Annotated in this window: 107 protein-coding genes and 2 tRNA genes (2 of these 109 cut by a window edge); 48 read left to right on the top strand and 61 right to left on the bottom strand. The window is 36.3% G+C overall.

Going from position 1 to position 115,343, the window contains the following annotated elements:
• Positions 1-31 carry the 5' end (the start) of a (4Fe-4S)-binding protein gene (locus MR062_RS01860; RefSeq protein WP_242202354.1) on the bottom strand. The gene continues 389 nt to the left of window position 1, outside the view, so only the first 31 of its 420 coding nucleotides appear in the window; its start codon is at positions 29-31; the stop codon falls past the left edge of the window.
• 211 nt (positions 32-242) lie between these two features.
• Here MR062_RS01860 and kynU point away from each other — a divergent pair, with 211 nt between their 5' ends.
• The 8 genes from kynU (at position 243) to MR062_RS01820 (ending at position 8,366) form a co-directional block, all read left to right on the top strand.
• Positions 243-1,559 carry a kynureninase gene (kynU, locus tag MR062_RS01855; protein WP_242202353.1) on the top strand — a complete coding sequence of 439 codons (1,317 nt, stop codon included), beginning with the start codon at positions 243-245 and terminating at the stop codon, positions 1,557-1,559.
• 79 nt (positions 1,560-1,638) lie between these two features.
• On the top strand, positions 1,639-3,021 hold the full coding sequence (locus MR062_RS01850; protein ID WP_242202526.1) for an FAD-dependent oxidoreductase: 1,383 nt from the start codon (positions 1,639-1,641) through the stop codon (positions 3,019-3,021).
• Positions 3,022-3,091: 70 nt separating this feature from the next.
• Complete coding sequence (locus tag MR062_RS01845; protein ID WP_242202352.1) at positions 3,092-3,532, top strand: RidA family protein; 441 nt, start codon at positions 3,092-3,094, stop codon at positions 3,530-3,532.
• A gap of 15 nt (positions 3,533-3,547) precedes the next feature.
• The gene (locus MR062_RS01840; protein ID WP_242202351.1) at positions 3,548-4,987 is read left to right on the top strand and encodes an aldehyde dehydrogenase; all 1,440 of its coding nucleotides are present in this window, start codon (positions 3,548-3,550) and stop codon (positions 4,985-4,987) included.
• A gap of 130 nt (positions 4,988-5,117) precedes the next feature.
• A complete protein-coding gene (locus MR062_RS01835) occupies positions 5,118-5,900 on the top strand; it encodes an SDR family oxidoreductase (protein WP_242202350.1) in 783 nt (260 codons plus the stop codon).
• Positions 5,901-5,983: 83 nt separating this feature from the next.
• On the top strand, positions 5,984-6,613 hold the full coding sequence (locus tag MR062_RS01830) for a cation transporter (RefSeq protein ID WP_242202349.1): 630 nt from the start codon (positions 5,984-5,986) through the stop codon (positions 6,611-6,613).
• A gap of 26 nt (positions 6,614-6,639) precedes the next feature.
• A complete protein-coding gene (locus MR062_RS01825; protein WP_242202348.1) occupies positions 6,640-7,173 on the top strand; it encodes a 3-hydroxyanthranilate 3,4-dioxygenase in 534 nt (177 codons plus the stop codon).
• A 104-nt stretch (positions 7,174-7,277) separates the two neighbouring features.
• Complete coding sequence (locus MR062_RS01820; RefSeq protein WP_242202346.1) at positions 7,278-8,366, top strand: amidohydrolase family protein; 1,089 nt, start codon at positions 7,278-7,280, stop codon at positions 8,364-8,366.
• Between the two features lie 110 nt (positions 8,367-8,476).
• Here MR062_RS01820 and MR062_RS01815 read toward each other — a convergent pair whose 3' ends face one another.
• Together MR062_RS01815 and MR062_RS01810 are read right to left on the bottom strand one after the other, a co-directional pair.
• Positions 8,477-8,908 carry a hypothetical protein gene (locus tag MR062_RS01815; RefSeq protein ID WP_242202345.1) on the bottom strand — a complete coding sequence of 144 codons (432 nt, stop codon included), beginning with the start codon at positions 8,906-8,908 and terminating at the stop codon, positions 8,477-8,479.
• Positions 8,909-8,964: 56 nt separating this feature from the next.
• Positions 8,965-11,805 carry a redoxin family protein gene (locus MR062_RS01810; RefSeq protein ID WP_242202344.1) on the bottom strand — a complete coding sequence of 947 codons (2,841 nt, stop codon included), beginning with the start codon at positions 11,803-11,805 and terminating at the stop codon, positions 8,965-8,967.
• 365 nt (positions 11,806-12,170) lie between these two features.
• Between MR062_RS01810 and MR062_RS01805 the strand changes: the two genes are divergently transcribed.
• Positions 12,171-12,815 carry an O-methyltransferase gene (locus MR062_RS01805; RefSeq protein WP_242202342.1) on the top strand — a complete coding sequence of 215 codons (645 nt, stop codon included), beginning with the start codon at positions 12,171-12,173 and terminating at the stop codon, positions 12,813-12,815.
• Between the two features lie 11 nt (positions 12,816-12,826).
• Here the strand turns inward: MR062_RS01805 and MR062_RS01800 are convergent, their stop codons facing one another.
• The 6 genes from MR062_RS01800 to MR062_RS01775 all read right to left on the bottom strand — a co-directional run bounded on the left by MR062_RS01800 (position 12,827) and on the right by MR062_RS01775 (position 18,727).
• Positions 12,827-13,114: a Sec-independent protein translocase subunit TatA/TatB gene (locus MR062_RS01800; protein ID WP_242202341.1), complete on the bottom strand. Its 288-nt coding sequence runs from the start codon at positions 13,112-13,114 to the stop codon at positions 12,827-12,829.
• 76 nt (positions 13,115-13,190) lie between these two features.
• Positions 13,191-15,452: a M1 family metallopeptidase gene (locus tag MR062_RS01795; protein ID WP_242202340.1), complete on the bottom strand. Its 2,262-nt coding sequence runs from the start codon at positions 15,450-15,452 to the stop codon at positions 13,191-13,193.
• A 110-nt stretch (positions 15,453-15,562) separates the two neighbouring features.
• Positions 15,563-16,060: a DUF6702 family protein gene (locus MR062_RS01790; protein ID WP_242202339.1), complete on the bottom strand. Its 498-nt coding sequence runs from the start codon at positions 16,058-16,060 to the stop codon at positions 15,563-15,565.
• A gap of 180 nt (positions 16,061-16,240) precedes the next feature.
• Complete coding sequence (locus MR062_RS01785) at positions 16,241-17,041, bottom strand: carboxypeptidase-like regulatory domain-containing protein (RefSeq protein WP_242202337.1); 801 nt, start codon at positions 17,039-17,041, stop codon at positions 16,241-16,243.
• The gene (locus MR062_RS01780) at positions 17,028-17,825 is read right to left on the bottom strand and encodes a carboxypeptidase-like regulatory domain-containing protein (protein ID WP_242202336.1); all 798 of its coding nucleotides are present in this window, start codon (positions 17,823-17,825) and stop codon (positions 17,028-17,030) included. The genes MR062_RS01785 and MR062_RS01780 overlap by 14 nt, the downstream gene beginning before the upstream one ends.
• Before the next feature lie 107 nt (positions 17,826-17,932).
• A complete protein-coding gene (locus MR062_RS01775; protein ID WP_242202335.1) occupies positions 17,933-18,727 on the bottom strand; it encodes a carboxypeptidase-like regulatory domain-containing protein in 795 nt (264 codons plus the stop codon).
• Between the two features lie 108 nt (positions 18,728-18,835).
• On the opposite strand from MR062_RS01775, the gene pepE reads away from it, so the two are divergent.
• Positions 18,836-19,543: a dipeptidase PepE gene (gene pepE, locus MR062_RS01770; RefSeq protein ID WP_242202334.1), complete on the top strand. Its 708-nt coding sequence runs from the start codon at positions 18,836-18,838 to the stop codon at positions 19,541-19,543.
• 678 nt (positions 19,544-20,221) lie between these two features.
• Here the strand turns inward: pepE and MR062_RS01765 are convergent.
• The 3 genes from MR062_RS01765 to MR062_RS01755 form a co-directional block, all read right to left on the bottom strand.
• Positions 20,222-20,297 (bottom strand) — tRNA-Gly (locus MR062_RS01765).
• 47 nt (positions 20,298-20,344) lie between these two features.
• Positions 20,345-20,767: a GNAT family N-acetyltransferase gene (locus tag MR062_RS01760; RefSeq protein ID WP_262916797.1), complete on the bottom strand. Its 423-nt coding sequence runs from the start codon at positions 20,765-20,767 to the stop codon at positions 20,345-20,347.
• Positions 20,768-21,099: 332 nt separating this feature from the next.
• Positions 21,100-21,495 carry an ankyrin repeat domain-containing protein gene (locus tag MR062_RS01755; protein ID WP_242202333.1) on the bottom strand — a complete coding sequence of 132 codons (396 nt, stop codon included), beginning with the start codon at positions 21,493-21,495 and terminating at the stop codon, positions 21,100-21,102.
• Positions 21,496-21,734: 239 nt separating this feature from the next.
• Between MR062_RS01755 and gpmI the strand changes: the two genes are divergently transcribed.
• From gpmI to MR062_RS01730, 5 genes are all read left to right on the top strand, one after another.
• Positions 21,735-23,252, top strand: coding sequence for a 2,3-bisphosphoglycerate-independent phosphoglycerate mutase (gpmI, locus tag MR062_RS01750; protein ID WP_242202332.1), 1,518 nt, complete (start codon positions 21,735-21,737; stop codon positions 23,250-23,252).
• A gap of 41 nt (positions 23,253-23,293) precedes the next feature.
• Entirely contained in the window at positions 23,294-23,704 is a 411-nt protein-coding gene (locus MR062_RS01745) for a BT0820 family HAD-type phosphatase (RefSeq protein WP_242202331.1), read from the top strand.
• Between the two features lie 72 nt (positions 23,705-23,776).
• A complete protein-coding gene (gene map, locus MR062_RS01740; RefSeq protein WP_242202330.1) occupies positions 23,777-24,595 on the top strand; it encodes a type I methionyl aminopeptidase in 819 nt (272 codons plus the stop codon).
• Between the two features lies 1 nt (position 24,596).
• Positions 24,597-25,379 carry a DUF3050 domain-containing protein gene (locus MR062_RS01735; protein ID WP_242202329.1) on the top strand — a complete coding sequence of 261 codons (783 nt, stop codon included), beginning with the start codon at positions 24,597-24,599 and terminating at the stop codon, positions 25,377-25,379.
• A 5-nt stretch (positions 25,380-25,384) separates the two neighbouring features.
• Positions 25,385-26,149, top strand: coding sequence for a class I SAM-dependent methyltransferase (locus MR062_RS01730; RefSeq protein ID WP_242202328.1), 765 nt, complete (start codon positions 25,385-25,387; stop codon positions 26,147-26,149).
• Between the two features lie 237 nt (positions 26,150-26,386).
• On the opposite strand, the gene MR062_RS01725 is transcribed toward MR062_RS01730, so the two are convergent.
• The 5 genes from MR062_RS01725 to MR062_RS01705 form a co-directional block, all read right to left on the bottom strand.
• Positions 26,387-27,289, bottom strand: a complete 903-nt coding sequence (locus tag MR062_RS01725; protein ID WP_242202327.1) for an FAD:protein FMN transferase — start codon at positions 27,287-27,289, stop codon at positions 26,387-26,389.
• Between the two features lie 76 nt (positions 27,290-27,365).
• Positions 27,366-27,743, bottom strand: coding sequence for a Na(+)-translocating NADH-quinone reductase subunit F (locus MR062_RS01720; RefSeq protein WP_242202326.1), 378 nt, complete (start codon positions 27,741-27,743; stop codon positions 27,366-27,368).
• Between the two features lie 237 nt (positions 27,744-27,980).
• Positions 27,981-29,315, bottom strand: coding sequence for an L-fucose:H+ symporter permease (gene fucP / locus MR062_RS01715; protein ID WP_242202325.1), 1,335 nt, complete (start codon positions 29,313-29,315; stop codon positions 27,981-27,983).
• A 29-nt stretch (positions 29,316-29,344) separates the two neighbouring features.
• Positions 29,345-30,688, bottom strand: coding sequence for a DUF1552 domain-containing protein (locus MR062_RS01710; RefSeq protein WP_242202324.1), 1,344 nt, complete (start codon positions 30,686-30,688; stop codon positions 29,345-29,347).
• On the bottom strand, positions 30,685-34,323 hold the full coding sequence (locus MR062_RS01705) for a DUF1592 domain-containing protein (RefSeq protein ID WP_242202323.1): 3,639 nt from the start codon (positions 34,321-34,323) through the stop codon (positions 30,685-30,687). Before MR062_RS01705 ends, MR062_RS01710 begins: the two co-directional genes overlap by 4 nt.
• Before the next feature lie 315 nt (positions 34,324-34,638).
• On the opposite strand from MR062_RS01705, the gene MR062_RS01700 reads away from it, so the two are divergent.
• Entirely contained in the window at positions 34,639-35,085 is a 447-nt protein-coding gene (locus MR062_RS01700) for a Na(+)-translocating NADH-quinone reductase subunit F (protein ID WP_242202322.1), read from the top strand.
• 46 nt (positions 35,086-35,131) lie between these two features.
• A complete protein-coding gene (locus MR062_RS01695) occupies positions 35,132-35,713 on the top strand; it encodes a diheme cytochrome c-553 (protein ID WP_242202321.1) in 582 nt (193 codons plus the stop codon).
• Positions 35,714-35,856: 143 nt separating this feature from the next.
• Here MR062_RS01695 and nqrF read toward each other — a convergent pair whose 3' ends face one another.
• The 6 genes from nqrF to MR062_RS01665 form a co-directional block, all read right to left on the bottom strand.
• Positions 35,857-37,164, bottom strand: coding sequence for an NADH:ubiquinone reductase (Na(+)-transporting) subunit F (gene nqrF, locus MR062_RS01690; RefSeq protein ID WP_242202524.1), 1,308 nt, complete (start codon positions 37,162-37,164; stop codon positions 35,857-35,859).
• 1 nt (position 37,165) lies between these two features.
• A complete protein-coding gene (gene nqrE, locus MR062_RS01685; RefSeq protein WP_242202320.1) occupies positions 37,166-37,918 on the bottom strand; it encodes an NADH:ubiquinone reductase (Na(+)-transporting) subunit E in 753 nt (250 codons plus the stop codon).
• A 72-nt stretch (positions 37,919-37,990) separates the two neighbouring features.
• Positions 37,991-38,638: an NADH:ubiquinone reductase (Na(+)-transporting) subunit D gene (locus tag MR062_RS01680; protein ID WP_242202319.1), complete on the bottom strand. Its 648-nt coding sequence runs from the start codon at positions 38,636-38,638 to the stop codon at positions 37,991-37,993.
• Between the two features lie 3 nt (positions 38,639-38,641).
• A complete protein-coding gene (locus MR062_RS01675) occupies positions 38,642-39,388 on the bottom strand; it encodes a Na(+)-translocating NADH-quinone reductase subunit C (RefSeq protein ID WP_242202318.1) in 747 nt (248 codons plus the stop codon).
• Positions 39,389-39,391: 3 nt separating this feature from the next.
• Positions 39,392-40,618, bottom strand: coding sequence for an NADH:ubiquinone reductase (Na(+)-transporting) subunit B (locus MR062_RS01670; RefSeq protein WP_242202317.1), 1,227 nt, complete (start codon positions 40,616-40,618; stop codon positions 39,392-39,394).
• Complete coding sequence (locus MR062_RS01665) at positions 40,618-41,973, bottom strand: Na(+)-translocating NADH-quinone reductase subunit A (RefSeq protein WP_242202316.1); 1,356 nt, start codon at positions 41,971-41,973, stop codon at positions 40,618-40,620. Before MR062_RS01665 ends, MR062_RS01670 begins: the two co-directional genes overlap by 1 nt.
• Before the next feature lie 158 nt (positions 41,974-42,131).
• On the opposite strand from MR062_RS01665, the gene MR062_RS01660 reads away from it, so the two are divergent.
• The 4 genes from MR062_RS01660 (at position 42,132) to MR062_RS01645 (ending at position 44,629) form a co-directional block, all read left to right on the top strand.
• The gene (locus tag MR062_RS01660; protein WP_242202315.1) at positions 42,132-43,382 is read left to right on the top strand and encodes a type IX secretion system plug protein; all 1,251 of its coding nucleotides are present in this window, start codon (positions 42,132-42,134) and stop codon (positions 43,380-43,382) included.
• Between the two features lie 85 nt (positions 43,383-43,467).
• Positions 43,468-43,854: a Co2+/Mg2+ efflux protein ApaG gene (gene apaG, locus MR062_RS01655; protein WP_242202314.1), complete on the top strand. Its 387-nt coding sequence runs from the start codon at positions 43,468-43,470 to the stop codon at positions 43,852-43,854.
• 107 nt (positions 43,855-43,961) lie between these two features.
• A complete protein-coding gene (locus tag MR062_RS01650) occupies positions 43,962-44,210 on the top strand; it encodes a DUF6364 family protein (RefSeq protein WP_242202313.1) in 249 nt (82 codons plus the stop codon).
• A complete protein-coding gene (locus tag MR062_RS01645) occupies positions 44,207-44,629 on the top strand; it encodes a type II toxin-antitoxin system VapC family toxin (RefSeq protein WP_242202311.1) in 423 nt (140 codons plus the stop codon). Before MR062_RS01650 ends, MR062_RS01645 begins: the two co-directional genes overlap by 4 nt.
• 51 nt (positions 44,630-44,680) lie before the next feature.
• Here MR062_RS01645 and MR062_RS01640 read toward each other — a convergent pair whose 3' ends face one another.
• Both MR062_RS01640 and MR062_RS01635 read right to left on the bottom strand, forming a co-directional pair.
• The gene (locus MR062_RS01640; protein ID WP_242202310.1) at positions 44,681-45,718 is read right to left on the bottom strand and encodes a DUF6695 family protein; all 1,038 of its coding nucleotides are present in this window, start codon (positions 45,716-45,718) and stop codon (positions 44,681-44,683) included.
• A complete protein-coding gene (locus tag MR062_RS01635) occupies positions 45,711-46,436 on the bottom strand; it encodes an NRDE family protein (RefSeq protein WP_242202309.1) in 726 nt (241 codons plus the stop codon). Before MR062_RS01635 ends, MR062_RS01640 begins: the two co-directional genes overlap by 8 nt.
• 150 nt (positions 46,437-46,586) lie before the next feature.
• Here MR062_RS01635 and pruA point away from each other — a divergent pair, with 150 nt between their 5' ends.
• Both pruA and MR062_RS01625 read left to right on the top strand, forming a co-directional pair.
• Positions 46,587-48,215, top strand: coding sequence for an L-glutamate gamma-semialdehyde dehydrogenase (gene pruA / locus MR062_RS01630; protein ID WP_242202308.1), 1,629 nt, complete (start codon positions 46,587-46,589; stop codon positions 48,213-48,215).
• 410 nt (positions 48,216-48,625) lie between these two features.
• The gene (locus tag MR062_RS01625; protein WP_242202307.1) at positions 48,626-49,582 is read left to right on the top strand and encodes a tetratricopeptide repeat protein; all 957 of its coding nucleotides are present in this window, start codon (positions 48,626-48,628) and stop codon (positions 49,580-49,582) included.
• Here the strand turns inward: MR062_RS01625 and MR062_RS01620 are convergent, their stop codons facing one another.
• Positions 49,583-54,505, bottom strand: coding sequence for a LamG-like jellyroll fold domain-containing protein (locus MR062_RS01620; RefSeq protein ID WP_242202305.1), 4,923 nt, complete (start codon positions 54,503-54,505; stop codon positions 49,583-49,585).
• 260 nt (positions 54,506-54,765) lie between these two features.
• Positions 54,766-55,383, bottom strand: coding sequence for a 16S rRNA (guanine(527)-N(7))-methyltransferase RsmG (gene rsmG / locus MR062_RS01615; RefSeq protein WP_242202304.1), 618 nt, complete (start codon positions 55,381-55,383; stop codon positions 54,766-54,768).
• A gap of 140 nt (positions 55,384-55,523) precedes the next feature.
• On the opposite strand from rsmG, the gene MR062_RS01610 reads away from it, so the two are divergent.
• Complete coding sequence (locus tag MR062_RS01610) at positions 55,524-56,624, top strand: fatty acid desaturase family protein (protein ID WP_242202303.1); 1,101 nt, start codon at positions 55,524-55,526, stop codon at positions 56,622-56,624.
• A gap of 19 nt (positions 56,625-56,643) precedes the next feature.
• Positions 56,644-57,831 carry a pyridoxal phosphate-dependent aminotransferase gene (locus tag MR062_RS01605; RefSeq protein ID WP_242202302.1) on the top strand — a complete coding sequence of 396 codons (1,188 nt, stop codon included), beginning with the start codon at positions 56,644-56,646 and terminating at the stop codon, positions 57,829-57,831.
• Positions 57,832-58,166: 335 nt separating this feature from the next.
• Here MR062_RS01605 and MR062_RS01600 read toward each other — a convergent pair whose 3' ends face one another.
• From MR062_RS01600 to trkA, 3 genes are all read right to left on the bottom strand, one after another.
• Positions 58,167-58,457, bottom strand: coding sequence for a hypothetical protein (locus tag MR062_RS01600; protein WP_242202301.1), 291 nt, complete (start codon positions 58,455-58,457; stop codon positions 58,167-58,169).
• 88 nt (positions 58,458-58,545) lie between these two features.
• A complete protein-coding gene (locus tag MR062_RS01595; RefSeq protein WP_242202300.1) occupies positions 58,546-60,039 on the bottom strand; it encodes a TrkH family potassium uptake protein in 1,494 nt (497 codons plus the stop codon).
• Positions 60,040-61,389 carry a Trk system potassium transporter TrkA gene (gene trkA, locus MR062_RS01590; protein ID WP_242202299.1) on the bottom strand — a complete coding sequence of 450 codons (1,350 nt, stop codon included), beginning with the start codon at positions 61,387-61,389 and terminating at the stop codon, positions 60,040-60,042.
• 114 nt (positions 61,390-61,503) lie between these two features.
• Here trkA and ubiE point away from each other — a divergent pair, with 114 nt between their 5' ends.
• Positions 61,504-62,232, top strand: coding sequence for a bifunctional demethylmenaquinone methyltransferase/2-methoxy-6-polyprenyl-1,4-benzoquinol methylase UbiE (gene ubiE / locus MR062_RS01585; protein ID WP_394800521.1), 729 nt, complete (start codon positions 61,504-61,506; stop codon positions 62,230-62,232).
• 1 nt (position 62,233) lies between these two features.
• Positions 62,234-62,962 carry a type IX secretion/gliding motility protein PorT/SprT gene (gene porT, locus MR062_RS01580; protein ID WP_242202297.1) on the top strand — a complete coding sequence of 243 codons (729 nt, stop codon included), beginning with the start codon at positions 62,234-62,236 and terminating at the stop codon, positions 62,960-62,962.
• A gap of 119 nt (positions 62,963-63,081) precedes the next feature.
• Here the strand turns inward: porT and MR062_RS01575 are convergent, their stop codons facing one another.
• The gene (locus MR062_RS01575; protein WP_242202296.1) at positions 63,082-63,801 is read right to left on the bottom strand and encodes a TrmH family RNA methyltransferase; all 720 of its coding nucleotides are present in this window, start codon (positions 63,799-63,801) and stop codon (positions 63,082-63,084) included.
• A gap of 159 nt (positions 63,802-63,960) precedes the next feature.
• Between MR062_RS01575 and tamL the strand changes: the two genes are divergently transcribed.
• The 5 genes from tamL to MR062_RS01550 all read left to right on the top strand — a co-directional run bounded on the left by tamL (position 63,961) and on the right by MR062_RS01550 (position 71,948).
• Positions 63,961-66,486: a translocation and assembly module lipoprotein TamL gene (gene tamL / locus MR062_RS01570; RefSeq protein ID WP_242202295.1), complete on the top strand. Its 2,526-nt coding sequence runs from the start codon at positions 63,961-63,963 to the stop codon at positions 66,484-66,486.
• 285 nt (positions 66,487-66,771) lie between these two features.
• Positions 66,772-67,839, top strand: coding sequence for a class II fructose-bisphosphate aldolase (fbaA, locus tag MR062_RS01565; protein WP_242202294.1), 1,068 nt, complete (start codon positions 66,772-66,774; stop codon positions 67,837-67,839).
• Between the two features lie 218 nt (positions 67,840-68,057).
• A complete protein-coding gene (gene accD, locus MR062_RS01560) occupies positions 68,058-68,915 on the top strand; it encodes an acetyl-CoA carboxylase, carboxyltransferase subunit beta (protein ID WP_242202293.1) in 858 nt (285 codons plus the stop codon).
• 141 nt (positions 68,916-69,056) lie between these two features.
• Positions 69,057-69,326: a 30S ribosomal protein S15 gene (rpsO, locus tag MR062_RS01555; protein WP_242202292.1), complete on the top strand. Its 270-nt coding sequence runs from the start codon at positions 69,057-69,059 to the stop codon at positions 69,324-69,326.
• Positions 69,327-69,695: 369 nt separating this feature from the next.
• Positions 69,696-71,948, top strand: a complete 2,253-nt coding sequence (locus tag MR062_RS01550; RefSeq protein ID WP_242202291.1) for a polyribonucleotide nucleotidyltransferase — start codon at positions 69,696-69,698, stop codon at positions 71,946-71,948.
• A gap of 98 nt (positions 71,949-72,046) precedes the next feature.
• Here the strand turns inward: MR062_RS01550 and MR062_RS01545 are convergent, their stop codons facing one another.
• The 10 genes from MR062_RS01545 to MR062_RS01500 form a co-directional block, all read right to left on the bottom strand.
• On the bottom strand, positions 72,047-72,448 hold the full coding sequence (locus tag MR062_RS01545) for a hypothetical protein (protein WP_242202290.1): 402 nt from the start codon (positions 72,446-72,448) through the stop codon (positions 72,047-72,049).
• Between the two features lie 11 nt (positions 72,449-72,459).
• The gene (locus tag MR062_RS01540; RefSeq protein ID WP_242202289.1) at positions 72,460-72,969 is read right to left on the bottom strand and encodes a hypothetical protein; all 510 of its coding nucleotides are present in this window, start codon (positions 72,967-72,969) and stop codon (positions 72,460-72,462) included.
• A 24-nt stretch (positions 72,970-72,993) separates the two neighbouring features.
• Entirely contained in the window at positions 72,994-73,776 is a 783-nt protein-coding gene (locus tag MR062_RS01535; RefSeq protein WP_242202288.1) for a hypothetical protein, read from the bottom strand.
• An 11-nt stretch (positions 73,777-73,787) separates the two neighbouring features.
• A complete protein-coding gene (locus tag MR062_RS01530; RefSeq protein WP_242202287.1) occupies positions 73,788-74,222 on the bottom strand; it encodes a hypothetical protein in 435 nt (144 codons plus the stop codon).
• A 137-nt stretch (positions 74,223-74,359) separates the two neighbouring features.
• Positions 74,360-75,169, bottom strand: a complete 810-nt coding sequence (locus tag MR062_RS01525; RefSeq protein ID WP_242202286.1) for an SDR family NAD(P)-dependent oxidoreductase — start codon at positions 75,167-75,169, stop codon at positions 74,360-74,362.
• Positions 75,166-76,152, bottom strand: coding sequence for an NAD-dependent epimerase/dehydratase family protein (locus tag MR062_RS01520; RefSeq protein ID WP_242202285.1), 987 nt, complete (start codon positions 76,150-76,152; stop codon positions 75,166-75,168). The genes MR062_RS01525 and MR062_RS01520 overlap by 4 nt, the downstream gene beginning before the upstream one ends.
• Entirely contained in the window at positions 76,149-76,781 is a 633-nt protein-coding gene (locus MR062_RS01515; protein WP_242202284.1) for a CPBP family intramembrane glutamic endopeptidase, read from the bottom strand. The genes MR062_RS01520 and MR062_RS01515 overlap by 4 nt, the downstream gene beginning before the upstream one ends.
• Positions 76,782-76,822: 41 nt before the next feature.
• Positions 76,823-77,509 carry a DUF6134 family protein gene (locus MR062_RS01510; protein ID WP_242202283.1) on the bottom strand — a complete coding sequence of 229 codons (687 nt, stop codon included), beginning with the start codon at positions 77,507-77,509 and terminating at the stop codon, positions 76,823-76,825.
• Positions 77,510-77,625: 116 nt separating this feature from the next.
• Positions 77,626-78,768 (bottom strand): helix-turn-helix domain-containing protein, encoded by a 1,143-nt coding sequence (locus MR062_RS01505; protein WP_242202282.1) that lies wholly within the window; start codon positions 78,766-78,768, stop codon positions 77,626-77,628.
• Between the two features lie 207 nt (positions 78,769-78,975).
• The gene (locus MR062_RS01500) at positions 78,976-79,140 is read right to left on the bottom strand and encodes a hypothetical protein (RefSeq protein WP_242202281.1); all 165 of its coding nucleotides are present in this window, start codon (positions 79,138-79,140) and stop codon (positions 78,976-78,978) included.
• A gap of 168 nt (positions 79,141-79,308) precedes the next feature.
• Between MR062_RS01500 and MR062_RS01495 the strand changes: the two genes are divergently transcribed.
• The 5 genes from MR062_RS01495 (at position 79,309) to rpe (ending at position 83,107) form a co-directional block, all read left to right on the top strand.
• Positions 79,309-80,307 (top strand): hypothetical protein, encoded by a 999-nt coding sequence (locus tag MR062_RS01495; RefSeq protein ID WP_242202280.1) that lies wholly within the window; start codon positions 79,309-79,311, stop codon positions 80,305-80,307.
• Positions 80,308-80,374: 67 nt separating this feature from the next.
• Complete coding sequence (locus MR062_RS01490; RefSeq protein ID WP_242202279.1) at positions 80,375-80,749, top strand: hypothetical protein; 375 nt, start codon at positions 80,375-80,377, stop codon at positions 80,747-80,749.
• Between the two features lie 95 nt (positions 80,750-80,844).
• Entirely contained in the window at positions 80,845-81,708 is an 864-nt protein-coding gene (locus MR062_RS01485; RefSeq protein WP_027137161.1) for a sigma-70 family RNA polymerase sigma factor, read from the top strand.
• Between the two features lie 275 nt (positions 81,709-81,983).
• Positions 81,984-82,391, top strand: coding sequence for a BLUF domain-containing protein (locus MR062_RS01480; protein ID WP_242202278.1), 408 nt, complete (start codon positions 81,984-81,986; stop codon positions 82,389-82,391).
• 53 nt (positions 82,392-82,444) lie between these two features.
• The gene (gene rpe / locus MR062_RS01475) at positions 82,445-83,107 is read left to right on the top strand and encodes a ribulose-phosphate 3-epimerase (protein WP_242202277.1); all 663 of its coding nucleotides are present in this window, start codon (positions 82,445-82,447) and stop codon (positions 83,105-83,107) included.
• On the opposite strand, the gene MR062_RS01470 is transcribed toward rpe, so the two are convergent.
• Positions 83,104-83,520 (bottom strand): CBS domain-containing protein, encoded by a 417-nt coding sequence (locus tag MR062_RS01470; RefSeq protein ID WP_242202276.1) that lies wholly within the window; start codon positions 83,518-83,520, stop codon positions 83,104-83,106. The two genes, rpe and MR062_RS01470, sit on opposite strands and share 4 nt — an antisense overlap.
• Before the next feature lie 81 nt (positions 83,521-83,601).
• Positions 83,602-84,021, bottom strand: coding sequence for a CBS domain-containing protein (locus MR062_RS01465; RefSeq protein WP_242202275.1), 420 nt, complete (start codon positions 84,019-84,021; stop codon positions 83,602-83,604).
• 237 nt (positions 84,022-84,258) lie between these two features.
• Here MR062_RS01465 and MR062_RS01460 point away from each other — a divergent pair, with 237 nt between their 5' ends.
• Positions 84,259-84,816 carry a CHRD domain-containing protein gene (locus MR062_RS01460; protein ID WP_242202274.1) on the top strand — a complete coding sequence of 186 codons (558 nt, stop codon included), beginning with the start codon at positions 84,259-84,261 and terminating at the stop codon, positions 84,814-84,816.
• A gap of 323 nt (positions 84,817-85,139) precedes the next feature.
• On the opposite strand, the gene MR062_RS01455 is transcribed toward MR062_RS01460, so the two are convergent.
• The 16 genes from MR062_RS01455 to mraZ form a co-directional block, all read right to left on the bottom strand.
• Positions 85,140-85,991 (bottom strand): zinc-dependent peptidase, encoded by an 852-nt coding sequence (locus MR062_RS01455; protein WP_242202273.1) that lies wholly within the window; start codon positions 85,989-85,991, stop codon positions 85,140-85,142.
• Positions 85,992-86,583: 592 nt separating this feature from the next.
• Positions 86,584-86,657: transfer RNA gene (locus tag MR062_RS01450), tRNA-Arg, on the bottom strand.
• A 7-nt stretch (positions 86,658-86,664) separates the two neighbouring features.
• Positions 86,665-87,114, bottom strand: coding sequence for a GatB/YqeY domain-containing protein (locus MR062_RS01445; protein WP_242202272.1), 450 nt, complete (start codon positions 87,112-87,114; stop codon positions 86,665-86,667).
• A 186-nt stretch (positions 87,115-87,300) separates the two neighbouring features.
• Positions 87,301-89,280, bottom strand: coding sequence for a cell division protein FtsZ (ftsZ, locus tag MR062_RS01440; RefSeq protein ID WP_242202271.1), 1,980 nt, complete (start codon positions 89,278-89,280; stop codon positions 87,301-87,303).
• Positions 89,281-89,347: 67 nt separating this feature from the next.
• The gene (gene ftsA, locus MR062_RS01435) at positions 89,348-90,658 is read right to left on the bottom strand and encodes a cell division protein FtsA (protein WP_242202270.1); all 1,311 of its coding nucleotides are present in this window, start codon (positions 90,656-90,658) and stop codon (positions 89,348-89,350) included.
• Positions 90,659-90,661: 3 nt separating this feature from the next.
• Positions 90,662-91,354: a cell division protein FtsQ/DivIB gene (locus MR062_RS01430; protein ID WP_317235749.1), complete on the bottom strand. Its 693-nt coding sequence runs from the start codon at positions 91,352-91,354 to the stop codon at positions 90,662-90,664.
• A gap of 16 nt (positions 91,355-91,370) precedes the next feature.
• Entirely contained in the window at positions 91,371-92,723 is a 1,353-nt protein-coding gene (murC, locus tag MR062_RS01425) for a UDP-N-acetylmuramate--L-alanine ligase (RefSeq protein ID WP_242202268.1), read from the bottom strand.
• Positions 92,723-93,826 (bottom strand): undecaprenyldiphospho-muramoylpentapeptide beta-N-acetylglucosaminyltransferase, encoded by a 1,104-nt coding sequence (gene murG, locus MR062_RS01420; protein ID WP_242202267.1) that lies wholly within the window; start codon positions 93,824-93,826, stop codon positions 92,723-92,725. The genes murC and murG overlap by 1 nt, the downstream gene beginning before the upstream one ends.
• Before the next feature lie 73 nt (positions 93,827-93,899).
• Positions 93,900-95,093 (bottom strand): FtsW/RodA/SpoVE family cell cycle protein, encoded by a 1,194-nt coding sequence (locus MR062_RS01415; protein ID WP_242202266.1) that lies wholly within the window; start codon positions 95,091-95,093, stop codon positions 93,900-93,902.
• A 106-nt stretch (positions 95,094-95,199) separates the two neighbouring features.
• Entirely contained in the window at positions 95,200-96,534 is a 1,335-nt protein-coding gene (gene murD, locus MR062_RS01410) for a UDP-N-acetylmuramoyl-L-alanine--D-glutamate ligase (RefSeq protein WP_394800520.1), read from the bottom strand.
• 8 nt (positions 96,535-96,542) lie between these two features.
• Complete coding sequence (gene mraY, locus MR062_RS01405; protein WP_242202264.1) at positions 96,543-97,784, bottom strand: phospho-N-acetylmuramoyl-pentapeptide-transferase; 1,242 nt, start codon at positions 97,782-97,784, stop codon at positions 96,543-96,545.
• 87 nt (positions 97,785-97,871) lie between these two features.
• Positions 97,872-99,335 (bottom strand): UDP-N-acetylmuramoyl-L-alanyl-D-glutamate--2,6-diaminopimelate ligase, encoded by a 1,464-nt coding sequence (locus tag MR062_RS01400; RefSeq protein ID WP_242202263.1) that lies wholly within the window; start codon positions 99,333-99,335, stop codon positions 97,872-97,874.
• Positions 99,332-101,284, bottom strand: a complete 1,953-nt coding sequence (locus tag MR062_RS01395; protein ID WP_242202523.1) for a penicillin-binding protein — start codon at positions 101,282-101,284, stop codon at positions 99,332-99,334. The genes MR062_RS01400 and MR062_RS01395 overlap by 4 nt, the downstream gene beginning before the upstream one ends.
• A 63-nt stretch (positions 101,285-101,347) precedes the next feature.
• Entirely contained in the window at positions 101,348-101,665 is a 318-nt protein-coding gene (locus tag MR062_RS01390; protein ID WP_242202262.1) for an FtsL-like putative cell division protein, read from the bottom strand.
• A complete protein-coding gene (gene rsmH / locus MR062_RS01385) occupies positions 101,666-102,562 on the bottom strand; it encodes a 16S rRNA (cytosine(1402)-N(4))-methyltransferase RsmH (protein WP_242202261.1) in 897 nt (298 codons plus the stop codon). It abuts the gene before it with no gap.
• Complete coding sequence (gene mraZ, locus MR062_RS01380; protein ID WP_242202260.1) at positions 102,549-103,019, bottom strand: division/cell wall cluster transcriptional repressor MraZ; 471 nt, start codon at positions 103,017-103,019, stop codon at positions 102,549-102,551. Before mraZ ends, rsmH begins: the two co-directional genes overlap by 14 nt.
• A gap of 294 nt (positions 103,020-103,313) precedes the next feature.
• Here mraZ and MR062_RS01375 point away from each other — a divergent pair, with 294 nt between their 5' ends.
• The 5 genes from MR062_RS01375 (at position 103,314) to MR062_RS01355 (ending at position 107,470) form a co-directional block, all read left to right on the top strand.
• Complete coding sequence (locus MR062_RS01375; RefSeq protein WP_242202259.1) at positions 103,314-104,078, top strand: alpha/beta fold hydrolase; 765 nt, start codon at positions 103,314-103,316, stop codon at positions 104,076-104,078.
• 206 nt (positions 104,079-104,284) lie between these two features.
• Positions 104,285-104,896, top strand: a complete 612-nt coding sequence (gene yihA / locus MR062_RS01370; protein WP_242202258.1) for a ribosome biogenesis GTP-binding protein YihA/YsxC — start codon at positions 104,285-104,287, stop codon at positions 104,894-104,896.
• Between the two features lie 79 nt (positions 104,897-104,975).
• Positions 104,976-105,356: a nuclear transport factor 2 family protein gene (locus tag MR062_RS01365; protein ID WP_242202257.1), complete on the top strand. Its 381-nt coding sequence runs from the start codon at positions 104,976-104,978 to the stop codon at positions 105,354-105,356.
• A gap of 399 nt (positions 105,357-105,755) precedes the next feature.
• On the top strand, positions 105,756-106,757 hold the full coding sequence (locus tag MR062_RS01360; RefSeq protein ID WP_242202256.1) for a sensor histidine kinase: 1,002 nt from the start codon (positions 105,756-105,758) through the stop codon (positions 106,755-106,757).
• Positions 106,754-107,470 (top strand): LytR/AlgR family response regulator transcription factor, encoded by a 717-nt coding sequence (locus tag MR062_RS01355; RefSeq protein WP_242202255.1) that lies wholly within the window; start codon positions 106,754-106,756, stop codon positions 107,468-107,470. The genes MR062_RS01360 and MR062_RS01355 overlap by 4 nt, the downstream gene beginning before the upstream one ends.
• 189 nt (positions 107,471-107,659) lie before the next feature.
• Here MR062_RS01355 and MR062_RS01350 read toward each other — a convergent pair whose 3' ends face one another.
• Positions 107,660-108,754 carry an ABC transporter permease gene (locus tag MR062_RS01350; protein ID WP_242202254.1) on the bottom strand — a complete coding sequence of 365 codons (1,095 nt, stop codon included), beginning with the start codon at positions 108,752-108,754 and terminating at the stop codon, positions 107,660-107,662.
• A 7-nt stretch (positions 108,755-108,761) separates the two neighbouring features.
• A complete protein-coding gene (locus MR062_RS01345; protein WP_242202522.1) occupies positions 108,762-110,915 on the bottom strand; it encodes a carboxy terminal-processing peptidase in 2,154 nt (717 codons plus the stop codon).
• A 176-nt stretch (positions 110,916-111,091) separates the two neighbouring features.
• Here MR062_RS01345 and surE point away from each other — a divergent pair, with 176 nt between their 5' ends.
• The 5 genes from surE to MR062_RS01320 form a co-directional block, all read left to right on the top strand.
• Complete coding sequence (surE, locus tag MR062_RS01340; RefSeq protein ID WP_242202253.1) at positions 111,092-111,868, top strand: 5'/3'-nucleotidase SurE; 777 nt, start codon at positions 111,092-111,094, stop codon at positions 111,866-111,868.
• A gap of 16 nt (positions 111,869-111,884) precedes the next feature.
• Positions 111,885-112,166: a hypothetical protein gene (locus MR062_RS01335; RefSeq protein ID WP_242202252.1), complete on the top strand. Its 282-nt coding sequence runs from the start codon at positions 111,885-111,887 to the stop codon at positions 112,164-112,166.
• 72 nt (positions 112,167-112,238) lie between these two features.
• Positions 112,239-113,351 carry a lipid-A-disaccharide synthase gene (gene lpxB, locus MR062_RS01330; RefSeq protein ID WP_242202251.1) on the top strand — a complete coding sequence of 371 codons (1,113 nt, stop codon included), beginning with the start codon at positions 112,239-112,241 and terminating at the stop codon, positions 113,349-113,351.
• An 8-nt stretch (positions 113,352-113,359) separates the two neighbouring features.
• Positions 113,360-113,908: a C40 family peptidase gene (locus MR062_RS01325; RefSeq protein WP_242202250.1), complete on the top strand. Its 549-nt coding sequence runs from the start codon at positions 113,360-113,362 to the stop codon at positions 113,906-113,908.
• Positions 113,909-114,167: 259 nt separating this feature from the next.
• A protein-coding gene (locus tag MR062_RS01320; RefSeq protein ID WP_242202249.1) for a ComEC/Rec2 family competence protein crosses the window boundary here: on the top strand, positions 114,168-115,343 show its 5' portion. 828 nt of this gene lie beyond the right edge of the window; the window shows 1,176 of its 2,004 coding nt (coding positions 1-1,176); it begins with the start codon at positions 114,168-114,170; its stop codon lies beyond the right edge, outside the window.

The following is a 115,343-nucleotide window of genomic DNA, read 5'->3' as shown; positions in this document are numbered from 1 at the left end:
CACCATTGGTATATTCTTTTTTAGTACTCATAACAAAAAACTATTAATAAAAATACCATATATCCCTTTGCTATTTTTATATTATAATAAAACCAACAAAGAAGCTCTAAGACCACAACGTATAATCAATCTTAGCAGTATATAGTAAATATACAAAAATGTCATCTCGAAAATCCCTGTTCATGTTCTTATTTCAAAAATTATAATTCTTATTTTTGTTAGGAACAGAAAAACAATTCATCTTGTCCGAACATAAATTAGGTCTTGATTATGCCATAGAGCAAGATCAAAACGACATATTAAAGTCCTACAGAAACCTATTTCACATCCCCAAGGATGCCCAAGAAAATGAGTTAATTTATATGACAGGCAATTCACTGGGGTTACAACCAAAACAAACCAAGAACTACATAAACCAAGAACTTGAAGACTGGGCCAATTTAGGCGTTGAGGGGCATACCGAAGCCAAAAATCCTTGGCTCCCATACCACGAGTTCTTAACCAAAAACATGGCTGAAATTGTTGGTGCCAAGCCTATTGAAGTAGTTGTAATGAATACACTTACAGCCAATCTGCATTTTATGATGGTATCGTTTTACCAACCCACAAAAACTCGTTATAAAATCCTTATTGAAAGTGATGCATTCCCTTCCGATAAGTATGCCGTAGAGTCGCAATTACGCCATCATGGGTTTGACGACAAAGAAGGCTTAATCCTTTGGAAACCTCGAGAACATGAAGAATTGTTACGCTATGAAGATTTAGAACAAATCCTTAAAACCCAAGGTGATGAAATCGCTCTTATTATGATAGGTGGGGTTAACTATTATACTGGACAATATTTCGATTTAAAGCGCATCACTCAATTAGGACACCAATACGGTTGCAAAGTAGGGTTTGATTGCGCCCATGGCGCAGGCAATGTAAAACTAAATTTGCATGACTCGGGAGCCGATTTTGCTGTTTGGTGTACTTATAAATACTTAAATTCCGGTCCTGGAAGTTTAGCAGGCTGCTTTGTTCACGAACGCCATGCCCACCGTAAAGACCTCAACCGTTTTACAGGCTGGTGGAGCCATAATAAACAAACCCGTTTTAATATGAGGCACGAGTTTGACCAATTGCCCGGAGCCGAAGGCTGGCAACTAAGCAATCCGCCCATTTTATCTATGGCTGCCATAAAAGCCTCGCTAGATATTTTTAATCAAGCCGGTATTGAAAACCTAATTGAAAAATCTAAAAAGCTAACGAGTTACTTCGAATTTTTACTGAAACAATTAGGCGAGGATGTGATTAGAATCATTACGCCCAGTAACCCTCAAGAACGCGGTTGCCAACTATCCATTCAAGTTAAGAATGCCGATAAAAATTTGCATGATAAACTAACTAAAGCAGGTGTTATTAGTGATTGGCGAGAACCCGATGTTATTCGTTGTGCACCCGTACCACTATACAATTCGTTTGAAGATGTCTATCGATTGGTTGAAAAAATACGCCTCTCCCTAGCCCTCTCCAAAGGAGAGGGAACTAACCGAAATGAAAACAAACCTGAACATTAACTATTAAAAGTTGAAAAATAAAAACAATACGAAAAAGCAAGTCTTCCCCTTAGGGGAAGATTTAGATGGGGCCCAAAACATACTCATTATTGGCGCTGGCCTATGTGGCAGCCTTTTAGCTTTACGTTTAGGACAGCGTGGCTACAATGTTACCGTTTATGAAATGCGACCCGACTTGCGGAAAGTAAATATAAGTGCTGGCCGCTCCATCAATCTAGCCTTTTCAGATCGGGGCATTAAAGCCATGAAATTAGTGGGCATAGAAGATAAAGTAAAGTCTCTATGCATCCCCATGTACGGCCGAATGATTCACGACAAGCAGGGCAATACATTCCAATCCAATTATAGCGGTCGTGACCATGAATATATCAATTCCATTTCCCGTGGCGGACTTAATGCCTTACTATTGGATGAAGCCGAAAAGCATGATAATGTTTCCATTTATTTTAATAAAAAATGTAAATCGGTAAACTTCGAAAAAACTACAGCCCTATTTAAAGATTACGATACCAATACCGACTTTGTAGAAGATGCCGATGTTATTATTGCAACAGACGGTGCAGGTTCGGCCATGAGAAAAAGCTATTTTTTAGGTAAAAAGTTCTTGTTTAGCTTCTCTCAAAACTATTTAACACATGGCTATAAAGAGTTAAGCATCCAGCCCGATGCTAACGGCACATACAAAACGTTTAAAAACGCCCTTCATATCTGGCCCAGAGGTGATTTTATGCTCATCGCCTTACCTAACTTGGATGGCAGCTTTACAGTAACCTTGTTTTTAAGTTATAATGAAGGCGAATACAACTTTAACAACTTAACCAACAACACTATTGTTAAGAAGTTCTTTCAAAAAGAATTTCCAGACGCCTTAGCATTAATGCCAAATGTCTTGGACGATTTCTTTAACAACCCAACATCACCATTGGGAACGGTAAAATGCTCACCTTGGCATTACAAAGGCAACACCTTATTGATGGGCGATGCAGCCCACGCCATTGTCCCCTTTTACGGGCAAGGCATGAATGCCTCGTTTGAAGATGTGGTTGTTTTTGACACTATTTTAGATAAACATGAGGGTCATTGGGAAACCGTTTTTGCCGAATATGAAAAAGTCCGAAAAAAAGACACCGATGCCATAGCCGATTTGGCTAACGATAATTTTTATGAAATGCGAGACCATGTAGCCAATCCTATGTTCCAAGAAAAGCGTAAATTAGAGATGGCTTTAGAAAAAGAATTTCCAAACGACTATGCATCAAAATATGCTTTGGTTACATTTAATGAAGATATTGGTTATAGAGAAGCCATGTTGAGGGGGCGCGCACAAGATAAGGCCATTTTAAACTTAATGGCTGATGGTAAATTAAATATAAATGATGATTTAAAATCGATATTACAGCAAATAAAACAAGAAACCGAGGCCATTCTTGAAGATGATAGAATTGCAGGATTAAAGCAATAATTGTTAGCTAGATAGAATACTGAAAGCATCTCAAAAACCATAAATATTAGCTTAACTAAGATATATAAAGATGAGCAATAAAAAAGAGGAGATTCCTGCTTCCGCAGGAATGAACGTAACCCCTAGAGGAGCCTACCCACATACTAAACGTATTGGTGATTTTATATTTGTTTCCGGAACCAGTTCCAGACGAGCAGACAACTCCATTGCTGGTGTGGAAATAATTGATGATATAGGAACAAAACACCTCAACATTGAAGTTCAAACTCGAGAAGTTTTAAAAAATATAGATAAAAATTTAGCTAAAGAAGGGGCTTCGTTAAAAGATGTAGTAGATGTTACAACATTCTTGGTAAACATGAACGATTTTGCGGGCTATAATAAAGCCTACGCCGAATTTTTTGATGTAGAAACAGGCCCCACCAGAACAACGGTTGCAGCGCACCAATTACCTCATCCAGATTTAGTGGTTGAGATAAAAGTAGTTGCTTATACAGGATACAACAGATAATTTGTTTAACAGAACATGAAAATCCAAAACTTCATTAACGGCCAATTTTACGATCCCATTTCCAATGAATGGATAGACAATTATTGTCCTGCCAGTGGTGAAGTATACGGCAAAATTCCAAACGCATCAAAAGCCGATGTAGAAAATGCTTATATCGCCGCACAATCTGCCTTCCCAAGTTGGTCACAAACCACGTTAGAGGAACGCAGTAGAATACTGATTAAGATTTCAGAATTGTTAGAAGCCAACCTTCAACAATTTGCCGAAGCTGAAAGTAAGGATAATGGCAAACCCATAAGCCTTGCTAAAAGCGTTGACATTCCCAGAGCATCCAGTAATTTTAGGTTTTTTGGCAATGCCATTACCCAGTTTGCAAGTGAAAGCCATGACAGCATAGGACAACAAGCTATCAATTATACGCTAAGGCGACCTATAGGTGTCGTTGGATGTATTTCCCCTTGGAACCTCCCACTCTATCTCTTTACCTGGAAGATTGCCCCTGCACTAGCAGCTGGTAATTGTGTGGTGGCAAAACCCAGCGAGGTAACACCAATGACCGCTTGTCTATTGGGCAATATCTGCAATGAAGCTGGATTACCGGCAGGTGTTTTAAATATAGTACATGGCCTAGGTTCCACAACAGGGCAAGCCATTATAGAACATCCAGACATTAAAGCCATTTCATTTACAGGTGGCACTAAAACAGGAGCACATATCGCAAAAATAGCTGCTCCTATGTTTAAAAAGTTATCTTTGGAACTAGGCGGAAAAAACCCTAACCTTATTTTTGCCGATTGTGATTACAAAGATATGCTGAAAACCACCGTAAGATCATCATTTGCCAACCAAGGCCAAATTTGTTTGTGTGGTAGCCGCATTTTTGTAGAGTCTTCAATTTATGATACATTTAAAGCCGATTTTATCGCGCAAGTAAAACAACTAAAAGTAGGACACCCCTCTGAAACGAGTACGGATATTGGTGCTTTAGTTTCAGAACCACATTTAGATAAGGTATTGCAATATATAAACACGGCAAAACAAGAGCACGGTAAAATCCTATGTGGAGGCCATAGAACAATCGTTAAAGGCTATGAAAATGGTTATTACCTTGAGCCAACAGTTATTGAAGTAGACACTAATGATTGTACCATAAACCAAGAAGAAATTTTTGGCCCCGTGGTCTCCATCATGCCATTTAATACTGAAGACGAAGTGCTACAAATGGCAAATATGGTAAAGTATGGGCTTTCTGCCAGTATTTGGACAAACGATTTAAAGCGAACCATAAGACTGAGCAACCAACTCCAAACGGGCATTGTTTGGGTAAACACATGGATGATGCGGGATTTACGCACCCCTTTTGGAGGCATTAAGGCTAGTGGCATAGGGCGTGAAGGCGGGTTTGAAGCCTTGCGTTTTTTTACAGAACCTAAAAATGTATGTATAAAATATTAGCCCTCCCCAACCCTCCCAAAGGGAGGGAGTGCAAAAACAATAAAGTGTAACAAACTCTAAACCCCTAGAAGAGTTCCTCCCGAGCCTGCATTGAGCGCAGTCGAAATGGGGAGGTTAGGAGGGGCATCTTATGAATTTAAACCTTAACAACAAAAACGCCTTGGTTTGTGGAAGCACACAAGGCATAGGAAAAGCAACAGCGATAGCATTAGCACAAGAAGGTGCAAATGTTATACTAGTAGCCAGAAATAGAGAACGATTAAAAGAAGTCTTGGCCGAGTTACCAAAAATTGGCAACCATAGTTATATTGTAGCCGATTTTTCTAACCCAAGGGATGTTCAGGAACAAGTTATCAAATACATTGAAAAACACCATGGGTTTCACATTCTAGTTAATAATACCGGTGGTCCAAGAAGTGGTGATATCTTAAACGCAAGTTTAGAAGAATTTGAAAAAGCCTTCACCCTACATCTTAAATGCAACCATGTACTAGCACAATCTACTATTCCTTTTATGAAAGAGACTGGTTTTGGTAGAATTATTAATATCATTTCCACATCGGTCAAAGAGCCTATTCCCGGGCTTGGAGTAAGCAACACCATTAGGGGAGCCGTGGGCAATTGGAGCAAAACACTGGCCACCGAAGTTGGTGCCTTTGGTATAACCGTTAATAACGTACTACCTGGGTTCACCGAAACGGAACGCCTTACGGAAATTATAAAAATAAAAGCGGCGAACGAAGATAAGAGTGTTGAAGATATGGCCGAAATCATGAAAAACTATACACCGGCAAAACGTTTTGCAAAACCTGAGGAAACAGCCAATGTTATTACCTTTTTAGCTAGTGAAGCCGCAAGCTACGTTAACGGAATTAACATTCCTGTTGATGGCGGACGCACAAAAAGTTTGTAACTTTATAACTGTAACACAAAGGGGCAATAGGTTTTACACTTAAGTTTTATCCCCTTATAACAAATAAAATGGAATCGATTTTAATGACAGATCACAAAAGATGGTTTAAGGTTGCTTTCGGACTTGCTGTATTTACCATAATATACAACATTGCAGAAGGATTAATTTCAACATATCTTGGATTTGAAGATGAAAGTCTGGCTCTTTTTGGTTTTGGGTCCGATAGTTTTATTGAAGTTATCTCCGGATTTGGAATTGCCCATATGGTGCTTAGAATTCAGAATAACCCTAACAGCAAACGCGATAATTTTGAACGAACCGCATTACGAATTACCGGGACCGCCTTTTATATATTGGTTTTTGGGCTTGTAATAACGAGCCTTTATAACATTTATACAGGCCATAAACCATTAACCACTTTTTGGGGCGTTGTAATTTCTATAATTTCAATTCTAATCATGTGGATTTTGGTGGTTTGGAAAAGAAAAGTAGGAACCCAATTAGACTCTGCACCAATTTTAGCCGATGCAAATTGCACTCTGGTTTGTGTATATATGTCCATTATTTTGCTTGTAAGTAGTGGCATTTATGAACTCTTTGGAATTCCATACATAGATAGCATTGGTACGCTTGGACTTTCATACTTTGCTTTTAAAGAAGGAAAGGAATGTTTTGAAAAAGCCAAAAGCGACAAAAATTGCTGTTGCGACTAAAAATTAATAACACAAAAAACAATCATATGGGTAATTTAGTTTCACCATTAAATTTTAAAGCTTGGATTGAAGAAAACAGACACCTTTTAAAACCTCCTGTAGGCAATAAAGTGGTTTGGAAAGATGGCGATTTTATTGTTATGGTGGTTGGTGGGCCCAACAGCAGAAAAGACTACCATTACAATGAAACACCTGAGTTTTTCTATCAAGTTGAAGGCGACATTGTTCTAAAGATTATTGATAAAGGCACACCAAAAGAGGTTCACATTAAAGAAGGGGACATTTACTTATTACCGCCTAAAGTGCCACATTCACCACAACGTGGAGCCCATACGGTTGGATTGGTTATAGAATACAAACGTCCCGAGGGCATGAAGGATGCGCTTTTATGGTTTTGCGAACATTGCACCACTAAATTATACGAGGAAGATTTTACGTTGGAAAACATTGAAACCGATATGCCCAAGATTTTCGATAACTATTACAGCGATGAAGATAAAAGAACTTGTCCCAACTGTGGCGAGGTGATGCAACCGCCCAAAAAGGTTAAAATCGATTAATTTAAAAAAACGTCATATAAACCCGACCATCAATATACGGGGAAGTGACGAAATGACTCATAATAAAAAATATTGCCATGGCTAAAGCCTAGCAACAACAATAGATGAAAAAACGGAAACTTCGTATAAATGGCCATTCCCACCTCTTGCCCTATCCAGAGGAAATCCCAGATTACATGCGTGAAAAAGGGATTTTTTGGGTGGATAAGGATCGGAAATTTATGTTACAAAAAGACTGGAACCGCCCTATAACCGATTCCAGTTTCTTTTTACATGAGAAATTGGAGTGGATGGATCGATTTCATATAGACCATGCCGTTGTTTTAAACTTATCGCAACTTTATGGCAATGGTCTGCGAGTTGAAGAAATGAAAACCGCACTACGGTTTCAAAACGATTTTAACGCCCGCATACAACACGACCACCCTAGCAAATTTACCTGTGGTTTTGTGGTGCATCCCGGGTTTTTAAGAAGTGCCTGTTGGGAAATAGAACGCTGTGTGGAATCTCTAGGTTTGCAGCTTCTTTGTTTACCTACCCATTATATGGACACTATTGGTACCTGGCGTTGCATTTTCGATGAAGAAAACGAGCCCTTATTTGAACTGGCCAACAAATACAATCTAGCCATTGAAATACACCCTTACGATGGCGAGAAATTCATTAAACTGGAAAATACATCCTGGCGTTTTCATCTCATTTGGATGCTTGCCCAATGTGCCGACGCCTATCATTTTTTAACACTTAACGGCTATCAGGAAAAATACCCTAACATGCGTACCTGCTTTGCCCATGGTGGACAGCTGGCACAGATTAATCTGGGGCGCCGTATTCAAGGGTTTGATGGACGCCCCGACCTTTTTGAAGGCAAACACCACCCCAGAAAAGCCGTAGGGCATAAAAACATCTTTTTTGACACCTTGGTACATGATACAGGCTCCTTAGAACTGTTAATAAAAAACCAAGGCTCTAAACAAGTATTAATGGGATTGGACGACCCTTATCCGTTAGGTGAAATGGAAAGCGCCAAACAATCGTCCTATCCAGGAAAAATTTTAGATTTAGCCATAGAAAGAAACATTATCAACGAAGAAGAACGCGATGCCATATGGGAAGACAATGTCATTCAATGGCTTTGTGGCGACGATGAAGGGGCTAAAGAAAAATTATATAATAGAATATTGAGCAGATAATTCAATAAAAAATAAAAGGTTGATGTTATTTGTCAACCTTTTATTTACGAATATCTACCACCCTTTTAACCTATTTTGATATTCATCTTATTTTTTTTGTTATTCTAAATTTAAACCTTTTCAAACCTTAATCCGTTTATTTTCAATGTTATTTGATCATTTTCTTGTTCTATAGTGAAAAGAAATGTTTGGAGATTATCTTCATCCATATTATACGTGACTGCCAACTCTGCTTTAAACGCTACATTTGACCCCATCTTAACATTAGGGTTTATTTCCCAATTGCCCTTAACCGTTTTATATCCTATTGAATCCAGTAATTCAACTTCTGCTTTGAAAGCTTTTTTCAAATTTATTTTTTGAATTGCACTACTCTTGAAATCCATAGTTTCAGTACTTGTATCGTCTTTGACCCAATGTCCAATTAAGTCTTCTGAAGTAAACTGATTAACATTAACCGTCCTTTTGATTTTATATTCAAACCTACAAGCTGTAAGCGTAAGCATGATAAAAGAAGTAATTATTAAGCTTTGTTTATTCATTTGAAATTTACTTATAGTTAATAATGCGCCCATCATTTTTCATTCTGAATGATGTTTTACAAATAGGTTTCAAACAAATGCTTAACACTTTCTGGTGTTCTTAAATCGCCTGTATTATCTTTTACAATATTCCCTTCTTTGTCTACCAATAAATAATGAGGTATTCCAGTTATATTAAATCGAGATGATAAATGGTTCCATTCATCTTTAGATACCCGATAATGTTCTCCTTTAATATCTGGGATCATATTATTATAAGTTTGTTCCGGAGATGAAGGATTGGTTATGTATACAAAAACAATGTCTTTATCTTTTAGTTCTTCTTTTAAAGGTTTCATACGCTTCATTCCAGAACGGCATGGGCCACACCAAGTTGCCCAAAAATCTACAAATACCACTTTGCCTTTGTATTTTGACATGATCGCCTCGAAGACCTTATCGGCTTCTGTTTCAGGTATCGCGTTATTAGCAAAGCCCGTTTTAGATTTATTGGCTTCTATTTTAGCCTTTAACCTGTCGTTTTCTATTTTAAAAGCAGACGCCACAAATGGTGATTCGACCAGGCCTTCAAAGGCTGTAAGTTCTTCATCTTTAAATGGAACAAAATACCGGGATAGGCTACCTAGCACCTCCTGAGCCACTATAATATCTGCACTAAAATTGTCGCCTAAATTTTCATGGATTTTTTCTAGACTTTGTTTTCTTATTTCATTAGTCACATACTTATCCACAAAGGTTTTGTACTTTGTTTTAAAAGCGTTATCCCTTTTATTCAAAGCTTCAGAACGAAAAGACTTTAAACGTTCACGTTCTTCTTCTGACAATAAGTTTTTAGACACTTTATGATACTCCAATTCGTCATTAGTAAAAGCAATATTGATATTTTTAACCTTAGCTATGTTTTCAATTTTTTCCAAATCTATTGATCCGTTATCGAGTATTTGTTTTCTGTCTTCTTCTGTTAGTTTTTGATAAATCGCTCCTACTTTGTTTCCTATCCCCAGTTGAACCTCTCGATACTTATTATTAAAATCGTTTTGTTTTCTTAAAATTGCAGCATTTTCCTTTTTAAAGGTTTTGTGGAGAGCTATTAATTCTTCTTCCTCTGCTGTTACATTTACTTTTTGTTGTTCTAATAGTTCACTTAATTCTAGAACATCTGGGTGCCTAACACTAATCCCTTCTCTTAAAAAGCTTAAGAATCTTAAACGGTTAATAAATGAAGTATAACTACTTGTGAGTATTGCTGTTTTATTATTTAAAACTTCTGGGGTAATAAAATCTATATAGTCTTTATCAACATTAGCCTTTTCTTTATAGGGTGTTCTTTTATACATATCATAGCTTAAGGCATATTCGTAACCCCTGTATTCTAAATTAAGTGCCATTAAACGATAAGCTTCTTCACTTAAATACCTTGTTTTGCTTACACTGTCTAATTGGGCTAATTGTTTTTGCTGTAATTTAAAGCATTCTGCCTTGTAATCTTGGGGTTCCAAAGAGGCAATTCTTTTTGTTAGGTTATAATATTCTCTATCAAACACTAAAAAATCCAAACTAGAACAATCGGTATTTAGTTGGGCAAGGTCACCCGCAAAAAAACCTTCACCTCTTTTATCACTATTTATTAGTTGCCAGGTTTGCTTTCCCGGTTCTACATAAACCGTATTGTAACTTTCAGGTAATTTAACATATACCTGCTGCAAATGATAACAAGGAAAACATACCGTAAAACTACCATCCTCTTTAATCTCAATGAGGTACGAATTTTGCTCACCGGTAAACACATTATTCACATAAGCGGTACCCGTATGGCCTTGTGCTTTATTATAATTTCTAATAATACCCGAATAGGTGGCTATTCCATTTTTTAAGAAGCCTTCAAAAATGTTTGTTTCTGTAGTTATTGTTTTAAAATTAGGATGGTTAGTTTGGTTTAGGCCATAAGCGATCAATTGCTTCTTATTTGCACCAAAGCTTACCGTATTGTCTTTATTTGGCTTAGCGAAAATGGTTTTTTCTTGACCATTATTTTCCAAAGTAATAACCGTCCACTTACCTTTTTGTTTTACCGATGTATAGTTCCAAATGGCTTTATCGACTACAGCGTAATTGTAATAAAAACCAAGCCCCCATAAATTACTACCATCTGTTTTTAGCCAATTACCCCGTAAAGCTTTGGGCATAATAGATGTTATATAAGCTGGAACATCTGCTATTCTATAATCTGGATAGTCCTTATTCGATTTATACAAATCGCCCATTTTACCATTAAAACCAACCTGCAAATAATGTTCGGACCAGTTTTTAAAATAAAACATCCAATATGTTTCATTGCTTTTTACTATAAATCGATATTCATTATTCCCATTGGACTTAAAATTGACAATTTCTTCTATATTATAGTTTTCTCCTCTAAAAACAAACTGCCCATTGGTTACATCAAACTCTAAACTATTGTTACCATCTGTGGTATACCATTTCTTTTTTATAACCTCCAAAACTTCTGTAAATAGAGTACGCTTACTATCCTCTGGGGCTTCTCGAGAAGCATAAATAAGTTTTGGCATATTCCCTCGCTTTAATTGAATGGAATCTTTATTAATAACTTGTAATTCGCCATTAATACTATTCCCAAAAGCATCTTTCGACACAAAGCCGTAAGTCACGTCATCTATTTTCTTTATGTCTTGATACATAAAAGCACGATAACCATATTCTATAAAATCTTGATGTATTAATACGCCATTATATTCTCCTGTTCCAGAATTACTATACCACTCACCTATAGCTTGTTTTGGCAAATGGATGCCCCCCGATTTTAAGGACTGTGAAAAACCGAGAGTAACAAAAAGCATAAAAGCTATAAGTGTAATTCTTTTTTGTAACTGTTTCATTTTTTGATTGTTTTTATTGATGATTTAAAAATTGTATAATGGGTTTAGTGTGTTTCTACATATATAATACAGTTGAAATTGATTGTAGTACTATTCGGATACTATGTTTTTTTATTAAATCTTTTTCAAAATCACACGTTACACTGTTAATCAGCCTATTAACTCATTTCACAATCTAATACTTATCTGTATAAAACATTAAAATATTACTCATTTATACTCTTTTATTTTATACCCGATAAATACAACTTTAATCCCATATCAAACAATCTTTTGCTAACTGTATATATCCCCTGCAAACCAGGCATTAAAACCTATCACATCAATTATTCTCTCTATCTTTGCCCTAATTATATAATATAGTTATGCATTTCATACCAGAAGCTTTAGACAATTATGTAGTTAACCATTCTGAGAACGAACCGGAATTGTTACAACAACTCAATAGAGAAACCTACCAAAAAGTATTGCAACCCCGAATGCTAAGCGGTCATTATCAGGGAAGGGTATTGAGTATGATTTCCAAATTGGTAAATCCGAAAAACATCTTAGAGATTGGCACTTACACAGGCTATTCTGCCCTGTGTTTGGCCGAGGGCATGCAAAATAATGGCGAACTACATACCATAGATATTGATGAGGAACTTTATGATTTCCAACGTAAGTATTTTGATAAGTCTGATTATGGCCACCAAATTTTTCAGCACCTGGGTAATGCCTTGGATATTGTACCTCAACTAAACAAAACCTTCGATTTGGTATTTATTGACGCCGACAAAGAAAACTATACCAATTACTTTAACATTATTATCGACAAACTAAATACGGGTGGTATCATTTTAAGTGATAATGTACTGTGGAGTGGCAAAGTGCTAGAAACAACATTTAAAAAAGACGACACTTCAACCCCTGCACTTATTGAATACAATGCGCTCTTAAAACATGACAAAAGAGTAGAAACCGTTGTTTTACCTATTAGGGATGGCTTAACTATTAGCCGAAAAAAGTAAACTTAAAATTACTACAATTTACGCTTTACAGAACCTGTGAAGTCTTCAAGGTCTTCTTTTACTTGATCCAGTTCTTTTTTGATATCGGAAGTCATACTGGTATCGATACCGTGGTTTTCTGCACTTTTGGTAATCTCGTGCTTTATATCGTTGGTAGCATCTTTTAGTGTTCGCATACCTTTGCCTAAGCCACGAGCTATTTCGGGCAACTTATCGGCACCAAAAACCATAATGGCGATAAATAGTATAAATGCTATTTCGCCACCACTAATAAACAAAAATGTTGCATGTTGTATCACGATACAAATATAATAAGATGTTTGCTTAGAATAAAAAAAAAGCCGATTATAAAAAATCGGCTTTTCTACACAAAAATTATCCCTCTATTTTACTCTTAAACTTATCGAATTGGCTTTCTTTCTCTTGCTTAGGCCATGAATTATTGGAAGTATCTACATCAGCTGTTTCCAAATCCGGATCTACAACTATGCTTGTAATGGCTTTTGTTGTTTTATAAACCTTGGTCACCTCGTGCTCATTATAGCGCCATATTTGGGCTGGATAGGTTATCCTTTCCTTTGTTCCATCTTCATAAGTTAACTCAACAATAATTGGCATAACCAATCCGCCTGGTTTATCAAAAGTAACTTGATAAAAATGCTTTGGCGCTTCTTTTAATTTAGCTTTTTCATCATTGGACAAACTTGCTATATAATTATTTAAAACACTAAAATCTGATGGCGTTTTTGCATCGGCTGGCACCACTCCATTTTCTGCTTCAGCATAATAAATCAGTTTACCTTCATAATCTTTTAGGTTCATATTATAACGCTCGGCCAGTTTTTTGGCTTCTTCAGTTGGCTTATCGGTCAAATAATATTGTTTTACCTCTTTTACTCCTATATCGGTATAGTCTGTTGTGTAGAACCATCCTCTCCAAAACCAGTCTAAATCCATTGCTGAGGCATCTTCCATAGTTCTGAAAAAGTCTGCCGGCGTTGGGTGTTTAAACATCCAACGTTGTGAATAGGTCCTAAAGGCATAATCGAACAATTCTGGCCCCATAATGGTATGTCTTAGCATATACAAACCAGCAGCTGGCTTGGTATAGGCATTAGGACCAAATTGAAACACATAGTCTCCTTGTGACATTATTGGCGATAAATGCGACTGATCTCCGCCCATGTAAGGCACAATGTCCTTTGGTAGGTTCCCAGTAATAAAATTGGGGTCGTAATCCAACTCTGCCAGGGTTTCAACAAAAGAGTTAAGCCCTTCGTCCATCCATGTCCACTGACGTTCATCACTATTCACAATCATGGGGAAAAAGTTATGTCCTACCTCATGGGTAATCACGCCAATCATCCCTCTTTTTGTTCTTTCTGAATAGGTACCATCTGGATTTGGACGACCGTAGTTGAAACAGATCATAGGGTATTCCATGCCTTGTCTTTCGGAATGTACAGAAACGGCTTTACTATAAGGATAATCGAAGGTAAGTTTGGAATATTCTTCTAAAGTATTCGCTACAACGCGAGTGGAATGCTCTTCCCATAACGGATTCCCTTCTTTTGGGTAAAGCGATATGGCCATTACCGAACGTCCATTAATATCAACAGCCATAGCATCCCAAATATATTTCCTTGATGATGCAAAGGCAAAGTCCCTAACTTGGTCTGCTTTAAAATGCCAAGTTTTGGTTTTTGCGCTTCTACCTTTTTCAGCTAGCTCGGCTTCTTCTTGGGTTACAATAAAAACGGGATCCTTAAAGGATTTTTTAGCAGCTTCATAGCGTTTTTGCTGTTCTTTGCTCAATACATCCTTTGGGTTTTGCAAATCTCCTGTAGCTTCTAATACATGATCGGCTGGAACGGTTATTTTTACTTCAAAATCTCCAAACTCTAAAGCAAATTCACTTCGTCCCCAAAACTGCATATTTTGCCATCCTTCAACATTATCGTATACACAAAGTCTTGGGTAAAACTGTGCTATGGTGTAATTGTTGTTCCCATCAGGAAAAGTTTCCAAACCAGAACGCCCGCCATCTACATTAATATCGTTGATATTATACCACCATTTTATTTGAAATTTAAAAACTTCACCTGGAGCTAACGGTTTGGGCAAGTTAATACGCATCATGGTTTGATTGATGATATGCGACAAACTCGAGCCATCTTCATTTTTGACGTATTCTATATTGAACCCTCCATCAAAACGATCTTTTAAATTGGCATTGGTAAATGATTGCGGCCCATAGAAAGGAGACTCAAGATTTTCTGTATTTATATCTGGAGTTTTAGAGTCTTTCGCTCTCATATTTTGGTCCAATTGAACCCACAAATATTCTAAATGATCCTTTGAATTGTTATGGTAAGTTATTTTTTCGTCACCAAAAATTTGATTTTTATTTTCATCCAATCGAATATTCATGACATAGTCTACCTTTTGCTGTGTATAAGCATATCCTGGTGCTCCCGATGCCGTTCTGGTTTCATTTGGCGTTGCCAACAGGTCTTTCATCTGCCTGAACTTATTTTGATCGGTATGCCCTTGAGGCTTAACCTTTTCTTGCTCTTGGGCAAATACACTGGAAGAGATAATAGCAATTGATAAAACGAGGTACTTCAATTTTTGCATTACTGAATATTGATTTTTTTAATGAATTATTATTTTTAAGTCAAAAACATTAAGTTTCCAACAAATAAAAGCGCCCGAAAATAGTGATTTTTAGGTTTTTGATAAGCTTTTTAATTAAACTTTAACATTAGCGAATGGTTTTTCTTGGAAAGGACGGCGCTCTTCTGTTTTGAATAAATATTGGTTTTGATAATATTTTGTTGATCTTCGTAAAAATCTAACAATACCTGGTTACTAACTTCAAAGGCTTTAATACTTTTTACACTTTCAACTTCAAGATAACAGCGCATAATATCTGCGTCGTATTCCTTTCCCAAAAAGTGAGCTTGCACGTTTTCACCATTAATCTTTATTAAAAATTTTTCCTTTAAGTATTTTTCAATAAAATCATCAACTGTTTTTGGTTCATCTTTGCCTGCTAGTGTTAATGATTCATCATAACGATCCCTCAATACATTTTCCATATCATCTATAAAAATTCTTGACGTTATTTGTACTGATTGCTTGTCTTCTATGTAATTAATTTGTGTAACACTTACATAAAATTTATGCACAACTGTGAATGCAAAAAATGGTAACAATACTAAACCTATAATTAACTGCTTCATCTATTTAAAATTTTATCATATAAAATAAATCAAAAAACTTCCACATAAATCAACCACTGCGCTTTTGCTAAAAAAATTAAACTTGTTTACGCTCATTTCTCAATTTATTCTCAATAATGCTGCTAAAGTATATATTTGAATTAGAATATGCAGTAGGTGCTTTCAAAAAGCATTCCAACATTAATCCTCAGATATATTACGATTTGCTTGGTACTGTCTGTATTTCATCCTTAAAAAGGCCAAAACTTTAAAATCGGTTTGATTTTTACATCTTTTAATAAAGTTTTCATCGTCGGCACAGAAATAGAAAAAATCCATTTTCAGATTATCGTCCAACGGATTAGAAGCAAAAAAATCTTTCGCTAAGCGAGACTTGATACTTTGCATCAAATCCTCCCGATGCTCTATATCTACACGCCTTTTCAGCATTTTGGTTCTCCCCGATATCCCATTCAAAATAGGATTGAGCGGCAGCCCTCCTCCTAACAATCCCATAAGCATTTTAGGTTTAAAATCTCCCGCTTCCGCCAACCGACGTTCACTCTGTGTTGCCTGTTTACCTGTATACCCAGGAATACCTACATCGTAAAAGTTAATTGGGGGTTTGCCATCTATATTTTTGATATCGGAGGCCAAATTCCCTGTTAACACCTTGCCTACCAAAACCTCGTCGAGTTCGTTTACCTGCTCTTCCAGTTTCACAATACAGGTTTTTGTTAATATAATGGCATTGGTAATGTTTAAATTATGGACTTTATACTGTACCGACGAAAACACTAAGGTATCGTTTAAACTTGCTGTTATTTTAAACACGCCATCTTTGTTTGTTACAGCAAATAATTGGGCCGTTTTATTGATAACATGTATATTCTCTACATCTTTATCTCCAATAACCTTCCCAAGTATTTCAACCGATTGAGCATAAATCTTAGGCACACCAAACATAACAACGATTAAAAAGAACGCTCTATTTTTTAACATGCAACTCATTTAAAAACAGTTTACTTTGTTCCATTAAATATTCAAGAAGCTGCATTTCTTTTTCTGGTTTTAAAAGTTCTGGTTGCACTCCTTTTTCTTCAACAAACACAATAAAGGCTTCAACTTTATCGACTGACATATTACAAGCTTCACTTAGGTGTTCTTTGGTGAAAACATCTAAAATCGTTTTTGGCTTTTCCTTAACCAACTTGGGCTTTTCTTTCCATTTGAACCACACCCTACTAATCCCTAATAGGGCTGCAAAATTAATACCATTGTTCAACTCGCCCTTACTGGTTATCCCCTTTAATTCTTTCATCACTACAGAATTATCCGAGGCCCTATCGACTTGATACTCGTAAGCAACACTTAGATCGCCCATATCAATGGTTATTGGCTTAACTGTTTTAGCATTGGTAATATCTGTTGCTAAATTTCCTGTTAGCCCTGCAGAAAGCGTAACGGCATCCAATTGATTGACCTGTTCTACCAATTGTATTTTTAATTGCTCAAATTTAATTACTTCCTCACCTATAGTAATGGTCGCTGGTTTAAATTGTAATGCGGAAATTTCTATAATATCATTTAAAGCTACCTCTAGCTCAAACTCACCTTCATTGTTTGTAATGGTTCCTTTATTGGAAGATGTATTGAAAATGGTCACGGCTTCAATATCATTTTCTTCAGAAAACACAAGACCTTTTACTTTGATACGCTTTGTGTTTTGCCCCACAACAGTCGACATACAAAACAAAAACAATAAGGCTGGTAATAGTCTATTCAAGTTGCTTATTTTAAACACTAAAGAACGTGCTTAAAATCTTAAATAAAACACAAGGAGTTGATAATAGTTTGTTAAAAATCAAGAAGAAACAAATAAGAATATGTTGTTTAGTCCCCAAGAAACTCAACACTCTTTTTATGAAGTTGCTCTAAAAATTCCATTTCTTTTCCATAGTTAAGCAAGGAATAATCAAAATCTTCAGTCTGAACGAATTGAATGAATTCTTCAACCCTATGTTCCGGAATACTGAAGTTATGGGTTATAAAGTCGGCTCCAAAATAATGCTTAATGGCTTCAATAGGCACCTCTGGAACACCATGAGCTTTTTTGTTGGTAACTTTAGAACGAAATAGAGGTAATAATAATTGGTCGACCACATTAACAATGTTAAGACCATAAATCATGTTTTGGCGTTCGGGGTTCAATACATTGCCCTTGATTTTAGATTTGTAATCGGGCTCAAACTGATTGTCATCCATCGGCCTAAGACCAAAATACAAAGCATCCTGTTTAGGCATAAATGCATTTGCTCTTTCTATATCTGTATTTAAATTCCCCGAAAACTTGTTGCTGGACACGACCACTTCTTCCAATTTACTAATCTCTTCTATTAAAAAAATCTTCATTGTTCGGGATTCTATAATAGCTTTATTAACTTGAAATGTTATATTTTGAAACTGAAGAGCGCTCACTTCAATAATATCATTTAGTTTTACTTTAATGACAAACACGCCATCATCGTCGGTAACCATTCCTGAATTTGAAGATTTGTTAAAAATGGCTATTCCTGAAACGTCATTGCTCTCAGCAATAATTTCACCCTTGACTTCCGTACGCAGGTAGTTCTGGGAAAATATTGACCAAGAGCTAATGAATAACAAAAATAAGATAAAGGTCCTCATGTTGCTTTTTACTGTAAATTACTATTTTAAAATATTATTTATAACAAAATCATAATATTTTTTTTGAAGCCTTTAATGTTTAGTTACTTTTACGATTAAAAGAGAAGCATGAAAAACATTTTAATAGCAAGCACATCTACACTACATGGAAGTGGCTATTTGGAATACATTTTAGATGACCTAAAAGCTCATTTTGAAAACGCTAAAACCATTTTATTTATACCATATGCCAGACCGGGAGGTATCTCGCATGACGATTATACCGCAAAAGCAAATGAGGCTTTTAAAAAAATAGGCAAGTCTGCCATTGGCCTCCACACCTTTGAAAATTCTGTTAAAGCTATAGAAGAAGCCAAAGCTATTTTTACAGGAGGCGGCAACACTTTTGTTTTATTAACCCAATTATACAAACAGCATTTAATTGAACCGCTAAAAGCTTCAATCAACCAAGGCACGCCTTATCTTGGCACTAGTGCTGGAAGTAATATTTGTGGTTTAAATATAAAAACCACAAACGACATGCCTATTGTGTATCCTCCAAATTTTAGTGCCTTAGGTTTGGTGCCTTTCAATATTAATCCCCATTATCTAGATCCAGACCCAAACAGCAAACATATGGGAGAGACACGAGAAACCAGAATAAACGAATTTCACCATTATAACACCACCCCTGTTGTTGGGTTGCGTGAAGGTAGCTGGTTATTGGTAGAAGGAAACAATATTATTCTAAAAGGACAATTAAATGCTCGGGTTTTTGAACACAACAAGCCCCCTTATGAAGTTGACCCCAATACAGATTTAACGCACTTGAAATAACTATTTAAGATTTTGATGATGGAGACTGGAGACTGGAGGCTAAAAATATATTATTAACCTTTTGGACATAAAAAAGGTCCCATCAATTGACAGAACTCTTTGGAGCGGGAGACCGGGTTCACCTCGACTGCTCGGCACAGGCTTCTCACCCTAGCTCCGCCAATTCCACAAAACTTTCGGGCAAAAAAAAAGCTCCATCTTTAAATGAAGCTTCTGGAGCGGGAGACCGGGTTCACCTCGTCTGAACTCGGCACAGGCTTCTCACCCTAGCTCCGCCAATTCCACAAAACTTTCGGGTAAAAAAAAAGCTCCATCTTTAAATGAAGCTTCTGGAGCGGGAGACCGGGTTCACCTCTTCTGAACTCGGCACAGGCTTCTCACCCTAGCTCCGCCAATTCCACAAAACTTTCGGGTAAAAAAAAAGCTCCATCTTTAAATGAAGCTTCTGGAGCGGGAGACCGGGTTCACCTCGTCTGAACTCGGCACAGGCTTCTCACCCTAGCTCCGCCAATTCCACAAAACTTTCGGGCATAAAAAAAGTTCCATCAATTGACAGAACTCTTTGGAGCGGGAGACCGGGTTCACCTCGACTGCTCGGCACAGGCTTCTCACCCTAGCTCCGCCAATTCCACAAAACTTTCGGGCAAAAAAAAAAGCTCCATCTTTAAATGAAGCTTCTGGAGCGGGAGACCGGGTTCGAACCGGCGACATTCAGCTTGGAAGGCTGACGCTCTACCAACTGAGCTACTCCCGCATTGTGCCTGCAAATATATAATCAATTTTATTTTCCACAAGAAAAAATTAAAGCTTTTTTAAAAAGTGGTATCCTAATATTATAAAACCTTCATTGTAGTAAAATTTATGGGAGTCGTAATTAGACACATAGGTATTCAATTCAACGGCCTCGTACCCTTTATTGGAAACATAATCATATATCCAATTAAAAAACTGCTTCCCTAAACCCTTGCCCCTATATGCTTCTTCAATATACACATGATCGGGTTCCACACTCCTACCCGAGTAATGCCGGGTACAAAACCACAAGCCGCAAACACCTATTAATTTGTCACCATCATATATTACAGCACACTCGTAATTTTGGTCTTTCATTTCTAAAAAGCGCTGTTCTAACAACTCATAAGACACTTTTTCATTGTTTAGCTTATAAACCAAGGGAACAACAAGGCTAATATCTTCTTTTTCTATAATTTTAAATTGAAACATTATTTTTATCTATTTAGCAATGATCTATTAAGATAAACCGTGTTTGTAATACAAGAGGAGCATAAACAAAGTAACATTATTTTTTCATAATTTTAATTACAATCTTAAAAAATCATGAGAAGGCGAAATCTATAGGTTAGTTGATAATTGGGGAACCATGCCTCTATTTTTGTCTTTAAAAAATCTAGTCAACAAAAAACAAATCCCAATGCTGGCAAGTATAAGTCATTACCATAATACTAGACAAGAAATTAAAAAGTCAAAAAAAAAGCCCTAATAAAAGGGCTTTTAAAGAGTGACTAGCTCTAAAATAATTATAACTTAGTTGTTAATTATTTTTCCTTCTTAGACATAGCTTCTTTTAAAATAGCATGAGCTTCTTTAGCTTTATGAATCTCGGCATATTTTATAGCAGTCATACCTTTATCTGATTTCGCTTTTAACTTAGCGCCATTTTCTATTAAAAGTTTTAATATTTCAGTTCTATTGAACTTAGCTGCATACATTACAGGGGTCATTCCATTAGATTTAGCATTGACATCCGCACCTAAATTAATGAGTTTTCTTACGGTTTCAATATCGCCTTTGGCTATTGAAACACAAAAAGGGCTTACTTTAAAAACAGTTGTTTTTGTGTAGTTATCAAAATTAGCGTTAACAGATTTGGCATTTGCAGTGACTACCGCAAAACATAATGCCATAGCGGAAATGATGAATGTTTTTTTCATGATGAAAGAATTTAATTTGATTAATGATTCGTTTTTTGATATACTAAAGAGACGACATGTTTTTTAATTTGTTACACAAAAAAATATTAAATAACATTTTTTTAACGTTTCTTTTAACACGCACCGCCATTTGTTGAAGATTTCTAAAAAAATCCTAAAACCACCTTATTTACAAGGGTTTTCAAAGCATATCTCTGTATACTTTGCTATCTTTGTGAGGTCAAAAAACTACATCTAAAATGAACAAAAAAGTTATCCTTATGATACTTGATGGATGGGGACATTCTCCAGACCCTAAGGTATCTGCAATAGACCATGCCAATACACCTTTTATAGATTCTTTGTACAAAAACTATCCTTCCGCACAGTTAAGGACCGATGGTTTAAACGTAGGACTTCCCGATGGCCAAATGGGCAATAGTGAAGTAGGACATATGAATCTTGGTGCCGGACGTATAGTATATCAAGATTTAGTTAAGGTTAATCTAGCGGTTGAAAACAAAAGCCTGAACAAAGAACAAACTCTGGTTAATGCTTTTAAATATGCTAAGGACAACAATAAAAATGTTCACTTTTTAGGTCTTTTAAGTGATGGTGGTGTACATTCGCACATTAACCATTTATTAGGGCTAATAGATGCTGCTAACAACTATGGTTTAGAAAACACCTTTGTGCACGCCTTTACCGATGGGCGAGATGTTAGCCCAACATCTGGTAGCGGATTTGTGGCCCAATTACAGGACCACATAAAAAACAACAATACTAAACTAGCCAGTATAACTGGGCGCTATTATGCCATGGATAGGGACAAACGCTGGGAGCGTGTAAAGCTAGCCTATGATGCTGTTGTTAATGGTTTAGGCGATAAATCTACTGACGCCATTACTTCTATTGAAGATAGCTATAAAAATGATGTAACCGATGAGTTCATCAAACCTATCATTATGGTTGATGAAAACAACGAACCCATAGCTAAAGTGAAAGATGGTGATGTTATTATATTTTTCAATTTTAGAACAGACAGAGGGCGCGAGCTAACCGAAGCTTTATCACAAAAGGATTTCCACGAATACAATATGCACAAACTCAATTTGCATTATGTAACCTTGACCAATTACGATGACAGTTACGAAAACGTAAATGTTATTTTTAACAAGGATAATTTAACCGAAACTTTGGGAGAAGTTTTAGAGAAGCACGACAAAAAGCAAATCAGGATAGCCGAAACCGAAAAATACCCCCACGTTACCTTTTTCTTTTCTGGTGGAAGGGAAATACCTTTTAATGGCGAAACCCGTATTTTAAGAAATTCGCCTAAAGTAGCAACTTACGATTTACAACCAGAAATGAGTGCTTACGAATTGCGGGATGCCTTAGTACCAGAACTACAAAAAGGAGATGTTGATTTTGTTTGTCTGAATTTCGCTAATGGCGATATGGTTGGACATACCGGAGTTATGGAAGCTGCCATTAAGGCTTGTGAAGCTGTAGACGCCTGTGTGAAAGATGTAGTTACAGCTGCATTGGATAATGGTTACACCACATTATTAATTGCCGATCATGGCAATTGTGAAACTATGGTAAATCCCGATGGTTCACCACATACGGCACATACCACCAATCCCGTTCCGGTTATTTTAATAGATAGCGAGTTAAAATCTATTGAAGACGGCATTTTAGGCGATATGGCTCCAACCATACTTAAACTTATGGGTATAGCACAGCCAGAAGCCATGACCAGACACGCATTAGTTTAAAAAATTGTAGCTTTACATACCCAGTAAAAAGCTTCAGTTTTATGAATTTTAATCAGTCACTGATTATAGCAGTAGATTTTGACGGTACCATAGTAGAAGATGCCTACCCCAAAATAGGCAAGCCCATACTGTTTGCTTTTGAAACTTTAAAAAAACTTCAAGAAAAAGGGCACCGGTTAATACTATGGAGCTACCGTTCTGGAAAACGATTGGACGAAGCAGTGTCGTTTTGTAATAAGCATGGCATTAGTTTTTATGCAGTTAACAAGAGTTTTCCAGAGGAACAGTCTATTGAGGGCCAAAGCAGAAAAATTCATGCCGATATCTTTATAGACGACCGTAATATTGGAGGGTTTATCGGTTGGGGGAAAGTGTACCAATTGCTCATTGATTCTGAAAATCCGCTAACTCACAAACCAAATAAAAAACGCTTTTTAGACTTTTTTAGGTAATCTATATTTACTTCAAAGGTTAAAAATTTAAAAACCTTTATTTTAAGTATCTTTGCCATTATTTTTTAACAGATGATTGTAGTAAAAACAAAGGAAGAAATAGAATTGATGCGCGAAAGTGCATTGATCGTATCAAAAACTTTAGGGGTATTGGCCAAAGCAATACAACCTGGTGTAACCACACTCGAACTTGATAAAATAGCGGAAGAGCATATACGTGACCATGGTGCCGTACCCGGATTTTTGGGACTTTACGATTTCCCAAATACACTTTGCATGAGCCCAAACTCTCAAGTAGTACATGGTATCCCTAACAATGAACCTTTAAAAGAAGGCGACATTATTTCCATAGACTGTGGCGCCTTAAAAAATGGCTTTTATGGTGACCATGCTTATACCTTTGCTGTTGGTGAGATTGACGCTGAGACCGAAAAATTATTACAGGTCACTAAAGAGTCTCTTTATGTAGGCATTAGGGAGTTTAAAAAGAACAATCGTGTTGGCGATGTTGGCTTTGCCATTCAAAAATACTGTGAAGACCATGGCTATGGTGTAGTACGCGAATTGGTAGGCCATGGATTGGGCAAAGAAATGCACGAAGATCCAGAAATGCCCAATTATGGTAAACGCGGTAAGGGCAAAAAGTTTATTGAAGGTATGGTTGTTGCCATCGAGCCCATGATAAATATGGGTACACAACGTATTAAGCAACATAGGGATGGTTGGACCATTACCACATTAGACAATAAGCCAAGTGCTCATTTTGAACACGATGTAGCCTTAGTAGATGGTAAGCCCGAATTACTTTCTACCTTTGCCTATATTTATGAAGCTTTGGGTATTGAAAGCAATGAAGAGGAAGAATTTAGACAAAAAGCATTAGTTCTGTAGAATGAACCATATTCAGCGTATTGAAGAAGCACTGGAGCCTTTAAGGGTTCGGTTAAACCATCATAAATTATACAGCACTCTAGATTCCATAAACGATGTTAAAATCTTTATGGAGCAACACGTCTTTGCGGTTTGGGATTTTATGTCGCTATTAAAATCGCTTCAAAACCAATTAACAACTACAACTCTACCATGGGTACCAGTTGTTAATCCTGCAACTTCAAGGTTTATCAACGAGATTGTGTTAGGCGAAGAAAGCGATGTTAACGAACTTGGTGAGCCTAAAAGCCATTACGAAATGTATTTAGACGCCATGCTTCAGGTAGGTGCCAACACCAAACAAATTAACACTTTTATTAATCACATAAAAGAAGGGCTTTCTATTACCGATGCTGGTTTAAAAGCGGAACTTGAAGCTGAAACATTAAACTTTATTCAGTTTTCTTTTGATGTGATTGCCACAAAGAAACCTCACGTTATTGCATCTGCTTTTACATTTGGTCGTGAAGACGTTATTCCAGATATGTTCTTTCAAATCATTAATCAGTCTAAAACAGAAAGCAATACTTTTAGTAAATTAATATACTATTTAAAGCGACATATTGAATTGGATGGAGACGAGCATGGTCCGTTATCTTTAAAAATGATTGAAGAATTATGTAAAGATGATGTTAACAAATGGGAAGAAGCCCTAACAACAGCAAAACAAGCATTACAACATCGCATTTCCCTTTGGGACAGTATTGCCAGACGCATTCAAAAGAACACCTTGGTTGAAGCATAACGCATTTGAAAACAGTTTTTAAAATAATCCTGAACATTATTCCCCGCCCCCTATTAATTAGGTTAAGCTATATTATTCGTCCAATATTAGCTTTCTTTTTAAAGGGCAAAACCTTTACCGACCCCATCGATGGTAAAAGCTTTAGTACCTTTTTGCCCTATGGTTATGGCACACAGCGTAACAATGTATTATCTCCTTCAACATTGTCTTTAGAGCGCCACAGGCTATTATGGCTGTATTTAAAAAATGAAACCAATTTTTTCACCGAAAACTTAAAGGTTTTGCACTTTGCACCAGAGCAATGCTTTTTAAAACAATTTAAATCCTTAAAAAAATTAAACTATACCACAACCGATTTACTATCCCCCATAGCCGATGTTAAAGCCGACATTTGCAACCTCCCCTTTAAGGACAATAGCTTTGATGTTATTTTGTGTAATCACGTATTAGAACATATCCCAGATGACACTAAAGCCATGGAAGAGTTATACCGTGTTATGAAACCTGGAGGTTGGGGTGTTTTTCAAATTCCACAGGATTTAAACCGAAAAACAACTTTTGAAGACGATACCATCACCGATAAAAAAGAACGGGCCCTCATTTTTGGACAGTATGACCATGTGCGCGTTTATGGTCGTGATTATTTTGATAAACTTCGCTCCATTGGTTTTAAAGTAGATGAAGTAGATTATACTGCAACAATGACGGATGAAACCATTTCAACATTCTGTTTGGCTAAGGGTGAGATAATTCCCGTGGTATTTAAATAACCCTAACAATTTCGAGTGAATTTTACGATTGAAATGAGTAAAAATTGTACTTCGACTCAGCTCAGTAGAACTATCGAGAAAAAGAATTTTAGCCTTTGAAATAGTTCTCGATACGTCCCGCCTTTGGCGGACACTCGAACTGACATCTTTGGAATTAGTTTTACCCAAAATACACAACGGGTTAAATTAACCTTACATTTTATAGCAGACTTCAGAACAAGCCAAGTTTAACAAGCATTAATTATCTGGAAAACCATTCAAGGAAAGCTTTTCCAATGCTTTGTTGTTATTCTGAAAAATTAAAAACACCTGAAGCTCCGGGTGGGATTTTAAAAACGTTGTAACCTTTTCAATCCCCATGGTTTTGAAAGCTGTCGCATAGGCATCGGCAGTCATACAATCATCTGCAATAACCGAAATACTCAACAAACTGGTTTTACTGGGATAACCTGTTTTAGTATCTATAATGTGCGCATAACGGTTTCCATGTTCATCAACTTTAAATTTCCTGTACGTTCCAGAGGTTGCCATAGCCTTATCACTAAGAGCAATCACTTTATTAATAGATTGTGTCCCATCAAAATTTGGATTCTCCACGCCCACTTTCCATGCCTGTCCTTTTTCAATATTGATACCGTTTGCTTTTAGCTCCCCTCCAATATCTACTAAATGATTATCGACGCCTTTACTGCTTAAAAAACCAGAAATAACATCAACAGCATAACCTTTTGCTATGGCATTGAAATCTATAAAAGTCTGTTGGGGTTTTATAATACGATTACCTTCTAATTTTACCCTGTCCAATCCTACCGAAAGCATCAAACTATCAATTTTAAGGCTATCTAAGTTTACTATTTTTCCCTCTGGCCCAAAATCCCAAGCATTGACCACAGCACCAATAGTAGGATCGAAAGCGCCATGGGTTGCCTTATATATTGCTTTTGAAGTATTGAATACATTTACAAAATGCTCATCAACGGTATTCGCTTCATTCCGGTTTAATTTAGTAATATCGGAATTCACTTGATAGGTAGACATCGATTTATTGATAGCGTAGAACAAGCTGTCAAACTGTTTTTGATAATCCTCTTCAGCATTATAAATTACGCGATAATAGGTTCCAAAAACCGACCCCTGCAACAGGGTATTTTTAACAGGTTGATTACACGAAAAACAACATATTACTATGCATAAAGCAATAATAAATCGATACATATTAATTCAAATTAGTCTCTACCACTTGTATACCATTATATTCCAACAGATAATCTTCATTTAAGTATATAGGTAGTTTCTTTCCATTTATATTTCCTAAGCCAACGCCAGCATACAATACTTTGGCATTTTTCTCCCTAGCATGTTTTTTAAAGGTCTCCATCCAAACCAAATCATAATTATTAGGGTCATCAGGTAAAATAACCGCCCTAACTATCACAAAATAATATTGATTGTTCTTATCGATGCAGACAAATTGGGGATGCTTTTTTAGCTGACTGTTCACCGCAATAAATTCAAAACCACGTTCTTCTAAATCTTTTCCCACGTGGTTCATGGCTAAGTTATGCAACTCTTGTTCGGTAAGTGGTTTGCTCATAAAGCAAAATTACCACATAAATTTTTTGAATTAAAATTTAGGCACCATATATTTTAAAATGCTACGAACGGCTATTTATGCTAGTCTTAACTTCTATTATTCCCCAATACAAATAATCTCTTTTAGGGGCTTCACCTTAACAACATTAGTGCCTTCTTATTTTCAAAAAATCAATCCCACACAAAGGAGTAGCAGAAAAGCTAAGCTTTTATATGTTTCAATACTTTAAACAAAACATTATGCTTCTATTTTAATATCGGTTGTCTTTATAGTACTGTAACCATAATACCCTACAAAAGCCAAGCAAAGGGCAGGCAAAATAAAGGAAAAATTAACTTCAGGAATATACCCTAACAAATTTAAATCGGCTAAACCATCACCACCCCAATCCAAAACTGCTGCCTGGACTATTGGCATTAATGCACCTCCAACAATGGCCATAACCAAGCCTGCCGATGCTATTTTAGCTTCTTCACCCATATTTTTTAGAGCGATGCCGTAAATTGTTGGAAACATTATGGACATGAATACTGAAATGGCAACTAAAGAAATTAAGCCCATCATACCTGGTAGTACAATAGCTCCAATGCTTGCAATAGCCCCACCAGAGCCAAAGATCATTAAAATTCTTGAAGGATTTATTCTTTTCATCAAACCAGTACCTATCCAACGTCCGCTTAAGAATAATATCATTGCAGCAATATTATAATTTGTTGCTGTTAAATTCCAACCAGTGCTTTCGTTTAAATTATCGACATAATGAAAAATGTATGTCCAGCACATAATTTGGGACCCTACGCAAGCTGCCTGTGCCAAAATACCTTTTAAATATATTTTGTTAGCGAGTACCTTTTTAAAAGAAAGCGACAGCGACATTTTATCTTCAACGGGTGTTTTTGGTATTTTGGTAAATAAAATGATAGTCATTATTATTAAAACCAATACTCCCAAACTTAAATAAGGCACACTAATAACGCTCAAATCGTTTTCACGAATAGCCGCCAATTCACCAGAAGATAACGCATTGTACGCTGTTGTGGTATAATCGTCTGAACGCAAGGCGGCCAAAACAAACACCTGTGCAATGATCATCCCAGTTAGCGATCCTACCGGATTAAAAGCCTGAGATAAATTTAAACGCTGTGTTGCAGTTCTTTTATCGCCTAGCACAAGAATTAAAGGGTTAGCTGTTGTCTCCAAAAAAGCCAAGCCACATGTAATGACCCATAAAGAAATTAAAAAGTAATTATATTCTTCATATAATGCTGCAGGGTAGAACAAAAAGGCTCCAGTAGCGTAAAGTATCAAACCTAAAAGAATTCCAGATTTATAACTAAACCGCCTTATAAATAAGGCCGCAGGCAAAGCCATAAAAAAATACCCAAAATAAAAAGCAAACTGCACTAAAGATGCCTGGATATTGGATAGTTCTGGCATTACTTTTTTAAATGCCGATACCATTGGATTGGTTAAGTCGTTAGCAATTCCCCATAAAGCAAAAAGGGATGTTATTATTATGAAAGGAAACATTAGTTCCTTACTCACAATAGAAGGCTTAGTTTGGTTACTCATGAAAGTTGGTTATATTAAAACTATGATTATTAAAGAATTGAGGGTAATGGCCCTGTACTGTCTGAAAACTGCTCGGTAGGGACATCTACTTTATTAAGCATGCTCACAAAAAGATTGGACATGGGGGTATGCTTTTCATCAAACTTGGTATAGCTACCATGTTTAACACCCAAATTATTACCTCCGGCCAAAATAAGCGGGCAATTCCTGGCATTATGTGTAGAACTACAGGCGCTTCCATATAGGATGAGTGTATTGTCCAACAGGGAACCGTGTTCATCTGTTGTGCTTTTCATCTTATCTATAAAATAGGCCAGTTGTTTTGTAAGCCATTGATCGTAACGCCCCCATTCTGCCCAGTGACCTCTGGTTTTATCGTGTGAGATTCCGTGATGCCCCTTTAGTCCCAGTGCGATCTTTGGAAAATTATCCCCAAAGCCCATGCCGTCCTCTCTGGCTAACATATAACTAATTACCCTGGTTGCATCTGTTTGGAAACCAAGAACTATTAAATCCATCATGGATCTTATATAGTCTTGCGGTGCAGATACGGGATCAACATCCAAATTGATTAGACTGGCATCAAAGTCTTTCATGGGCACATCCAGCCAGCGTTCATTTCTCTTTAGTTGTTCTTCAACCTGGTTTAACGATGTTAAATATTCGTCGAGCTTTGCTTTGTCGTTAGCCCCCAATCGATGCTGGAGCTTTTTACTGTCTTCTAAAACAAGATCAACAATTTTTTTCCCTTGGTGCAAACTTTTTCGGCGTTCGTTAGTAGAACTTGCTCCATTAGGTGAAAAGTAGCGTTCAAAGATTTCGCGTTGTCTATGCTCTGATGGAATAGGCCTTCCAGAGGAATTAAAAGATAAGGTCGATACTCTCGATTTATAGCCTACACCACCATCTGTTGATAGAGACAAGGATGGGAAACGCGTGTAACGCCCTAACTTTTTAGCGGCCACCTGATCCACCGAAATATTATTTTTGTACTCTCCTCGTAAATCCCCTCCTGTTAACCAGGTATCTCCTGCGATATGCCCCAATAACTGACGGCTATTAGGATGGCTTAAACCTCCCATAATAGATATATCATTCCTGAATGCTGTTAAAGGCGATAGGGTTTTGGTGAATTTGTAATTAGTTCCCTCTCCCTGTGGAAACCAACTCCAATCGTTGTGATAGGCACTTTCAACTGGCGGTAGAGCCACACCATTTGGAAAATATAGAAAACACAAGCGCTTTGGTGGTTGAGGAGTTACAAATTTTGAAAAACTGCTCATTGCCATACCTTCAAAATAGGGAAGCATACAAGCCACCCCTAAGCCTTTTAAAAAGGTTCTTCGATCTAAATGCCAAGGTTTTTTACTCATAATCCAACTATTTTTTGAAACCAATTGGGTTCTGTTTTATAAAATGACGGACTCAAAACAATTTGAGTTATCACACTTTGAAAACGATAATCGTCATCAATGACTTCCTCCACTATATTATCGATTGCTTCTTGATCGGCAAAACTAACATCACGGCCTATGGCATAGGCATAAAGGTGTTCTACCAGAGCTTTGGTAAAATCGTCCTTTTTCAGTTTTAAAATATAGTCCTTTATGCCACGAACACCTTCAACTTCCGTTCCGTCTGGCAACTTGGACTTAGAGTCTATTGGTTTTCCATTAGAAGATTCCAAACGATACCTTCCAACGGCATCATAGTTTTCAAAAACGACACCATAAGGATCTATTTTGCTATGACAATCTAAACAGGATGTTTTATTTCTATGCAAGAACAATTGTTCCTTCAAAGTCAAATCTTCAAAACCTGGTGTTTCGGGATCTAGCTCAGGCACATTTGGTGGTGGCGGTGGTGGTGTGTCTCCCAATATTTTTTCTTTAAGCCATACGGCCCTTTTTATTGGATGTGCCTGTAAGCCATCTGAATGGCCATTTAAAAACGCCCCTTGCGAAAGCAATCCGCCCCTATGCATTTCCTCGGTTAAATGCACTGGACGAAATGCATTTCCTTGCACGCCTTCTATACCATAAAATTCTGCAAGGTTTTGGTTAAGCATGGCAAAATCTGAATCTATAAAATTCAGAATACTCAAATTATTCTTTAATACATGGCTAATAAACTCATAGGTTTCGTTGGCCATATCTTCCTTTACAAACCTAGTGTAATCTACATATTCATTTACATCGGTATCCATACTCTTATGCCTGTCCAGTCGCAACCATTCAGAGGCAAACGAACGTACCATTCTGGATATTTTGGAATCTTGCACCATACGCTCCACCTGTTCAGGTAATTCATCATGCAAATCACCTTCTGAAGCTAAAGCCATTAGAGTCTCATCTGGAGGGGAGTTCCAAAGGAAGTATGACAAACGGGAAGCTAGAATGAACTGATCGTCCGACTTTTCTTTTTCTGTTTTTTCGGGTTCATAGATATAAATAAAGTTAGGAGAGCACAAAACTGCAACAAGCACTTCCTTCACACCGTCTTCATAACGATCAAAATCATGTTCAACACTCCTCCAAAAATCCATATAGCGATCTAACTCACCTGGTTTAAGTTTACGTCTAAAAGCGCGCTCAATAAATCGGGTTAATACGGCTTCGGTATACAACTCTTTATTTTCCTTAAGCGGGGAGTTAAAGAAAATATTTGTATGACTCTCTGGCGGCCAAACAGAATAATAAGGTGCTTCAAATTCGACCGACTTAATTAATAACGGCGGTCCGTTAAAACGACTATCCTTAACCAAATGGTTATTCCAAAGTCCCAAAGTCAAAATATTTGCCAAGTCCCCGCTTACTTGGGAACTTTCTAGAGGAATTGGCAGGTTTTCCAGTCTACCTTTAAACTCAAACATTTGAGATTCTCCAAAAGGGGCCGTTACTTCTTTGCTTTCCCCAAAGATTTTGTAATCCATCCCATCATCTGTTCTGGAACCAGCAAAAACTTGTATGGATGGATTTACAGATTTATACCGTTGCTCATTCTTTTTTGCTTCATCCTCAAAAGCGGCTTCGGCCAACTCCGCTTCAGATAATGGTGTTAGCACAATACGGCTGAATCCAACAAAGAATTTCCCTCCAATATACCCTTTATGGTCTCCTTCGGACAAATAGATTAGTGTAACGGGAGTAACAATTTGACTGGCATCTTTTTGCTCTTGGTTTATATAAAGACGCTTACTAACCATCCCATTTTTTTTACCCCCCAAAAGATTTATATTATAGGAAGGCATAGCATCGTCTGATGCATAAGGATGCACTAAATCTACTTGATACACCCCGCCCTTTGGTACGTTGTATTCAAAATTAGCCTTAGAAATTGCGGCAACATCTTCGGGCATTAATAAACGATTATCTTTTAATATTAAATTTTCGGTAGGTGTTACATCTTTAGCCGTTATAAAAATGGCTTCGGAAGACTGGGATGCGGGCGTATCTTTTCTTAAATCGATTAATCGTTCGTCTTTGGTTAACCATGAGCTATACCCTCTTGAGGCTTCTACCCTAAACACAAAATCTCCAGACCTTGGAAAATCTTCTTTAACCAACATTTTTAAATTTGGTGAAGGCCCTTGCCATGATTTTGGAGCTACTTCTTTTGCTGGTAATGCAGCGCTTAAAATGATACCTTCGTCTACAACCGCATAACGATTACTTGCAGAGCCCCTCATACCAATTCCTATCTTGTTTTTAAGTACGGTAATAGCATCTTCTGGTTTTGTTGTATCGGCTACAAAGGGAATTCCACGATCATTTAATATTTCTATCTGTAAATCTTTCTTTTTAATCGCCGCGGTTTGGTAGCCCCAGAACTCTGTTCCTGTTTTACCATCTCCAACCTCTTTCCCTATGGTTACCTTATACTTTTTGGTTTCTGGTTTATCTCCAAAAACAATGGCTTTATTTAAAGCTTCACGTGCAATTTTTTGGTAATAGTCTATGTGTAATGACGATGTCTGTAAAATGTTTCCGTTATTACTAAATCCCATTTTAGATTTTCCGTCATCGGGCAATACATCTCCAAAATTAACGGACACCCCTAATAACTCATTTAATGTATGCGTGTATTGCTTTTTTGTCAACCTCCGCATTACACCTTTATCTGCCGTTTGTTTAACAATAGCGGCCTGTTTTAAATTATTGGTCATCCATTCCACCAAAGCTCGACGTTCATCATCTTGCAATTGTGGTTCCTCTTCTGGTGGCATCTCTCCAGAATTTATCATATCTAAAGCTGAATGCCATCCCTCGGCATCTGGCCCATTAATCATATCCCAATGTAAAACATCCAAACGGATGCCTCCTTTTTGTTTATCCTCCCCATGACATTCAAAACAGTATTTTTCCATGACAGGCCTAACCTTAGTCTGATAATGCATGGCCTCCACCGAAGTAGAATCTCCCGAACTATTTAATGCCAAATAGGCTCCGTGATCTGAATCTGAAACTCCTAGAGCAGCTTTCATTCCTGAAGGCATGTGCTTGGTTAAATAGTTTGAACCGTGTGTTAATGAACCCCCATAATGACCGGCCATAGACAATAAAACCACATTGATAAACAGGGAAATTTTATATAGCTTGGTTACACTACTCCCTTGAGTAGATGATTTTTTTCGGCGCAAGGCGAGCAACCAAACACACACTAAAGCCGTAAACCAACCCAACCATTGGTGTTTTTGAAGCATGGCATCGTTGTAATTTCCGCTGTAGGCTAACAAAAACCCAATAATAACCGTTGGAACAATACTTAAAACCGTAAACCAAAGCAAAATATCGCAAGCGGCATCTAAATTTAATTTCGGACGCAGCATCCCTATCACCTCCATTAAGAATAACACCATTAAGGCTCCTATAGGTAAATGTAGAATCAATGGATGAAAACGTCCCAGAAAAAGAAAAAAAGTATTTTCAATTTCTCCAAACAATGGAATAAAAAGCAATCCAATGAGTATAAAAGTAAAAATAATTACGACGGTTAATTTGTGCTTCATAAAACGTCTTATTACTATCTAAATTTTTATCAATAATTAATACACAAAAGATTCTTTTAAAGTACTTTACTGAATCTTAATTAAAAGTTTTCAATTTATAACTTAACGCAACTAAAATCCTCTCAAAATCTTACCAAAACCAATACTATTTTTGCTTTCATAGTGTATCACTTAATATTTCAGCTAAATCAATCAAACCTAACCATAAGTTTATTTCGTAAAAAACAGATTCCCACTAGTAGACTAGCTCCCAAAGCAAACTGATTTTTAAATAGATAAATATTTTTAGTATCTTTAGGTAAAGCTTGAGTCCTTATGAACACCTCTATCCGTTTAGAACAAGCCATAAAAAAGCTATATACAGCTTTTCTCAACGACACTTTAAACCCTGAGTGTTGTAAGCAGTGTGCTGTGGGGAATATATTAGATAATATGGATAGTTGGAAACATTTATCTGATGCCCATGGGGCTTTGCAATTAAATTATATAGGCAAGGTAAATGAAGCTTTCGGAAAACGTTTTAATGGTTACCTACCGTCTGAGTTATTACAAATTGAAGTCACTTTTTTAAAAGCTTGTGGTTATCAATTGCCCCTTCACCATAAAAATAAAAGGCCTAAGAACCCTACTGATAAAGACACGCTATTCAGGGGGCTTTCTGCTGTTATTAGCTACTTATGCCATCTAGATAACATAGACAATGCTATGGATTATATAGAACATCTTATCCCCAAAACTACTCCCACTGAATTAACCTTCTAGTTGTAAAAGTGTAATTTATTGTTTAACGTTAATTAACCAACCAACTATGAAAACAAGTGTTTTTGCATTGCTCCTTTGCATGTTATTACTTGGATGTAATTCCAACAAAAAGGAAACCCCAAAAGAAGACGAATACCAACCCGCAAAAGAAGTTACCATTGACCCCATAGAACGCGGGGGATATTTGGTAAATGCCATTGGTTGTCATGATTGCCATTCTCCAAAAATATTTAGCGAAAAAGGTATGGAACTGGATCACAACAGGCTTTTATCTGGACACCCTGCAGATGATGCCTTACCTGATTACGACAAGGAAACAGCCAGTAAATATATACTTTTTTCAATGGGGCTTACTTCTGCTACAGGTCCATGGGGAACATCGTTTGCCGCTAATTTAACACCAGACGAAACAGGTATTGGTACTTGGACAGAAACCCAATTTTTAACAGTCTTTAAAAAAGGACTATATAAAGGCCTTGAAGGAAGCAGACCTATATTACCGCCTATGCCATGGGATCAATATAGAAATTTAAATGACGATGATCTAAAGGCTATTTTCGCTTACTTAAAAAGCATAAAACCAGTTAAAAATTTGGTACCTGCTCCCATACCTCCTCAAATGAATTAATGAACAATGAATAGTTAATAATGAATAATTAATAATTAATCATGAGTTATAGAGAATGAAAAACCCCAATGCTTAGGCATTGGGGTTTAATTTATATAAATTCCTCGACTCTGCTCAGAATACTATTTTATCAAGACAACGGTCTATCCACCAAAGTCGTCAAATCGGATATGCTCATCTGGGATACCAAAATCTTCTCCCATTTTCTGTACAGCCTTGTTCATTAATGGAGGTCCACAGAAATACAATTCGATATCTTCAGGCGCATCGTGTTTACTTAAATAATTGTCGATTACACAATTATGGATGAAGCCCACAAAACCATCTCCTGGCGAATCGATATCTTCTTTTACTTTCCAGTTATCTTCCGGTAAGGGTTCAGATAAGGCCAAGAAGAATCTAAAGTTCGGGAACTCTTTTTCCAATTGATAGAAATGGTCTAAATAGAATAGCTCGCGCTTAGAACGACCTCCATACCAATAGGTCACTTTACGCCCTGTCCTTAAGGTTTTAAACAAATGATATAAGTGCGAACGCATTGGTGCCATACCTGCACCACCACCAACATAAAGCATTTCACTTTCAGACTCGTTGATAAAGAACTCACCGTAAGGTCCAGAAATGGTTACTTTATCTCCTGGCTTTTGCGCAAATATAAACGATGACGCTACTCCCGGATTAACGTCCATCCAACCATTTTTAGCTCGATCCCATGGTGGGGTAGCAATACGCACGTTTAGCATGATCTCACGTCCTTCTGCTGGGAAAGAGGCCATCGAGTAGGCTCTTTCTACAGTCTCATCATTCTTCATTACTAAAGGCCATAGACCAAACTTATCCCATTCAGCTTGAAATTTATCTGGCGTTTCATGCTCTTCTGGATGTGCTGTGATATCTATATCGGAATATTTAATTTCACATGGTGGTATTTCAATTTGGATATACCCCCCTGCCTTATAGTTCATATCCTCGGGGATTTCAACCACAAACTCTTTAATAAATGAGGCTACGTTATAGTTTCTAACAACAGTAGCTTCCCATTTTTTAATACCAAACACTTCTTCTGGAATGGTAATGTCCATATCCTGCTTTACTTTAACCTGACAGGCTAAACGGGCTCCGTGTTGTAATTCTTTACGGGTGAAATGCGGCGTCTCGGTAGGAAGTGCTTCTCCTCCTCCTGCTAAGACATGGCACTCACATTGGATACAAGTACCACCACCTCCACAAGCCGATGGTAAAAATATTTTTTGCCCCCCTAAGGTAGAGAGCAAGCTGTCTCCAGATGCCACCTCAATTTCCTTCTCACCATTTATGGTAATCTTTACTGGGCCAGATGGCGATAACTTTTCTTTTACTACTAGTAATAACGCAACCAATAACAAGGTAATAATTAAAAATGCTACTACCGTTACGGCTATGGTTCCTGCTGTACCTGCGGCTAAAATCATGTTACTCATTTACTTTAATAGTGTTTGATAACTCTTTTTCTTCTTCAGATTTAGTAGTAACCGAAGCTACTTCCACTGACTCTTCTTTTTGTTCTTCAACAACAACTGTTTTGTCTTCTTTCTTTCCTGCATCGTCTCCCCCTGTAAGCATGCCTCCAAAACTCATAAAACCTATAGCCATTAAACCTGTAGTAATGAAAGTAATTCCTAAACCTCTTAAGGCGGGAGGTACATTAGAATATCTTATTTTTTCACGAATGGCAGCAATAGCCAAAATAGCTAAAAACCATCCTATACCAGACCCAATACCATATACTGTAGCTAGACCTAATGTTGGTATTTCACGCGATTGCATGAATAACGATCCCCCAAGAATAGCACAGTTAACCGCAATAAGCGGCAAGAAAATACCAAGAGAATTATATAATGATGGTGAAAATTTTTCAACTACAATCTCTACCAATTGTACCATAGTAGCGATCGTGGCAATAAACATAATGAATGACAAGAAACTTAAATCGTAAGACGCATAGTCTTCACCTAACCAAACCAAAGCTCCTGGTTGCAGTAAATATTGATCTAGTAACCAGTTTAAAGGCACTGTAATAGCCAATACAAATATTACAGCTGCACCAAGACCAACTGCTGTACTTACTTTTTTAGATACAGCTAAGTAAGAGCACATTCCCAAGAACGTGGCAAATACCATGTTATCTATAAATATTGATTTGAAAAATAATTCTATATGTTCCATATTCTTTTAGTTTTCAGTCTCAGTTTTAATATACAGTGATACTGCATACTGCAACTGCAAACTGCTTACTTATTAATGATCTTCAATTAATGCTTTATTTTTAGAACGTTGCACCCAAATAATAATTCCAACTACAATTAGAGCCATTGGAGATAACAACATAAACCCATTGTTTTCATACCCTATGGCATATATTCCAGTTTTTTCAATTGGATCTCCTAACACTTTAAAGCCCAATAAGGTTCCAGAACCTAACAATTCCCTAAAGAAACCAACAATTATAAGTATAACACCATATCCAGCTGCATTACCAACACCATCTAAAAATGAGCGCCAAGGGCCATTACCCAAAGCAAAAGCTTCAAAACGTCCCATAATAATACAGTTGGTAATAATTAAGCCCACAAAAACCGATAAGGTTTTACTTAACTCGTAAGCAAAAGCTTTTAACACTTGGTCTACTATAATTACTAAAGCAGCAACAACAACAAGTTGCACTATAATTCTAATTTTTGAAGGTATAATGTTGCGCATTAATGAAATAACCACATTACCTACTCCCAAAACAAATAATACAGAAATAGCCATTACTATCGAAGCCTTTAGCTCTGCTGTAATTGCTAAAGCTGAACATATCCCCAGTACTTGAATGGTAATTGGGTTATTGTCTGCTAAAGGGTCTAATATTAACTTAGTGTCTTTCTTTGATAAAAGTCCCATAGATTAATTGTTTTTTAAGTTTTCGAAATAAGGTACATAAAGCTTTAAGTCGCTTTTTATCATTGCCGAAACACCATTTCCTGTAATAGTAGCTCCAGCTATAGCATCTACCTCATTATCTGTTTTATCTTCATTTTTAGGATCGGCATTACCTTTAGCCACATCAATACCTTTAAACGCTCCATTGGATTTTAAATGTTCTCCAATAAAATCGTCCATAAAGAATCGCTGTTTAATGTTGGCTCCCAATCCAGGTGTTTCTCCTTTATGGTCAAAATACGCCCCTTGTACTACCATGTTTTCATCCATAGCAACGTAGGCCCATATAGCATCCCAAAGCCCTTTTCCTCTAATGGGAGCGATATAATAGGTTTTACCATCTTTCTCTCCAATAAACAAAGGCAACCTTCTTTCTAACCCCGCTTTAGCATTAGCTTGCTCCTTCTTAACATCTATTAAATAAGCCTGGTCGTCTTCGGTTACTTTATCGCCTTGAATAACCAATTGTTTGGTGATGTATTTTTCAAATAATTGTGGAGCATCTTCTGTAGACACAAAATTGGCACTACTTTCATCATTTTCGTTAACTCCCATAGCATACAAAATATTTTGCTGCTTTTCTAAACGCTTATTTTCATCAATATTGGGCTTTAATGCCGAAGCTGCAAAGGCCAATAGCGATCCAACAACTACTACCATTCCAATAGCGAATAGTATAGTATATCCATTACTTTCTGTTCTATTGCTCATAATTTAAGCCGTTTTAACTTTAAGACGTTTCTTTCTTCTTTTAACATTACCCTGAACCACATAATGATCGATTGTGGGTGCGAAAACGTTCATTAATAATATGGCTAACATTACTCCTTCTGGGTATGCTGGGTTGAATACACGAATGAGAATTGAAATAAATCCTACTAAAAATCCGTAAACCCATTTTCCTTTATTGGTTTGTGCTGCCGTTACAGGGTCTGTAGCCATAAATACGGTACCAAATGCAAAACCACCTATTAATAAATGATGCCACCAAGTGGTACTCATCAAGCCATAAAACTTACTACCTTCTGAAATAATACCAGAATCTACAACGCCGTTGAAGATCAAGCCCATTACTATGGCTCCCAATGCTGAAGATAACATAATTCTCCAGCTTCCTATTTTAGTAAAGATTAAAAATAGGCCTCCTAATAAAATTAACAAGGTGGAGGTTTCTCCAACCGAGCCTGGTATAAACCCTAAAAACATATCTGCTATTTCATAACCAGCTGCTTTACCTTGTGCCAAACTACCTAAAATGGTTTCTCCAGAGATCGCATCTAAATTCTGACCTGAAGCAATCAATTGATCGCGCTCTACAGCACCATGAACCCATACTTTATCTCCAGACATCCAAGTTGGATAAGCAAAAAACAAAAAGGCTCTTATGGTTAAAGCAGGGTTAAGAATGTTCATCCCTGTGCCACCAAAAACCTCTTTCCCTATTACAACTCCAAAAATAACAGCTACTGCTAGCATCCACAATGGTATATCTACTGGTACAATTAATGGTACCAACATACCGGTTACCAAATACCCCTCTTCTACTTCATGACCTTTTATAATGGCAAATATGAATTCTATACCTAGACCAACACCATACGATACAATAACCAATGGCAATATTTTCCAGAAACCAACCATAAAGTTATCCAGTGTCCAAAATTCTGCACTGAAAAAACCTTGTGTTACGGCCTCTATTTCCCCTAAAGCTAAATGATGTTGATACCCGGCATTGAACATACCAAAAATCAAACATGGTATCATAGCCATGATAACGGTATTCATCGTACGTTTTAAATCATCGGCTACTTTAATATGTGTACCGCTGTGAGTAGTCTCATCTGGTAAAAACAAAAACGTATGAATAGCATTGAAAGCAGGTGCCATTTTAGTACCTCTATACCTACGTTTTAAAATATGTAATCTCCTTTTTAAACCCATTATCCTATCTCTTTAAGCATTAAGTCTAAACCTTCTCTTATTATTTTTTGATGTGGTTGTTTGGACACACAAATAAATTCTGTTAATGCAAAATCTTCAGGTGCTACTTCATACATTCCTAAAGCTTCCATTTCATCTAAATCCTTATACATACAGGCTTTTAATACTTGCATTGGGTATATATCTAAAGGAAACACCTCTTCGTAACCACCTGTCACTACAAAAGCGCGGTGTTCACCATTAGTATTAGTATTTAAATCGTATTCCTTTTTTGGATTTAACCACGAAAATGTAAGTGCTCTTGACGTTGATATTTTATTGAAAACTGGCTTGTTCCAACCAAAAAACTCATAATCGTCACCTTCAGGAATCACAGAAATCACATTACTGTAATAATCCAATGCTCCATCTGGCTTTATATGTTTGCCTGATAAAACATTACCAGAAATAATGCGTGCATTAGCATCCTTAGCAATACCTTTATCGTAAACCATAGTAGACACCTCACTACCTATAAGGGTTTTAAAATATCTTGGTTTTTCAATAGAAGACCCAGCCAAGGCTACAACACGTTCTGCATTAAATTTACCTGTTAAAAGCAACTCACCTATAATCACCAAATCTTGCGGATTAACCGTCCAAACGGTTTCTCCTTTATTAATTGGATCAATTTTATTGATTTGCGTACCTACATTACCCGACGGATGTGGGCCAGACACTTTATGCAACATGATACCCGACAAACCTGCCAATGGTGAATTGGATGTTTTTCCAACCGACACATGTACTTTGCCCTCAGTAAGCTTACCTAAAGCAGTTATGGCCTCTTGTAACTCGGTTTCTTTCCCTTGAAGCGTAAAATCTAAATCGGCAGCTAAAGGTGCACTGGCATAACCAGAAATAAAAATCGCTTTTGGTAACTTATTAGGATTGGCTATTACATCGTAAGGACGTTGTTTTACAAAAGGCCAACAGCCTGATGCCAACAAATGTGCCTTTATCGCTTCTGGCGATGCCGTATCTAAATCGAACTTACCATAATCTTGATAGTCCTGTGTTTTATCGGCTTCGATCTTAATTGCATCAATGCGTCTTTTGGGTCCACGGACCACTTCGATCACCTTACCCGAAACTGGAGATACAAACTTAATTGCTTCGTTAGACTTATCATGAAACAAAATTCCCCCAGCTTTTACCTGGGTACCTTCTTTTGCGATAAGTTTAGGAATAGTGCCATGAAAATCTTCTGGTCTAACGGTGCAGTAGTTGCTGATAATTGCCTGTTCTACAGTTTTTTCAGCCTTACCTTTAAGTTTAATATCCAGACCTTTTTTAATTCGAATGTCGTTTGACATATTTACTTTATTGAATATTAGTTGTCTAAAAATCGCTGCAAAAATACAAATTTATAACACAGTTTTTATAAAAAAGACTTATAATTTTATTTCAAAAAACAGCCTTTCTATTTTAGGAATGAATTTTGTTTATATTTACCAAAAATCAACATATAGTAATGCCATTTAACACTTGTATTTTATTTGTATTTATAGGAATTCAAACACTTGTATTTTCCCAAGTTCAAGAAGTTAATCCTCCCGATTATATTAAAACCATAAATTTTAAAGGCAACACCCCAGAAAGCCAATTACCCGTATTACGATTAGGAGAATATCTCATCTTGGAGTTTGATGCCCTTAACGGTAACGAAGACGACTATTACTATAAAATTACTCACCATAATTTTGATTGGACGCCTTCAAATTTGGTGAGGTCAGAATACATGGAGGGTTTCGACAACCAACGCATTAGAAATTACGAGAACTCACTAAACACTTACCAAATATATTCTCATTATAAACTTACCATACCCAACAATCAAACCCGAAAGCTTAAAGTATCGGGCAACTACCTTATAAGTATTTTTGATAGTTATGGCGATTTGGTGTTTTCTAGAAAGTTTATGATTTATGAAGACAAGGCCAATGTGGGCGTCACTTTAAAACGCTCAAGGGATATAGAGTATATTGAAGAAAAGCAACGCGTAGAAATTGTTATTTCCCCAAAAAACCTACTGCTCAATAACCCCAAGCAAACTGTGAAAACCCTTATTGTTCAAAACAACAACCTCAACACGGCCATTAATAATTTGGAGCCTCAATTTACTATAGGCAACCAATTGATTTATAAATATGACATTGAATCCAGCTTTTGGGGTGGCAACGAATACTTATTCTTTGAAAATAAGAATATAAGAGCTGCCAATACAGGAGTGCAAAGTATTGCCTTAGAAGATATTTATCATAATTATTTGTTCACCAATTTTGAAAGAGCCTCAAGACCTTACACCTATAATCCAGATATTAACGGTAATTATTTAATAACGAATATTGACGCCGATAACTCAAACATTGAAGCCGATTATGTTTGGGTTCACTTTTCACTATTACCTAACGAATCCTTTAAAGATAAAAGCATCCACATTTATGGTAATTTCAATAACTATGTGATTGACGAAAGTACCAAACTCTCCTACGACAACCACACCAATCGATACCACGGTGCCCTTTTACTTAAACAAGGATTTTACAATTATAAATATGTAGCGGTTAATGCTAATGGTATTATAGATGAAGGTTTGATAAGTGGCAACTTTTATCAAACAGAGAACAACTACAAAGTTTTAGTATACTATCGCGATTTAGGTACACGTTACGATAAAATTATCGGTTTGGGGGAAGGAAGTTCGGTTAACATCTCCAATTAAATACATTTTAACGGTTTTTATAATTTACGCATCTTAAAATTTCTTATTTTAGCCAACCTAAACATACTGTTTATCAGCAACAAACATGGTTCAACAAGTTACAAAAGGCATAAAAATTTCTGTAGAAACAAACTACGAAGGCTCTTTTTATAAAAACTATAAAATACAATATGCTTTTGGCTACACCATAACCATTGAAAACCAAAGTAAGGATTCGGTACAATTATTAGCGCGCCAATGGCATATCATGGATGCCCTAAATAATGTAGAGATTGTAACCGGTGAAGGCGTTATAGGCAGAAAACCTGTTTTAAAACCAGGCGAATCCCATACTTATACTTCGGGCTGTTTGTTAAGCTCTCCCTTTGGCGCTATGTATGGCCATTACAATATGGTTAACTTTACCACAACCAAAAAATTTAAGGTATCTATTCCAACATTTAAGCTCAGCGTACCTTTTGCTATTAATTAGCTATTGATTAATGGTTAGTTGGGTGCATCAAATCCCTTCTAAAAACTCAGCAACAAATTCAATGTACGGATTATTTCACTATATTTATACGTACAGCACAAAATATCATGGATACTAAGTTAACATTAAAACTCAATCAAGAGATTATTGAGAAAGCTAAAGCGTATGCTTCCAATAAAAAAATGAGTTTATCCCGCATTGTAGAAGCGTATTTAAAATCCCTGACTTCTCAGCAAGACCCTTCTGAATTTGAGATTTCACCTTTTGTAAAAAGCATAGCTACAGGAACTGAAATCCCAACTAATTTAGACTATAAAAAAGAATATTCCGATCATTTAATGGAGAAATATAAATGACCAGGAGAATTTTTATAGACACCAATATAATGTTGGACCTCTTAGGAGAACGGAAACCTTTTTACGATCCAATTGCAAAAATCGCTACTTTAGCCGAAAAAGGGAAGCTAACAATGATTGTTTCCCCAATCTCCTTTGCAACAGTAAACTATTTCCTTGCCAAATTTGAAACTCCAGAAATTGCCAAAGAAAAATTACGCAAGTTCAAGATAATTAGCAAAATATGCCCTTTGGACGAACACACAATTGAAAAAGGCCTTAATTCAGCAATAAATGATTTTGAAGACGCTTTACTATATTTTAGTGCAACGGAATCGGACTGCGAAATTATAATTACAAGAAACGGAAAGGATTTTAAAAAATCTCTGCTCCCAGTAATGACAGCAGATGAATTCCTAAAATCTTTGAACAAAACATAAAACCTCTCAATACTGTAGTAGGCATGCTCCCTTTCTCTTCTACACTTAACATTATTGAATTCCTGTTTTTTCACCCCAACTTCTACTTCCAGCTTCTTCCACCTTCCTCTCAAATCGAAACACCTTTCCATTTTGCCGTACATGAAAAAATTTACAGTTGGAGTAATGTACAAATTCAAACTCTAGATCGTAATTAAACGCAGGGTCGTTAACCACATACCTATCATGAACATCAATATTGCCATGAGGTGAAATCCGTTTAAAATAATATTCTATCTCATGCCCTATATGGTGCAATTCAAACCAAGCCCCTGCAGCAATCCCCGACAGCCATTGTGCTTTGTCGTGTAATGCATCGACAGGCTTAGGTTCTAAAGTGCCCACAAACTGAGGCTCATGACCTTTTAACCTATCTAGGAAACAGCGTAGGTTTTCACTCTTTTGTGAACCTTTGAATTTTGAAATGACACCTGTTTCAGACACTTCATAAACACAATTCTCAGTGTCGGCCAAAACCACATTACCAACGGTACTGGGCGTAAACCATTTGGATTGTTCCAACTTCTTTTTAATACTTAAATCGGTTACAGAAGCAATTAAACTATCGGTTACAAAACGTGCGCAGTTGCATGCCTCTTTTATAAAGGCTGCATACCTAATAAAGTGCTTGCTTTGCATATCGCTAATATGGGTGCGCGCCTTTTTATAATCTACAGCACAACACACCGAAGCTATTAATTTACCTTCACCATGGGTTAACCTGGGGTGGGTTGCCAAAAATTCCAAAATTGCATCCAAGTTTCTAATCACACCATTTTCAATGTCAGCTTTTATAGGGAAATCCAGTTCATTATCGGTATCCTTACCACGTACCCGTCCTGTAGGTTCAGGCGTTATATAGCGCCCAAAATCATGGTATTCCAATTCACCCGTCACCTTATTGATTAACACCAATGCGGCATGCCCAGCTCTCAAGTAATTCTTTTTACCAACACCAAAAAATCGCAAAAACGGCGAAAACCACTCTTTAGACACCATAACAACGGTATCTGGATAAGCCAATGTTAAAATAATGCCTGTATTATTCATTAACTACTGAAGAAAGATTGAAAGTTTCTCTTGAAACCGAATTATTTTGAAGACTTTCATAACGCATATTAACAGCATCATTTTGCTTAACAACCTGGGTAATGCTCGTCGTTTTCACAACCCCCCTATCCATAATAACACCATAGTCCAAATTACCCTTTTCGGTATTTTTATGAAAATCCAGTAAGCTATCGTCGTTTAACGACTTTGTATCCTTAAACGTTTCAAACCAATATCGACGCTCCTCTCTCACCGTTTGATTATACAATGTAGAAGAAGACCAAATTTTAGGTTCTAAGGGCAATTCAGTAAAATGTTTTTCATTACCATCCCAAACCAATTCGCAAAACTTTAAACCAGCATTCCAATCGGCCAATACCATGGTAAAAGGCTCAATATTTTTAAAGTTATAAGCATCAATACCAACGACCAAATTATCAAAAACGAGACACTCTTTAGCAACCTGTCCTCTACTTTTTCTATAGTTTGGTTGTCTTTTATGCCGCTCAAATCCACCGTTCAAAACACAAACTACTCTATGCTTTTCACTTATACCAATCCAAGTGCCCCCAGATAGCTCATCTTTTGGAAACAACATCTTAGTACCATTAACTTCGTGAAAATCTGGAGCCAACGACATCCTGTTAGGTGCTTCATCTCTATTTGATGTTAAAATAAAATCCTGTTCCCCTTTAGGAACTATAGTTACTGTACACATAAAAAATATAGTCTTACCAAAACTAAACAACTTACAAGATTAAGCCAAATATCTCACCCTTATTTGAAAAATCTATTACCCATAATTGATTTTAAAATTCGTAATTTTGCATCCTATTTACTGAAAATTCAATAATAAAACTTACAAATTATGGGAAAAGGTTTCTTTAATGTACCTATAGCGGTTAACGAACCTGTTAAAAGTTATGCTCCGGGCTCACCTGAACGTGATGCCGTACTAAAAGCATACAAAGACATGTTTAACAGCTCAATTGATGTTCCACTATATATAAACGGTAAAGACATTGAAACTGGCAACACCAGAACCATGTCTCCGCCTCATGACCACCAGCATGTTGTAGGCACTTACCACCTCGCTAAAAAAAAACATGTTGAGGAAGCTATTGCTACGGCTTTGGAAGCCAGAAAAACATGGAGCCAAATGCCATGGGAGCAACGTGCAGGCATCTTCTTAAAAGCAGCCGAGCTAATTGCAGGGCCATACCGCGCCAAAATAAATGCGGCTACCATGATAGCCCAATCGAAAACAATTCACCAGGCCGAAATTGATTCTGCTTGCGAATTGATAGACTTCTTACGTTTTAACGTACAGTATATGACCGATATTTATGCGGAACAACCTGAAAGCACCAGTGATTCCTGGAACCGTGTGGAATACAGACCATTAGAAGGATTCACCTATGCGGTTACCCCTTTTAACTTTACGGCTATTGCCGGGAACTTACCTTCGTGCATGGCCTTAATGGGCAATGTAGTGGTTTGGAAACCTAGCGACAGCCAAATCTATTCTGCTAAAGTCATTATGGATGTCTTTAAAGAAGCTGGTGTTCCCGACGGTGTAATTAACGTAGTTTTTGGCGACCCAGTTATGATCACCGAAACCGTTTTAGCAAGTCCAGACTTTTCAGGATTACACTTTACAGGATCAACATTTGTATTTAAGGAACTTTGGAAACAAATAGGCAACAACATCCATAACTACAAAACATACCCAAGAATTGTTGGTGAAACTGGCGGTAAGGATTTTATAGTGGCTCACAAAACGGCTGTACCAAAACAGGTAGCTACAGCTATTGTTCGTGGAGCGTTTGAATTCCAAGGCCAAAAATGTAGCGCGGCGTCTAGAGCCTATGTTCCAAAAAGTTTATGGGGCGATGTAAAAAATTATGTTATAGAAGACGTCAACTCATTTAAAATGGGGTCTCCCGAGGATATGAGTAATTTTATTACTGCAGTAATCCACGAAGGGTCTTTCGATAAGTTAGCGAAATATATAGACCAAGCCAAAGCAGATGCTGATGCCGAAATTATTGCTGGCGGCAACTACGACAAGAGCAAAGGCTATTTTATAGCACCTACGGTAATTGTAACCACCAATCCCAAGTATACCACCATGTGTACCGAGTTGTTTGGACCAGTAATTACCATTTATGTGTATGAAGACAATGCCTATACTGAAACATTAAAGCTAGTTGATGAAACTAGTGAATATGCTTTAACAGGTGCTATTTTAGCGACTGACAGATATGCCGTTACCGAGGCAACTACTGCTTTACAGAACAGTGCCGGTAATTTCTACATTAACGACAAGCCTACGGGAGCTGTAGTTGGACAACAACCGTTTGGTGGTGCAAGAGCATCAGGAACCAACGATAAAGCAGGAAGTGCACAAAACTTATTGCGTTGGGTTTCACCACGATTAATCAAGGAAACTTTTGTAACTCCAACCGATTATCGTTATCCGTTTTTGGGAGAGTAGAATTCCTCTGAAAAAGGAACCTCTTAATCGATAAACCATAAATTTATAAAAGAGACTATCTTAACTTAGGTAGTCTCTTTGTTTTATTAAGTTTTGCAACTTCTGTAAAAGTTAAGTTAAATTTTTCAAACACCTTCGTTTAACGTTAAACATAAGTCATTAAAATGATGACTTATCATATTGTTAAACGAACACCCTCCAAAACCATATTAAATAGATCTTCATTAAATAGATCTTCGCCTTCAAAAAGACTTAAAATCATTTAAATCTTGTCCATTTTTATTTTTAAACGCCTTAAGCCATTAAAACCTAAAACTTTCTATTAATTCATTTTCATTTCCTTTATAACAAAAAATAATCCTAACTTTAGTTCTCAAAAATACGGCATGTTTTTTGTTCAAAAGTTGCTAATGAAAAAATTACTCTTCACATTACTAGCCATAATACCCTTATTGTCTTTTGGGCAAGCCAATAAATTTTACAGACAGGCTTTAAGGGCTACCGATTTAAAAGAAAAAATCCAATTACTGGATCAAGTCATTGCTTTAGAACCCGACAATTTAGACGCCTATTTTTACCGCGGTCTTGCTAAAAACGATTCTGGCGATTATCAAGGGGCCATTGTAGACTACTCGAAAATAATACTTGTTGAACCTGATGCCGACACCTATTTTAACAGGGGCAATTCCAGATTCAACTTAAAAGATTTACAAGGGGCTAAAGCCGATTACGAAAAAGCCATAGCCTTGGATAAAAGTTTTATTGATGCCCGTTACAGTTTGGCATGCACCAAGTACGATTTGGGCGAATATAAAAATGCGATTGCCGATTTTAGTACCCTAATCAAAATTATACCAGACCTTCAAATTGCTTATACACTTAGGGCAGCGGCCTATACAGCATTGGAAGATTATAAAAACGCCATAAAGGACTACTCTACAGCCATATTAATAAATCCCGATTCTGATGCTTTTTTTGATCGTGGCACCTTATTTTTAGATATAAGATATTACCAAAAAGCACGGGCCGATTTAAATACCGCTATCAGATTGAATAAGGACAACCCCTTTCTTTTCTTTTATAGAGGAGCTTCCAATTTATTCCTAGGAAAATACGAAGATGCCATTAAAGATTTTTCAATAGCTTTAAAATTCGATTCCCAAGATTACGATGCTTTATTAGGTCTTTCTATGGCTTACCTTAAAAACAAAGATGCACAACAAGCTAAAATCTATTTCAACAAAGCAAAATCTGCCATTGGATTGGATACCAATAAAGATACTCTTGAGCTATTTTCTAAATCGTACTGGTACACCAAACAATACTACTATTTCAAGAATAGTCTAGAAGAACTTAATACCCTTTAACTACCTTAGTGCTAATTTTCTTCTAATGAAACCTCTATCTGTTTTTATATCAAGAATATAAATCCCTTTTTGAACATGGATAGCATTTTGTTTTAATGGCTTATTTACTTTCAAATAGGCCACCTTACTTCCATTTAAATTATACAGGCTTATCGTTTTAATATTATAATTAGACGATGTTTTAATTATATTCAGTTTAGTGTCATGGGCATTATAGCTCATCGACAAGCCCAAAGTTTTTTGGTTTGCAGCCTTTAAATTCTGAATACTGGGTTGAAAAACCAGTTTAAACCTGTCGTTATAGGTACCAGGGTCTAAATAAACATCCAAAGGTTTATCATTAATTAAAAAGGTTTCGTTAGATTCGTTATCCAATATATAGACATCAAAATCAGCTTCTATGTTCTCTGTATTTGCTAATTTAACCGAAACCTTTCCTGCTTCATCCACTTTAATGCCAATAGGAAATGCTTTAGAAGCTCCAAGACTAGAAACCCCTTGAATAACAAACTCACTATCTCCTAATAGCCAATACATATCATTTTTATTAACATCTATCATTGGCGCATCATACCCAAAATCGAAATCATCGGTTGCATTCCCATCTACACCAATAAGTAATTTTCGAACATAACCAGAAGGCGAGTTAAACTCTAACCTAATTTTAGATCGACTATCCTGACTATTCTGTGCTTGTTCTTTTTTAGTTTTGGTACTTGTCTTAAAGAACAGGGAGCCATCATTAATTCCAGTATAGCCTTCACGTACAAAAACACGTTGGCTATTTTTAAAGGTTATGGTTCCCCCTTCAACCGTGGTTGTTGAACCGCTTACCCCTGACGGCAAAAGTGTACTCACAAAAAAACCTTGACCGGCTGGAATATATTTTTCAGGCACTTTACCGCCCCCTTCACCTAACGACGAATTATCGGCAGTAGAATAAGCTTCTGCCCCCCCCATTAAAGTATAGGTCGCAAAGCCCCCAACATAGTCGGATGATCTATGGGAATTCGCTTGCCCAAATTGATGCCAAAAATACAATACCCCATTTATAACATTATTAGTATTCCTTCCTATCTCACCGTTTATTGTTTCTGTAGATTTGATATTATCCAAGATAAACTCGTTAGCATCAATGGCGCACGGATATGGATTTCCTACCAACCGATCTACATCTCCAGCCGATTTATCCAATGCCAAAGTTATATCGCCGTTATTGGGCAAACCTTTAAAAACGTAGTTCTGACTGGTGCTAACATCAACAGATCCAGAAGTGCCCTTCATCGTAAACCCTTCACCAGGAAGCAATGGAGTATTTTCTGAAATCCTTGCCCATGAACCAGTATCCCTAGCTAACCCATAAAATTTATAAAGCCAACGTGTACTTATGGTTACAGGAGACGATGGCGTGTCTAAATCTGCAGCATCGAATGCACTATTAAACGTTATCGCTTGATATAATGCAGAATCTGTCCCATCGTTTAGAACACCTGATAGTGTATAGTTGGCATTTGTTTTAGCAACTCCGGTTCCTCTTGTACTTATATTTCCTGCAATAGGCCCTACTGGAGAAGACCAATCATTGTAATTAAAACTGTTTGCTGTTCCCTGTTGATCACGCTCAATGTAACCTCCACTATCTGCATCTAAAATGCTTCCCTCGTCTTGAATGAGCTGCGACTCACCCACCAAGTCTATGACACCATCTATTTCTAAATAATGGGTAATACGCAAACCTTGTCCATCGTTTTCCTCAATAGGGGAAGTCACTATTGGATCTGCAATGGTAAGCGTCCCCGAATTTTGCTTTAAACCCAAAACGGTTATATCTTTATCTCCTGAACTTATATCATGATTAAGCTCAACAATATTCCAATCAATATAAGTTGTACCATCCAAACTCAACGCATTGGGCATCATTTGATATGCACCACCGCTCCAAGTACTTGAGCTCCCCCATTCACCATTTGCAACAGATTGATATGGCACGGGGATACTTTGCGTATCGACCATAGCTTTATCTTTGGCTAAATATTTAAGTCTTAAAAAATTTTGGGCATCGCTCAATCCTTCAACAGTAGATCCATAAAATGAATTAAAATCGTAATAAGCCTTTAACTTACTATAAGAAACTGCAGACACCTCATTACTTGATGAAGCCTGTGGCAATGCTTTACCACTAACAAAATCTCCTACACCTTTTTCAACTTCCTGATTTAAAAGATACCTTACCTGATCTTCGTTTAATCCTTGATCCCAAATATATACTTCATCAATATCGCCCAAAAACGGATTTATTATATTGCTCTTATCGATATAAAGTGCCCCAACTGAAAACCAATTATAGTTTAGGGATGGCGCTACAACATTTTGTTCTGACTTATCCAAAACACCATCAACATATAAAAAAATGGTACCGCTATTATAGACAAAGGTTATTTGATGCCATTTATTATCATTTAGTGCCATTGCAGTGGTAAATCTGGGTGTTACATCATCATCCATCATGACTTCTACCTGATGGGAACTATTTAGCCTTAATTGAAATTTATCGCCTTTGGCCATAATGGTTCTCGTACTAGTTTGAGAAGCGTCTGCCTTTACCCAAGCCGAAATGGTAAACTCATTAATATTCAAATTCAAACTATAATCCCCTACTAAATAATCGCCAGAGTCAATATGCACACTATGGTTTTCAGATAATTTCGAAACTTTCGCAAAGGTGAAATACTTAGTGCCATCAAAATCGTACCAAGTTTGAAGATTGGATGCTCCATCAGACTTTAAGGGAACAACATCTATAATATGGCTATTAGCAAAATTGGCATTATCGGCCACTACCAATGCATATGCTTCATCAGCACCTAAAGGAAAACTACTAAATACTGATGATGGAATGGAAACAAATACATTTTCTACGTCTCCTGACGCATCTTCAACCGACTCGACAATCTTCCACTGTCTATCTATCCTAGTTAAACTAGTAGTGATACCGGTTGCCAAGGTTACCGTATTGGCACTAGAACCACTATAGGCATCGTCATTACTCCCCCAAACCAAAAAATCGCCATCTTTTTTAAACTCGTTAACATTGGCACTATTGGTAGAAAATATACCATTTAGGCCAATGGTTACTTCATCTGAAGTATTTAATGTTTTTGATTGTTTTTGGTTTAAATCTGAAATGGAATCCCTGCCAATTCCAGCTACATGATAATTAAATCCTAAGTTAGCAGATGTATCCCAAACGGAAGTCCCAAAGGAGTTAATATAATCTTTTTCTGCTTCGGTAGAGGCTCCTAAGGTAACGCCATACTTTATGGCTAAATAAGACTCTATTTTTTGGCGATCGGCATCTGTAACACGTTCGGCAAACGTAAATATTTCAGCTATGCGACCATTTAAACTTCCTGTTATATCAAGGTTTTTACCAATCCAATATTCTGTCCCAAGAATAATATCGGGTTCGGGATCCGTATCAATCGAACCAACATTCTCAAAAGACACATCATTAACTGTAGACGTGGTTAACAAATTAGAATTATACAAAATATCCTGACCTGTTGGAGATGTCGCATCGTTATTTCTAATATTGATTATTCCTGCATTAGCATAGGAACTGTTTATTTCTGCCACACCATTATAACTACCCCCACCTGGAATGTCTTGATTATACGACAACGTTTCATTAGTAAACTCTGAGGAGTAATCTCCAAAACCAATGCCTGTCATATCACCTGTATTCCCAGAATCAACCCCAGCAAAAATAGCATTTCTGGAAGAGGTACTACTCATGGTTGCATCTGGAACCATAACTACAAAAATGTCTTGACTATAAAAGCCATTGGAATTGTTATACATGTATTGTTCTGTACTGCCTCCATCGTTCTCAAACTTTACAACTGGATTAAAATTGATATTATCGGTAGCAGTATCTAAATAGGTTGGCTCCTTACCCGAAACTGTTGTCGCATCTTTCCCATTGGAACCCAGATCCAACCAATCGGTCACACTGTTCCCAGAGGTTGTAACACCTCGTGTTGACTTTAACCATAACCTAAACTCTGCAGTTACTCCACCAGGACCAGGAATGTTAAAATCGAACATTTCAGCGCTTACATCAAAAGTAAATGTTGTATTATCTGAATTTGAAATGCTAATCGTAGAGGTTAAAGTCCCTGAACCTCCTATAGGGCCAGTAAAATTAATGGTAAAAACAATATACGATCCCGGGTTAATACTCTCTGGCAAAGTAGCTGATGAATCATCAGGCAATAACACACTGGACACCACAGAAAAGTCGCTAAGCGAGCTTGATATTGAAGTAACATCTAAAGCACAGCTCCCAGTACTAGCTACAATAAAGTTTCGTGTTACAGTAGCGCCTTCATCAACAACCCCAAAATAAGTTCCGTTGGTAGCAGTTGTTACTGTAGAACCATGAGCAATATCAGAATAAGGCGAACCTCCCAACACATTTATTTCTGGCGATCCTGATAATGTAAACTCGAAAGTAAAATCACCATTATTACCATTTAAAGCAATGGTTACCAAAGTACTATTATCGCACCCACCACTAATATTGGTTATCGTAAAATCTGTATACTTATCTCCATTTCTACACGCTTCGGGTTTAATGTTTTTTGGAAGGGTTTCATGACTTAACTCAAATCCTGTAGATGGATCTAATGTAATGTCTTCAACTTTTAAGTTTGCACATTTCCCCCCTCCAGTGGCTATATTCCTTATTCTAAAGGACAAGGCATTTCCGGCAGTTATACTAATAATATCATATTCATATACAACCTGACCGCCAACAATTTCAACTTGAATATCACTTTGCGAATAGCCATTTAATGGAAAAAGAAAACAACAAAAAACAATGCCTAACAGGCTGAAATTTGAGAGAGATAGAAATTTCATAAGGTTCGTTTATAACAATTTACGGAGCAAACATAGAACTATTTTAAAAAAAACATCGATAAAAAGTACAAAATATTCGACAAAATACACTTTTTAGACCGTTCATCGATTCGAATAAGAAAACACCTACCTAAAAACTTGTGCTAATAAAAAAAGTAAGAGACTAATTAACAAACAAGTACTACACCGCTCTTAATTATTGTTATATATTGAAAGTAATAAGAATTATTATTTGAAGATTTCAAAAAACGGCATGAGCTTCACAAAGGCAAGTGTACCACTTTCTTGGTTTCAAAGAAATCTTCAGAAAAGTAATCACTTAAATTATATATAGAAGTTGTTTTATAGCCTTTAAGCTCTTCGGTAAGATCACCACCTTTTAAATATAAAATACCATTTTTCAATTCATGGTTTTGATGTTTTGCAATTTTGCCCTCAATCCAATGCACAAAAGTGGGCATGGCTGCAACAGCACGACTTACAATAAAATCGTATTTTCCTGCTATATCCTCAACACGACTGTGCGTTGTTTTAACATTGGTTAGCCCTAGGCCATCAACGACCTCATTAACAACCTTAAGCTTTTTTCCAATACTATCAACCAGATGAAATTCACTTTCTGGAAACATTATAGCTAGTGGAATGCCTGGAAAGCCACCTCCGGTACCTACATCTAAAATACGGCTACCCCTTTTAAATTGGGCGACTTTAGCAATTCCGAGTGAATGTAGCACATGACGTAAATACAGTTCGTCTATATCCTTACGCGATACCACATTAATTTTTAAGTTCCAGTCTTGATATAGCGTTTCAAGTGCTCTAAACTTATCCATTTGCTCATTGGTAAGGTGTGGGAAATATTTTAGAATAAGGTCCATGTCTGTTAAATTTTCAACAAAAATATACTTTTTATGTGCATTTTTTTGCCTAAAAACATTATTAGTTAAGTTCGTTTATACCTATCTTTGCGCAGAGTTTAACATATAACATTTTGTTAAATTCGAAAAAAATTAATAGCATGACTAATAGATCACTTTCATTTTCCAGAAAAGATTCTGCAAAATTTTTTAGAACACTTAACAAACGTGTTAACGATTACTTTAAGGAAAACGATATTAAACGTACAGGAAACTGGAAATTATGGGTTAAAACCATCATTATGTTTTCTTTGTTTTTAACCCCTTATTTTTTAATTCTCACATTAGATATACCAGGCTGGGCACAATTATTATTAACCATTGTTATGGGTATAGGTATGGCTGGTGTTGGCATGAATGTGATGCACGATGGTAACCATGGTTCTTATTCTACTAAAGAATGGGTTAACCGACTCATGGGAAGCAGCATCTATATCTTAGCCGGTAACGTATACAATTGGAAAGTACAACACAATGTTTTACACCACACATATACTAATATACACGGTCATGATGAAGATTTAGACGCGGGTCGTATATTACGTTTCACCGAACATTCTGAATGGAAATGGTACCACAAATTTCAACACTACTATTCGGTGTTACTATATGGCCTCCTTACCATTAATTGGGCTATTACTACCGATTGGCAACAAATGAAACGCTATATGAAGCGCAAGTTGTCTTATGGTAAATTTCCAAACCCAGTGTGGAACTGGAGCAAATTGGTTATTTCAAAACTTATTTATGTTGGCATTTGGATTGTAATACCTATGGTCTTTTTAGATATCGCTTGGTGGAAAATATTACTAGGCTTTTTTATAATGCACTACACGGCAGGTCTAATTTTAAGTGTTGTATTTCAATTGGCCCATGTTATGGAAGATGCAGAAATGCCCCAACCAGAACAAGATGGCACCATGAAAAACACTTGGGCAGTTCACCAACTTAAAACCACAGTTAATTTTAGCACAAAAAATAGAATCGTGAATTGGTTTACGGGCGGCTTAAACCACCAAGTGGAGCATCATATTTTCCCGCATATTAGCCACATTCACTATACTAATATTTCTAAAATAGTTAGAGAAACCGCTAAAGAATTTAACTTACCCTATAACGAATATAAAACCACACGTAAGGCCATAATTGCCCACTTTAAGCATTTAAGGGAAATGGGTATGAAACCTGCCTTACAAGTCTAATTTAACAGTTTAATCATTAATGAAGGATTTACTTTCTAACAGAATCAACAGCATACCTGCTTCTGCAACATTGGCTATGGCCGCAAAAGCTAGGGAATTAAGAGCTGAAGGCAAAGATATAATCGGTTTAAGCTTGGGAGAACCAGATTTTAACACCCCAGACTTTATAAAAGATGCCGCCATAAATGCCATAAACGAAAATTACAATTCTTATACTCCGGTAGATGGCTATGGTGAGCTTAAGGAGGCCATTTGTTTAAAGTTTAAGCGCGACAACAACTTAACGTATGCACCAAACCAAATTGTTGTTTCTACGGGAGCCAAACAATCTATTGCCAATGTAGCGCAAGTACTTTTAAACCCTGGAGATGAAGTACTGTTACCTGCACCGTATTGGGTAAGTTATTCAGCTATTACCATATTATGTGAGGCTTCTTTTAAGGAGATTCCTTCCAATATTGAAAACGATTTCAAGATCACTCCAGAACAATTGGAAGCAGCCATAACCCCAAAAACAAAAATGGTGTTTTTTAACTCACCTAACAATCCGAGTGGCACCATTTACACCGAAGCCGAATACCGTGCTTTAGCTCAAGTATTAGAAAAACACCCAAATATTTATATCCTTTCGGATGAAATATATGAGCATATCAACTACGGAACGCCAAACTTTAGCTTTGCCGCCATACCTAGTATGTACGATCGTACCATTACAGTAAATGGTGTTGCCAAAGCATTTGCTATGACGGGATGGCGTATAGGCTATATAGGAGCTCCTGAATGGATAGCCAAAGCCTGTACTAAAATGCAAGGGCAAATTACATCAGGCACAAACTGTATTGCACAACGTGCTACCATAACAGCACTTAACGAATCACCAGATCGCATTAAATATATGGTAGATGAGTTTAAAGTGCGTCGCGACCTAATCCTGGATTTATTGAACAACATAGATGGTTTTAAAACCAATGTACCAGATGGCGCATTTTATGTTTTCCCAGATGTATCTGCATTCTTTGGAAAAACTCTAGGAGGCAAGGTAATTAATAATGCATCAGACTTTGCTTTATATCTTTTGGAAGCTGCCAACGTAGCCACGGTAACTGGAGAAGCATTTGGTAACCCAGATTGCATTCGTATATCGTATGCCGCTTCGCAAGAACAAATTATTGAAGCCATAAAACGTATTAAAGAGGCCGTTAGCTAATTTAATTGTTTTTAAAACATATTATTTATAGACCTAACAGGTTTTTGGAACCTGTTAGGTCTTTTCATTTAAAAACAAATAAGAAATACAGTGCAACAAGAAGTATTGCAAATACCAACAATCTTCTTTTCCTTATTTGCCTTCGTTGTTTTTTTATTCTTTCTTTAATCAATAGCAGTTCTTTGGGCGTCGCCTTGGGAAAATTGAATTGTTGCTTTTTAGGTTCATTGTTGTATCCTAACGTTTTTCTAAATCTTTTGCTTTTGTCTAGCATTATAGATTTATTGCTTCTTAGGACACTTAACATGGATTCTACAAAAGGCATCTTATGACATTTAAAATAACAATACAACAAAAATGACAAACAGAACGATAACACCAATAAACACATAAGCTTGTCTCATTCTCATTTGCCTTCGTTCTTGTTTTAATTTTTCACGCAGTACTGCTAACTCCTTTTCAGTTGCTTTTGGAAATGTTGCTATTTCAACACCTTCATAACTTCCAGAGAGCGCCTTATTTTCTTTCCTTTTAGCCAAAAGGCTCCTATTCGCTATTAACGAATTATTAGCAGCCATCATAGAACCTTCACCTCCCATAATAATAAATTTAAAATTGAAATACATTTAAAACACCTTCAAGAAAAAGTGCTTTATATATGTGTAATAATTTTTACAGAAATGTTACAGAAGAGAACTAATTCAGAAACGAATATTATCTATTTCTCCAGAAGAAAGGTGTAAACAAAACAAGTACCGTAAATAACTCCAAACGCCCTATAAGCATTAAAAAGCTACACCACCATTTTCCTATGCCTGGTAAGGCCGCATAATTATTTACCGGTCCAAAATCGCCCAGAGCTGGCCCTACATTACCCAAGCTTGAAGCCGATAGCCCTATAGCCGATTGAAAATCGATACCCAGCATAGAAAATACCAAGGCACCAATTATAAAAGAGAGCATATATAAAATAAAGAATGCCTGAATATTAAATACAATATCGCCCGAAATGGATTTGGTATTATATCTAACGGGTAAAATGGCATTAGGATGAAGAGATCGTTTAAACTCTAAAAACCCATTTTTAATAAGTATTAAATGACGAACAACTTTCACCCCTCCAGATGTACTTCCAGCGGACCCGCCCAAAAACATAAGTCCAAAAAAGAAAACCACTAAAAAGGGCGTCCACATGGTATAATCGGCCGAGATAAAACCGGTAGTAGTAATAACCGTTAGCACTTGAAATAAGGCATGCCTGAAAGCGCTCTCGCCTTCACCCCATACCATTGGATGTGCTATAGTTGAAGCCGACACATCAGCCTTAAAATAAACTATAACTGCTGCTATGATGGTAAAAACGGCTATAAATTTAAAGTATAATTTAAACTCTTCGTCCCTAATTACTTTTTGAACCTTTCCTTTAAATGCAAAATAACTCAAAACGAAGTTGGATCCAGCCAAAAACATAAACAGAATAATAATATACTGAATTATAGGCTGTCCATTCCAATGGGCCACACTGGCATTTTTTGTCGAAAACCCTCCTGTAGAGAGCGTTGCCATAGCATGGTTTATGGCATCGAAAAAGGACATTCCTGCAAGTTTAAGTAATAGTGTCTCTGCAGCAGTATAGCTAAAATAAATTAACCACAGCCGCTTTGCTGTATCTGTAATTCTAGGATGCAACTTATCGGCACTAGGGCCAGGTGCTTCGGCAGCAAACATCTGCATTCCCCCAATACCCAAAAGTGGTAGAATGGCAATAGCTAATACTATTATACCCATCCCCCCAATCCAATGGGTTAAACTACGCCAAAACAAAACCCCTTCTGGTATAATTTCAATATCATTTAGTATAGAAGCCCCAGTTGTAGTATAACCGGACATGGTTTCGAAAAACGCATTGGTAAAACTGGGAATGCTTTGAGTAAAAATATAAGGTAAGGTTCCCGATAATGCCATAATAGCCCAACCAAAAGCCACTACAATATAACCTTCCCTCTTATTCATTTCCTTGTTATGCTTTCTTGTAAAAAGCATAGCCACCCCTCCAAACAATAAGGTAACAAGAGCCGCTAAAGATAAAGACAATGTAACACCGTCTTCATAAATAAGGCTTACCAATGCAGACAGCAACATAAAGCCCCCGTTAAACAAAATAAGTAAGCCTAGAAAATGAAAAATTATTTTATAATTCAGTTTCATCTAAAGAAATAACTTTTCAACACCTTTTATAGAACGCAACAAACTACATACTACTACTCTATCTCCTTCTTGAATTTTAAAATCACCCAATGCAGTTAGTCCAACACCATTTCTAATCACCCCTCCAATAATAGCAGACCTAGGGAAGTCTATTTGCTTAATAACCTTATTGCAGATAGCCGAAGTTGCCTTTACCTCAAACTCTAATAATTCGGCATTCATATTACTTAATTTGGTCATGGCGACTACTTCACCTTTTCTTATATACCTAAATATGTTGTTAGCTGCAAGAAGTTTTTTATTAATGAGTGTATCGATACCAATAGAATGGGACAATTCAAAATAATCCATATTCTCTACAAGGGCAATAGATTTACCTACCCCTTTGGATTTTGCGACCAAGCAAGACATGATATTCGTCTCAGAATTATCGCCAACAGCTATAAAGGCATCCATATTGGAAAGGCCTTCTTCATCTAAAATATCAACTTTTCTACCATCACTATTAATAACCAGTACATTTGGCAATTCATCGGCAAGATCGAAAGCACGTTCCTTATTTCGTTCCAACAACTTAACATTAAACCCCTTAGCACTTAAATCCCTAGCCGTTTTAAATCCTATTTGGCTTCCGCCTAGAATCATAACATTCTTAATCTCCTTATTAACCTTACCTGTTAATTTGCATAATTCTTCACCGCCACCTTCCGAAGTAATAAAAACAACATTATCGCCTTTCTTAAATTTCGTATTTCCACGAGGTATTAAAGTATACTGCGTTCCAGCTCGCTGAATGGCAATAGGCACAAAATGGATTTCAGGAAAAATTTGTGCTGCCTCTTTTACCGTTTTACCAACAAACAATGCCTCTTTAGACAAGGTTAATCCAGCCATAGTAAGGGCACCATCTTCAAACTCGTAGTTATCATCAAATGACGATTGCTTTAAAGACAATTCAATTTCTGAAGCAGCAAGAGCTTCTGGTGAAATCAACTCATCAATACCAAATTTGGTAAATCCTAATTCATCTTTATTGGTAATAAACTCGGTATTTGAAATTCTAGCGATAGTCCTTTTGGCCCCTAATTGCTTAGATAGAACACAAACCGTAATATTGGTCGTTTCGGAAGCAGTAACTCCAATAACCAAATCGCTCGATTCCACTCGTGCATCCTTTAATATAGCTATTGAAGTAGCATCACCCTTTATAACTTTAATATCTAAATGGGTATCGGCATGCGCTAGGCTCTCCTTACTGGTATCTATGAGTGTAATTTCTTGTGACTCGTAGGATAGTAGTTTTGCTAAATGGAACCCTACTTCTCCAGCTCCAGCAATAATAATTTTCATCGGTTATCTTGACTAATAGAAAGAGCAAAGATATGCATTTTAACCTAATACAATTATTTGTTTTCAAGTTTCTTAATGCCCTCCAATAGTTTATATTTGTCAAAAACTTTTCTTTTGACAAAAATTAAACCATATAAAGATAGTGTTCTTGGGAAAAAAGAGCAGGTAACCAAAATGTTTGATACCATTTCTGGGGATTATGACGGACTTAACCGTGTTATCTCTTTTGGCATTGATGTAAAATGGCGCAAAAAAGTGGTAAACCTTGTTAAACAAGCCAACCCTAAAACCGTATTGGACATTGCCACTGGCACAGGAGATTTAGCCATTAATTTAGCAAAAACCGGTGCCGAAAAAATTGTAGGCCTCGACATTAGTAGTGGCATGTTAGAGATTGGAAAAGAAAAAGTAAAAGAAAAAGGTTTGGAATCCAAAATAGAAATGATTCTTGGGGACTCTGAAAACATGCCTTTTGAAGACAACACCTTCGACGCCATAACCGTTGCCTTTGGTATAAGGAATTTTGAAACTTTAGAAAAAGGCCTTAGCGAAATATTGCGCGTATTAAAACCTGGTGGGGCTTTTGTGATTTTAGAAACTTCAAAACCTGAAAAAGCACCCTATAAGCAAGGCTATAATTTTTATACAAAAAATATATTACCGCTTATAGGACGTATGTTTTCAAAAGACAAAAGTGCCTATAAATATTTATGCGAATCGGCATCTGTTTTTCCTTACGGAGAAGCTTTAAACAATATTTTACGTAAAATTGGGTTTATTAATGTTACAGATTTACCACAAACCTTAGGTGTGGCGACAATCTATACATCATCTAAACAGTAATATGAAGTATTTTTTTATTTCAATAGCATTCTTTTTTACCATACACCAATCTCAGGCCCAACTATTTACCAAGAAGAAAGTACAGTACGACGCCAATCAAGGGAGGCGTTCTACCGATAACGACTTATTAAGGTGGGGTTATTTTTTAGGCATTAATGTTTACGACTTTAATTTTGACTATAACCAAGATCTCCGTGACATTTATGTAAAAAGAAGCCCTGGGTTTAGTGTAGGACTTATTGGTAATTTGCGCATAAACAACTTTTTAGATTTGCGGTTAGAACCTGGGCTAATCATTACTACTCGTGAACTTCATTACAGTAAAACTTATTTTAGCGGAGTATCGTATAACAACTCCGATTTAATGCGGGAGGTTAAATCGACATACATCCATATACCGTTATTAGTGAAATTTTCAGCCAAACGCATTAACAACTTTAAACCTTTTATTGTTGGAGGCGTTTCTACAGCGTTAAATTTATCAAGTAACCAAGACAACCCTAACGACAATAGTAACGGACAGTTTAGATCCAAAAAGAATACCTTGTTTTACGAAATGGGCTTTGGTATTGATTTTTATTTGTACAATTTTAAATTTACACCCTCCATCCGTGGCGTTTTTGGTATTAATGATGAATTGGTAAGGGACAAAGACCCCAACAGCCCTTGGACGAATAACATTACCAATATGAAAACAAGAGGTGTGTTTCTTAATTTCACTTTTCAATAGCTAGTTCAAGGTTTAAAGCATTTCCTTATGCAAAGAACAGCTATTTCAATGGTTCCTGAATATTGTTTATTGAAAACCTATTACTTACACTATAATAGCTAACTACTACCATCCTCCAATCATCCCCGCTTAAATTCACTCAATAAAATGGCCGTAGCCATAGCTACATTTAAACTCTCAGTTTCTTGCAGTTTTCCAAACCTTGGGATTGCAATTTTTTCGGTTATCAATGCTTCAACATGCTTAGATACCCCATTGGCTTCATTACCCATAACTAAGATTCCAGATTCAGGCAGTTTACTTTTATAGACATTTGCGCCATCCATAAAGGCCCCAAAAACTGGTAAATCACTTGCTTTTAAATAGGCCTCTAAATCCATATAACTAGTGTTAATCCGTGTAATGGAGCCCATTGTTGCCTGTATCACTTTAGGGTTATAACAATCTACCGTCCCTTTGCTACAAACCAAATGGGCTACCCCAAACCAATCACAAAGCCTTATTATGGTTCCCAAATTACCAGGGTCCCTAACATCATCTAAAGCTACTATCAATCCACTTTCTTCTATTGGTTTAGTTTCTGGAATTTTAAAAACAGCCAATGCCGTATTGGGCGTGGTTAAAAAACTAATGCGTTTTAAATCGGTTTGGGAAATTAAAACTTCATGTTTGGCATCAATATTGAAAGGTTCAGTCGTATATAAGGCATAAAGCTCAAAATGTGACCGTAACAATTCTGAAATGGCTTTAACACCTTCAACAACAAAAAGTTCGTGTTGTAATCGGTATTTTTTTTGTTTTAAGCTGTTAATTAATTTTATTTGGTTTTTTGAAAGCATTCGACTCTAATTATAAAGGTATAAAGAAAATGAATTTTAATGGATTTGATAATTGCAAGCATGAGATTATTTAAATATTTTCGATTGAAATAGTGTATTTTTGAATCCATAATAGTTTACAAATAATGTATCCCATAACTTAAATCAATTATTTTTTATTTGAAACCCAAACGCTCAAAAATATTAGCACCTCTAATTATATCTCTACTGCTCACCTCGTGTGATGCCGTAAAAAGGGTCCCTCAAAATGAGCATTTGCTTACTAAAAATAAGGTTATTATAAATGGTAAAAAGGATAATTCGGAAACCATAGACAACTTATTGTACCAAAAGCCCAATAGAACTATTTTAGGATTTCCGCTACGTCTGCACATTTATAATGCAGCACGTCCAAATATAGATTCCATATTACAAGCTAAAATATACGACGATGACGAAAAAATGGCTTGGAAAACAAAAATGCTATCCAGAAAACAATTAGAAAAAGATCTGTCCACAAGAAAAGGGCTTAACTCGTGGTTAAAACGTACAGGAGAAGCTCCCGTTATATTAGATGAAGAAAAAGCCAAAAAATCGGCAAACCGAATAGAAAACTACCATATTAACAATGGTTGGTTTGATGTAAAGGCTACTTACGATATAGCAAAAGCAAACAACAAAAGAGCCAAAGTAAAATACCATGTAGAAACCGGTGCCCCTTTTATTATTGATTCCTTAACCAAAAAAATTGAATCGCCTTTGGTTGAATTGCTTTATGAAGCTACCGAAAAAGATGCTTTAGTTAAAACTGGCGAACAATACGTAACCTCTAATTTTGCCCAAGAACGTGACAGAATTACTAGCGAGTTGCGCAATAAGGGGCTTTATTATTTTGGCCAAGAAAATGTAGCCTTTGAAATAGACACCGTAGGCACCAACAAAAAGGTAAATGTGGGTGTACTCATTAGCAATAGAAAAATCACCACTCCAGACACAACATTTACCAAACCCTTTAAAATTTTTAAAGTTAATACGGTTAATATTTTTACAGACGATACTTTTGCAACAAGGAATTTACCATATAAAGACTCTATAATATATGATAGCTATACCGTTAAAAGCCATGAAAAATTACGCTACCGCCCCAAAGCCATTACCGATGCCGTTTTTGTCACACCAAAAACCATTTTTAGGGACATAGACCGCACACGGTCTTATCGTTACTTAAATGAATTACGGACCTTTAAATACCCAGAAATTAAATATGAACAGGAGACGGATTCTACCCTTACTGCCAATGTATATTTAACGCCTCTTAAAAAATTCCAATTGGGATTTAGCACCGAAGTATCCCAGAGCAACATTCAAAGTGTAGGGTTAGCATTAAATTCCAGTTTACAAATTAGAAATATTTTTAAAGGTGCAGAAACGTTTGAAATTTCTGCCATAACATCTATAGGCGCTTCTAAAGACAAAAATAATTTAGACGATCCTTTTTTTGATATTAACGAATACGGCGTCGATTTAAAACTACGTATACCAAGGTTATTTTCTCCCTTTAACACCGATAGGATAATCCCTAAATACATGTCGCCAAGCACTAGAATTAGCTTGTCTACCACGAGCCAAACCAACATTGGATTGGACAAACAAACCTTTAATGGGAATTTTAGTTACAGTTGGTCTCCTTCAAGTAAAATAACCAATAACCTTGACTTGTTTAATGTACAGTATGTTAGAAACTTAAATGTAGAAAATTATTTTCGTGTTTATGAAAGCTCCTATAATTCACTAAACCAAATTGCTAAAACCGTTAATTATATTCCTACTGAATCCGACTTGACCATTCCGGACAATACCAATGCATTTTTAAATTATGCATTAGCCGATCCAACACCTAATGAAATAGACGATAACCAACTCGCTACCATTAATAGCATTAATGAACGTAAAGACAGATTAACAGAGAACAACCTTATTTTTTCAACCAGTTTTGGTTTAACCAGAGACGTAAGGACCAACTTATTTGATGAAGATTTCTCTATTTTTAGGTTCCGTTTGGAATTTGCAGGAAACATGCTATCCAATATGTCTAAACTTATTGGTTTGAAAAAAGATGAAGACAACAGGTACAAAGTTTTTAATGTTGCATTTTCGCAATATGCAAAAACAGAACTAGACTATATTAAACATTGGGATCTAGGCAAAAAAAACATACTCGCCATGCGAAGTTATTTTGGCATTGCCATTCCTTATGGCAACTCCAATAGTATACCCTTTTCAAAAAGTTTTTTTGCTGGTGGCGCCAACGACAATAGGGCGTGGACCGCCTACAGTTTAGGCCCAGGTAGTTCGCAGACGAATAATGAATTTAACGAGGCCAACCTAAAGCTGGCTTTAGGTATAGAACAACGCTTCAATCTTTTTCAGGATTTAAATGGAGCCATTTTTGTCGATGCGGGTAATATATGGAACGTCCTTGACAACGTAGAAGACGAACGCGCCACATTCACCAGTCTAAACTCCTTAAAAGACATTGCCGTAGGGTCTGGGTTTGGCCTACGCTACGACTTTGGCTTCTTTGTGTTTAGGTTCGATATTGGCTTTAAAACCTACGACCCATCTTATCAAGATGAAAAACGATGGTTTAAAGATTATAATTTTAGCAACGCGGTTTATAATATTGGTATAAACTATCCTTTTTAGCCTAATATTATATTTTTATTGCAATACAAAATTCCTTGTCCTAAAAAGGAAAATAATAGAAGGATTATAAGGCGAATCCCCATACTACACTATAACGTTTTAGTTTAAATTTATGTGTTTCAACACTTAAAACAACAAGCGGTTACACAAAAATTAATTACTTTTGAAGGCTCACAGTGGGCATTTAACATAAAGAGTATTACCTACCAATATAAACAAACAACTATTAATGGTTTGTAATTCTCAAGCATATATAGACTATTATTAATCAAATTAAATTATAAAATGGGACACAATATAAAACCGGGTGTTGCAACAGGAAAAGAAGTGCAGGCAATTTTTGAGCATGCCAAAGCTAACAATTATGCGCTTCCAGCGGTAAATGTTATAGGATCTGACACTATAAACGGTGTTTTAGAAACAGCAAAAGATTTAAATGCCCCTGTAATTATCCAGTTTTCAAATGGTGGTGCACAGTTTAATGCTGGTAAAGGATTGAGTAACGAAGGGCAACAAGCTGCTATTGCAGGAGCTATTGCAGGAGCTAAGCATGTACACACTTTAGCCGAAGCCTATGGTGTTCCCGTAATTTTACATACAGACCACTGTGCTAAAAAATTATTGCCTTGGATAGATGGATTATTGGATGCCAGTGAAAAGCACTTTGCAGAAACCGGTAAATCGCTTTTTAGCTCACATATGATAGACCTTTCGGAAGAGCCTATCGAAGAAAATATAGAAATCTGCAAACAATACCTTGAGCGCATGAGCAAAATGGGTATGACCTTAGAGATTGAATTAGGTATAACAGGTGGTGAAGAAGACGGCGTTGACAACACCGATGTAGACGATTCTAAACTTTATACGCAACCAGAAGAAGTAGCTTATGCCTACGAAGAACTAAGCAAAGTAAGTGACCAATTTACTATTGCTGCCGCTTTTGGTAATGTACATGGGGTTTACAAACCAGGTAACGTAAAATTAACGCCTAAAATCTTAAAGAATTCCCAAGAATATATTTCGGAGAAATATGGAGTTGAACAAAACCATATCGATTTTGTATTTCATGGAGGTTCTGGTTCTACCGTTGAAGAAATTAGAGAAGCTATTGGCTACGGTGTAATTAAAATGAATATTGATACCGATTTACAATATGCTTTTATGAGTGGTATTCGTGATTATATGGCCAACAAAACAGATTTCCTACAATCACAAATTGGAAACCCAGAAGGTGACGACGTTCCTAACAAAAAGTATTACGATCCACGTGTTTGGTTACGCGAAGGTGAAAAAACATTTGTTGAACGTTTAAAGAAAGCTTTCGAAGACTTAAACAATGTTAACACACTATAATATATAGTTAGTTAATTATGAACTACTGTAAAAATCCTGCTTCACGGCAGGATTTTTCATTCACAATAATTGGTAATTAATAATTTTCAATGGGCACTACCCCAATTTAAAATAAAGGTTTAATTTTGTGCTCTAGGTTTAATACGAATTATCGTTATTAAACAATAATACAAAACCATCCTGAGCATTGCAATAAGGATTTAAAAAAGTAAATCAATATGGCTTGGTTTAAAAGAAAACATAAAGGAATACAAACTTCTACAGAAGAAAAGAAAGATACCCCAAAAGGGCTCTGGTATAAATCTCCGACTGGAAAAATAGTTGACACTAAAGAATTAGAACAAAATTTTTATGTAAGCCCAGAAGATGGATACCACGTAAGAATTGGCAGTAAGGAGTATTTTGAAATTCTTTTTGACGACAATACATTTAAAGAACTGGATGTCAATTTAGAATCCAAGGACCCACTTAAATTTGAGGACACAAAAAAATACCCTGAACGTTTAAAAGCAGCACAAGCTAAAACACACCTAAAAGATGCCGTACGCTGTGCCGTTGGGAAATCTAAAGGTAAGGATTTGGTTATCGCCTGTATGGATTTTGCTTTTATAGGCGGTTCTATGGGTAGTGTTGTAGGTGAGAAAATAGCGCGTGCCGCAGACTACTCTCTTGAGCATAACATCCCTTTTATGATCATCTCTAAATCTGGTGGTGCCCGTATGATGGAAGCTGCATTATCCTTAATGCAATTGGCCAAAACCTCTGCCAAACTAGCGCAGTTGGCAGATGCCGGAATTCCATATATATCATTATGTACAGATCCAACAACAGGAGGTACCACAGCTTCATTTGCTATGTTGGGCGACATTAATATTGCAGAACCAGGAGCATTAATAGGTTTTGCTGGCCCTCGCGTTGTAAAGGATACTACAGGAAAAGAATTACCTGAAGGATTCCAAACCTCAGAATTTTTATTAGAGCACGGATTCTTGGACTTTATAACCCATAGAAAAGAACTAAAAAATAAGGTAAACCAATACATCGATTTGATTACCAACCAACCATTGAGAGCATAAAACAAAAAACATTTAAACCTGTTAGGTTTTAGAACTCTAACAGGCTTTTATTTTCTATTTGAAAATCAATAAAAAAGCGTATCTTTGCCGCTCGAAAGAAAGGCTTTCGTATACATAACGATCATTTACAATAATATTAGCATGTATTTAACTAAAGAAGTAAAAGAAGAGATTTTTGCAAAGTACGGTAAGGGTAAAGCCGATACTGGTACTGCAGAAGCTCAAATCGCGTTATTTACGCACAGAATTAATCACCTAACAGAGCACTTAAAAAAGAATCGTAAAGATTTTAATACCGAGCGTTCGTTAGTAAAATTAGTAGGTAAGCGTCGTTCTCTACTAGATTACTTAACTAAGAAAGATATCTTAAGATATCGTGCCATAGTAAAAGAATTAGGATTAAGAAAATAAGAAAAAGAGGCTTTATGGCCTCTTTTTTGTTTTTGCGTTAGGGATTGCAGCGGCATCCTTTTTTGAGGTTACGAAAAAAAGATATAGCGAAAAGCCCGGCCCAATAGGGAAACGCCAACATAATAAAAACGTTACGACGTTATTGCGAGGTAACGACATGGTAATCTTTCCAAAAGGTTAAGATTACTTCATCATGCAAAAAGTATGATTCGCAATGACAAATAATTAAAGAAGCTAGATCCCAAATTAAGTTTGGGACTTAAGGTTTTTCATTGGTCTAAAACACAACAACTACACACAACAACACAACGACCATTGTTTAACATTGTTCTGGTATGCATAAATGAACCAGAATTAGAATTAAAAATTATGATTCCACAAACATTTAAAGAGGTCATAGACCTTGGTGACGGTAGGGAAATTTCTATCGAAACCGGAAAATTAGCAAAACAAGCACATGGTAGTGTTGTCGTGCAATCTGGAAACTGTATGTTATTATGTACGGTTGTTTCCAATTACAAACAAGCAGACGTCGACTTTTTACCGTTAACCGTAGATTACAGAGAAAAGTTTGCTGCTGCGGGACGATATCCAGGAGGGTTCTTTAAAAGAGAAGCAAGACCTAGTGATGGCGAAGTATTAACCATGCGTTTAGTAGACCGTGTGTTACGTCCGTTATTCCCAAAAGACTATCATGCCGAAACCCAAGTGATGATCCAATTAATGTCACACGACGAAAACGTTATGCCAGATGCCATGGCAGGTTTAGCAGCTTCGGCGGCTATTCAGTTAAGTGACATCCCTTTTGAAACACCTATATCTGAAGTTCGCGTTGGACGCATAAACGGGGAATTCATTATTAATCCGTCAATGGCTCAATTAGCAGAATCTGACATCGATATGGTTATTGGTGCAAGTGCAGATTCTGTTATGATGGTTGAAGGCGAAATGGATGAAGTTTCTGAAGAAGAGATGACCGAAGCCATCAAATTCGCGCACGAAGCCATTAAAGTACAATGTGATGCTCAAGTTAAATTGGCAGAAGCTTTTGGCAAAAAGGAAACTCGCGAATACGACTCAGAGCAAGAAGATGAAGCATTGGCTCAGAAAATCCATGATATGGCATACGACAAAGTATATGCTGTAGCCAAAGCAGGATCTTCTAAGCAAGAACGTAGTGCTGCATTTGCAGAAATAAAAGAAGAAATTATTGCTAGCTTCTCTGAAGAAGAGCAAGAGGAATTGGGCGGTTTAATTTCTAAATACTATAGCAAAGCTGAAAAGTCTGCAGTAAGGGATTTAACCTTAAACGAAGGCTTACGTTTAGACGGACGTAAAACTACAGATATTAGACCTATATGGTGTGAAATAGATTATTTACCATCTACTCATGGTTCGGCTATTTTTACACGTGGGGAAACCCAAGCCTTAGCTACCGTTACATTAGGTACGTCTAGAGAGGCCAACATGATTGACATGCCTTCTTTTGAAGGTGAAGAACGCTTCTACTTACACTACAACTTCCCACCGTTTTCAACAGGGGAAGCTAGACCAATTAGAGGGACATCGCGTCGTGAGGTAGGACATGGTAATTTGGCACAACGTGCTTTAAAAGGTATGGTTCCCGAAGATTGCCCATATACGGTTCGTGTTGTTTCCGAAGTATTGGAAAGTAATGGATCGTCTTCAATGGCTACTGTATGTTCTGGCACCATGGCTCTTATGGATGCTGGTGTACAACTAAAAAAACCTGTTTCTGGTATTGCCATGGGATTAATCACCGATACAGAAAGTGGTAAATATGCCGTACTTTCGGATATTTTAGGAGATGAAGACCACCTAGGTGACATGGACTTTAAAGTAACCGGTACTGCCGATGGTATTACCGCTTGCCAAATGGATATTAAAGTAAAAGGGTTGAGCTACGAGATTTTAGTAAAAGCACTAAAACAAGCTCGCGATGGCCGTTTACATATTTTAGAAAAATTAACCGACACTATTGCTGCGCCTAACGCCGACGTTAAGGCACACGCTCCTAAAATGGTTACTAAAGTTATTCCTGGCGAATATATTGGTGCTGTTATTGGTTCTGGTGGTAAGGTGATTCAAGAATTACAAAAAGAGACCAAGACCACTATCGTAATTAATGAAGACCCAGTAACCGAAGAAGGTATTGTTGAAATTTTAGGTACAGACCAAGAAGGAATTGATAAAGTTATTGCAACTATAGACGCCTTAATGTTTAAACCTGAAGTGGGTAGCATTTATGAAGTTAAAGTTATAAAAATGCTTGACTTTGGTGCTGTTGTTGAGTATACCGAGGCTCCTGGAAATGAAGTGTTATTACACGTAAGCGAATTGGCTTGGGAACGCACTGAAAATGTAAGCGACGTTGTTAATCTAGGTGATGTTTTTGATGTGAAATACTTTGGTGTTGATCCAAGAACCCGCAAAGAGAAAGTGTCTCGCAAGGCTATTTTACCAAAACCAGAAGGTTATGTGGAAAGACCACCAAGAGATAATAATCGAGGTGGACGTGACAACAGAGGTAGAGATAACCGTGGACGCGATAACCGTGGACGCGACAACCGCCGTGATGATAGAAAACCAAGAGAAAACTAGAAAGTAGAGGAGTTAAATCCTTTCTATTCTACTGATAAAACTAAAACCTCGCAATTAAAATTGCGAGGTTTTTTTATTGAAATAACATTTATAAAGCATCAAAAATTCCATTCTACTTTGGACGCTCCATGTTTCCATTTAAAGGCATCTTGAAATATTAACCCCACTGCCGCGATTATAGCTACAGGAAGTGCAATTGTTAGAACAGTTGACATTGTTTTATCTTTTTGTTTAACACTCTTAATATAATCTTCAGACAATTTCATTTTTTCCATTTTTCCCTTAACCTTTCTTACGCCATAGTAATTGCCATTTTCAACAACTATATACTTAAATTTAATACTGACTCCATTATGAGTTTCAACTTTAGATTTAATAGCTGTATTGGATACTTGTTCCAATGTAGAGGATTTCGATCTGTAAACTGTACAACTTTGAAAGAGTATCAAAATTGATAATAATATAACGGATAGACAGGTTTGTTGTTTAATTGTTTTCATAATTAAAGTTGTTAAAGTTTCATATCCGATATAAATATTTTCCATTTACCAACATCTCCATTAATGGTATAGATTACTGAATTTTTGGCCACAGTAGAAATGCCCCCTATTGCAGCTCCCCCAGCAGCCCCTAATAGCCCCCCTACCATTGCTCCATCTGTTTTTGTCCAAGGAAAAAATGAATCAGGCCCACTTGAATCTGTAACCGAGGCCCCAATAACTGCACCAGATACCAAACCAATGCCCGCTCCTATTAATACATGGTGTCCTCCTGAACGCTTTGTTTTAATAAACCCAATGTTATTTACCTTGAATTGTTGTGGTTTGTCATTTTTTATGACTTGAATGACACTATCATTAACAAAACCCACATCACCCTTTCCTATCTTTTCCCCTCCTAAATCGTACACTCTTACGAACATACTTTTAGTATTGGCATCGTCTTGAGAGTATATACTTTGGCTCCATAAAACCCCAAAAAATAGCACTAAGACCAACATACATAACCGTATTGTTTTCATAATTAATATATTTAAATTGTACCCTTATAAGTTATAGGTTAAACCTAATTTCGTTGACCGAATATCATTTTGACCTGTTTCATGGATGAAGTGAAGCGTATACTTTTTTAGCCTCAAACCAACTGTAAAGCCATTAAACTCTGTGTCATATCCATATTCATAATCATCATTGTTCATTTTGTTAAATAGTCCTCCAATGTAAAAACCAAGTGAGAGTGCCTCCTCTGTAGAAAATTTAAAAACATATTCAGAATAAAAATTATAGGTAAATATGGATTTTTGGTTTACAATAATTAAATCCTCATCCATCAACTTTGAAAGCGCTTCTAATTTATCTTGGTAAGCTCCAAACTCATTAGTATACAATAATTCTAGACCAATAAATCTATAATCTATTTTAGTTGTGGTTAAGGCATAATTAATACCTGCTTTTAAATTTATGTTGTAAAAATTCAACTTTTCATTTTGATCAACAATATCATTATAACCTTCTTTAAAATGGTAACTTCCAATACCGCCCCCTAATCCATAATAGTAATTATAAGAACGTCCTGTTATATTACGATGTACATTTAATGAGGCTATGGTTTTTGTATCATCAAATGATCCTCCATCCTGCATATGCCGTCCAAAACTAACATCGCCAGACACATATGTCTTAGAAGTTTTCTTATCCACATAGTGTTGCTTTTCGGTGTAGGATTTTAAAGAACCGTAGCTCCCAGATGTATATACCCGATGTGAGCCACAAGACTGTACTATTATTGCAACATAAGCAGTTATAACAATTTTAAATAATGTTCTCATAATTATTTAGTTTAAAAATTATACGTTAAACCTGCTCTCATGTAAGCACCAGGTATTTTATTTGAACTATCATGTTCCAACTTTAATAAACCCACATTATACACCACATGAAACACTAGCCTTTTTATTAGACTATATTGGGTCCCTAGCGTCAAGGCCAAATCAAAATCACTATACTGCTTTCTTAAATTTAAAATACCTTCAACATATTTAAATTGAGCATCGAACAGCCCGCCAAATTGGGGCGCTACCAAAAATCTTAATTGCGAAGTAACATGCGTTTTAAAATTAAGATCAACCATCCTTTGATGCTCTGAAAACATTGATGCATCCAACCTGCTAGTTTGAGCACTTAAAAACCCCACAGATAACATGAACCAAAGCATAGCAAAAATCCATTGCGGGCATCTTTTATTCTTATTTGATATAATCCTTAAAGATTTCATGAGCTTTATTTTTCATTTGTTTACACCTCAAATATCAGCACTAAACCGCACTCCAATATCCAATAATATGGTTGGTGGATGATTTAGGACTAGTTAATTACCTCAGAATAACATTTATGTAATAATTTGCCGTAATACTAGCTTGACAGCTTTTGTAATTTGCCAGCAGGAAATTTGTTGATCTCTTGGCTTGTTAAGCTATCTTTTATAAATCTGGGCAATAACTTATCCAAAACCAATAAGCATTTATTAATAAATCCGGGAACAATCAATTCCCTTCTTTTCATCATGGCATTAATGGCAATTCCAGCAGCGTCTTCTGGATTCAAGACGGACTTACGTGGAATCCAACTTAAAATACGATTTTGATAGCACAGCCTTGTTGTTGTATTTAACCCTCCAGGACAGATAATCGTTATAGCAATATTGTCCTTCTTTAATTCTTTGGCCAAACTTTTTGAAAAGGATGTTAAATAAGCCTTTGTTGCACCATAGACTTGTTTTTTGGGCAATGCAAAAAAACTGGCCATACTGCTTATGTTTAAAATAGCTGCATTATTAGTAGATTTCATATAGGGCAACAACAGCTTAATAAGCATAGTTGGAGCAGTAATATTTACCGCTATTTGCTTTAAAACGAAACGATCGTCCAGAGCATCAAAAAAGCCTCTACTTAATACCCCCGCATTGTTGATTAGATATTGAATTTTAAGATTATTGTTTCGCACATAATCTGCTATGAGGTAATAATTCTCAACAACACTTAGGTCCAATTCAAGATGATGTACATCAACACCCATATGTTGCTTTATGAAATGTGATAATTGTGGCAAACCCGAGTTCGGCAAGGCCAATAACAATAGATTCATTTCCCTATTGGCACATTCTAACGCCAAGGCCTTACCTAAACCTTGACTGGCTCCTGTTATTAAAGCATATGTTTTCATAATGAAGGTTTTAAATGATTGATCGTTTTCCATATACCTAATTCAAAAGGCGTAATCTTATAATCTAATGCCATAACAGCACGTTTTGAAGTAGCCATTCTGTTTTGAAATAAAGCATCTAATACCTTTGGCGTAATTCCAGATTGGAAGCCAAAAATTGAGTTCACAACATTTAGAAAGGATAAGCTACCCCTGATAAATCTATAATTAAGCGTTACAATTTTTATGTGGCTCTTAGCCAACTTCCTAATGGTATGAAAAAGTGTTTTGTAGCTTATATTTTCTCCGCCAATGATAAAATTACCTTCTAATTCTTTTTTTGACATAGCCAAAAGATGAGCATTCACAACATCATCTATAAAGACATAATTAGCAGAAATACTTAATTTTGAAGGCACCAACAACAATTGGTTTTTTACGATTTTTGCAATCAACTTATTAACTCCATTAGAAAATGTTGCCAATCCAGGCCCATAAACCCGAGATAAATTAAGTACAACACAAGACAGTCCCTTTCTAACATATTCTGAAACGATTTCTTGGGACATGCTCTTAGTGAGCTCATAATCGTTGGCATAAGCAACCAATCTGGGCTGGTCTTCTGTTATTGGAATGTCTTTGTATGAAGGCCCAAAAACCGAAAGCGTACTTGTGTAGACGACCCTTTTTATCTTATGTTGTAAAGATGCCTCTAAGACATTTTTAGTGCCTAAAACATTCGTATTATAAAAACCATCTATTCTCTTACTCTTTAAATTTGTATATGCTGCGGTATGAAATACATAACCACAACCTTCCATGGCTTTTAAAACCGAATTTAAATTACGCACATCACCCTTTACCGGGATTATATTTTTGTGATAGGGAATCCTTTTGGAATACAAGTCCCTTACTAATGCCACTACTTGGTAATTGCTTTCGGCAAGTTTTATGGCTAATTGATGCCCCACATACCCTGTGGCTCCTGTTACTAAAACTTTCATGATACAATTTTGTTTTTTAAGGTTAGATGATAGAAAATTGAAATTTCATATACAGCCGATAAGGCTAAATGAATTAAAAAGGCATACCATACACTATTGGTATAATAGGCAAACAGGCATAAAACAATTCCAAATGGTATAGCCCCTAAAATTTCCTTTTTAGAATCGAAGCTGTGAATAACCACATACAACATGGTATTATATACAATGGCTAGTGGTAATGTTGTATATTCTAAAAGTTTAAACAGCAATATGCCCCTAAAGAAAAACTCATACCCCAACAAAAAGAAAAATCTAATTGAAAAATAGAACCATGCATGTGCAAAACTGTAATCTACATTTACGGTCTCCTGCTCCCCACATTGCTTTTTAACACTTAAATACGATATATTAGCAGACAGCAAAATGATAAAAACAAACAATAAGAGCACATGTATTTTGGGAACTTCAATAACGGTTACCAAGTATTGTAATTCTGGGATCATCATGTATGAAAGCACCCCAAATAGAACAATCCCCAATACATGTTTTAGGTTTAAAAGCCTAAGACCATTTGTTGTTAACAAAGCGCTATGCAAATTATAAACACCTAGTTTTTTGTATACCATACTCACAACAAAATAAGTCATGAAACAAACTGCAATTAAAACCCAATTTGTAATTATAGCATTCATGACTCTGCGGGTATTAAGATTACACTAAAAAGCTTACTTACAGCTTCAATTTTAATGCATTTGCCATTTTTATAATGGAACACATTATACTTGTCGTTCGAAATTTCAACTTTATATTTACCCTCCGATAAAGCCTTTACAGGCACCATTTCCTTCTGGTTATCACAAAAAATAGAGGTAACACCTATAGGCTCTTGAAAATAAAGCATCACAAGGTTATGGGTAATTGTTTTATAGTCTAAATATTTGATGTCATTGGAAGATTGAACCTGATATTGGTTGTTATTTAGCACTATATTATGGTTTACTTTAACCTTATTGTTAAGTGTCCTATATACCGAAGAAAAAGTCAATACGCCATTTTTATAAATCGCTTTTTCTTTACCAACGATGTCAAACTTCAATAAAAGTTTCACTTTAATAGTGCTTGAAAGAGTATAAACAATGGAGCTTTCAGAAGTATGTTTATTAATCTTAATAACACCAATAACCTTTTCATTTTTAACAACATTATAGATCTTTGAATTATTAAAATCGATTACAATAAAGGAAGACACTAAAAGAACAACTACCACTAAAACCAATATTTTGATTACTAATGTTTTTAAGGCATTCGTTTTCAAAAATGCAATAGGCCTTCCTTTAAATTTTTTGATGAGAAATAATATTAATGCCGGAATCATGACGAACAGTTTTTGAGTTACTGTTGTAAAATTATAGGCACTAAACCGTACTAATATCCAAGATATTCCAAGAAGTAAAAATTAGGATGTCCAACGATAATCTCGGACGGTATCAATTAAAACTGATCCCTATAACTAGTTGGTGTTTCTGAAGTAAACTTTTTAAATGCAGAATAAAACGTTGATTTAGAATTGAACCCACATTCCAAACCTATAGCCACGATGGTATACTCACTAAACTCATTGTTCGATAAAAACTTTTTAGCTTGAGCTACCCGTAACGAGTTAATATAATCCGAAAAATTATATTCGCTATAGGAGTTTATAAGTTTGGAAAAATAGCTCTTGCTCATACCTAAATCTGAAGCCAGGGATTCCATACTCAATAAAGGATCTAAATACAATTTGTTTTTTATAATGTAATCTTTAATTTTATTAAAATCTTCCTGATGTTTTTGGTTATAAAAATCTTCTTTATGCACAGAAGTTTTAGTATAATCTCTGGGTGATATTTCAACACGATTGGACTTTATGGAGCCTCTTAACGAAATTCGATCACGTACTACATTATACTTATAAAACCCTTGATAACCTAACCAATAAAGAAGTATAGATGAACTAAGATTTAAATATTTATAGGCTCCATCATTATCGGTTAACAATTGAATTGCTACTGCTATAGCCCAAAACCCAATTGTGATTACCCCTAAACGAATAATCCACTTAATCCAATTTAAATCATCATAAGGCAAAATATTATCTAACAAATAATGCCGTCTAAAAATAAGCAAACATGCATTTCCAAAAAAGAATAAGCTATATAAGAGATTAAATGTGTTTTCTATCAGCGTAAAGTTATGGATTATGGTTGTGTCTCTATCTGGAACTTCATAATACACATAAGAAATTAAACATAGCCTGATAACCATCTCTAAAATAAAAAGCACTAATGTAGGCTTAATAAAATTGTTTACTTTGTCTTGAACTCTAACAAAATAGATTGTAAATGCATAAAACATTGGTAGTATAAATAAATACCAGGGTACAAGTAAATTTTTAAGAAGAAACAAATCAGAGGTGTAACCATTATCAATAAGCCATCTTTGTAAATTATTCAAAGTGATGGCTAAAACCGTTAGATTTAGGAATATGATAGTTTTATCTAATTTCTTCTTTACAAACAAGGTTACAAGGTTAAAACCAAAACCTTGAATAACACCAGCAATAAGTAAAAAATTAACAATAGAGACAAAATCCATATCAATAGTTATCTATGTTATGAACGCTATGTTTATAGACATTTAAATTTAATTAAAAATCTACTTCATAAAGCCAAGATAACCAAAATAAGGAAAGAAATTTATTAATAAAGGAAAGTAATGGACAAAAAGCAAAAACTTAAATTACAAATAGTTAAACCAAACAAAAACACTATTTAATCTAAGTCCAAGAGACAACACTTAAGTTCAGGCAGCATTTAAATGATTTTCTTGAGCTAGCTTATAGGCTTCATTCTCACTAAGGCTTTTTTTATAGTTGCTATTAATTACAACACAGTACACATAGTAATCCAATACATTTTTAATCAAACCATTAAGTGAGTTTGGGAAAGAATTGGTCTTGGTTTTCATGATCTTTAAAATTTTAACTGTTGATTAAACCTTGGCTCTTACTAAAAGCAACATTATAAAATTACCCCATAATAATCACAAACCATTTACAGAATTTGCGTAAAAAGTTGGTTTTTTTTCTTAAATTTCACAAAACCATCTACTTTCCTACCTTTAATTTTTGATAAAATGCAAGAACAATTTATTAAATACCTAAAAGAGAAAGCACAGGATAACACTTCTTTTGTTGATGAAATCGCAAGTATATTGGATATTGGTTATGATGCCGCTTACAGACGCATTAACCTAAAAACCAGCTTAACACTTGAAGAAGCCGTAAAATTGGCTAGACATTATAAGGTTTCATTAAATAAACTCTTTGAAATTGGTAGCCAAAATTCTGTTTTAACAGAATTATCACCTAGGCCATCTGATGAAAAAGGTCTGGAATTATGGCTAAAACAATCTTACAACAATGTTGCCGCACTTACCAAAGTAAAAGGTGCCGAGGTAATATGGTCTGGCAAAGATATTTCGCTCTTTAGAACACTTACCGATTCTTTTTTAACCAGGTACAAAATGTATGTTTGGTTAAAGGATTTGAATGTTGAAATGGCCAAAAGTAAAATCACCTTTGACGAATGGATGAAAACCGTACCCCAATCGCTGATAGAAAGCGCAATAAAAGTAGGTGAAATATACAAACATATAAATATTACTGAACTTTGGAATGACAATACCGTAATTGGAACCTTGCAACAAGTGCTTTATTATTATGAAGCAGGGCTGGTCTCGAAAGACATTGCTTTAAGCATTTGTAGTGACATACACGATATTATAGACAACATAGAAAGCGAAACCATACAGCAAAGCATTAACAACAAAGACCACACAACATTCTTTAGGCTTTATAAATGTGAACTACATACTTTAACCAATACTGCCATGTTCGTTACACCGCATTACAAAGTGTTTTTTTCTCCTTTTACAGTTTTGGATTATTTAAAGGTCGAACATAAAGACACTTGCCAAATGATGTATGAGTTTTTACAAAAACAAATGTCCAATTCAAAACTTTTGGCCACCTCAGGAGAACGGGACAGAACCTTATTTTTTAAGACCATCCATCAAAAAATATCTATTATACAAGAGCGCATCAATCTAGACGAAAAAATGGCCTTTCTATAAACATACAACAACTGTTAAACCTTGTTAAAAATTTGATTTTCTGTGATTTTTGTTTATATTATAGGTTATGGTTTATACAGATAAAGAAAAATATTCAGACATTCTAGAGCATTCTATTGCTTATCTAGAGAATTGTGGCTTTGAAAATATTAAAGCAGATATGGAGGGATACGAAACCCCTAAATCCTATTTAAAAAAAGGAAGCAACATAGCCATAACGCCAGACATAGTGGCCACTAAAGAAGGCAGAAAACACTTGTTTGATGTAAGCCTAAAATCGGAAAGGCCTAAGCTTCTTAAATCTAAATGGTTATTTTTAAATACCCTAAGCAATCTAAAATCCTATAGGTTTAAATTAATTACTACCCGTGGGCATTATAAGTTCACTCACGAAATGCTTGATGCAATCAATTTAAATGACAAAAACTTAATTAAGATCTAAAATTATTTTAAACCTTTTGTAACATTTTTAGTCCTTTTAACGTATAACCATAGAATAAGAATTGCAATCCCTCTAAAAAATAACGAAAGTATTACATGAGACAACTTAAAATTACGAAGCAGGTTACCAATAGAGAAACTGCTTCGTTAGACAAGTATCTACAAGAAATTGGCAAAGTAGATTTAATTACTGCTGATGAAGAAGTAGAATTGGCGCAACGCATAAAGGCTGGAGACCAGGTGGCTTTAGAAAAGTTAACTAAGGCTAACCTTCGCTTTGTGGTATCGGTTGCTAAGCAATATCAAAACCAAGGCTTAACCCTCCCCGATTTAATTAATGAAGGTAATTTGGGCCTTATTAAAGCCGCACAACGTTTTGATGAAACCCGTGGGTTTAAATTTATTTCCTACGCCGTTTGGTGGATTCGTCAGTCCATACTTCAAGCTTTAGCAGAACAATCGCGTATTGTTCGTTTACCGCTTAACAAAATTGGTTCTATTAATAAAATCAATAAAACCTTCGCCTTTTTAGAGCAAAGTCATGAGCGCCCACCAAGTGCTGAGGAAATTGCCAAAGAGTTGGACATGACCATTAACGATGTTAAGGAATCCATGAAAAACTCTGGACGCCATGTAAGTATGGATGCCCCTTTAGTTGAGGGAGAAGATTCTAACCTATATGACGTATTAAACAGTGGAGAATCTCCAAACCCAGATAAAGAATTATTACACGAGTCGTTACGTACAGAAATTGAACGTGCATTAGAAACCTTAACACCTCGTGAAGCAGATGTTATTCGTTTATACTTTGGTTTAGGAAACCAACACCCTATGACCTTGGAAGAAATTGGAGAAACATTCGATTTAACTCGCGAACGTGTAAGACAAATTAAGGAAAAAGCTATTCGCCGTCTAAAACACACGTCTCGCAGCAAAATTTTGAAAACTTATTTAGGATAATTATATAATTACGACTAAATTACCGCAACAAACAGTTTCACATAACTGTTCGTTTTTTGATTGATGAAAGAACCCCCGGCTGATTACCGGGGGTTTATTTTTATCATAAAGCATTCTACATACCTCTCCAGTAAAATTAAACGCTAAAGCAACTTTTCGTCTTGCTGATATTTAATGATTTAAAATAAAATTAGTTTATAAGTAAGATTTTTAATATATTTAAAAGAATATATTCCCGCTAAAATCAATTTATGATATACATTCCCACTGCTTAAATGATAAAAACAATCTGTTACATAAGTGATTCCACAAAACCAGAAACTTTAGCTGATCTAGAGGCGCTATACCTACAAGCCAAAGCAAATAACCATAAATATAATATCACAGGCATTCTTATTTATAAAAACCAAAACTTTTTACAGGTGCTTGAGGGGGAAGAAAATGCCGTAAACCAAACCTATATTAGAATTTCTAAAGACATTAGACATAAAAACATCTTTGAAATTATTAATACTAATATTGAAGAGCGCATTTTTCAAGATTATAATTTTGGTTTTACAATTGTGGATAATAAAAAAGGCTTACAAAATCTAAACGATTATTTAGAATGGCTAAAAGAAGCCGAAAACAGATCGGCAAATAAAGTTATTTCAATAGTCGAAAATTTTATTACCAAAAAATAGGCGAGCCGTTAACAAACTATTATTTTTGCCGTAAATAATATTAATATTTCCTAATGAGTTCTAAATTAATAGCACCTTCTATTCTAGCGGCCGATTTTGCTAACCTGCAACGCGATATTGAAATGGTAAACCAAAGTGATGCCGATTGGTTTCATATCGACATTATGGATGGTGTTTTTGTTCCTAATATTTCTTTCGGAATGCCCGTTCTACAGGCTATTGCCAAGCACGCAAAAAAGACTATTGATGTCCATTTAATGATTGTTGACCCAGATCGATACATTAAAACGTTCGCTGACTTAGGCAGCAATGTATTAACCGTTCATTACGAAGCCTGCACGCATTTACATAGAACTTTACAGGCCATAAAAGCTGAAGGCATGCAAGCTGGTGTTGCTCTTAATCCACATACCAACATTAACGTTTTAGAAGACACTATTAACGATATAGACCTCGTTTGCATAATGAGTGTAAACCCAGGTTTTGGTGGCCAAAGTTTTATTGAAAACACATACAATAAGGTCGCTCAACTAAAAGAACTTATCATACGTAAAAACGCCAAAACACGTATTGAAATTGATGGCGGTGTAACCAACAAAAATGCTAAAAAATTGGTCGATATGGGTGCCGATGTTTTAGTTGCTGGCAGTTATGTTTTTAAAAGTACCAATCAGTTAGAAACTATAAGCGATTTAAAGAAAATCGCTAATTCTTAAAATTGTTTTAGCATATATTTAATTAAATCTGTTGTAGTCACCATCCCCACCAAGATAGAATCGTCTACTACTGGTAAAGCGTGAAATTCCTCTTTTGATAAAATTTCGGCCACTTCCTTAATGGTGGTACTGCTGTTTACGGTAACGACATTTTTCGTCATCGCCTGTTCTATTGTAAACATATTATACACAACGGCGCCCACATCCCTATCATCTTCTGTTGCATCGGCGAAACTAATTTTTAGCAAATCGGTAAAACTTAGCATCCCAATAATAGATTCTTCTTGCACAACGGGAATATGCCTAATATGGTGCTTTTTAAACAATGCCTCTGCTCTGGTTAAATCATCCGTTCTATCCAAAGCAATAATGTTCTTCGTCATTATTTCAGAAACTGGGGTCAACGCTCTCATGATCTTCTATTTTAATTTATGTTTAAAATTATAGCTTTAACAAGAAACCAGATATGATAATTGTCAGTATTCAAAACAAACTTAAAACTGACTTAAAAGATATTTAATTACATCTGTAGTGGTAACGATACCCACTAATTTATTATTATCAACCACTGGCAATGCATGAAATTCTTTGGTTGCAAATATTTCGGCTACCTCTTTTATGGAGTTTGAAGAAGACACAGAGACAATATTTTGATGCATAACCTGCTCTATGGTGAAGACATTATAGATATATGTATCGGAATCCATATCTTCATTTTCATCATAATCTGCAAACTTAAGTCGGAGTAAATCCGTTTTGCTTAACATGCCAATAACTACATTATTAACAACCACAGGGATGTGCCTAATATGGTGCTTTTTAAATATTTGTTCAGCCTTTTCTAAGCTATCTTCTTTATGTAACGTAATAACGTGCTCGGTCATTATCGTTGAAACTGGTGCCTTACGTATCATAATCTTAAGTATTGGTTAACTTAACTCTAAAATTATTAAACTAAGCTTTAATATATTATGACATAAATCATAGATTACAACATTAGGTAAATGACGTTAATCGGAATTAAGAGCAACTGAAACCTATTTCTATTGTTTTAACAAAATTATTCGTATATTTAGTCTTAACCTTCTACAAGCCATCCACTTACCTTCTTACGCTTGGTACGAGCTATTTATTAATCTTAAAAAAGTACTATGAAAACACAAATTAAAAATTTGATGTACATCTTTGCATTGGTAGTATTCTGCCTTGCTTTCACTAGATGTACAACCGAACAGGTTAACCTAGAAGGTAACTTACAGGATAATGATTTAATGTCCAAGACCGCTAATTCAAAACAATCTACAAAGGTAAAATTTAACTTTACCACTCACTTATCTGGAGACAATGAAGTACCCGCAGTGGAAACAAATGCTACTGGACAAGCCATAGTAAAAATTAGTCCAGACGAAAGCTGGATTTATTACAAACTTATTGTAGCCAATATTGACAATGTGATGATGTCTCACTTTCATATGAAAGAGGCGGGAGCAAACGGAGGCGTTGTTACTTGGCTTTACAACAACCTAGATGGACAACCATCAGGTCCCTCTAATGGTGTATTGGCAGAAGGGGTGATTATGGCAGAAAATATTGTTGGCGCTTTAGAAGGTGATATGGCAGGACTTATTGACGCCATTAGAAATGGAAATATCTATGTAAATGTGCATACACAACAAGTTCCCTCTGGAGAATTAAGAGGTCAGCTATAAAATCATTTTTAAGAGGTTAAACATATTATAAGTGTCATTCAGAGCGAGCAGAGTGAAGCACCTGCCTCTCGGTAGGCAGGAAGAACCCCTATAAAAGAAGGATAGATAGTTTCTTCTGTCTGTCATTTCCTCCCTCCTTCTGAATGACATTCCTCTTTGTCGCCCCTAACTAGTTTCGGGATTACTGGGTAAGCTTTTAAGTTTTTATAAAGGTTAATCGAGGTTCTAGAAACAACACTTCGACTGCACTTCGAGTACCTCAGCAACCACGCTCAGTGTGACACAGTCCAGAATGACACATACATACTTTTTGACTTCTTTTATTAATACCCGGCGTAGTTAAAATTAAGCATCTGTTTGATTTTGTCGTATACCTGTGGAAATTCACTTTTAAAATCGTGTGGTGTTTCAATAAAGTTTTCTATGGCCACCGCCAAAAACTCAAACTGATTGGTATAAGCGTACTTTCTAAAGTATTTAGAAGACGTGATATGGTTTCTTAATATCTCATTTTTTGAAAGCAATTCTGAAAGCTCTTTAAAGGTATCACTAAAAATCGTAGAACTTATATCACGCTCTTTAATGCTGTTTATATGAATGGCATGAGTGAATTCATGGATACCTAAGTTCAAATTATCATCATCTACATCAAACCCCTTTAAAAAATCCTCCCAAGACAGTACCAAGGCCTTAAGCTTTGGGTTAAACTCCCCTTTATGATAAGCATTATTGGTTTTTGAATAAAACTTGGTTGGATAAATAACAATTTTAGATATTAATCCTATATAAAAATCCCTAAATCCAAAAGTTAACATAACGGCTGTTGCAGCAATGAGCACCTTCATTTCTTCGGTTATGGCCAAACCTCCCCTACTAATAAAATCTTTATCTACTATGAAGGAGGCTACCCGATGCTCAAAATAACGTTTATTCTTATCTGATAATTTATTATAAAACCTAAACTTTGTCTTTAATACTTGTTTTTGACTGTCATTTAGCTTCTTCTTAAACAAATAAAAATGCACATAGTATGGCCTTCTGTGCTTTAACACATAGCCCATTTCAATCATTTTAATGGCAAAATGAAAGATCATATAGGCCAATATCACAAAGAAAATACCGAGTATAATTTTGCTTCCCAGGCTATATTTTAGTAAAAGTAAAACTAGTAACATTCTATTATTAACGTCTTATTAGTCTCGAAATTACGTTAATCCTTTTTAAAAAAGTAATTTATTAGTTGAAATGCATTTAGGTTTTATCAATAACATAGGTTGAAAATAAAAAATGTAGCTAGGTGAAGTTTTACTTCGAAGAGCGGGAGATTAACACACTACACTCGTTTTTCCTTCAAAGCTCCGCTTTGAAAATTGTTCAAATAAAAAAACGATACATTCTAATTCAAACAAGACTCTTTTTATTCGCTCTTTATGGGATTAACTCGCTTCGCTCATTTTTCCCTCAATGCTCCGCTTTGAAAATTGTTCAAATAAAAAAACGATACATTCTAATTCAAACAAGACTCTTTTTATTCGCTCTTTATGGGATTAACTCGCTACGCTCCTTTTTCCCTCAAAGCTCCGCTTTGAAAATTGTTCAAATAAAAAAACGATACATTCTAATTCAAACAAGTCTCTTTTTATTCGCTCTTTATGGGATTAACTCGCTACGCTCCTTTTTCCCTCAAAGCTCCGCTTTGAAAATAAAAAAACTTTGCTTACAAATTCAAGCAAGCTTGATTTGACACAAAGTTTTTTTATTTATTCGTGACCGCGGAGGGATTCGAACCCCCAACCCTCAGAGCCGAAATCTGATATTCTATCCAGTTGAACTACGCAGCCTTTATTTTTAACCTAATTTTTCTTTTACGATAGTCGATATGGTTTTACCATCTGCTTTACCAGCTAATTCCTTGCTTACTATTCCCATCACCTTACCCATATCCTTCATACCTTCTGCTCCTACACTTTCAATGGTTGCCAGCACCACTTTCTCTATTTCTGCTTCGCTCAATGCTTCGGGTAAAAACTGGGCAATAACTTCGGCCTCTGCCAATTCTGGCGCTGCCAAATCTTCACGTCCTTGCTCTATATATACCACCGCACTATCCTTACGCTGTTTTACTTGCTTTTGAAGTAATTTAAGCTCTTGCTCTTCTGTTAATTCGGCTTTGGCTCCACTTTCGGTTTGTGCCAATAAAATAGCAGACTTAACCGCTCTTAAAGCCGCTAAAGCTGTTTGATCCTTAGATTTCATCGCCTCTTTTAATGCCGTCATTACATCTTGTTGCAAACTCATTGTTATAAGGTTTTTTATCTTTTTTAATTTAAAAACAGGGCATTTATGCTACCGCTATCTTATTGGTATCTCTTTAAGGGGTAGCAAAAATAATGAAATTACTTAATCTTTATCATAAAAAAACCCGAAAAGCTGAGGAAATCTTCTCGGGTTCATAACTAAGTAAGTCTAGTGACTTTTTATGGCTTAATCCACATTATCGTGTAAAAACGAGTTATTACTTCTTAATTGTATATCCTCATTATCGTCCAATCCAATACTGGTTCTGGACATATCGGTCTCTGAAGAATGTTTAACATCACTTAAATCGACCCCTTGTCTTTTGTAAGCTGGCACTTTTTCTATATCGTCTATTTTTGCATTATTAAACTTATAGTTAAAGTCCTTCATTTTGCGCTTACGTTCTTCTGCTCGCTCTTTAAGCATTTGTGATATTGGGGTGTTCATTGGATCAATTTCATCTGACACCACTTCTTCTTCCACAACATCTTCAACAATAACTTTCTTTTCAAAAACAATATCATCATCTACCTCTTCAACAGCTTCTTGTTTCTTTTCCTTCTTAACATTCATAGCAGACTCCAACTCTATATAATCATCCAACGCATAACGCACCTCACCATCTTCATTAGCCTCGGTAACCGTTATTAGTTCGATATAGTCTTTAACTGGAATCTTTTTTACCTTTTCGTCAATAACAGGCTCAAGAGGCTCCTCTTCTTTTTCATTGCTATTTGATGATAATGGCAAATCGAATGTTAAGGTTATTTGTTGATCTTCTTCTACTACATCCTCTTTTTCCTCTGAAACTACGGTTATTGGTTTGATAATAAAATCGTCTTCTTCCTGGACCTTAGCATTGACCTCTTCGTACTCAACATTAATATTCTTAATAAGCTCTGAGGTTGGTATTAGGTTTATATCACCATCGTTTGAAATGGTAACCTTCTTAGGCTGTTGCTTTTCAACTGGCTTTTCTTGAGTTTGCTTAACTTCTGTCTCTTCCTCATCCAACTCTAAGGTATGGCGAACGATAGGTGGCTCTTTCTTTTCTTTCTTCTCCTCCATTTCTATTACCGGCGTAATAATCACAGGCTCACGATCGGCTGCCAACACCTCCTGTTCTTCTTCCAGAGAATGCACTACCTTCTTTGTTTCGGTATTAGAAATTTCATCTTGTTGCTCTACGTTAAACCCTGTAGCTATAATGGTTACTGCAATAGATTCTTCCAACGAGTCGTCTTCTCCAACTCCCATAATGATATTGGCGCCATGACCTGCTTCATCTTGAATATGGTCATTTATTTCACCTATTTCATCAATGGTAATCTCGTGGGATCCTGAAACAATAAGCAGCAATACGTTTTTGGCACCAGTAATTTTATTATCGTTAAGTAATGGCGAATCCAATGCCTTTCTAATAGCATCGTGAGCACGATTTTGTCCCGATGCCATTGCAGACCCCATAATGGCAGTACCACTATTACTTAAAACAGTTTTCGCATCACGTAAATCGATGTTTTGAGTGTAGTGATGTGTAATAACTTCGGCTATTCCCCGAGCAGCTGTAGATAGCACTTCGTCTGCTTTTGAAAAACCTGCTTTAAAACCAAGGTTTCCATATACCTCACGAAGCTTGTTGTTGTTGATCACTATTAACGAATCGACAACATCCCTTAATTTCTCAATACCTTTTTGCGATTGCTCCAAACGCATTTTCCCTTCAAACTGAAAAGGCATCGTTACTATACCAACCGTTAAAATGTCTAAATCCTTAGCCATTTTAGCAATAATAGGTGCAGCACCCGTTCCGGTACCTCCGCCCATTCCTGCGGTAATAAAAACCATTTTGGTATTGGTATCCAACATACGCGAGATTTCCTCAAAGCTTTCTACTGCAGACTGCTCTCCTATTTCTGGATTTGCACCTGCACCCAACCCTTCGGTTAAGTGAACGCCTAATTGGATTTTGTTGGGCACGCCACTGTTTTGAAGTGCCTGTGCATCGGTATTACAGATGTAAAAATCGACACCTTTAATACCTTGTTGGAACATGTGGTTAATGGCATTACTGCCACCACCGCCAACACCAATAACTTTAATGACATTTGACTGGTTTTTTGGCAAATCAAATGCAATGCTTTCGAATTCTTTTTTGCTGCTCATAAATTCTAGTTTACTGGTATTTTTACTTAATATTTTACTTTAATTTTATTCAATGGATTGCTTTATGCTACTCTGCGTTATCTAAAAAATCTTTAACCCGCTCGGTTAATTTATCTAAAAACGAACGTCTCTGTTTAACAGGAGGTTCTTTGTGTTCCGTTTCTTCTGCAATAGCGTTTTCCTCTTCTTCAATTTGCTTGGCTTCTGTCTTTTTTCGCTCCTGGCGCTTTAACCCGTCTAAAACCAATCCTACTGCTGTTGCATACAACGGACTTGTTATATCCTCATCGCTATCGCCGGCAAGGTGTTCGTTTGGGTAGCCTATTCTGGTATCCATACCTGTGATATATTCAACTAACTGTTTTAAATGCTTTAGTTGGCTACCGCCCCCTGTTAAAACAATACCGGCTATTAATTTTTTCTTTTGCTCTTCGTGACCGTAGTTTTTAATTTCAACATATACTTGCTCAACAATCTCTATCACACGGGCATGTATAATTTTTGAGAGGTTCTTTAGTGTAATTTCTTTTGGTTCCCGACCTCTTAGCCCAGGTATCGAAACAATTTCATTGTCTTTGTTTTCTCCCGGCCACGCCGATCCAAACTTTATTTTTAACAATTCAGCTTGCTTTTCTATTATGGAACAGCCCTCCTTAATATCCTCGGTAATCACATTACCTCCAAAAGGGATTACAGCCGTATGCCTAATAATACCATCCCTAAAAATGGCCAAATCGGTAGTTCCACCACCTATATCAATCAATGCCACACCAGCTTCTTTTTCTTCTTGGCTCAATACCGCATTGGCTGAAGCTAACGGCTCTAAGGTGATACCTTCTAAGCTTAATCCAGAACTTTGTACACAACGACCAATATTGCGTATTGAGGATACTTGCCCCACAACCACATGAAAATTAGCTTCCAATCGTCCCCCATACATTCCTATGGGTTCTTTTATTTCGCCTTGGCCATCTACTTTATACTCTTGTGGCAGCACATGAATGATCTCTTCGCCAGGCAACATCACCAATTTATGCACTTGGTTTATGAGCCTATCGATATCATCGTCGTCTATTACATTTTCTGAATTTGGTCTTGTGATATAATCGCTATGTTGTAAACTACGGATATGCTGCCCTGCAATACCAACCGTTACGCCATCAATCTTCATATCTGCCGAAACTTCTGCTTCTTGTACTGCCTGCTGGATAGATTGGATAGTTTGCGTAATATTGTTTACAACACCACGATGAACCCCCAGACTTTTAGATCGTCCAATACCTAAAATTTCTACTTTGCCGTATTCGTTCTTACGACCAATCATGGCCACTATTTTTGTGGTTCCTATGTCTAAACCTACTGCTAAATTATGTTCCATGTTCTAAATTTTGGTACAGACCACTTGATTATCAAATTGTAAATTAACCTTACTATACCTATCAAGTGTCTTTTCTTTTAGGTTCTTTTTATAAAACACTTTTAGGTTATTAATCTTTTTATCCAAAAACTCTGTTGTCCCCAGTTTCACAACAAAATTGCAACGTCTTAACCTTAAAAAAATCTCCCTTTTGTCACTTTGATGAATTTCAATAACATTCTTTTTTAAAAATTCATCTTCCCCAACTTTTTTAGCTACTTGGTATATATTTTTTAGGTTATTTTTTTCAATATTTCCTGTAACCAATGGCACTCTTGCCGAGTAATTACCAGACAAAGGCATAAACGCACCTTGATCATCTACATAATACGATGCATTAGTGCTCACCCGCGCTATTGGTGTTTTCTGCTCTATTTCGGCATTAAGTGTACCGTTTACAGACACATACACTTCTGCCGATTTAATCATGGGGTTAGATTTTAGGGACACTTCTAATTCATTCAAATCTAAAGTTTCTTTAAGCACATTTTTAACACCCTGCTGTTTTTGTATTAACAATTTACTAACAGTTTGGTTGGTGATAAACAGGTTGTTCTCCCCTATAAATTTTATGTTTGGCTGCGAAACTTGCCTAGTTGTATTTCTTACCGAAGCAAATGCAAAAAGAAATACCACTATACTAAATAGCAACACCATTTTTATAAAATTCCAATTAACTCGCAATGCTAAATTCCTTTTTAATTCGTTTTACTTCTTCTCCTATATCTCCTGCACCAAGCGTCAAAACCACTTGAGCATTAGTTTCTCGAATTTTGGAAATCAACTCGTTCTTACCAACCAATTGCTTATCCTTTAATGCTATTTTATCCAGCAACCATGCCGAAGTAATACCTTCTATTGGCAGCTCCCTTGCGGGATAAACATCCAATAGCATCACCGCATCGAATTGCGATAAGCTTTTGGCGAAATCGTCTGCAAAGTCACGTGTTCTACTATATAAATGTGGCTGAAAAATAGCCAACACTTTTTTATCGGGGTACATCTCCTTTACCGCTTGGTAAACGGCATTAATTTCTTCTGGATGATGGGCATAATCATCAACATAAACCAAACGCTCCGTTTTTATATGATAGGTAAAACGACGTTTAACCCCCTTATAAGATGCCAAAGCCTTGGCGAGCTGCTGGTGAGGGCAACCATACTCCACAGCCATCGCCAAGGCTATCAATGCATTCGACAAATTATGTCTACCTGGTAGGTTAAATTTTAAATTTTTCAGAATGGTTTTTGGTGTTAAAACATCAAAAACATAAGTTCCGTTATCTATTTTAATATTTTGAATACTGTAATCAGACGCATCTTCTATACCATAGGTTATCCCCTGTATTGGCAATCCGTTTTTAACAAATAATGTTCCTTTTGGTTTTAAACATTCAGCGAAAGCCCTAAAGGAATCCTTGAGTGATTCGGCTTCACCATAGATATCCAAATGATCGGCATCCATTGAAGTAATGCAAGCCATATTAGGCCTTAAGGTTAAAAACGAACGATCGAACTCATCTGCCTCCACAACAGTAACCTCTGTTCCTTTACTGATAAAATTCGAGTTGTAATTTTCACTTATCCCACCAAGAAAAGCGGTTAACGGTACATTGCATTCATATAACAAATGCCCCAAGATGCTAGTAGTTGTTGTTTTTCCATGAGTACCAGCCACTGCTAAACAAAAGGTGTTTTCGGTGATTAACCCCAAGACCTTCGAGCGCTTATAAACACGATAGCCATTGGCTATGAAATAACTTAACTCGCTATGTGCAGATGGCACAGCCGGTGTATAAACCACCAACGTTTTGTCTTTGTCTAAAAATGAAGTATCGACACTTTCAATAGTATCATCAAAATGGATATCAATACCTAACTCCAATAATCCATTGGTTATGTTAGTTGGTGTTTTATCATACCCAGCAACACGCTTATTATTGGCCATAAAATAGCGCGCCAGGGCACTCATACCAATACCTCCTATACCGATAAAATAAACGTTATGTACTTGGTTTAAATCCATTATACTTTTAACAATTTTTCCACTTCGTCTGCAATTTGCTTGGTAGCATTCACAAGTGCCATCTTCTTAATATTTTGACTTAGTTGTTTTTGCTTTTCGGGCGATGCCAACAACTGACTGAATTTATTCTCAAAATCCACATCCAAATCCTCTTCCTTTATTAGCATGGCTGCATCTTCATTAACAATAGCCATAGCGTTTTTGGTTTGATGGTCTTCAGCCACATTAGGCGATGGAATAAACAAGACCGGTTTTCCAACAATACATAATTCGGATACCGAACTTGCCCCCGCGCGGGATATAATAACATCGGCAGCCGCATAGGCCAAATCCATATCATTCAAAAACTCATGTACCTGCACACCGGTGGTGTTGTTATATATTTTATACTGCTGATAGTACAATTTTCCACATTGCCAAATGATTTGAACATTCTGGGCATCCAAAAAATCGAGTTTCTGCTCTATCAGCACATTAACTCGCCTAGCACCTAAACTACCTCCTAAAACAAGCAAGGTGTTCTTACCATGCTTTAAATTAAAATTGTTTTTAGCCTCTACTGTTTTAGACTCTATATCCAAAAGGCCCTGCCTCACCGGATTACCGGTTTTAATAATTTTATCCTTCGGAAAAAACCGTTCCAAACCATCATAGGCTACACATATTTTCTGAACTTTTTTAGCCAATAGCTTATTGGTAATCCCCGGATAGGAATTCTGCTCCTGAATTAAACTCGGAATCCTTTTAGATGATGCCACATACAACAAAGGACCACTTGCAAAACCACCAGTTCCTATAACAACATCAGGCTTAAACCTGTTTACAATCTGCCTCGATTTCCATAAACTACTTATTAATTTAAATGGAAACATGAGGTTCTTTAAAGTGAGTTTACGCTGAATACCAGATATCCAAAGCCCCTTTATCCCATAACCGGCCTGCGGCACTTTTTCCATCTCCATTCTATCCTTAGCACCTACAAATAAAAATTCCGCATCAGGAAAACGCCGTTTTAATTCATTAGCAATAGCAATGGCAGGATAGATATGTCCTCCTGTACCACCTCCCGAGAGAATAATTTTATATGTTTTTTCCTTTGCCACTAATTCAATTTTTACCTTCCTTAACTTTAAGTACTTATAACTTTAGACACTTATAACTTTAAAAACTATTAACTTATATGGTTTCCGATAAAATTTCCAACGGATTATCCTCACTGCTTTCCTGTTCTATAACATCCTGTCTTTGCGCACTTACACTTAAAATAATACCTATAGCCAAACAAGTCATCCAAATGGAAGTACCACCACTACTAATTAGTGGCAATGTTTGCCCGGTAACAGGAAATAATTCTACGGCTACCGCCATATTTATAAGCGCTTGAAATATGATAGGCAACCCAACCCCCAATACCAAAAGCTTCCCAAAAACGGTATCGCTCTTTTGGGAAACAATTACAATCCTAAACAACAACCAGAGGTATAGGATCATGATAAAAAAGCCACCCAACAAACCATATTCTTCAATAATGATGGCAAAAATAAAATCGGACGACGACTGTGGCAAAAAGTTCTTTTGAATACTCTTACCCGGCCCCACACCCTTTATTCCTCCAGAAGCAATAGCTATTTTTGCTTTTTGTATTTGATAGTCGGCCTCGGTGTCTTCGCCATTGGAATAATTCTTAATTCTATTCTCCCATGTAGACACCTTAACATGCAATGGCCCTGAAGTCAGTTTTGCAAACATGATGAACAACGCCAAAGCAACAACACCTAAACCTAGAATAGTTCCCAGATAACGAATGGGATAACCACCTATGAACACCAAAATAGACACCATTAGAAATATAATGGCCGCCGTTGAAAAGTTAGAAGGCAAAATAAGAGCCAATACCAAAAAAACAGGCATCCAAAGTGGCAAAATCGACTCTTTAAACGTGATGTGCTTGTCCTTGATTTTAGACATATAACGGGCCACATAAACCATTAAAACCACCGATGCCAACGTAGAGGTTTGAAACGACACCCCCACAAATGGTATTTGTATCCATCTACTGGCACTAGCCCCACCAATAGTTGTCCCCTGCACCATAGTAAGTCCCAAAAGCACTAACACGACAGGAATCATGATTAGCGATAACCCCCTAAAATAGCGATAGGGTATTTTATGCACCCCATACATGATAACAAAACCTAAAAACAAGTGCATAAAATGCTTTACAAAAAAGGCGAATGTATTGCCATCTCCCCCTTTATAAGCCAAATTACTTGCAGAACTATAAACAGGCAAAAAGGACACAATAGCCAACAACGCCACAATTGCCCAAATTAACCGATCACCTTTTATATTTTTAAAAAGTTGCTGCACTTAGTTTAATATTAATTTAAAATGTTTTCGATACAATCCCGATAGTTATCGAGATCACCAGAATAAACATTTGGATATTTTTTATACTTAAACTCAACGAATGGTTCTATAAATTCCTAACCGCGTCCTTAAACTGCCTACCCCTGTCTTCGTAATTTTCAAACAGGTCGAAACTAGCACATGCTGGCGACAACAACACATTATCTCCCGCCTCAGCTATTTTATAAGCAATCTTAACCGCTTCGCTCATATATTGTGTTTCCACCATAACATCGACCATACCATTAAAGGCTTCAATAATTTTACTGTTGTCTACACCCAAACAAATAATAGCCTTTACCTTTTCATTTATAAACGAATAAAGCTCTGTATAATTATTGCCTTTATCCTGTCCACCTACAATCCACACCGTTGGCGCATCCATACTTTCTAAAGCATAATATGTTGCATTAACGTTTGTTGCCTTAGAATCGTTTATATATTGCACCTTGTTAATCTTAAGCACATGCTCTAAACGGTGCTCTACCGCTTGAAAGTTTTCCAAACTTTCACGAATGGTCTGCTTTCTAATTTTCAATAAATGAGCAACTGTTGAAGCTGCCATCGCATTTTTCACGTTGTGCTTCCCTTCTAAGGTTAAGTTTGTTGTTGGCATAGTAATTTTATCGTTATCTATTGTTATTATTATGTTGTTATTTTCGTAATACGCACCATTTTCAATAGTCTTCGTTAATGAAAATGGCAATAATGTAGATTGAACTGGATTGTTTTTTAAATGATTGACGATAACATCATCATCGGCGTCGTAAATCAAATAATCATCAGCTGTTTGATTCATGGCAATCCTAAATTTTGAAGCAACATAATTTTCGAACTGATAATCATATCGATCCAAATGATCGGGTGTAATATTGGTGATCACCGCTATTTTTGGTTTAAAATCGGCGATATCATCCAACTGAAAGCTACTAATCTCAAGCACATAATGCCCGTAATCATGTTCCAAAATCTGTTTAGCAAAACTATCCCCAATATTTCCCGCCAAGCCAACACTTAAATCTCGCATTAGCAAATGATGCGTGAGCGTAGCCGTAGTGGTTTTGCCATTACTTCCCGTGATTCCCACAATAGTTGCTTCAGTAAATTTTGAAGCAAACTCTATTTCGGAAATCACGGGAATATTGGCTGCTATTAACCGACTTACTATCGGTACCTTATTGGGAATACCAGGACTTTTCATCACCAAATCGGCATTTAAAATCTTCGCCTCAGAATGTTTTTCGTCCTCCCATTCAATCTCATTATGTATAAGAACTTGTTTATATTCTTCTTTCATTTTACCCCTATCGGAAACAAAAACGTCGTAACCTTTTGCCCTTGCCAAAAGTGCCGTTCCCACACCACTTTCTCCTCCTCCTAATATGACTAAGCGCTTTGTCATCTTCGACATTATCTAATTTTCAATGTCACCAAACTTATTATGGCCAGTAAAATGCCTATAATCCAAAAGCGCGTAACAATCTTACTTTCATGATACCCAGACTTTTGATAATGGTGATGCAATGGCGACATTTTAAAAATGCGCCTGCCTTCCCCATATTTCTTTTTGGTATATTTAAACCAGCCCACCTGCATGATCACCGATAAATTTTCGGCCAAAAAGATGCCACACAATACCGGAATTAGCCATTCCTTACGTACCGCAATAGCTATTACCGCGATGATTCCGCCAATGGTCAAACTTCCCGTATCCCCCATAAACACTTGTGCCGGATAGGTATTATACCACAAGAACCCTATTAAAGCCCCAACAAAAGCGGCGATATAAATGGTTATTTCTTGAACTCCTGGGATGTACATAATGTTGAGATAATCTGAAAAAATGATATTACTCGACACCCATGCAAATATGCCCAGCGTAAGTACTATTATAGCCGAAGTCCCTGCCGCCAGACCGTCTATTCCATCGGTAAGATTAGCTCCATTGGATACTGCTGTTATAATGATAATAGATACCAGTATAAAAATGACCCAAGCGTATTTCTTCAAATCTGGGCTAATCCAAGTGATTAAAGACGCATAATCAAATTCATTGCCTTTCACAAAAGGGATGGTGGTTTTAGTTGACTTAGCTTCGTCTTGAAATAATTTTGAAGGTGAAATGTTTGGGTTCTCCGCTAGTAATTCCTGCAGTTGTTCCTCAGGCAATTTTTCTTTTATGGTAACATCTGAATTAAAAAACAAGGTCAGCCCCACAATCAAACCCAGTCCTACCTGCCCCATCACCTTAAACCTACCCTTAAGCCCTTCTTTATCATTCTTGAACTTCTTTAAATAATCGTCCACAAAACCAATGGTTCCCATCCACAGCGTGGTAACCACCAAAAGAATGATGTATATATTATCAAGTTTTGCCAATAAAAAGACCGGTATAAGTGTCGCCAAAATGATAATAATACCACCCATGGTTGGTGTTCCGGCCTTTTCCTGCTGACCTTCCAAACCTAGATCCCTAATGGTTTCGCCCATTTGCTTTTTCAATAAAAACCTAATAATGCGCTTACCATAAATAGTAGAGATTAACAGTGATAAAATTATGGCAAAAGCTGCCCTGAAGGTTATAAAACCAAAAAGGGAAGCTCCTGGAAACTGGAACTGTTTTTCTAAGTATTCGAATAGATAATATAACATCGACTCTTATTTAAATTTTAAAACCTCTCGGCTACGCTCGAGGTAACATTTTGTTTTTAATATTTTAGAATATTTTCTTCTTAACACCTATTTCTGTAAAAGCTTTAAATATTCTTGCACAATTTTAAAATCATCAAAATCAAAGCGCTCTCCTTTAATCTCCTGATAGGTTTCGTGCCCCTTTCCAGCTATTAAAATGATATCGTTTGCTTTTGCCATTTGACAGGCCGTTTTTATAGCTTGTCGCCTATCGGTTATCGAAACCACTTTCTTAAAATGCTGCGGCTCCACACCTTTTTCTATATCTTCAATGATGGCTTCGGGAATTTCACTTCGGGGATTGTCACTAGTAAAAATTACTTTTGTACTTAGTGCCGAAGCAATATGTCCCATTTTAGGACGTTTGGTTTTATCCCGATCGCCCCCACAGCCCACTACGGTAATCAATTCTTCATTTTTGGTTCTGATGCTATTGATGGTTTCCAACACATTTTTCAAAGCATCTGGAGTATGGGCATAATCGACAATAGCCGTAATGTTTTCATCTGAAATTAAATACTGAAAACGCCCACTAACACTTTCCAACTCACTTATTAAGCGCAGCACCTCCACTTTTTCGAGCCCTAATAATTCTGCTGTAGCATAAATTGCCAATACGTTATAGGCATTAAAACTACCTATAAGTCTAGTCCACAATTCACTATCATTTAGTTTAAGCAACAGCCCCCCAAACTGATTTTCCAATATTTGGGCTTTGTAATCGGCATAACCTTTTAGGGCATAGGTAGATTTTCTCGCTTTGGTATTTTGCAACATGAACAGCCCATTTTTATCATCTACATTTACCAATGCAAAAGCTTGGGATGACAAAGCATCAAAGAATTGTTTTTTTACATCCCTATATTCCGCAAAGGTGTTATGATAATCCAAATGATCATGGCTAAGGTTAGTGAAAATACCCCCTTCAAAACGCAAGCCTTCCGTCCGCTTTTGGTGAATGCCATGTGAGCTTACTTCCATAAAACAGAATTCCACCCCAACATCGTTCATTGCTTTCAAATACTTATTAATGGCAATGGAATCTGGCGTAGTATGCGTGGCTTTATATTCTTTATTATCTACCATAATTTTTACAGTAGACAATAAGCCCACCTTATAGCCCGCCTTTTTAAACAGCTGATATAACAAACTGGCAACGGTAGTCTTTCCATTGGTTCCCGTTACACCTACCAACTTCAGATTCTCTGAAGGCACCCCATAAAAATTGGATGCCATAATCGCCAAGGCTTCATTGGAATTGCCCACCTCTACATAAGTCACCTCTTTTATCAGGTTTTGGGGCAATGCTTCACAAATAATTGCCACAGCGCCTTGCTCTAAGGCCTTATTAATATACTCATGCCCATCGGCAACATGTCCCCGAACCGCAATAAACACATCGCCTTGCTGGATCTTACGGGAATCGAATTCCAGGGCATTAACAACAACACCCGTATCTCCCACCACGGCATTTATGGAAACCCTATACAATATGTCTTTAAGCGCCATCATGAAGCCGTTAATACTATGGTTTGATTATCACTCAACTTATTATGTTCTTTTACCGATTGCTTTTTCACAACACCATTACCCTGCAACTTCACCTTAACTTTAACCTGCATATTCTCTAATAGTGCTAGTGCATCCATTGCTGGTAAACCCACCACATTAGGCATTACGGTTTTATACTTTTTAGCCAACTCGTAATAGTTTTCAAATTCCTTTTCGGCTAATTGGCTTTGCACCTCTAAGGTTTTAACCTCATCGATAATTGGTGTATCTGTAAATATTTTCTGGGCTATTTTTTTAAATACCGGACCAGACACATCCGCTCCGTAAAAACCAACCTTCGTACTAGGCTTATGAATAACCACGATACAGGAATACTTTGGGTTTTCAGCTGGAAAATACCCCACAAAAGACGAGATGTACCTTGGATTTTCTTTCCAATCAGGCATTGCATAATCTACCCTAGCAGTCCCAGTTTTTCCAGCCATGGAAAAATTTTCAGAATACAACCTTCTTCCAGTTCCACGCACCACAACATTTTTCAACATTTCTTGAGCCTTAGAAATAGTCTCCTTAGAACATATTTGCTTATTGATAACCTCTTTTTTAAAAGGCACAATAACCTTATCGAATTCCTTTACCTCTTTTAAAAATTGAGGCTTCACCATTTCGCCATTATTAGCTACAGCGTTATAAAATGTTAAGGTTTGCAATGGAGTCATTTGTAGATTATACCCATAAGCCATTGAAGGTAGTGCATTCCTACTCCAGATTTTATCCCCTGGACTAGGAATGATCGGCTTCCCTTCTCCTAAAATTGGTAAACCCAAAGTATTGTGCAAACCCCATTCTTTCAATCTTTCTATAAATCTCTTTGGACTCTTAGAATAATTATCATCTACAATGGTAGCCAAACCTATATTCGATGACAACTCAAAAGTTCTTGCTACAGATATTTCACCATGCCCCCTAGTATCCGTTATCGCCCTACCATAAAATCTCTTATATCCATTTTTTGTATCCACCATAGTAGATGTATCAATCACTCTATCCTCCAAAGCCACCATTAAAGCCATTAATTTAAACGTAGACCCAGGCTCATGGCTTTCACCAACAGCATAATTCAAACGCTCATAATACGTCCCTTTTGAACTTCTTCCTAAGTTGGAGATTGCTTTAACCTCACCTGTTTTGGTTTCCATAACCACCACACAGCCATGACCAGCTTTATATTTTTCCAACTGCTCCAAAAGGGCGTGATGTGCAATATCTTGTATGTTAACATCAATTGTTGTGTAAACATCATACCCATCTTTAGGTTCAATTTGATTAGCATCGGTTAAAGGTTTCCATTTACCTTTGCCTATTTTTTGTTTTAAGCGTTTGCCATCGGTACCTCTTAAATATTTCACACCAAAAGCACCATCAATTCCGGGGCGTGTTACATTACCATAGTCGTCGATATGCTCATAACCAATAGTTCTGCGGGCAATGCTCCCCATAGGGAACTCCCGCTTGGTATTCTGTTCTACAATCAGCCCACCAGGAATAGCACCTTTATTCAACAATGGAAAATTCCTAAAACGGATATAATCGGAATACCCAATATCTTTAATCAACAACAGATATTGATCTTTATTGGCACGCGCCTTTCTTATTAACTTTTCGTAATAGGCTGAAGATTTTCCGGAATAGCCCGATAGTGAATCACACAATCCTTTTATGTGAGCTTCAAAAAGCTTTGCTGAAGACACTACAGCATCTATTGCAATGTTGTACTTAGGAATGGATGTTGCCAACAAACTCCCATCATCGGCATACACATTCCCACGATTGGCCGGAATGGTTACATTTTTGACAGCTTGTTTTTCTGCCAGATTTTTATATTTATCGCCTTGAAGAAACTGTACACTTGCCAATTTAAACACCACAGCAAGCCCGAAGACGAACATACATCCTGCTACAAAATACAATCGGTTCAATATGTTTTTCTCGTTTACTGCCAATTTAACTAGCTACTTTTGAGATTTAACTTTTATCTTTTGGGGCGGGATCAAGGACGGCGCCAACCCTTTTTCTTTCATTTTTAATGCTACTGCCGATTCCATTTTAAGCTGCATAAGCCTGGAGCGCCCATCCAAAAATTTAGAGCGCAGCTCCTTTACTTCATTATTCAACCTTGCGATTTCATACACTTTTTTATCGGCACTATGCGAGCTCGCAATCATTACTATAGCCAAAACAGAAATGAAAATAATAGACCTCCAATTTTTAAAGGAGTCATCACTCACCAAAAATGTTCCTTTTAATATGCTATAGATCTTTTTCTTCATTTATATCTTTTCAGCGATACGCAACTTGGCACTCCTCGCTCTATTATTTAATGCTATTTCCTCTTTGGTTGGCACAATAAGGCCGTTAACTTTTTTAAGAGGTACTTCAAAATTTCCAAAAACATCACGTTCTGGCTCTCCTTCAAACAAACCATTTCTTATAAAACGCTTTACAAGCCTATCCTCTAAGGAGTGATAAGAGATTAAACTTAAACGCCCTCCCACATTTAACAGTTCTGGAGTTTGCATCAAAAACTCTTTAAGCGCTTCAATTTCCTGGTTCACCTCTATCCTAATAGCCTGATATATTTGCGCCAACACTTTATTTTCATGTCTTGGTGGCAAAAACTTTTTCAACACCTGCTTTAACTGACTGCTCGTCACAATAGGCTCCTGCTCTCTATACGCCACAATCAATCTTGCCATTGCCGGTGCCGCCCGTAATTCGCCATATTGCCAGAACACTTGTTTTAACCGCTCTTCTTCATAGGTATTAACCACATGATAAGCCGAGAGCTCATCTTTCTGGTTCATCCGCATATCCAAGTCGGCCTCAAAACGTGTTGAAAAGCCTCGTTCGGCAACATCAAACTGATGGGATGACACCCCAAAATCGGCCAAAATCCCATCTACTTTTTTAACCCCATGAAACCGCAAAAAGCGTTTTATATATCTAAAATTTTCGCTAATGAACGTAAACCTGGGGTCCTCAATTATATTCTTAAGAGCGTCTTGATCTTGATCGAAAGCAAACAACCTCCCTTTATCACCTAGCCTATTTAATATTTCCTTACTATGACCTCCACCTCCAAAAGTCACATCAACATAAACACCATCTGGTTTTATATTTAATCCATCAACCGTTTCCTGTAACAGTACAGGGTTATGATATTCCATAGTCGTCATCGTCTTGTCCCATTACCTCTTCTGCCAAATCGGCAAAATCTAAAGCCGCATCGCTTATAGCCTGCTCGTATAGGTCTTTATCCCATATCTCCACAATGTTAATAGCCGAAGCCACAACAATATGTTTCGAAATATTTGCAAAAACCGTTAAATCCTTTGGAATCAATAAACGCCCATTAACATCAACCTCAACCATTTTAACACCTGCAGTAAACCGACGAATAAAATCGTTGTTCTTTTTTTTGAAGCGATTAAGCTTATTCACCTTCTGCATAAGGTTTTGCCACTCTTGCATAGGATACAGCTCGAGACACTTTTGAAATACCGAACGTCGCAACACAAAACCCTCCTGCAAGACAGGAGTAAGTTGCTTTTTCAACGCAACAGGCATCATTAATCGTCCTTTCGCATCGACTTTACATTCGTATGTCCCTATTAATGAATCCAATGAGGTTGGCTAATGTTTTGGTGTTTAAGTTTCAAATATATTGAAAATTTTACCACATTTTACCACATTATACCACTTTGTTGATAAATTTTCGCTTAAATGCACATTAAAACTGATTTTCCACAACCTAATAGACCACTCCCACTCATTATCAAAGCATTAAGAATTTCATAGAAAAAACCAAACCGTTGTTAACATCTTGATTGCCTTATTTATTTTTTGATAATAAATTAAAATGATTGAAATATGAATGATTTAACTATATTTGTTTTTAACGTAATGACCAACTGATTAATGACGCACCGTTTAAAAAAGGAAAAAAATTACAGTTATATAGAAGCAGGCGAAGGCACTCCCATTATAGTGCTACATGGGCTTATGGGGGGATTAAGCAATTTTAGTTCTGTCTTAGATTTTTTTAGTACCAAGAACTATAAAGTTATCATTCCCGAGCTCCCCATTTACACCATGTCTTTACTCAAGACCAATGTAAAAAGCTTTGCTAAATACCTACAGGAATTTATTGAGTTTAAAGGTTATAAAGAAGTTATTTTACTGGGTAATTCGCTAGGTGGCCATATTGGGCTTTACCACACCAAGCACTATCCCGAAAAAGTAAAGGCACTTGTGATTACTGGAAGCTCTGGACTATACGAAAGTGCCATGGGCGGTGGTTACACCAAACGCAGTGATTATGAAGTAATTAAAAAGAAAGCCCAGGAGGTGTTTTACGATCCTGAGGTAGCTACAAAAGAAATTGTAGACGAAGTATTCGAAACTGTAAACGACCGAAACAAGCTTATAAAAACCTTGGCCATTGCCAAAAGTGCCATACGCCATAATATGGCTAAAGATTTGCCTAATATGCAAACGCCTACCTGTATTATTTGGGGAAAAAACGATAATGTAACCCCTCCTGAAGTTGCCGAAGAGTTTAATGACTTGTTACCGGACTCTGATTTGTATTGGATAGACAAGTGTGGCCACGCTGCCATGATGGAACATCCAGACGAATTCAACAATATACTAGATGGCTGGTTACAGGAGCGAGGGTTTTAACTTGAAGTTAACCGTCGTGGTATCTAGTCTCAGTATTCAGTCGCAGTGTTTTGTGACCCTTTTTATTAGATTGATTGGAGATTGACTAGGGATTAATTGTAGATTGACCAGATATTTACTAGAAGATTGTTTGAAACAGCTTTACTTTGTAACCTTGAATCCCAAACCTTGAACTTTAAACCAGCAAACCAAGAACTCACAACACCATGCAAATAAAATCTGCCGAATTTGTAATGAGCAATTCCGATGTTGCTAAATGCCCCAAAAGCATGCTCCCCGAATATGCTTTTATTGGCAGAAGCAATGTAGGCAAGTCGTCGCTAATTAATATGCTAACCGGCAGAAAAAGTTTGGCCAAGACTTCGGGAAGACCTGGAAAAACACAGCTTATTAACCATTTTTTAATCAATAAGAATTGGCATTTGGTTGACTTGCCAGGCTATGGTTATGCTCGCGTATCTAAAACAGCAAAAAAGACCTTCCAAAAATTCATTACCCAATATTTTGCCTTGCGTGAACAATTGGTAACCGCTTTTGTATTGGTAGACATACGGCACCAACCACAAACAATAGATTTAGAATTTATGCAATGGCTAGGCGAAAACGGCATTCCCTTCTCCATAATATTTACCAAAGCCGATAAGCTAAAACCCAATGCCAGTATAAGACATGTAGAAGATTATAAAAATGTGCTTTTGGAAACCTGGGAAGCCATGCCCAACTACTTTATTACCTCGTCTTCAAAAGACATTGGAAAAGAAGAAGTCTTAAATTATATTGATGAATTGAACAGGAATATGGATTTAATTTCTAATTAATTTACACAGTAAAATTCCTTAAATTTACGGTAAAGCCTGTTCCCCAAAAGCAGAACAATTTAACGATTCCGTATTTAAAATGAATAGAACAGAAGTCGCCAACAGCTATTTAAAGTACCTTGAAAATGGAAACATCGAACAAATTATTGCGCTGTTTGATGAAGATGGTATTGTTGAGTCACCCCTCTATGGCACAAAAAGTACAAGCGTGTTTTATAATACTTTAAACAACGACACCTCGGCTTCCAAACTTAATCTTAAGGGTATATTTGAACAAATAAACTCCAATACTATAGCGCTTTATTTCACCTACATATGGACTTTAAAAAACAATGAGACCGTTACATTTGATGTTGTTGACATTATTGAGTTCAGCGCAAAAAACAAAATCAAAACCCTAAAGATAATATACGACACGGCCATCACCCGAAAATTAGTAGAACGCTTGAATGAGCAGTAACATGAAGAGTATTCAATACCTCTTTTGCTTATTACATCTTAATTGTAATAAAAAACCTCGCCTCTTTATTGTTATAAGAAATTTTGCTGTATTAGTGAAACTATAGTGGGTGTTTGTGCAAAGTTGCTTTTATATTATAGTTGGCATTAATTTTAATACTAATTATTATGGGGCTATTTTTAATTTTAAAATAATAAAAACTGTTTACAACCCTACTTGCTATTTTACAAGTCCTTTTTTTCAAAAAAAGACATATTTAATACCCTTAAAATAGGCACTAAATACGTTCATCCTTCAAATCGAGCAGTTTGTACCTTCAATAAAGCTGTTCCTACACATACTTTAACAACTAAAATCAAAACAGATATATTTGTGCAGTAATAATACCCCAAGTACTCAATGAAGTTTAATCTTTCCATAAAATTTATAATACATTTTCTTTTTTGGGCGTTCTATATTTTTGTTGTGTTCTATCTAGGCCCAACCCATGGCAAGCATATGGGCTGGCACCATACCATAGATTTCCGCTTATTATCTTTGGTTTTGGGAGTTACCTATTTTAACGATTTATTTTTGCTGCCCAAACTGTTTAACAGCAAAAAGTATTTATACTATGCATTGGCTATAACTGCGTTGCTTTTTATAGCAACTATATTTTATTGTTATAAAATTGTAGAATGTTCTTGTAGCTATACCATCTGTTTATCGGATAACTTTTGGAAAATATTACTGCCAATTGTCTTTTTATCCTTTATATGGGTGTTGTTACGTCTTTTTGATCACCAAAAAGAACTTGAAAAAACAAATAAAGAACGGTTGGAAATGGAACTTAAATACCTTAAATCGCAGATAAACCCACACGTTTTATTCAACAATCTAAACACGATATACGCCGAAGCCCTTAAAAACGAAGATGATGTTGCTGAAATGATTTTAAAGCTTTCCGAAAATTTAAAATATGTTCTATACCAAAGCGATAGTAATTTAGTTGGACTGGAAAAAGAAGTCGATTTTATAGATAATTATTTGGAATTCGAACAACTGCGCACACAAGGAATAAATAGAATTACTTATACAAAAAACATCGATTCCTTCAATTACAACATTGCTCCTCTATTGCTTATTGGTCTCGTTGAAAATGCCTTTAAGCACGGTAAGTTCAAAGAAGATGATTTATGTGATATAACTATAACTTTATCTGTAAAAGACGGACTCCTCCACTTTATTTGCAAGAATGAATGTAATCCATTAAAAAGTAGCATAAAAACCGATAAGAACTCACAAATAGGATTAGTTAATTTAAGAAAACGATTAGACCTGATTTACAAAGACAAGTATGAGTTTACAACATCTCAAGAAGATGATGTCTTTATTGCAAACTTAAAAATAGAATTACTATGAACTGTATTATTATAGAGGATGAAGTTCCTGCACAAGACATCTTAACAAGCTACATTAAAAAAATTGACAGCTTAGAGTTAATAGGTGTATTTAATTCTCCGTTAAAATCCCAAGACATCTTAAGCACAAAAAAAGTAGACCTTATTTTTTTAGATATTAATTTACCCAATATCTCTGGGCTAAGCTTTTTAAAATCACTTTCAAATCCGCCAAGCGTTATAATGACAACAGCGTATTCAAACTATGCAGTAGAAAGTTTTGAACAAGATGCTATTATCGACTATTTAGTGAAACCCATTAGTTTTGAAAGGTTTCTAAAAGCTATTAATAAAGCTGAATCGATTAATAAACCTTTTAACAATATTCAAGTACAACAATCTGAAGTCACACAGGATTCTGAATCAATATTTATAAACGTAGACAAAACATTACATAAAATAAAATTAGAAGATATACGCTATGTACAATCCGATAGAAACTATGTTACCATATCTACAAAACAAATCAATTTTTCATTTATAGATACACTAAAAAAATGGGGAGATATTTTGTGCGATAGCAAATTTATTCAAGTACATAAATCATACATCATAAATATAGAATATATTGAAAAAGTAACAGGAAATATAGCCTATATAGACCGAAAGGAAAAAATCCCAATAGGAAGAACATTTAAAGAACCTTTATTTTCGAAAATAAAGCCAATTAATTAAAACAATAAGGATTGAAATCTTACAGATATATTACCGATGAGTTAAATATAAGTTAGTGAAACCTACTTATTTGTGGACTAACTACCCACAGCGTATTCCCTCATTATTAAATTCTGGATGCCCAAACAGATTAAAATTATCAAAGCATAACATTTAATATTGATCTAATTAAGAGCAGCCGAACAAGATTTACCCTTTCACATCCATGGCATCCCTTAAGGCATTCCCCATAAGCATAAAGGCCATGACCAAACTCATAATACACAAGCCTGGGATGATAGCCAGATAAGGCTTCCCCAAAATAATGTAATTGTAATGGTCTTTAATCATGGCACCCCAACTGGCCATGGGCGGTTGCGCTCCAATACCCAAAAAGCTAAGACCACTTTCTATTAAAATAGCAGCAGCAAAATTTGCTGCCGAAATTACAATAACCGGCGCCATAATGTTAGGTAGAATATGCTTTGTTATAATTCTAAAGTCGTTAAATCCCAAGGCTCTTGCTGCGGTAACATATTGCATCTCCTTAACACTAATAATTTGCCCCCGTACTACCCTAGCAACCTCAACCCACATAGTTAATCCCACAGCGATAAACACTTGCCAAAAGCCTTTCCCTAAAGCCAAGGTTATAGCAATGACCAATAACAACGTAGGAATGGACCATGTCACGTTAATTACCCACATAATAAGTGCATCTACCTTACCGCCAAAATAGCCTGCTACACTGCCCATAAACACGCCTATAACCAAAGAAATGAACACCGCTACAAAACCTATAAAAAATGAGATTCTAGCGCCCACTAGCACCCTGCTCAACAAATCCCTTCCATACTTATCGGTACCAAACAAAAAGGTTCTTTCTTTAATAAATCCATCGACTGATTGATTTGGAAATGCATTTAAATCGATAGCCTTTTCTACCCCTTTTAATCCATCTGAAGCATATTCGGTGTAGGTTAAAACACCTTCCTTAACACTATAATTGGAAATGGGCACTTCGGTATTGACATGCTTTGCACCTAAAAACAGTTTACTTAATATGTTTTGTTCTGCTTTAGACTGGGAAGGTATGCTTAGCATCAACACATTAAACCCTGGCTGTTTGGAATGGATAGATAAATGCATCTGGTTAGCGTGTTGAGAATTATCTGGCGCCAACACATAAGCCAAAATAGAGACAATCCCAACAGCAACAATAAAGTAAAAACTAAAAACGCCCCAAAAGTTTGCTTTAAACTTCTGGAGCGCCAATTGTTTTAATGAGTGCGACTTATGACTCATACATATTTTAATTCTTTATTTTATTATCTGATGCAGCAGATACCACGCGCTTTACACCTAAAGAACGGTTTAAGTCTTCAAGCACGTTTAGTGCTTCTTCAATATATACATCTTGACTTAAGCTTTGGTGCCAACGCTCACGTTTTTCCTTTAAATTAGTTGTATCTGATGCAAACAAAGCCTTTTCGTAAGGCAACGACTCAAAACTTAAGTTGGTCTTATAATCTCCAATAGCATCAAACTTTTTCGCTTCTTGTTCGTTTTGCTCCAACTGCTCTTTGTATGTTTTATAGTTTAAAGAAAAAACCGTTTCATCAATCTTACTTTTTACCCATTTGGCATTTTCTTCAATAAGCCTTAATTGCTCATTATCCTTCATACGCTCATTGCTCTTGCTAATGGCTTCATCGTAATCGAAATAATGGTCCCAAACCTTATAATCGGCCGGATCTATTTCATCATATGGCAATGGGTTGTCTTTATCCTTTTCACCCACTTCTATAAAACTAAAGCGGCCTGGCACCTTGACATCGCTCTTAACACCTTCCAACTGTACAGAACCCCCATTAATCCTATAGTACTTTTGGGTGGTTAAAGCTAATGCCCCTAAATCGCCTTGAGTATTATTACTCACTATATTGTTAAGGTTAATTACATTTTGCACGGTTCCTTTGCCATAGGTTTGTTTACTACCAATAATAATTGCCCTTTTATAATCCTGCATCGCTGCTGCCATAATTTCTGAAGCAGAAGCCGATATTTCATTTACCAAAATCACTAAAGGCCCGTCCCATACTATAGACTTATCCCTATCGCTTAACACCTCTTTTGATTTCCCTGAAGAACGCACTTGCACAACTGGACCATCCTTAATAAACAATCCAGCCATATCTACCACAGCAGGTAAAGATCCGCCACCATTATCCCTTAAATCCAAAACAAGGCCTTTCATGCCTTCGGCTTTTAAGCGTTCTATTTCAAGTTTTACGTCTTTGGCAGCATTAAGGGTCTTATAATTTTGAAAATCCACATAAAAAGAGGGTAAGTTAATCACTCCAAACTTTTGGCTATCCTTCTCTACCACAGAGGCTTTAGCATAAGTTTCTCCTATCTCAATAATATCCCTTACTAAGGTCACTTCTTTTATGGTACCGTCTATCTTTTTTATGGTTAAAGTTACCTTGGTTCCCTTTGGCCCTTTAATATACTTAATAGCATCGTTTATACGCATGCCAACAATATTAACTGGCACATCTTCGTCTTCCTGCTTTACTTTTATGATAACATCCTCAACTTCCAGTTCATTACTTCGCCAAGCTGGGCCACCAGAAATTAATTCAACTATTTTAATATAGTCCATACGCTTTTGCAATCGCGCTCCAATCCCTTCGAGCTTTCCAGACATGCGCTCATCGAAATTCTCTTTGTTCTTGGGCGCCAAATAATAGGTATGTGGATCGAATTCCCCAACAATAGCATCTACATATATAGAAAACCATTCTTCTCGGGTTCTATCGTCGATATAATCATTAAATAAAACTTCAATGGAATTTAACGTTGATTCTCTAGCCTTTTGTTCAATTTCAGTATCTGTTTTTACAACATAAGCTGGGTCTTTTTTCTTTTTTGCTTTCTCTTCCAATAGCAAATCATCGTAATTATTAAGCGCAGAGAATTTGAGTTGCTTTCTCCAACGATCCTTCATTTGCTTTTTGTTTTTTACGAATCCTACATTATCAGAATTGGTTTCGAAGGTCTCGTCTATGGTATAATCGAATGGTGTGGAAAGCACTTCCTTGTAAATTTCCTTTGCTTCAGCAATACGCTGTATCAAACGTTCGTGTACCACATTAAAAAAGGTGATATCTACCGATTTTAACTGATCGTCCAAACTCCACTTATACCGTTCAAAATCCTTAATATCCGATTCGTAGAAGTAGCGTTTAAAGGGATCGACAGTTTCAATATAGTCTTCAAATAATTCTACTGAAAAATCATCATCCATCTCAATAGGATCGAAATGGCCCTGCTGTAATACATAGCTTATAATGCGAACCAATAATTTATCTTTATTGGGATCGTCGAACGTTTTTGCTGTAAAACTGCAGGATGCAAACGCCAATAATAATACTAACAATAAAACCTTATAGTTCCTTTTCATCATTTTTTTCATCATTTAATCTTCCGTTCTTTTATGTAAATAGCAACATATTTTCCACTAAAATAAAGAAAAAACTATGCCAATGGTTTTTATTGACACTAATTTTTTGTTAAACCAAAGAAATAAAGTGTTTACATAGGAAATTATGTATTTTAGCGATATAAAAATTAACAATAATGAGCAAGAGGCCTCTAATTTTAGTCACCAACGACGATGGCATAAATGCTACTGGCATTCGCACTTTAATTACTATAATGAAAACCATTGGCGACGTTATTGTTGTGGCTCCAGACAGTCCACAAAGTGGCATGGGTCATGCCATTACTTTAGACTCTACACTTTATGCCGAAGAACTTCATTATAAGGAAGGCGACCATAAAGAATATAGTTGCTCTGGCACACCTGCCGATTGTGTTAAATTGGCCATAAGGGAACTTTTGCACAGAAAACCAGATTTGTGTGTATCTGGGATTAACCACGGTTCAAATTCCTCGATTAATGTTATTTATTCTGGTACGATGAGTGCGGCCATTGAAGCTGGGATAGAAGGTATTCCTGCTATTGGTTTTTCGCTTCTTAACTATAAGTGGAATGCGCAATTCGACGCCTGTATTCCTTTCGTAAAAACCATCACAGAAAATGTTTTAGCTAATGGTTTACCTAGTGGCGTTGTTCTAAATGTTAATATTCCCGATATCGAAGAAAAAGATATTAAGGGCATTAAAATATGCAGACAAGCACGTGCCAATTGGGTTGAAGAATTCGACAAACGCATCAATCCACAAGGAAAGGACTATTATTGGCTAACTGGTAAATTTGTGAATTTAGATGGCGGTGAAGACACCGATGAATGGGCGTTGGAAAACAATTATGTTTCGTTGGTTCCCGTGCAATTCGATTTAACCGCGCATCAGCATATTGAAAACATTAAAAACTGGAATTTCAAACTATAAAAACACTGGATTGTACATGAAGAAAGATCTATTTATTGGCATATTTGTTGGCTTGGTTTCAAATGCCATTGGCCTATTTTTAGCGGCTACACTGCTAGGTCAAGGCGACGATTTCACTAAGGTTATTAAAGCCGCAGCTAACGAGGGCTTTTTAGGAAAACTTATTAGCCTTGGCGCCATATTGAACTTAATTGCGTTTTTTATTTTCATTAAGAAAAAACAAGATTACCGAGCCCGTGGTGTACTGTTAATAACAGTTTTTATAGCGGTATTTACATTTGTCTTTAAATTATTTTAAATTGATCTAAAAACCTGAGCGCTTTCTGTTCCTTACAAAGGTCTCGACTGCGCTCGACCTGACAACTAACATATGAAATACTATATTATAGCAGGTGAAGCTTCGGGAGATTTGCATGGCTCCAATCTTATGAAGGCATTGTTAAAAAAAGATGTCAATGCCGATTTTAGGTTTTGGGGCGGTGATTTGATGCAAGCCGTTGGAGGCACTTTGGTAAAACACTATAAGGAACGTTCCTTTATGGGATTTGTTGAAGTACTTAAAAACTTACCGAAAATCTTCAAGGACATCTCGCTGTGCAAAAACGATATTATCAGTTATCATCCTGATGCCCTCATTTTTATTGACAATTCTGGGTTTAATTTACGTATTGCCAAATGGGCCAAACAACAAGGTTTTAGAACCAATTATTATATCTCGCCACAAGTTTGGGCCTCCCGCGCCAAACGAGTACATGCCATAAAAAGGGATATCGATGCCATGTACGTGATTTTGCCTTTTGAAAAAGCGTTTTATAAAACTTTTGATTACGACGTTACTTTTGTTGGGCACCCCTTAATTGATGCTATTTCAGATCGGAAACAGGTTGATGAGTATGAATTCAGAAAACAACACCTTCTAAACGATAAGCCCATAATAGCTTTGTTACCGGGAAGCAGAAAGCAAGAGATAACAAAAACACTGTCGGTTATGCTTAGCTTGGTTGACGAGTACCCTAAATATCAATTTGTTATTGCAGGTGCCCCCAGTCAGGATTTCGAATTTTATAGTCCCTTCATCAACAACCCTAATGTGGGGTTTGTAAATAATAAAACTTACGACCTCTTAAGTGTGTCTACAGCTGCTTTGGTTACCTCGGGCACAGCGACTTTGGAAACTGCCCTATTTAAAGTTCCCCAAGTAGTATGTTACAGAGGCAGTAACATTTCCTATCAAATTGCTAAGCGCATTATTACCCTAAAGTATATTTCTTTGGTAAATTTGATTATGGACAAAAAAGTGGTTACCGAATTGATCCAAAACGATTTTAACAGTAAACAGCTTAAAAAAGAATTGGATATTATTTTAGATGATTACGAACGTACTAAATTCTTTTTAGACTATTATGACTTGGAATTAAAATTGGGTGGTAAAGGCGCCAGCGACAAAACAGCCGATTTAATTTTTAAATCATTAAAAGCTTAAGAATTAATATGCGAGAAATTTTAGTTATTCTTCTCATAACAGCCTGTTTTAGTAGTTGTAAATCTACAAAACGTGCAAAAACTTCCAGAACAGAAACTTCAAAATCAGCAGTTAAAATACCTCAACCCAATATAAGCAAAAACACACTAGAACCACTTAAAGTAATCACCTTACAGGACAGCATTACCAACTATGCCAAAACCTTCAAGGGGGTTAAGTACAAATGGGGCGGCACCACCTCGTCTGGAATGGATTGTTCTGGTTTGGTATTCGAATCGTTTAGGACCCATCATATTTTTTTGCCAAGAATCTCAAGAGACATGGCTAAAAAGGGTTCTAGAATTAAACTAAAAGATATTGCAAAAGGGGACCTTCTTTTTTTTAAAACTGGCAGGAGTAAACGAAACGCCATAAATCATGTAGGTCTAGTTATTGAAGTAACAAATAAAGACATTGCATTTATTCATGCTACCACCAGAAAAGGTGTCATTTCTTCTCTTCTTTCCGAAACCTATTGGAAAAATGCTTTTTTTGAAGCACGGCGTTATATAGATTAGGTTCATGGTTTAACATTTAAAGTTCAAGGTTTAAGGCTTAAAATTGAAAACAGTCAACTTAATACCAACCCAATATCAATCTCCAATCAATCACATTTCAATCTCTCTTTAATCTCCCTTCTACCCCAATCGCACACCAATGCCAACAAACAAATAATTACCGTAACCATCAAAATTTCATAAGGTTAAGAACTAAAACATAAGCTTTTTCCTATATTTATACAATATGCGCCCCATTAACTTTATCATAATAAAACTTATGTTTTGCTTGATTATAGGCATAAGTATTGGCTATTTCCACCCTACTGATTTCAAAGTTAGCACTACCAGTGCAATTGTACTTACACTTTGGTTATCTGTACTTCTGTTAGCAACCAATAAACCATTAAGAAACACTATGGGGTTTGGCCTTATTGGCTACTTATCTTTTATAGCTATAGGTATTTTTACTGTTTCATGCCATAACCAAAAACAATTTCCAACACACTATTCCCATTATATCAATGAGCATATCGAATCACTTACACCTATAACCTTTAGCATTCGGGAAGTTTTAAAACCTAGCCAGTATCACAATAAATACATTGTAAATATTATAGATGTAAACAACAAGAGCGTTAAGGGGAAATTACTTTTAAACCTCGAAAAAGATTCATTACCTGCCTTAACAGTTGATGGCATTTATAAAAGCAATGTCCTTTTTAAAGAGGTACCCAAACCACTTAATCCCAATCAGTTTGATTACAAATCCTATTTAAAGAAGCAATACATTTACCACCAAATTACCTGTAGCAGACCACTACTTTTTAAAACCCAACAGCGTCGCCTTACTCTTTTTGGTCTAGCTGAAAAGATTAGAAACCACATTATACTTAAGCTAAAAAGCTACAATTTCACCCCAAATGAACTTAGCATCATTAAAGCGCTTTTATTAGGACAACGCCAAGACATCAATAAAGAAACCTATTCGAACTATGCCAATGCAGGAGCCATCCATATTCTGGCTGTTTCTGGTTTACATGTGGGCATTATACTATTACTTTTTAGTGCTCTATTGAAACCTATTGAACATTTTAAACACGGTAAACCCATTAAAATGGTATTGCTCATTGGCTTACTATGGGGGTTCGCTATTATTGCAGGTCTTTCGGCTTCTGTAACTCGAGCCGTTACCATGTTTAGTGTTGTTGCCATTGCCGTTAACCTAAAGCGCCCAACAAACATCTACAATACATTGGCCGTAAGCGTATTTATTTTACTCCTTTTTAAACCGTTGTTTTTGTTCGATGTAGGTTTTCAATTAAGTTATTTGGCGGTTCTTGGAATTGTAGCTATAGACCCTTTGCTATATAAACTATACCAACCCAAATATTGGCTATTGGACAAACTATGGCACACCCTAACCGTTACAATTGCTGCCCAGTTTGGAATTTTA

The organism is Aestuariivivens insulae (assembly GCF_022662195.1).
Lineage (GTDB): Bacteria > Bacteroidota > Bacteroidia > Flavobacteriales > Flavobacteriaceae > Aestuariivivens > Aestuariivivens insulae.
This window is presented reverse-complemented; position numbering and strand designations above follow the sequence as displayed.

What these genes read in the sequence shown, in the direction of transcription:
- MR062_RS01335 (WP_242202252.1), top strand. Translation starts at nt 111,885, where the DNA reads ATGAAGAAAGATCTATTTATTGGCATATTTGTTGGCTTGGTTTCAAAT.
- MR062_RS01700 (WP_242202322.1), top strand. Translation starts at nt 34,639, where the DNA reads ATGAACACCTCTATCCGTTTAGAACAAGCCATAAAAAAGCTATATACA.
- fbaA (WP_242202294.1), top strand. Translation starts at nt 66,772, where the DNA reads ATGGGACACAATATAAAACCGGGTGTTGCAACAGGAAAAGAAGTGCAG.
- MR062_RS01665 (WP_242202316.1), bottom strand. Translation starts at nt 41,973, where the DNA reads ATGTCAAACGACATTCGAATTAAAAAAGGTCTGGATATTAAACTTAAA.
- MR062_RS01530 (WP_242202287.1), bottom strand. Translation starts at nt 74,222, where the DNA reads ATGAAATCTTTAAGGATTATATCAAATAAGAATAAAAGATGCCCGCAA.
- MR062_RS01820 (WP_242202346.1), top strand. Translation starts at nt 7,278, where the DNA reads ATGAAAAAACGGAAACTTCGTATAAATGGCCATTCCCACCTCTTGCCC.
- rsmH (WP_242202261.1), bottom strand. Translation starts at nt 102,562, where the DNA reads ATGGAATATCATAACCCTGTACTGTTACAGGAAACGGTTGATGGATTA.
- MR062_RS01845 (WP_242202352.1), top strand. Translation starts at nt 3,092, where the DNA reads ATGAGCAATAAAAAAGAGGAGATTCCTGCTTCCGCAGGAATGAACGTA.
- MR062_RS01455 (WP_242202273.1), bottom strand. Translation starts at nt 85,991, where the DNA reads ATGTTACTAGTTTTACTTTTACTAAAATATAGCCTGGGAAGCAAAATT.
- MR062_RS01445 (WP_242202272.1), bottom strand. Translation starts at nt 87,114, where the DNA reads ATGAGTTTGCAACAAGATGTAATGACGGCATTAAAAGAGGCGATGAAA.
- ftsZ (WP_242202271.1), bottom strand. Translation starts at nt 89,280, where the DNA reads ATGAGCAGCAAAAAAGAATTCGAAAGCATTGCATTTGATTTGCCAAAA.
- MR062_RS01785 (WP_242202337.1), bottom strand. Translation starts at nt 17,041, where the DNA reads ATGTTAAAAAATAGAGCGTTCTTTTTAATCGTTGTTATGTTTGGTGTG.
- MR062_RS01350 (WP_242202254.1), bottom strand. Translation starts at nt 108,754, where the DNA reads ATGAGTCATAAGTCGCACTCATTAAAACAATTGGCGCTCCAGAAGTTT.
- MR062_RS01670 (WP_242202317.1), bottom strand. Translation starts at nt 40,618, where the DNA reads ATGGGTTTAAAAAGGAGATTACATATTTTAAAACGTAGGTATAGAGGT.
- MR062_RS01675 (WP_242202318.1), bottom strand. Translation starts at nt 39,388, where the DNA reads ATGAGCAATAGAACAGAAAGTAATGGATATACTATACTATTCGCTATT.
- MR062_RS01345 (WP_242202522.1), bottom strand. Translation starts at nt 110,915, where the DNA reads ATGAAAAGGAACTATAAGGTTTTATTGTTAGTATTATTATTGGCGTTT.
- MR062_RS01540 (WP_242202289.1), bottom strand. Translation starts at nt 72,969, where the DNA reads ATGAAAACAATACGGTTATGTATGTTGGTCTTAGTGCTATTTTTTGGG.
- MR062_RS01840 (WP_242202351.1), top strand. Translation starts at nt 3,548, where the DNA reads ATGAAAATCCAAAACTTCATTAACGGCCAATTTTACGATCCCATTTCC.
- MR062_RS01645 (WP_242202311.1), top strand. Translation starts at nt 44,207, where the DNA reads ATGACCAGGAGAATTTTTATAGACACCAATATAATGTTGGACCTCTTA.
- MR062_RS01480 (WP_242202278.1), top strand. Translation starts at nt 81,984, where the DNA reads ATGATAAAAACAATCTGTTACATAAGTGATTCCACAAAACCAGAAACT.
- MR062_RS01705 (WP_242202323.1), bottom strand. Translation starts at nt 34,323, where the DNA reads ATGAAGCACAAATTAACCGTCGTAATTATTTTTACTTTTATACTCATT.
- MR062_RS01830 (WP_242202349.1), top strand. Translation starts at nt 5,984, where the DNA reads ATGACAGATCACAAAAGATGGTTTAAGGTTGCTTTCGGACTTGCTGTA.
- nqrF (WP_242202524.1), bottom strand. Translation starts at nt 37,164, where the DNA reads ATGATTTTAGCCGCAGGTACAGCAGGAACCATAGCCGTAACGGTAGTA.
- MR062_RS01835 (WP_242202350.1), top strand. Translation starts at nt 5,118, where the DNA reads ATGAATTTAAACCTTAACAACAAAAACGCCTTGGTTTGTGGAAGCACA.
- MR062_RS01790 (WP_242202339.1), bottom strand. Translation starts at nt 16,060, where the DNA reads ATGAAGCAGTTAATTATAGGTTTAGTATTGTTACCATTTTTTGCATTC.
- MR062_RS01695 (WP_242202321.1), top strand. Translation starts at nt 35,132, where the DNA reads ATGAAAACAAGTGTTTTTGCATTGCTCCTTTGCATGTTATTACTTGGA.
- MR062_RS01485 (WP_027137161.1), top strand. Translation starts at nt 80,845, where the DNA reads ATGAGACAACTTAAAATTACGAAGCAGGTTACCAATAGAGAAACTGCT.
- accD (WP_242202293.1), top strand. Translation starts at nt 68,058, where the DNA reads ATGGCTTGGTTTAAAAGAAAACATAAAGGAATACAAACTTCTACAGAA.
- murD (WP_394800520.1), bottom strand. Translation starts at nt 96,534, where the DNA reads ATGACAAAGCGCTTAGTCATATTAGGAGGAGGAGAAAGTGGTGTGGGA.
- MR062_RS01810 (WP_242202344.1), bottom strand. Translation starts at nt 11,805, where the DNA reads ATGAAACAGTTACAAAAAAGAATTACACTTATAGCTTTTATGCTTTTT.
- MR062_RS01470 (WP_242202276.1), bottom strand. Translation starts at nt 83,520, where the DNA reads ATGAGAGCGTTGACCCCAGTTTCTGAAATAATGACGAAGAACATTATT.
- MR062_RS01365 (WP_242202257.1), top strand. Translation starts at nt 104,976, where the DNA reads ATGAATAGAACAGAAGTCGCCAACAGCTATTTAAAGTACCTTGAAAAT.
- mraY (WP_242202264.1), bottom strand. Translation starts at nt 97,784, where the DNA reads ATGTTATATTATCTATTCGAATACTTAGAAAAACAGTTCCAGTTTCCA.
- nqrE (WP_242202320.1), bottom strand. Translation starts at nt 37,918, where the DNA reads ATGGAACATATAGAATTATTTTTCAAATCAATATTTATAGATAACATG.
- MR062_RS01755 (WP_242202333.1), bottom strand. Translation starts at nt 21,495, where the DNA reads ATGAAAAAAACATTCATCATTTCCGCTATGGCATTATGTTTTGCGGTA.
- MR062_RS01525 (WP_242202286.1), bottom strand. Translation starts at nt 75,169, where the DNA reads ATGAAAACATATGCTTTAATAACAGGAGCCAGTCAAGGTTTAGGTAAG.
- MR062_RS01795 (WP_242202340.1), bottom strand. Translation starts at nt 15,452, where the DNA reads ATGCAAAAATTGAAGTACCTCGTTTTATCAATTGCTATTATCTCTTCC.
- MR062_RS01505 (WP_242202282.1), bottom strand. Translation starts at nt 78,768, where the DNA reads ATGGATTTTGTCTCTATTGTTAATTTTTTACTTATTGCTGGTGTTATT.
- rpsO (WP_242202292.1), top strand. Translation starts at nt 69,057, where the DNA reads ATGTATTTAACTAAAGAAGTAAAAGAAGAGATTTTTGCAAAGTACGGT.
- MR062_RS01360 (WP_242202256.1), top strand. Translation starts at nt 105,756, where the DNA reads ATGAAGTTTAATCTTTCCATAAAATTTATAATACATTTTCTTTTTTGG.
- MR062_RS01515 (WP_242202284.1), bottom strand. Translation starts at nt 76,781, where the DNA reads ATGACTTATTTTGTTGTGAGTATGGTATACAAAAAACTAGGTGTTTAT.
- MR062_RS01825 (WP_242202348.1), top strand. Translation starts at nt 6,640, where the DNA reads ATGGGTAATTTAGTTTCACCATTAAATTTTAAAGCTTGGATTGAAGAA.
- MR062_RS01595 (WP_242202300.1), bottom strand. Translation starts at nt 60,039, where the DNA reads ATGAAACTGAATTATAAAATAATTTTTCATTTTCTAGGCTTACTTATT.
- MR062_RS01375 (WP_242202259.1), top strand. Translation starts at nt 103,314, where the DNA reads ATGACGCACCGTTTAAAAAAGGAAAAAAATTACAGTTATATAGAAGCA.
- MR062_RS01490 (WP_242202279.1), top strand. Translation starts at nt 80,375, where the DNA reads ATGGTTTATACAGATAAAGAAAAATATTCAGACATTCTAGAGCATTCT.
- MR062_RS01815 (WP_242202345.1), bottom strand. Translation starts at nt 8,908, where the DNA reads ATGAATAAACAAAGCTTAATAATTACTTCTTTTATCATGCTTACGCTT.
- porT (WP_242202297.1), top strand. Translation starts at nt 62,234, where the DNA reads ATGAAGTATTTTTTTATTTCAATAGCATTCTTTTTTACCATACACCAA.
- MR062_RS01355 (WP_242202255.1), top strand. Translation starts at nt 106,754, where the DNA reads ATGAACTGTATTATTATAGAGGATGAAGTTCCTGCACAAGACATCTTA.
- gpmI (WP_242202332.1), top strand. Translation starts at nt 21,735, where the DNA reads ATGAACAAAAAAGTTATCCTTATGATACTTGATGGATGGGGACATTCT.
- MR062_RS01805 (WP_242202342.1), top strand. Translation starts at nt 12,171, where the DNA reads ATGCATTTCATACCAGAAGCTTTAGACAATTATGTAGTTAACCATTCT.
- MR062_RS01625 (WP_242202307.1), top strand. Translation starts at nt 48,626, where the DNA reads ATGAAAAAATTACTCTTCACATTACTAGCCATAATACCCTTATTGTCT.
- MR062_RS01680 (WP_242202319.1), bottom strand. Translation starts at nt 38,638, where the DNA reads ATGGGACTTTTATCAAAGAAAGACACTAAGTTAATATTAGACCCTTTA.
- MR062_RS01635 (WP_242202309.1), bottom strand. Translation starts at nt 46,436, where the DNA reads ATGTGTACAGTAACTATAGTTCCTAAAGGGGAACAGGATTTTATTTTA.
- MR062_RS01510 (WP_242202283.1), bottom strand. Translation starts at nt 77,509, where the DNA reads ATGATTCCGGCATTAATATTATTTCTCATCAAAAAATTTAAAGGAAGG.
- MR062_RS01760 (WP_262916797.1), bottom strand. Translation starts at nt 20,767, where the DNA reads ATGTTTCAATTTAAAATTATAGAAAAAGAAGATATTAGCCTTGTTGTT.
- map (WP_242202330.1), top strand. Translation starts at nt 23,777, where the DNA reads ATGATTGTAGTAAAAACAAAGGAAGAAATAGAATTGATGCGCGAAAGT.
- MR062_RS01605 (WP_242202302.1), top strand. Translation starts at nt 56,644, where the DNA reads ATGAAGGATTTACTTTCTAACAGAATCAACAGCATACCTGCTTCTGCA.
- MR062_RS01640 (WP_242202310.1), bottom strand. Translation starts at nt 45,718, where the DNA reads ATGAATAATACAGGCATTATTTTAACATTGGCTTATCCAGATACCGTT.
- MR062_RS01520 (WP_242202285.1), bottom strand. Translation starts at nt 76,152, where the DNA reads ATGAAAGTTTTAGTAACAGGAGCCACAGGGTATGTGGGGCATCAATTA.
- MR062_RS01550 (WP_242202291.1), top strand. Translation starts at nt 69,696, where the DNA reads ATGATTCCACAAACATTTAAAGAGGTCATAGACCTTGGTGACGGTAGG.
- MR062_RS01575 (WP_242202296.1), bottom strand. Translation starts at nt 63,801, where the DNA reads ATGCTTTCAAAAAACCAAATAAAATTAATTAACAGCTTAAAACAAAAA.
- yihA (WP_242202258.1), top strand. Translation starts at nt 104,285, where the DNA reads ATGCAAATAAAATCTGCCGAATTTGTAATGAGCAATTCCGATGTTGCT.
- MR062_RS01650 (WP_242202313.1), top strand. Translation starts at nt 43,962, where the DNA reads ATGGATACTAAGTTAACATTAAAACTCAATCAAGAGATTATTGAGAAA.
- MR062_RS01720 (WP_242202326.1), bottom strand. Translation starts at nt 27,743, where the DNA reads ATGAGCAAACCACTTACCGAACAAGAGTTGCATAACTTAGCCATGAAC.
- pepE (WP_242202334.1), top strand. Translation starts at nt 18,836, where the DNA reads ATGAAAAACATTTTAATAGCAAGCACATCTACACTACATGGAAGTGGC.
- MR062_RS01500 (WP_242202281.1), bottom strand. Translation starts at nt 79,140, where the DNA reads ATGAAAACCAAGACCAATTCTTTCCCAAACTCACTTAATGGTTTGATT.
- rpe (WP_242202277.1), top strand. Translation starts at nt 82,445, where the DNA reads ATGAGTTCTAAATTAATAGCACCTTCTATTCTAGCGGCCGATTTTGCT.
- MR062_RS01660 (WP_242202315.1), top strand. Translation starts at nt 42,132, where the DNA reads ATGCCATTTAACACTTGTATTTTATTTGTATTTATAGGAATTCAAACA.
- surE (WP_242202253.1), top strand. Translation starts at nt 111,092, where the DNA reads ATGAGCAAGAGGCCTCTAATTTTAGTCACCAACGACGATGGCATAAAT.
- fucP (WP_242202325.1), bottom strand. Translation starts at nt 29,315, where the DNA reads ATGAGTAACCAAACTAAGCCTTCTATTGTGAGTAAGGAACTAATGTTT.
- MR062_RS01745 (WP_242202331.1), top strand. Translation starts at nt 23,294, where the DNA reads ATGAATTTTAATCAGTCACTGATTATAGCAGTAGATTTTGACGGTACC.
- MR062_RS01465 (WP_242202275.1), bottom strand. Translation starts at nt 84,021, where the DNA reads ATGATACGTAAGGCACCAGTTTCAACGATAATGACCGAGCACGTTATT.
- lpxB (WP_242202251.1), top strand. Translation starts at nt 112,239, where the DNA reads ATGAAATACTATATTATAGCAGGTGAAGCTTCGGGAGATTTGCATGGC.
- MR062_RS01495 (WP_242202280.1), top strand. Translation starts at nt 79,309, where the DNA reads ATGCAAGAACAATTTATTAAATACCTAAAAGAGAAAGCACAGGATAAC.
- MR062_RS01390 (WP_242202262.1), bottom strand. Translation starts at nt 101,665, where the DNA reads ATGAAGAAAAAGATCTATAGCATATTAAAAGGAACATTTTTGGTGAGT.
- MR062_RS01400 (WP_242202263.1), bottom strand. Translation starts at nt 99,335, where the DNA reads ATGATGGCGCTTAAAGACATATTGTATAGGGTTTCCATAAATGCCGTG.
- rsmG (WP_242202304.1), bottom strand. Translation starts at nt 55,383, where the DNA reads ATGGACCTTATTCTAAAATATTTCCCACACCTTACCAATGAGCAAATG.
- MR062_RS01610 (WP_242202303.1), top strand. Translation starts at nt 55,524, where the DNA reads ATGACTAATAGATCACTTTCATTTTCCAGAAAAGATTCTGCAAAATTT.
- pruA (WP_242202308.1), top strand. Translation starts at nt 46,587, where the DNA reads ATGGGAAAAGGTTTCTTTAATGTACCTATAGCGGTTAACGAACCTGTT.
- MR062_RS01325 (WP_242202250.1), top strand. Translation starts at nt 113,360, where the DNA reads ATGCGAGAAATTTTAGTTATTCTTCTCATAACAGCCTGTTTTAGTAGT.
- MR062_RS01535 (WP_242202288.1), bottom strand. Translation starts at nt 73,776, where the DNA reads ATGAGAACATTATTTAAAATTGTTATAACTGCTTATGTTGCAATAATA.
- trkA (WP_242202299.1), bottom strand. Translation starts at nt 61,389, where the DNA reads ATGAAAATTATTATTGCTGGAGCTGGAGAAGTAGGGTTCCATTTAGCA.
- MR062_RS01545 (WP_242202290.1), bottom strand. Translation starts at nt 72,448, where the DNA reads ATGAAAACAATTAAACAACAAACCTGTCTATCCGTTATATTATTATCA.
- MR062_RS01460 (WP_242202274.1), top strand. Translation starts at nt 84,259, where the DNA reads ATGAAAACACAAATTAAAAATTTGATGTACATCTTTGCATTGGTAGTA.
- ftsA (WP_242202270.1), bottom strand. Translation starts at nt 90,658, where the DNA reads ATGGAACATAATTTAGCAGTAGGTTTAGACATAGGAACCACAAAAATA.
- MR062_RS01395 (WP_242202523.1), bottom strand. Translation starts at nt 101,284, where the DNA reads ATGTTCGTCTTCGGGCTTGCTGTGGTGTTTAAATTGGCAAGTGTACAG.
- MR062_RS01620 (WP_242202305.1), bottom strand. Translation starts at nt 54,505, where the DNA reads ATGAAATTTCTATCTCTCTCAAATTTCAGCCTGTTAGGCATTGTTTTT.
- MR062_RS01735 (WP_242202329.1), top strand. Translation starts at nt 24,597, where the DNA reads ATGAACCATATTCAGCGTATTGAAGAAGCACTGGAGCCTTTAAGGGTT.
- murC (WP_242202268.1), bottom strand. Translation starts at nt 92,723, where the DNA reads ATGGATTTAAACCAAGTACATAACGTTTATTTTATCGGTATAGGAGGT.
- MR062_RS01710 (WP_242202324.1), bottom strand. Translation starts at nt 30,688, where the DNA reads ATGAGTAAAAAACCTTGGCATTTAGATCGAAGAACCTTTTTAAAAGGC.
- MR062_RS01600 (WP_242202301.1), bottom strand. Translation starts at nt 58,457, where the DNA reads ATGTATTTCAATTTTAAATTTATTATTATGGGAGGTGAAGGTTCTATG.
- apaG (WP_242202314.1), top strand. Translation starts at nt 43,468, where the DNA reads ATGGTTCAACAAGTTACAAAAGGCATAAAAATTTCTGTAGAAACAAAC.
- MR062_RS01430 (WP_317235749.1), bottom strand. Translation starts at nt 91,354, where the DNA reads ATGGTGTTGCTATTTAGTATAGTGGTATTTCTTTTTGCATTTGCTTCG.
- MR062_RS01775 (WP_242202335.1), bottom strand. Translation starts at nt 18,727, where the DNA reads ATGAGGACCTTTATCTTATTTTTGTTATTCATTAGCTCTTGGTCAATA.